The 82,128-nt window shown below is 34.3% G+C and carries 72 protein-coding genes and 3 tRNA genes; 29 read left to right on the forward strand and 46 right to left on the reverse strand.

Annotation, left to right across the window (positions count from 1 at the left end; all coding sequences use genetic code 11):
• Window positions 1-134 precede the first annotated feature (134 nt).
• From ACP7AQ_RS14230 to xrtF, 5 genes are all read right to left on the reverse strand, one after another.
• Complete coding sequence (locus tag ACP7AQ_RS14230) at window positions 135-815, reverse strand: DedA family protein (protein WP_426064158.1); 681 nt, start codon at window positions 813-815, stop codon at window positions 135-137.
• A 222-nt stretch (window positions 816-1,037) separates the two neighbouring features.
• Window positions 1,038-2,393, reverse strand: coding sequence for an MBL fold metallo-hydrolase RNA specificity domain-containing protein (locus tag ACP7AQ_RS14235; protein WP_426095931.1), 1,356 nt, complete (start codon window positions 2,391-2,393; stop codon window positions 1,038-1,040).
• A 43-nt stretch (window positions 2,394-2,436) separates the two neighbouring features.
• Complete coding sequence (locus ACP7AQ_RS14240; RefSeq protein ID WP_426095932.1) at window positions 2,437-3,267, reverse strand: restriction endonuclease; 831 nt, start codon at window positions 3,265-3,267, stop codon at window positions 2,437-2,439.
• Between the two features lie 58 nt (window positions 3,268-3,325).
• Window positions 3,326-3,769, reverse strand: coding sequence for an exosortase F system-associated membrane protein (locus ACP7AQ_RS14245; protein WP_426064161.1), 444 nt, complete (start codon window positions 3,767-3,769; stop codon window positions 3,326-3,328).
• On the reverse strand, window positions 3,759-4,295 hold the full coding sequence (gene xrtF / locus ACP7AQ_RS14250; RefSeq protein ID WP_426095933.1) for an exosortase family protein XrtF: 537 nt from the start codon (window positions 4,293-4,295) through the stop codon (window positions 3,759-3,761). The genes ACP7AQ_RS14245 and xrtF overlap by 11 nt, the downstream gene beginning before the upstream one ends.
• A gap of 75 nt (window positions 4,296-4,370) precedes the next feature.
• On the opposite strand from xrtF, the gene ACP7AQ_RS14255 reads away from it, so the two are divergent.
• The 5 genes from ACP7AQ_RS14255 to rpe all read left to right on the forward strand — a co-directional run bounded on the left by ACP7AQ_RS14255 (window position 4,371) and on the right by rpe (window position 9,820).
• Window positions 4,371-4,826: a GAF domain-containing protein gene (locus ACP7AQ_RS14255; protein WP_426095934.1), complete on the forward strand. Its 456-nt coding sequence runs from the start codon at window positions 4,371-4,373 to the stop codon at window positions 4,824-4,826.
• A gap of 112 nt (window positions 4,827-4,938) precedes the next feature.
• On the forward strand, window positions 4,939-5,205 hold the full coding sequence (gene rpsO / locus ACP7AQ_RS14260; RefSeq protein ID WP_091202563.1) for a 30S ribosomal protein S15: 267 nt from the start codon (window positions 4,939-4,941) through the stop codon (window positions 5,203-5,205).
• Between the two features lie 235 nt (window positions 5,206-5,440).
• Complete coding sequence (locus ACP7AQ_RS14265; protein ID WP_426064164.1) at window positions 5,441-7,576, forward strand: polyribonucleotide nucleotidyltransferase; 2,136 nt, start codon at window positions 5,441-5,443, stop codon at window positions 7,574-7,576.
• Window positions 7,577-7,740: 164 nt separating this feature from the next.
• Window positions 7,741-8,604: a sigma-70 family RNA polymerase sigma factor gene (locus tag ACP7AQ_RS14270; RefSeq protein WP_007137700.1), complete on the forward strand. Its 864-nt coding sequence runs from the start codon at window positions 7,741-7,743 to the stop codon at window positions 8,602-8,604.
• Window positions 8,605-9,157: 553 nt separating this feature from the next.
• Entirely contained in the window at window positions 9,158-9,820 is a 663-nt protein-coding gene (gene rpe, locus ACP7AQ_RS14275) for a ribulose-phosphate 3-epimerase (RefSeq protein WP_426095935.1), read from the forward strand.
• 35 nt (window positions 9,821-9,855) lie between these two features.
• On the opposite strand, the gene ACP7AQ_RS14280 is transcribed toward rpe, so the two are convergent.
• The 16 genes from ACP7AQ_RS14280 to mraZ all read right to left on the reverse strand — a co-directional run bounded on the left by ACP7AQ_RS14280 (window position 9,856) and on the right by mraZ (window position 27,497).
• The gene (locus ACP7AQ_RS14280) at window positions 9,856-10,656 is read right to left on the reverse strand and encodes a zinc-dependent peptidase (protein ID WP_426095936.1); all 801 of its coding nucleotides are present in this window, start codon (window positions 10,654-10,656) and stop codon (window positions 9,856-9,858) included.
• 83 nt (window positions 10,657-10,739) lie between these two features.
• Window positions 10,740-10,813 (reverse strand) — tRNA-Arg (locus tag ACP7AQ_RS14285).
• Between the two features lie 67 nt (window positions 10,814-10,880).
• Complete coding sequence (locus ACP7AQ_RS14290) at window positions 10,881-11,330, reverse strand: GatB/YqeY domain-containing protein (protein ID WP_426064167.1); 450 nt, start codon at window positions 11,328-11,330, stop codon at window positions 10,881-10,883.
• A 355-nt stretch (window positions 11,331-11,685) separates the two neighbouring features.
• Entirely contained in the window at window positions 11,686-13,623 is a 1,938-nt protein-coding gene (ftsZ, locus tag ACP7AQ_RS14295; protein WP_426095937.1) for a cell division protein FtsZ, read from the reverse strand.
• A gap of 56 nt (window positions 13,624-13,679) precedes the next feature.
• Entirely contained in the window at window positions 13,680-15,059 is a 1,380-nt protein-coding gene (gene ftsA, locus ACP7AQ_RS14300; RefSeq protein WP_426095938.1) for a cell division protein FtsA, read from the reverse strand.
• Between the two features lie 6 nt (window positions 15,060-15,065).
• Window positions 15,066-15,788 carry a cell division protein FtsQ/DivIB gene (locus ACP7AQ_RS14305; RefSeq protein ID WP_426095939.1) on the reverse strand — a complete coding sequence of 241 codons (723 nt, stop codon included), beginning with the start codon at window positions 15,786-15,788 and terminating at the stop codon, window positions 15,066-15,068.
• On the reverse strand, window positions 15,775-17,124 hold the full coding sequence (gene murC / locus ACP7AQ_RS14310) for a UDP-N-acetylmuramate--L-alanine ligase (protein WP_426095940.1): 1,350 nt from the start codon (window positions 17,122-17,124) through the stop codon (window positions 15,775-15,777). The genes ACP7AQ_RS14305 and murC overlap by 14 nt, the downstream gene beginning before the upstream one ends.
• Window positions 17,125-17,159: 35 nt before the next feature.
• Entirely contained in the window at window positions 17,160-18,251 is a 1,092-nt protein-coding gene (gene murG / locus ACP7AQ_RS14315; RefSeq protein WP_426095941.1) for an undecaprenyldiphospho-muramoylpentapeptide beta-N-acetylglucosaminyltransferase, read from the reverse strand.
• A 50-nt stretch (window positions 18,252-18,301) separates the two neighbouring features.
• Window positions 18,302-19,588: an FtsW/RodA/SpoVE family cell cycle protein gene (locus ACP7AQ_RS14320; RefSeq protein ID WP_426095942.1), complete on the reverse strand. Its 1,287-nt coding sequence runs from the start codon at window positions 19,586-19,588 to the stop codon at window positions 18,302-18,304.
• A 73-nt stretch (window positions 19,589-19,661) separates the two neighbouring features.
• Window positions 19,662-20,993 carry a UDP-N-acetylmuramoyl-L-alanine--D-glutamate ligase gene (murD, locus tag ACP7AQ_RS14325; protein WP_426095943.1) on the reverse strand — a complete coding sequence of 444 codons (1,332 nt, stop codon included), beginning with the start codon at window positions 20,991-20,993 and terminating at the stop codon, window positions 19,662-19,664.
• Window position 20,994: 1 nt separating this feature from the next.
• Window positions 20,995-22,224, reverse strand: a complete 1,230-nt coding sequence (gene mraY, locus ACP7AQ_RS14330) for a phospho-N-acetylmuramoyl-pentapeptide-transferase (RefSeq protein WP_426095944.1) — start codon at window positions 22,222-22,224, stop codon at window positions 20,995-20,997.
• Between the two features lie 6 nt (window positions 22,225-22,230).
• Entirely contained in the window at window positions 22,231-23,694 is a 1,464-nt protein-coding gene (locus ACP7AQ_RS14335; RefSeq protein WP_426095945.1) for a UDP-N-acetylmuramoyl-L-alanyl-D-glutamate--2,6-diaminopimelate ligase, read from the reverse strand.
• Window positions 23,691-25,694, reverse strand: a complete 2,004-nt coding sequence (locus ACP7AQ_RS14340; RefSeq protein ID WP_426095946.1) for a penicillin-binding protein — start codon at window positions 25,692-25,694, stop codon at window positions 23,691-23,693. Before ACP7AQ_RS14340 ends, ACP7AQ_RS14335 begins: the two co-directional genes overlap by 4 nt.
• Complete coding sequence (locus ACP7AQ_RS14345; protein ID WP_426064178.1) at window positions 25,685-26,032, reverse strand: FtsL-like putative cell division protein; 348 nt, start codon at window positions 26,030-26,032, stop codon at window positions 25,685-25,687. Before ACP7AQ_RS14345 ends, ACP7AQ_RS14340 begins: the two co-directional genes overlap by 10 nt.
• 108 nt (window positions 26,033-26,140) lie before the next feature.
• Window positions 26,141-27,049: a 16S rRNA (cytosine(1402)-N(4))-methyltransferase RsmH gene (gene rsmH / locus ACP7AQ_RS14350; protein ID WP_426095947.1), complete on the reverse strand. Its 909-nt coding sequence runs from the start codon at window positions 27,047-27,049 to the stop codon at window positions 26,141-26,143.
• The gene (mraZ, locus tag ACP7AQ_RS14355) at window positions 27,024-27,497 is read right to left on the reverse strand and encodes a division/cell wall cluster transcriptional repressor MraZ (protein WP_426090982.1); all 474 of its coding nucleotides are present in this window, start codon (window positions 27,495-27,497) and stop codon (window positions 27,024-27,026) included. Before mraZ ends, rsmH begins: the two co-directional genes overlap by 26 nt.
• A 382-nt stretch (window positions 27,498-27,879) precedes the next feature.
• Between mraZ and ACP7AQ_RS14360 the strand changes: the two genes are divergently transcribed.
• Both ACP7AQ_RS14360 and yihA read left to right on the forward strand, forming a co-directional pair.
• A complete protein-coding gene (locus ACP7AQ_RS14360; RefSeq protein ID WP_426064181.1) occupies window positions 27,880-28,653 on the forward strand; it encodes an alpha/beta fold hydrolase in 774 nt (257 codons plus the stop codon).
• A gap of 31 nt (window positions 28,654-28,684) precedes the next feature.
• A complete protein-coding gene (yihA, locus tag ACP7AQ_RS14365; protein ID WP_426064182.1) occupies window positions 28,685-29,305 on the forward strand; it encodes a ribosome biogenesis GTP-binding protein YihA/YsxC in 621 nt (206 codons plus the stop codon).
• A gap of 80 nt (window positions 29,306-29,385) precedes the next feature.
• Here the strand turns inward: yihA and gldC are convergent, their stop codons facing one another.
• Both gldC and gldB read right to left on the reverse strand, forming a co-directional pair.
• Window positions 29,386-29,721, reverse strand: coding sequence for a gliding motility protein GldC (gldC, locus tag ACP7AQ_RS14370; RefSeq protein ID WP_426064183.1), 336 nt, complete (start codon window positions 29,719-29,721; stop codon window positions 29,386-29,388).
• Complete coding sequence (gldB, locus tag ACP7AQ_RS14375) at window positions 29,721-30,677, reverse strand: gliding motility lipoprotein GldB (protein WP_426095948.1); 957 nt, start codon at window positions 30,675-30,677, stop codon at window positions 29,721-29,723. Before gldB ends, gldC begins: the two co-directional genes overlap by 1 nt.
• 100 nt (window positions 30,678-30,777) lie before the next feature.
• Here gldB and nadE point away from each other — a divergent pair, with 100 nt between their 5' ends.
• Window positions 30,778-31,575: an NAD(+) synthase gene (gene nadE, locus ACP7AQ_RS14380; RefSeq protein ID WP_426095949.1), complete on the forward strand. Its 798-nt coding sequence runs from the start codon at window positions 30,778-30,780 to the stop codon at window positions 31,573-31,575.
• Between the two features lie 97 nt (window positions 31,576-31,672).
• Entirely contained in the window at window positions 31,673-32,302 is a 630-nt protein-coding gene (locus ACP7AQ_RS14385) for a LuxR C-terminal-related transcriptional regulator (protein WP_426064186.1), read from the forward strand.
• Between the two features lie 157 nt (window positions 32,303-32,459).
• On the opposite strand, the gene dnaG is transcribed toward ACP7AQ_RS14385, so the two are convergent.
• The 6 genes from dnaG to rlmN all read right to left on the reverse strand — a co-directional run bounded on the left by dnaG (window position 32,460) and on the right by rlmN (window position 39,915).
• Complete coding sequence (gene dnaG, locus ACP7AQ_RS14390) at window positions 32,460-34,442, reverse strand: DNA primase (RefSeq protein ID WP_426090979.1); 1,983 nt, start codon at window positions 34,440-34,442, stop codon at window positions 32,460-32,462.
• 130 nt (window positions 34,443-34,572) lie between these two features.
• Window positions 34,573-36,168 carry a coiled-coil domain-containing protein gene (locus ACP7AQ_RS14395; RefSeq protein WP_426095950.1) on the reverse strand — a complete coding sequence of 532 codons (1,596 nt, stop codon included), beginning with the start codon at window positions 36,166-36,168 and terminating at the stop codon, window positions 34,573-34,575.
• 34 nt (window positions 36,169-36,202) lie between these two features.
• The gene (locus ACP7AQ_RS14400) at window positions 36,203-36,922 is read right to left on the reverse strand and encodes a hypothetical protein (RefSeq protein WP_426095951.1); all 720 of its coding nucleotides are present in this window, start codon (window positions 36,920-36,922) and stop codon (window positions 36,203-36,205) included.
• The gene (locus ACP7AQ_RS14405; protein ID WP_426095952.1) at window positions 36,909-37,469 is read right to left on the reverse strand and encodes an RNA polymerase sigma factor; all 561 of its coding nucleotides are present in this window, start codon (window positions 37,467-37,469) and stop codon (window positions 36,909-36,911) included. The genes ACP7AQ_RS14400 and ACP7AQ_RS14405 overlap by 14 nt, the downstream gene beginning before the upstream one ends.
• A gap of 215 nt (window positions 37,470-37,684) precedes the next feature.
• Entirely contained in the window at window positions 37,685-38,662 is a 978-nt protein-coding gene (locus ACP7AQ_RS14410; RefSeq protein ID WP_426095953.1) for a polyprenyl synthetase family protein, read from the reverse strand.
• Window positions 38,663-38,871: 209 nt separating this feature from the next.
• Window positions 38,872-39,915: a 23S rRNA (adenine(2503)-C(2))-methyltransferase RlmN gene (rlmN, locus tag ACP7AQ_RS14415; RefSeq protein WP_426064197.1), complete on the reverse strand. Its 1,044-nt coding sequence runs from the start codon at window positions 39,913-39,915 to the stop codon at window positions 38,872-38,874.
• An 82-nt stretch (window positions 39,916-39,997) separates the two neighbouring features.
• Here rlmN and ACP7AQ_RS14420 point away from each other — a divergent pair, with 82 nt between their 5' ends.
• Complete coding sequence (locus ACP7AQ_RS14420; protein ID WP_426095954.1) at window positions 39,998-40,639, forward strand: O-methyltransferase; 642 nt, start codon at window positions 39,998-40,000, stop codon at window positions 40,637-40,639.
• Window positions 40,640-40,754: 115 nt separating this feature from the next.
• On the opposite strand, the gene ACP7AQ_RS14425 is transcribed toward ACP7AQ_RS14420, so the two are convergent.
• From ACP7AQ_RS14425 to ACP7AQ_RS14460, 8 genes are all read right to left on the reverse strand, one after another.
• A complete protein-coding gene (locus tag ACP7AQ_RS14425) occupies window positions 40,755-41,330 on the reverse strand; it encodes a phosphatase PAP2 family protein (RefSeq protein ID WP_426090969.1) in 576 nt (191 codons plus the stop codon).
• Window positions 41,330-41,731, reverse strand: coding sequence for a Sec-independent protein translocase subunit TatA/TatB (locus tag ACP7AQ_RS14430; RefSeq protein ID WP_426090968.1), 402 nt, complete (start codon window positions 41,729-41,731; stop codon window positions 41,330-41,332). Before ACP7AQ_RS14430 ends, ACP7AQ_RS14425 begins: the two co-directional genes overlap by 1 nt.
• 112 nt (window positions 41,732-41,843) lie before the next feature.
• Window positions 41,844-44,087, reverse strand: a complete 2,244-nt coding sequence (locus tag ACP7AQ_RS14435) for a M1 family metallopeptidase (protein ID WP_426095955.1) — start codon at window positions 44,085-44,087, stop codon at window positions 41,844-41,846.
• A gap of 64 nt (window positions 44,088-44,151) precedes the next feature.
• Window positions 44,152-44,655 (reverse strand): DUF6702 family protein, encoded by a 504-nt coding sequence (locus tag ACP7AQ_RS14440; RefSeq protein WP_426095956.1) that lies wholly within the window; start codon window positions 44,653-44,655, stop codon window positions 44,152-44,154.
• Window positions 44,652-45,407: a hypothetical protein gene (locus tag ACP7AQ_RS14445; protein WP_426095957.1), complete on the reverse strand. Its 756-nt coding sequence runs from the start codon at window positions 45,405-45,407 to the stop codon at window positions 44,652-44,654. Before ACP7AQ_RS14445 ends, ACP7AQ_RS14440 begins: the two co-directional genes overlap by 4 nt.
• Before the next feature lie 34 nt (window positions 45,408-45,441).
• Window positions 45,442-46,203, reverse strand: a complete 762-nt coding sequence (locus tag ACP7AQ_RS14450; RefSeq protein ID WP_426064204.1) for a hypothetical protein — start codon at window positions 46,201-46,203, stop codon at window positions 45,442-45,444.
• Window positions 46,190-46,918 (reverse strand): hypothetical protein, encoded by a 729-nt coding sequence (locus ACP7AQ_RS14455; protein ID WP_426064205.1) that lies wholly within the window; start codon window positions 46,916-46,918, stop codon window positions 46,190-46,192. Before ACP7AQ_RS14455 ends, ACP7AQ_RS14450 begins: the two co-directional genes overlap by 14 nt.
• Complete coding sequence (locus tag ACP7AQ_RS14460; RefSeq protein ID WP_426064206.1) at window positions 46,908-47,663, reverse strand: hypothetical protein; 756 nt, start codon at window positions 47,661-47,663, stop codon at window positions 46,908-46,910. The genes ACP7AQ_RS14455 and ACP7AQ_RS14460 overlap by 11 nt, the downstream gene beginning before the upstream one ends.
• Window positions 47,664-47,808: 145 nt before the next feature.
• On the opposite strand from ACP7AQ_RS14460, the gene pepE reads away from it, so the two are divergent.
• Complete coding sequence (gene pepE / locus ACP7AQ_RS14465) at window positions 47,809-48,516, forward strand: dipeptidase PepE (RefSeq protein ID WP_426095958.1); 708 nt, start codon at window positions 47,809-47,811, stop codon at window positions 48,514-48,516.
• 158 nt (window positions 48,517-48,674) lie between these two features.
• Here the strand turns inward: pepE and ACP7AQ_RS14470 are convergent.
• Window positions 48,675-48,750, reverse strand: a tRNA-Gly gene (locus ACP7AQ_RS14470).
• A gap of 45 nt (window positions 48,751-48,795) precedes the next feature.
• Window positions 48,796-48,868: transfer RNA gene (locus tag ACP7AQ_RS14475), tRNA-Gly, on the reverse strand.
• Window positions 48,869-49,040: 172 nt separating this feature from the next.
• Between ACP7AQ_RS14475 and ACP7AQ_RS14480 the strand changes: the two genes are divergently transcribed.
• Both ACP7AQ_RS14480 and ACP7AQ_RS14485 read left to right on the forward strand, forming a co-directional pair.
• Entirely contained in the window at window positions 49,041-49,229 is a 189-nt protein-coding gene (locus ACP7AQ_RS14480) for a hypothetical protein (protein ID WP_426095959.1), read from the forward strand.
• Window positions 49,230-49,557: 328 nt separating this feature from the next.
• Window positions 49,558-51,066 (forward strand): L,D-transpeptidase family protein, encoded by a 1,509-nt coding sequence (locus ACP7AQ_RS14485; RefSeq protein WP_426095960.1) that lies wholly within the window; start codon window positions 49,558-49,560, stop codon window positions 51,064-51,066.
• Here ACP7AQ_RS14485 and ACP7AQ_RS14490 read toward each other — a convergent pair.
• Window positions 51,055-51,795, reverse strand: coding sequence for a murein L,D-transpeptidase catalytic domain family protein (locus ACP7AQ_RS14490; RefSeq protein ID WP_426095961.1), 741 nt, complete (start codon window positions 51,793-51,795; stop codon window positions 51,055-51,057). The genes ACP7AQ_RS14485 and ACP7AQ_RS14490 overlap by 12 nt on opposite strands.
• Window positions 51,796-51,984: 189 nt before the next feature.
• On the opposite strand from ACP7AQ_RS14490, the gene ACP7AQ_RS14495 reads away from it, so the two are divergent.
• The 11 genes from ACP7AQ_RS14495 to ACP7AQ_RS14545 all read left to right on the forward strand — a co-directional run bounded on the left by ACP7AQ_RS14495 (window position 51,985) and on the right by ACP7AQ_RS14545 (window position 67,100).
• Window positions 51,985-54,378 carry a DUF5916 domain-containing protein gene (locus tag ACP7AQ_RS14495; protein ID WP_426095962.1) on the forward strand — a complete coding sequence of 798 codons (2,394 nt, stop codon included), beginning with the start codon at window positions 51,985-51,987 and terminating at the stop codon, window positions 54,376-54,378.
• A 143-nt stretch (window positions 54,379-54,521) separates the two neighbouring features.
• Complete coding sequence (locus tag ACP7AQ_RS14500) at window positions 54,522-56,927, forward strand: DUF5916 domain-containing protein (RefSeq protein WP_426095963.1); 2,406 nt, start codon at window positions 54,522-54,524, stop codon at window positions 56,925-56,927.
• 140 nt (window positions 56,928-57,067) lie between these two features.
• A complete protein-coding gene (gpmI, locus tag ACP7AQ_RS14505) occupies window positions 57,068-58,585 on the forward strand; it encodes a 2,3-bisphosphoglycerate-independent phosphoglycerate mutase (RefSeq protein ID WP_426095964.1) in 1,518 nt (505 codons plus the stop codon).
• Window positions 58,586-58,811: 226 nt separating this feature from the next.
• Window positions 58,812-59,450, forward strand: a complete 639-nt coding sequence (locus ACP7AQ_RS14510) for a leucine-rich repeat domain-containing protein (RefSeq protein WP_426095965.1) — start codon at window positions 58,812-58,814, stop codon at window positions 59,448-59,450.
• 357 nt (window positions 59,451-59,807) lie between these two features.
• Window positions 59,808-60,479: a TetR/AcrR family transcriptional regulator gene (locus tag ACP7AQ_RS14515; RefSeq protein WP_426064215.1), complete on the forward strand. Its 672-nt coding sequence runs from the start codon at window positions 59,808-59,810 to the stop codon at window positions 60,477-60,479.
• A 17-nt stretch (window positions 60,480-60,496) separates the two neighbouring features.
• Complete coding sequence (locus ACP7AQ_RS14520; protein ID WP_426064216.1) at window positions 60,497-62,158, forward strand: peptidase domain-containing ABC transporter; 1,662 nt, start codon at window positions 60,497-60,499, stop codon at window positions 62,156-62,158.
• Between the two features lie 2 nt (window positions 62,159-62,160).
• Complete coding sequence (locus ACP7AQ_RS14525) at window positions 62,161-63,507, forward strand: HlyD family secretion protein (protein WP_426064217.1); 1,347 nt, start codon at window positions 62,161-62,163, stop codon at window positions 63,505-63,507.
• Window positions 63,507-64,895 carry a TolC family protein gene (locus tag ACP7AQ_RS14530; RefSeq protein ID WP_426095966.1) on the forward strand — a complete coding sequence of 463 codons (1,389 nt, stop codon included), beginning with the start codon at window positions 63,507-63,509 and terminating at the stop codon, window positions 64,893-64,895. Before ACP7AQ_RS14525 ends, ACP7AQ_RS14530 begins: the two co-directional genes overlap by 1 nt.
• 43 nt (window positions 64,896-64,938) lie before the next feature.
• Window positions 64,939-65,757, forward strand: coding sequence for a type I methionyl aminopeptidase (gene map, locus ACP7AQ_RS14535; protein WP_426095967.1), 819 nt, complete (start codon window positions 64,939-64,941; stop codon window positions 65,755-65,757).
• Window positions 65,758-65,876: 119 nt separating this feature from the next.
• Complete coding sequence (locus tag ACP7AQ_RS14540) at window positions 65,877-66,251, forward strand: GxxExxY protein (RefSeq protein WP_426095968.1); 375 nt, start codon at window positions 65,877-65,879, stop codon at window positions 66,249-66,251.
• Window positions 66,252-66,269: 18 nt separating this feature from the next.
• On the forward strand, window positions 66,270-67,100 hold the full coding sequence (locus ACP7AQ_RS14545; RefSeq protein ID WP_426095969.1) for a class I SAM-dependent methyltransferase: 831 nt from the start codon (window positions 66,270-66,272) through the stop codon (window positions 67,098-67,100).
• Between the two features lie 63 nt (window positions 67,101-67,163).
• Here ACP7AQ_RS14545 and ACP7AQ_RS14550 read toward each other — a convergent pair whose 3' ends face one another.
• The 5 genes from ACP7AQ_RS14550 to ACP7AQ_RS14570 all read right to left on the reverse strand — a co-directional run bounded on the left by ACP7AQ_RS14550 (window position 67,164) and on the right by ACP7AQ_RS14570 (window position 74,628).
• On the reverse strand, window positions 67,164-68,954 hold the full coding sequence (locus tag ACP7AQ_RS14550) for a T9SS type A sorting domain-containing protein (protein WP_426095970.1): 1,791 nt from the start codon (window positions 68,952-68,954) through the stop codon (window positions 67,164-67,166).
• A gap of 41 nt (window positions 68,955-68,995) precedes the next feature.
• The gene (locus ACP7AQ_RS14555) at window positions 68,996-70,369 is read right to left on the reverse strand and encodes a hypothetical protein (protein ID WP_426095971.1); all 1,374 of its coding nucleotides are present in this window, start codon (window positions 70,367-70,369) and stop codon (window positions 68,996-68,998) included.
• A gap of 95 nt (window positions 70,370-70,464) precedes the next feature.
• Window positions 70,465-70,986: a DUF6252 family protein gene (locus ACP7AQ_RS14560; protein ID WP_091202687.1), complete on the reverse strand. Its 522-nt coding sequence runs from the start codon at window positions 70,984-70,986 to the stop codon at window positions 70,465-70,467.
• Between the two features lie 176 nt (window positions 70,987-71,162).
• On the reverse strand, window positions 71,163-71,561 hold the full coding sequence (locus ACP7AQ_RS14565) for a hypothetical protein (protein WP_426095972.1): 399 nt from the start codon (window positions 71,559-71,561) through the stop codon (window positions 71,163-71,165).
• A 256-nt stretch (window positions 71,562-71,817) separates the two neighbouring features.
• Entirely contained in the window at window positions 71,818-74,628 is a 2,811-nt protein-coding gene (locus ACP7AQ_RS14570; protein ID WP_426095973.1) for a M16 family metallopeptidase, read from the reverse strand.
• 167 nt (window positions 74,629-74,795) lie between these two features.
• Here ACP7AQ_RS14570 and ACP7AQ_RS14575 point away from each other — a divergent pair, with 167 nt between their 5' ends.
• The 3 genes from ACP7AQ_RS14575 (at window position 74,796) to pruA (ending at window position 78,480) form a co-directional block, all read left to right on the forward strand.
• Window positions 74,796-76,061, forward strand: a complete 1,266-nt coding sequence (locus tag ACP7AQ_RS14575; protein WP_426064223.1) for a DUF5103 domain-containing protein — start codon at window positions 74,796-74,798, stop codon at window positions 76,059-76,061.
• Between the two features lie 80 nt (window positions 76,062-76,141).
• Window positions 76,142-76,528 carry a Co2+/Mg2+ efflux protein ApaG gene (gene apaG / locus ACP7AQ_RS14580; RefSeq protein ID WP_091202696.1) on the forward strand — a complete coding sequence of 129 codons (387 nt, stop codon included), beginning with the start codon at window positions 76,142-76,144 and terminating at the stop codon, window positions 76,526-76,528.
• 323 nt (window positions 76,529-76,851) lie between these two features.
• A complete protein-coding gene (pruA, locus tag ACP7AQ_RS14585; RefSeq protein WP_426095974.1) occupies window positions 76,852-78,480 on the forward strand; it encodes an L-glutamate gamma-semialdehyde dehydrogenase in 1,629 nt (542 codons plus the stop codon).
• A gap of 121 nt (window positions 78,481-78,601) precedes the next feature.
• Here pruA and rsmG read toward each other — a convergent pair whose 3' ends face one another.
• A complete protein-coding gene (gene rsmG / locus ACP7AQ_RS14590) occupies window positions 78,602-79,231 on the reverse strand; it encodes a 16S rRNA (guanine(527)-N(7))-methyltransferase RsmG (RefSeq protein WP_426095975.1) in 630 nt (209 codons plus the stop codon).
• 105 nt (window positions 79,232-79,336) lie between these two features.
• Between rsmG and ACP7AQ_RS14595 the strand changes: the two genes are divergently transcribed.
• On the forward strand, window positions 79,337-80,431 hold the full coding sequence (locus ACP7AQ_RS14595; protein ID WP_426095976.1) for a fatty acid desaturase family protein: 1,095 nt from the start codon (window positions 79,337-79,339) through the stop codon (window positions 80,429-80,431).
• 93 nt (window positions 80,432-80,524) lie between these two features.
• Complete coding sequence (locus tag ACP7AQ_RS14600) at window positions 80,525-81,712, forward strand: pyridoxal phosphate-dependent aminotransferase (protein ID WP_426095977.1); 1,188 nt, start codon at window positions 80,525-80,527, stop codon at window positions 81,710-81,712.
• The last annotated feature ends 416 nt before the right edge of the window (window positions 81,713-82,128 follow it).

Here is an 82,128-nt window from a genome sequence, read left to right on the forward strand (position 1 = left end):
ACAAAGTCAAATTAAAATGAGGACATATAAAACAAAAAACACTTGCAAAAACGTTTTTGCAAGTGTTTAATTAAATATTTTTATCTAATAATCTGTATCGGTTATTCAGGACAAGACAATTGTAAATTATTTGTTTATTCTTGATTTTTTGGTTTTCTGCTGAACTTATAAATTACAGGTAAAACAGTAATTCCAACTAAAATCAATACAATTAATTCAATATGCTTTTTCAAATCAATCTGATAATTTTCAAGTAAAAAACCATATAAATAATGTCCGGCAAAAATTAAGGTAAAAGACCAAATAAATGAACTTAAGACATTATAAAACATGAATTTTTGTTTGTCCATGGATACAATTCCAGCTACGATAGGTGCAAAGGTTCTTAATATTGGAAGAAAACGGGCAAAAATGATTGCTTTCCCTCCGTATTTTTCAAAAAAGTCTTTTGATTGAACCAAATATTTTTTCTTAAACCAAAAACTATCTTCCTTATTGTACAAATAGTATCCGCTTTTTGATCCAAACCAGTAACCTACAATATTTCCTAAAATTCCCGATAACGCCACAAGCGTTGATAAAAGCACAACATTTATAAAATCATTATCAATAAATAGAATGTTTTCTATTAATTCTCGGCTGTAAATTCCTGCCAAAAACAAAAGACTATCTCCAGGTAAAAAGAAACCCGCAAAGAGACCTGTTTCAGCAAATACGATAAATAAAACTATATAGATTCCCAGTTTAATCCCATTAACATCAAAATGAATATAAAAAAGTGGGTCAATTAAATTCTTCCAATCAAAATCGTTCATTCTACGGTGTTTTATGCTAAAATTATTTGTGCGTGAAAGTACGGATAATATATCTTAAGAACAATTTATTGCTTTATTTTAAAGTTTTATTAACGGTTGAATACCACACTTCTATTTAGAAAAACATAGTTTAGGCTCATTTATAAAAATCCTCCAAAAAATTGTATTTTTCTCCACTAAGCTACTTGGCGCTAGAAACGGAAATCACTTACGCAAAACTAATCACAACTCAAACTCTTGGCCGATTAAAGGAACTTTACAATCAAAACCATATTTTTCATGCACTTTTATACGGAGTTCATCCAGCGGCTCATTCTCACCATGAACTAAAAACACTCTGGTTGGTTTATTTTCTAATTCTGATAGCCAATTGAGTAAATTATTTTGATCACCATGTGCTGACAAGCCCTGTATTTCTAAAATTTTTGCTTTTACTGGATAATACTGCCCATGAATTTTAATTTCTTTTGCCCCTTCCAGTAATTTTCTTCCGCGTGTTCCTTCGGCTTGATATCCTACAATAATTACGGTAGTTTGTGGCAAAACGATATACTGCTCTAAATAACTCAATACTCTTCCGCCTGTGAGCATTCCGCTGGCAGCAATTAGTACTTTAGGTTGTTCATCATAGATAACCTCCATGGTTTCCTGATAGTCCGAAACTAATGAGAACATTTTACTCATTTCGGCACATTCTTCTGACGACAATTTATGCCATTTTTGGTTATTAGAAAAAATATTTAGCGCATTAATTCCCATTGGAGTATCAATGATATAGGGAATATTAGGAATTCTATCTTCTTCCCTGAGTTGCCACAACAAGTACATGATCGTTTGGGCACGCTCTACAGCAAAACTCGGAATAATAATCGTTCCGCCTTTGTCAACCGCGTTATTGATGTACATTTCCAATTCTAATTTAGTATCCGTTTTAGGATGAATTCGATTTCCATAGGTACTTTCGAGAAAAACATAATCAGCTTTCTTGGGTTTGGTAGGTGGATACATCAACACATCATCGTCCCGACCAATATCTCCGGAAAAAACTAATGTTTTATTTTCAAGCGTTAATGCGATACTGCAAGCACCCAGAATATGTCCCGCATTAGTATACACTGCTTCAATTTGCGCATCCAAAGGTATTGGCTCATTGGTTTTGATTACTCTAAATAGCGGGAAAACTTTTTCGGCTTGTTCTACCGTATACAGTGCCTCAGCAATTTCATGCTTAGAATAGTTTCCTTCATTCGCATTTTTAGCTTCTTCTTCCTGAATTTTAGCGCTATCTAAAAGAATTAGTTTAGTAATATCTTTTGTGGGACTGGTACAATATATTTTCCCAGAAAATCCTTGATTGACTAATCTGGGCAACCAGCCGCAATGATCTAAATGCCCATGTGTCAGCAATACAAAATCTATTGTGGAAAACAAAACTGGTAGCGGATCCCAATTGAGATCCCGCAAAGGTTTTAATCCTTGGAATAATCCACAATCAATCAAAATCCGAATTCCATTGCTTTCGATTAATGTTTTAGAACCGGTCACAGTGCCCGCTCCACCAATAAATTTAACTTTCATTTGATTTAAATTTAAAATTTAACAATCTCTGTAATCACTCCTTTTAAATATACGTACACAATTCTGACGCTTCTTTTAACACGTTTTTTATCCGATTAGGACTTAATCCTATTTTGTTTAAACAATCCGAATTATTTATAATTTCTTTTACTAAAATAACATCCAAGATCAATAATTTATCTTTTTCAGCAATGGACAAGGTCGTCAAACAGGTGACGGGATAAAGAGAATTATTGTCATTCTTTGTTTTCAAATTGTTATCTTCAGGATAATTCCAACTCAACAAACTCAATCCGGAACATTTAGCAAAAGTAATTGCATCTGCTGTAAACCGGTTATTGGTGACAATCCAACATTTAGACACGATGTCTTTTCTTTCAAAAATGGGATGATTTCTTTCCTTAATGTCATTGAAACGGGATAAAATATACATTGGAACTTTCACATCCGAAGCAGCTTCTCTGCCTGCATGATACTTACATTCAACCATGGCGATAGTTTCATTTTTTTTGACCAAAACATCTATTTCATGTGAAAGACATTTTCCCTGTAAAGTCAAATTGGTTATCGTTTTATAATTTTCCGAAGAAAAAATCCGTCCTATATATTTTTCGAAAAAGAAACCGGCAGGTCCTAAAAGCCGAATTGCTTCTCTCAAATTATAACGTGCCGCATGGGAATTGGCCGTTTTCTTCAATAATGAAAAAGCCATTTTATAAATTTGTTTAGTAGCAATTCCCTCATAAATTTGTTTTTTTATGGCATGCAAAATCGAGTCTACTTCCAGAGCATTGGCACCAGACTTTAAAAGTGATTTTTTAAGTTTATCCGAATTAAATTCGACAATATCTCCAGAATGTTTTACTATTTTCATGTTGACAATGTAATGATAAACAATTACTTACACCAATATTAAAAACTGATAAAAAAGATTATCTATTTTGTTTTTGATAATAAAATCCGGGGACAAACAATAATAAAAAAATAGGCTGAATCAAAAACCGACGGATATAAAACAGAATCCAAGTATGGTTTTCACGAGTGAAGAAAATAATGTAAAAAAAAGCAACAATTAAAATCATAAAAAGGAAATAATACAGAATAAAGGCAAATTTCACCATCATTATTTCTTTGAAAATGACATAAATAACACCCAATGAAATAGCAGTATTTAACGTATAGCGAAATAATAATGCTAGGAACAATTGGGTTGAATTGACACTTGGCAACCTTAATTTAGCAAAATCTTTTTTAAAGAAATCTAAAAAAGGATCATAAAACAACTGATTTTCAAAAGCACGAATAAGCACTAACAGTACAACCAAAAAAAGGAATTGTATTAGTCTTAGTTTGTTATTTAATATCTTAAGAAGCATATCTTGAAAATTTACGAACCCAAATTAACCATAAAATAAAAACTACACCATAAATATATAAAGGAAAAAAGACTCCGTGTAGAAATGGCTCTTGTTTTGGAAAATAAAAAATAAGCGCACTTAAAGCTGCAATTCTCAAAATATTCAGTGCGTAAATAAGCAGGCTTCCGCCAAAGATAAAAAGTAAAGTCGCTTGTAGTTTACCTGAAAAAGCAACCACAAATGAAATGAATAAAATAATTACGCTGATTGCATTACAGCCTTCCACAATTCGGGCAACATATTTCTGTTCATAAAACAGCTTCATATAAGGTTGTTCCACACTTTCTTCTATTGAATATTCGTCAGTAAAAAGGTGCAGCACTTGTCCTGTATTTTCACTCACCATTCTTGTGATAGAATCTATTTTATTTTCCTCAAAACTATTAAGATATTGCTGATACAAAAAAGTCAGTGCTATATATGTCAAAAAAAACGTGCCCAGAAAAAGCAAAAACGGTCTGTAGAGAATAAAATATTTTTTCAAAATCTATCTTTTAACAAATTTATGTAATTTTTGAAACTGACTTTAAATACTTTTGCATAAATAAAAATAAAAAACATGACATTTCAAGAATTACAGCCAAAAGTAACCGAAATCACTTTAAATACAACGCTATCAAGAGACGAAAAACTATTGTCAATTTGTCAATTGTTAAGTGACTCCATAGATTATTATAATTGGGTTGGATTTTATTTTGCAAATCACGAGTCTAAAACATTGCACTTAGGGCCTTACGTTGGGGCTGAAACAGATCACACTATAATCCCTTTCGGAAAAGGAATTTGCGGACAAGTTGCCGTCTCCAACGAAAATTTCGTAGTCCCTGACGTAGCAGCACAGGACAATTATATAGCATGCAGTTTTACTGTAAAATCAGAAATTGTGGTGCCTCTTTTTGTAAACGGAGAAAACATAGGACAAATTGATATTGACAGCCACGTCTTGGATCCTTTTACTGTAGAGGATGAAAAGTTCTTAGAGTTTGTGAATGAGGAAATTGCGAAATTGTATTAAGATTTAAAATAATTCATAATTCATAATTCATAATTGATAATTATTTTTTACTTTTGCACCCGTCCTACAATAGCTGTAAGGCATACATAAAAATCATTAAACAAATATTGGAATGTATTTAACTAAAGAGATTAAAGAAGAAATCTTCGCTCAACACGGAGAAAAAACAAATACTGGAAAATCAGAAGCTCAAATTGCTTTGTTCACTTTCAGAATTAGCCACTTAACAGAGCACTTGAAAAAAAATCGTCACGATTATAATACAGAGCGTTCATTAGTATTGCTGGTAGGTAAAAGAAGATCTTTATTGGATTACTTAAAGAAGACAGAAATCAACAGATATCGTGAAATTATCAAAGTATTGAATATCAGAAAATAATCAATATAAAAGAGGTGCGAAAGTGCCTCTTTTTTTATTTTACAATTTAAAGTCTAACGATTCTATTTTAGTCCTGACACAAAAGGGATTAGAATCAAGACTTCACCATAAAGTCTGTACTAATTAGCATAGATCAATAAAAAAAGTTTGTTTTTCATTGGGTTTTAGGCATTAACTACGCAAAACAACAACTACAACACAACTAGAACCCATGTTTAACTAATAAATTAAATTTATGATTCCACAATTATTTGTAGAAAGTATCGATTTAGGTGATGGCAGAAACATCACAATCGAGACAGGTCGTTTAGCCAAACAAGCGGATGGATCTGTAGTAGTAAGAATAGGTAAAACTGTTATTTTAGGAACAGTTGTATCTTCAAGAAAAGCAAGTCCTGGTATCGACTTTTTACCACTTACGGTAGATTATCGTGAAAAATTTGCTGCAGCAGGACGTTTCCCTGGTGGTTTCTTCAAAAGAGAAGCGCGTCCAAGCGATAATGAAGTGTTAACAATGCGTTTAGTAGACCGTGTATTGCGTCCACTTTTCCCGGATGACTATCATGCCGAAGTTCAAGTGATGATTCAATTAATGTCTCATGACGAAGATGTAATGCCAGATGCATTAGCAGGTTTAGCCGCTTCTGCAGCTTTAGCTTTGTCTGACATTCCTTTTGAAACATTAATCTCTGAAGCCAGAGTTGGAAGAATTGATGGTGAATTCATCATCAATCCAAGTCGCGCACAATTAGCATTATCTGACATTGATATGATGATTGGAGCTTCCATGGATTCTATCGCAATGGTAGAAGGTGAAATGAAAGAAATTTCAGAAGCAGAAATGTTAGAAGCAATTAAATTTGCACACGAACACATTAAAAACCAAATTGCTGCTCAACTACGTTTGCAAGCTGCTTTTGGAAAAAAAGAAGTTCGTACTTATGAACAAGAAAGAGAAGATGAGACTATTTATGCAAAAGTAAAAGATGCATCTTACGATAAAATTTATGCTATTGCAAGCAAAGGTTCTTCAAAACAAGAACGTACTGCTTCATTTGCAGAAGTAAAAGAAGAAGTAAAAGCGTTATTTACTGAAGAAGAATTAGCCGTAAATGGCGATTTAGTTTCTAAATACTTTTACAAAACTAATAAAGAAGCGGTTCGTAACGTAACCCTAGATTTAGGAACACGTTTAGATGGAAGAAAAACTACAGAAATCAGACCAATCTGGTGTGAAGTAGATTATTTACCATCTGTACACGGATCAGCATTGTTTACACGTGGAGAAACACAAGCATTGGCAACAGCAACTTTAGGAACCTCTAGAGAAGCAAACCAAATTGACTCTCCATCACAACAAGGTGAAGAAAAATTCTACTTACATTACAACTTCCCTCCATTCTCAACTGGTGAAGCACGTCCGTTGAGAGGAACTTCAAGAAGAGAAGTAGGTCACGGAAACTTGGCTCAACGAGCATTAAAAAACATGATTCCTGCTGATTGTCCTTATACCATTCGTGTAGTGTCTGAAGTTTTAGAATCAAATGGTTCTTCTTCTATGGCTACTGTTTGCGCTGGAACATTAGCACTTATGGATGCAGGTATCCAAATGATTCGTCCAGTTTCTGGAATTGCAATGGGATTAATTACTGATGGAGAACGTTTTGCTGTATTGTCTGATATTCTTGGTGATGAAGATCACTTAGGAGATATGGATTTTAAGGTAACTGGTACTTCTGTAGGAATTACAGCTTGTCAAATGGACATCAAAATTGACGGATTGAAATATGAGATTATGGAAGCTGCTTTAGCGCAAGCTCGTGACGGTCGTTTGCATATCCTTGGAAAATTGATCGAAACATTAGCTGAGCCAAAAGCAGATGTTAAAACGTATGCTCCAAAAATTATTACAAGAACTATTCCTGGTAACTTTATTGGTGCTTTGATTGGACCTGGTGGAAAAGTAATTCAAGAATTACAAAAAGCTACTGGAACTACAATTGTTATCAACGAAGTAGATGAGCAAGGAGTTATTGAAATTTTAGGAACGGATCCTGCCGGAATTGAAGCAGTATTGGCTAAAATTAAGTCAATCACTTTCAAACCACAAATGGGAGAAGCTTACGAAGTGAAAGTAATCAAAATGCTAGATTTTGGTGCAGTTGTAGAATATGCTGCCGCTCCAGGAAATGAAGTTCTATTACACGTATCAGAACTTGCTTGGGAACGCACTGAAAATGTTTCTGATGTGGTAAAAATGGGTGATGTATTCGAAGTGAAATACTTAGGATTGGATCCAAAAACTAGAAAAGAAAAAGTGTCAAGAAAAGCACTTATGCCAAGACCTCCGCGTGAGGAAAGAAAAGAGTAATCAGATCTTAAGTTTACTAAAGGTTTATTTATAGGAAATCCCGTTTCATGAATTTGAAACGGGATTTTTGTTTTTATTTAATTTATTTTAAAAACTATTGTAACTTTTTTGCAACTCCCTACGTATAATCATTTGTACACTTAAAATTTAGGAGACAAAAAAACATGAGACAACTAAAAATCACCAAGCAGGTAACCAATCGTGAAACTGCTTCATTAGACAAGTATTTACAAGAAATTGGTAAAGTTGACCTTATTACCGCTGACGAAGAGGTAGAATTAGCACAGAAGATTAAAGCCGGTGACCAGAAAGCATTAGAGAAATTGACAAAAGCCAATTTACGTTTCGTGGTTTCGGTAGCAAAACAATATCAAAATCAAGGATTAACACTTCCCGATTTGATTAACGAAGGAAATTTAGGATTGATAAAAGCAGCCCAACGTTTTGATGAAACACGTGGTTTCAAGTTCATCTCGTATGCAGTTTGGTGGATTCGTCAATCTATATTACAAGCATTAGCTGAACAATCCCGTATCGTTCGTTTGCCTTTGAACAAAATTGGTTCTATCAATAAAATCAACAAAATGTACGCTTTATTAGAACAATCTAACGAGCGTCCACCATCTGCTGAGGAAATTGCAAAAGAGCTTGATATGACCGTAAATGACGTAAAAGAGAGCATGAAAAACTCTGGTCGTCACTTATCAATGGATGCGCCTCTTGTAGAAGGCGAAGATTCTAATCTTTATGACGTTTTACGTTCAGGTGAATCTCCTAATCCAGACAGAGAATTAATTCACGAATCATTACGCACCGAAATCGAGCGTTCTTTGGAAACATTGACGCCAAGAGAAGCTGATGTAGTTCGTTTGTACTTTGGTCTTGGCGACCAACACCCAATGACATTGGAAGAAATTGGAGAAACTTTCGACTTAACTCGTGAGCGTGTTCGTCAAATCAAAGAAAAAGCAATCCGTAGATTGAAACACACTTCTAGAAGCAAAATACTAAAAACGTATTTAGGATAATACAGTCAAGTGCCATAAAGTCAAAAATCATATCGTCCAACAACTGTATGATAGTTGACTTTCGGCTTTTGATTAATAAGTAACGACGGTCTGATTAACTGTTCGTTTTTTGATTGATGATTGAAACTCCGGCTGATTACCGGAGTTTTATTTTTTTCAGCATAACTCCGGTTAGTATGAGCTTCTCTCTCGAGTTTAGCCACTCACTGTTCGACTTTCAGTCTCGAGTCCTGAATTTTAATTTTATAATCGGAATTCTCTTTTCACTTTTTACTTTTTACTTTTCACTTTTTACTTTTCACTTTTCACTTTTCACTTTTCACTTTTCACTTATATGGCGTACCCCTCCGTAAAAACTTCGGGTCAGGCTTTCGGCTTTATCTCTCCGTTACACTTCGAGGATACCGCCTCTATCCTTTACGCAAATCGCAGGATAATTCGCTAATTGAATCTATAAAAAATTTACTCCAATTGCTGCAAAAAAACTACTTTTGCACTAACAACACAAACTGAAAAGATTCACTGCAGTGCATCTTTTCATAACAAAAATACAATGAAGAATACACTTATTGCACCATCAGTGCTTGCTGCCGACTTTGGTAATCTGCAACGCGACATCGAAATGATTAACAACAGCGAGGCCGATTGGTTTCATATTGATATCATGGATGGTGTTTTTGTTCCAAACATTTCTTATGGAATGCCAGTTCTGGAAGCCATTAACCGCCATGCAAAAAAAACAATTGACGTTCACTTGATGATAGTAGATCCAGACCGATACATTAAAACTTTTGCCGAGTTAGGCGCTGATATTCTAAGCGTACATTATGAAGCGTGTACGCACCTTCACAGAACACTACAAGCGATCAAAGCCGAAGGAATGAAAGCTGGTGTTGCCATTAATCCACACACTAATATTGACTTACTGGAAGATGTAATCAATGACATCGATTTAGTATGTATCATGAGTGTGAATCCCGGTTTTGGAGGACAATCTTTTATAGAAAACACCTATTCTAAAATTGAAAAGCTAAAAGCTTTAATCACCACAAAAGGGGCCAGAACACTTATTGAAGTAGATGGCGGCGTTACCAACAAAAATGCAAAACAATTGGTAAAAGCCGGTGCAGATGTTCTGGTAGCAGGAAGCTTTGTTTTCAAAGCAGAAAATCCAACTCAAACGATACACGATTTAAAGAAGCTCACAAACTTCTAAAAAAATGGCGCTTGTGGCGCCATTTTTTATTTCAACTACTCCTCTTTGAAATTAATCATTTTAGCAACATGTGCGTACAATTCAGGATGGGAACTTTTAAAGATAAGGGGCGTCTCAAAGAAATGTTCTAGAATTACCGATAAAAATTCGAATTGATTTTCATACGCATACAATCTAAAATAATCCTTTTGAGTCAACTCGTTATTTAAAACTGGATCGTTGTAATATTTTATAACTTCATTAAATTCATCAAAAAATACAATGCCGCTTGGATCATTACTTTTTAAACAATGGAAATGCAACACATGCGAAAACTCATGTAAACCCAGATTAATATTATCATTTGAAGTCGCATGTCCCAGTAAAAAATCTTCCCATGAAAAAACGATTGCTTTCATTTTAGGATTAAATTCCCCTTTATGATACACTTGATTCACAGTAGACAAATAACTGGAAGGATAAATAATTATTTTGTCGAACAAACGGATTAGATAATTTCTCATTCCAAAAGTTAACATCACATACGTTCCGGCAATCAAAATTTGCATGTCTTCAGTAATGAAAATCTCTTTTCCGGTAAATTGATAGTTCGCAATAAACACATTTACCCGATGTTCAAAATAAATTTTTCTTTTTGGGGAAAGCCTAGAATAAAACGGAAAATAATTTACTAAAATTTGGCGTTGGTTTGATTTCAATTTCTTGGAAAAAGGATACCAATGAATATAAAACGGTTTATTGAACAGCAACAAATAAATAGGCTCCAAAATTCCGAAAATAATTACCACAAGGAATAACACACCAAACAGAAGGGAAATAAAAAGTTGAATTGTCATATTTTGTAATCTTTACAAAATGAAAACGCTTCAAAACAACCAAGTTTACTTGAATTTTTTTGAAGCATTTGTTTCTGCCTTTGTGACCGCGACAGGGTTCGAACCTGCAACCCTCAGAGTCGAAATCTGATATTCTATCCAGTTGAACTACGCAGCCATTTTAAAATTTTTAGATTTTTAGAATATTGGAAAAATTTAAATATCAAATAATCTAAAAATTTAATTTATGTTAGCAATTTTTTTACAATAGTAGAAATAGTTTTTCCTTCTGCAGTTCCTCCTAATTGTGCTGCTGCTAAACCCATTACTTTTCCCATTGATGCAATTCCTGACGCACCTGTTTCGCCGATGATTTTTGCAATCACAGCTTCTACTTCAGCCTCAGTTAATTGTGCTGGCAAGAATTTCTCAATTACTGCAATTTGAGCCAATTCTGGTTCAACTAAATCCATTCGGTTTTGCTCTGTAAAAATTCTAGCGCTTTCCTTACGGGTTTTTACTAATCTTTGAAGCAATTTAACCTCATCATCTTCTGTAATTTCTTCTTTTGATCCTGTTGCTGTTTGTGCTAATAATATTTCAGATTTGATAGCTCTCAAAGCTTCAAGTGCAACTGTATCTTTGGCTCTCATGGCGGTTTTTATTTCGTCCATAATTTGTTCTGATAAACTCATACTACTATTTAATTTTAAATTTGGTATTCAATCTAAAATCGAATACTGCAAACTGATTATTTTTTTGAATGCCCCAGATGCTAGTGAAAAGCCTTTTTAGGAGAAAATGTATTTTTTCTTGGACTTAAAAAGCGACCAAAGGAAGCTCTTTTAAGGACTTTGAAAAAAGCATTTTCGAGAAAAAGCTTGTAACGACAGCTGGATTAAGGCCCGACAAATTTAAAGAATTTTACTCGCATTTACAACAACTGTTTGCTTGCTCATACCAATAGTTATTGGAAACTGCCCGCAACTACAAAAAATAACCCGAAAATTGAATTTAATTTTCGGGCTACCTCATTTTGATTTGAGTTAATTAATCCACGTTATCGTGTAAATATGAGTTGTTTGAACGCAACTGCAAATCGTTATTGCTGTCTGTTCCAACAGATATTCTTGAATTTGTTGTATTCAATTGATTGTTTGAGATGTCAATTCCTAATCTTTTGTACGCAGGTTCTTTTTCATACTCATCAATTTTAGAAACATTATTATGAAACTTATAATTGAATTCTTTTAACTTTTTTCTTCTTTCATCAGCTCTCATTCGCAACGATTCTTCGATTGTCATTTCAGTCGCAGAAATGTCTTCAAAATCAACCGTCGTATTGTCAAATCGCTCTACATGTTTCATTGTAATATTTAATTCAGCCGGAACAACAAATTCTGGTGATTTTGCAACTGGCTTAGTTATGAAATCAGGCTCCGCTTCCATGTATTCTTCCAAAGAATATTTTATAATTCCGTTTTCTGACAATTCGGTTACGGGAACAAACTGAACTGCTTCATTTACTTTAATTTCACACGTTTCATTTGTTAGTTCAAACATCACTTTGTTTTCCTCAACTTGCGCTACCGGCTCTGTTTTAAAAAGCGGCAAATCAAACGAGAACGTCGTTTGCTCTTGTCTTTCAACTACTTTCGGCTGTACCGCTTTTACTTCCGCTACAGGAGATGAAAAAGTGAAATCAATATCTGTAATTGGAGAAACGATTTCGAAAGTAATATCTAAATTTTTAATAAATTCAGACATAACGATTAATTCATCATTATTGATTGTTGGCGCAGTAACAACAGGTTCCGGCACAACAACTGTATCTTCGACTAAATCAAAAACAATTCTGTCATTTGAGTTAGAAACCGGTGAAGATTCCATATTAAAATCAAATCCAGCAACGGTTTTGTTACTTAAATTGTGCACACTTCTTTGTTCATCCTCAAGTGTGTGAATTATTTTTTTTGGTTCCGTATTGACGATTCCATTTTGTTGTTCAATATCAAAACCTGTAGCAATGATAGTTACTGCAATTGAGTCTCCAAGAGATTCATCTTCACCAACTCCCATGATAATATTAGCATTATGACCCGCTTCAATTTGAATATGATCATTGATTTCTCCAATTTCGTCAATCGTGATTTCATTAGTTCCAGAAACGATAAGCAACAATACGTTTTTGGCACCTGTAATTTTATTATCATTTAACAAAGGAGAATCCAAGGCTGCAACAATAGCTTCCTTAGCTCTATTTTCACCTGATGAAATAGAAGACCCCATAATAGCCGTCCCGCTATTATACAATACTGTTTTAGCATCTCGTAAATCGATATTTTGAGTATAGTGATGCGTAATTACTTCAGCAATTCCTCTTGAGGCTGTCGCCAAAACTTCATCTGCTTTTGAAAACCCGGCTTTGAAACCAAGATTTCCGTATACTTCTCTTAATTTATTGTTGTTGATAACGATTAATGAATCAACTTGCTTGCGTAATTTTTCGATACCAATCAAGGCTTGTTCCTGACGGACTTTCCCTTCAAAAAGGAAAGGCAATGTCACAATTCCAACCGTAAGAATATCTCTTTCTTTAGCCAATTGTGCAATTACAGGTGCTGCACCAGTTCCAGTTCCACCACCCATACCGGCAGTAATGAAAACCATTTTAGTATTGCGGTCCAACATTTTTTCAATCTCGGAAATACTTTCAATAGCAGATTGCTGTCCTACATCAGGGTTTGCTCCTGCACCAAGTCCTTCTGTCAAATGTACTCCCAACTGAATTTTATTAGGCACAGAACTGCTCTGCAAAGCTTGAGAATCCGTATTACATACGATAAAATCCACCCCTTTAATTCCCTGCTTGAACATGTGATTTATGGCATTACTTCCACCTCCACCTACTCCTATAACTTTTATCACATTTGATTGGTTCTTTGGTAAATCAAATGAAATACTTCCAAATTCTGAGTCGCTCATCATTTTATTTGGTTTTTGAAATTGTTATATTAATCCTTATATTTTTCGGGGCTGCTCCCTCATTCTGCATTATCTAAAAAGTCTTTTATCTTGTCGACATAACGATCAAAGAAATTTCGCTGTATTCTGTTTACGGTAGAATTTTGTTTTTCACTCGCATTTTGATCTTCTTCCTTTACCGTTTCCGGAGCGTCATACACTGGAACCTGAACAACTGCCTGTCTGTAAACAGGGATTTTAGGTTGTTCCACGATATCCAATCTCACGGCGCTTTGTGTTTTATTCTCAATGCTTTTCATCACTAATCCTACTGCAGTTGCATACAAAGGACTTGAAATCTCTTCATCTGAATTTCCAGCCAGATGTTCGTTTGGATATCCAATTCTAGTATCCATTCCTGTGATATATTCCACTAACTGTTTAATATGTTTCAATTGTGCGCCACCGCCAGTAAGTACAATTCCTGCAATAAGTTTTTTACGAGGATCCTCGTGACCGTATGCTTTTACTTCGGTAAAAACTTGATCGACAATCTCCACAACACGGGCATGAATTATTTTAGAAAGATTTTTTAATGAAATCTCTTTTGGCTCTCTGCCTCTCAATCCCGGAATAGAAACAATTTCGTTGTCTTTATTTTCTCCCGGCCAAGCGGAACCAAATTTAACTTTAAGCAATTCAGCTTGCTTTTCAATTATTGAACAACCTTCTTTGATATCATCCGTAATCACATTTCCTCCAAAAGGAATTACTGCTGTATGACGAATAATACCATCTTTGAAAATAGCCAAATCAGTTGTTCCACCACCGATATCGATTAATGCAACTCCTGCTTCTTTTTCTTCCTGACTTAAAACGGCATCAGCAGAAGCTAAAGGCTCTAATGTCAAACCTGACAATTCAATTCCAGAACTTTGAATACATCTGCCTACATTTCGAATCGAAGAAGCCTGTCCGACTACAACATGAAAACTGGACTCTAATCTCCCGCCATACATTCCTATAGGCTCTTTTATTTCAGATTGTCCGTCAATTTTAAATTCCTGAGGCAATACGTGTATTATTTCTTCACCAGGTAACATTGCCAATTTATTGACTTGATCAATCAAAAGCTGAATATCATTCCCGCCAATAACTTCTTCGGGATTGTGTCTACTGATGTAATCAGTATGTTGAATACTGCGGATGTGTTGCCCCGCGATTCCCACTACAACATCTTTTATTTTAAAGCCTGAATTATTCTCTGCCTCTTGAATTGCTTGCTGTATTGACTGTATGGTTTGTGTGATGTTATTTACGACACCTCTAGCCACACCTAAACTTTTAGATTTTCCAACACCTAAAATTTCTAGTTTGCCATATTCATTCTTCTTGCCTATCATGGCAACAATTTTAGTCGTCCCAATATCTAGACCTACTGCAATATTCTCTTTTTCCATTATCTATTATTTAGTGCAAACTACTTGATCCGTAAATCGGAGGTCAATTTTTTTATATTTATATAACGAACTATCTAAAACTGCTTTTTGAAAAAAAGCTTTGTAATTTTTAAATTTACGCTCCACATTTATCAATTTACCAAAATCTATTTGATAATCAAAATTCCTGTTATGCATTTTTAAGCTTCCGTTAGGCATAATTTCAATTCCGATGATGTTTTTTTTCAAAAATGAATCATCATAAATTACGCGAAATAAGTCGGCTAAATCTTCGTTATTTTTATTATTTATCCCTCCTGAAACAAGTGGAACTCTCGCTGTAAAATTAGTTGACAACGGCATTCTATTTCCCTTATAATCAATATAAAAAGAATTGCCATCGGCAAAAACTCTAGCAACAGGAGTTTTTTGTTTTATCACCGCTTTTAGTATGCCATCAATACTCACAAATACATCTGATTTTTCAATCATTTCCTGCGCGTCGATAGCTCCTTCCAGTTTATTCAAATCTAAATTATCTTTTTGAATGCTGGATACTTCTTTGTTATTTTCTATTAACAATTTATTAACCGTTTCTTGTTTCACAAAAGGAGCGCTATCTCCTACAAAAACAATGACGGATTTTTTCAATTTCCTACTTCCATTTCGTTTTGACGTAAATGAAAATAGGAAAATAACCAACACGATCATTAGTAATAATCGAATATTTGTCCAATTAAAGAGTTTCATTTATCGCTTTTTTAATTGAAGGAACCAATTCTCCAATATCTCCCGCTCCAATAGTCACAATAATGGTTGCTGTACTTTCTAAAATTGCAGAAATCACATTATTTTTAGCAACAATTTTCTTGTTATTATTTGTCATTTTATCCATTAACCACTGTGAGGTAATTCCTTCCATAGGTTGTTCGCGAGCCGGATAAATATCTAATAAAACAACCTCATCAAAAGCAGATAAACTTTTAGCGAAATCATCGGCAAAATCTCTTGTTCTACTGAATAAGTGTGGTTGAAAAACTGCCAAAACTTTTTGGTTTGGATACAATTCCCTCACCGCTTGATGCACTGCATTTATCTCCGTAGGATGGTGTGCATAATCATCTATGTAAACTTTAGCATCTGTTTTAATCTGGTACGAAAATCTTCTTTTTATTCCTTTAAATGATGCTATGGCTTTTGAAATGGCATCAGTTGGGGTGCCGAATAAATTTGCCATTGCAATAGCCATTAGCGCATTCATTAAATTATGTTTTCCTGGCAATCCAAAATGCAAATCCTTCATTGTTTCAGACGGAGTCTGCACATCAAAAACATAACTGCCGTTCCCTATTCTGACATTAAATGCTTTATAAACTGCCTCTTCATTTACCGCGCAAATAACACCTTCTAACGGTAATTCTTTAGTTATAAAAAGCTTGCTTTTATCTTCAATTTTTGAAGCAAATTCTATGAAAGATTCTTGTAAAGCCTCGCTAGTTCCATAAATATCCAAATGATCTGCATCCATTGAGGTAATACAGGCAATATTAGGATGCAAATGCAGGAATGAACGATCAAATTCATCTGCTTCAACAACAGTTAATGTTTTTCCGCTTCCTATCAAATTAGAATTATAATTTTCGACTATTCCACCAATAAAGGCTGTGACATCAGCACCACTTTCGTGCAAAATATGCCCCAAAATTCCAGATGTTGTTGTTTTACCATGTGTTCCGGCTACCGCAAAACAAAAAGTGTCTTTGGTAATTAACCCTAAAACCTCGGCTCTCTTTTTTATTTCATAATCTCTTTCCAAAAAATAATTCCATTCTGAATGAGTGATTGGAACAGCAGGCGTGATAATCACCAAGGTATTTTCAATGTAAAAATCCTTTGGAATCAAATCAATATTATCTTCAAAATGAATTGTAATTCCGCTTTTCATCAATTCATTTGTAAGAACTGAAGGCGTTTTATCATATCCCGAAACTTGCTTACCCAAATTCTTGAAATAACGCGCAAGATTACTCATTCCGATGCCTCCGATTCCTATAAAATAGACATTATGTATTTGATTCAAATTCATTTTTGTATGTGTCTTTGGTCTGTTATCTTTTTTTTCTATTTAATCAACTTTACTATTTCATCAACAATTTGTTTTGTTGCTTCGGGCAAAGCCAACAGTTTTATATGTGCTCCCAATTGATTTTGCTTTTCCTGATCGTTCAGCAGGGATTCAAATACCGAACCAAATTGCGAATCAAGCTCCGATTCTTTTAGTAAAATCGCTCCTTTTTTATCAACAACAGCCTGAGCGTTTTTAGTCTGATGATCTTCAGCCACATTGGGAGATGGAATGAAAATTACCGGTTTACCCACAATACATAATTCCGAAACTGAAGAAGCTCCAGCACGGGAAATAATAACATCCGAAGCCGCGTACGCTAAATCCATCTTGTCAATGAAAAAGTGAACTTGGATATTTTCATTCTCTTCAAAACGCTTGTAATCTTCAAAATACAGTTTACCACATTGCCAAATCACTTGTACATTATGAGCAGCAAAAGTTAAAATCTCTTTCGCAATTAACTGATTTACTCTTCTCGAACCCAAACTTCCTCCTAAAACTAAAAGTGTTTTTTTATTAGGATCCAACTTAAAATAACGTATTGCCTCTTCTCTTTTACCGTCAATAGCAATTAAATCCTGACGTACTGGATTTCCGGTCAAAATCATTTTCTGCTTTGGAAAAAAACGTTCTAAATTTTCATAAGCAACACAAATTTTATTTGCATTCTTGCTCAACAATTTATTTGTAATTCCAGGATATGAATTTTGTTCTTGAATAACGGTAGGAATACCTGCAATCTCGGCTACCTGCAATAAAGGACCACTTGCAAATCCTCCAGTACCAATAACCACATCTGGTTTGAAATTCTTAATTATTGTTCTGGATTCCAATAAACTTGAAAGAAGTTTAACAGGGAAAAGCGCATTATCAAGGGTTATTCTTCTTTGCAATCCTGCAATCCAAAGTCCAATGATTTTGTAACCAGCCTGAGGAACTTTTTGCATTTCCATTTTATCTTTGGCACCAACAAAAAGAAATTCTGCATCTGGAAATCGAGATTTTAATTCATTTGCAATAGCAATTGCCGGATAAATATGTCCTCCCGTTCCGCCACCGCTTAATATGAATCGATACTGTTTCATTTCTTTTTAAGTTACTGAGTTGTATTTTTTTAAACTACTGTACGAATAAATTATTTATTTAATACTGCCTGCATTGGATTTGTAGCTTTATCTTCAATAGAATATTCTCCGGCTATAGCACCTTCCTCATCTAATTCCCTGTCAATTAATTTTTGAAGGGCTTCTTCCCTTTTGGCAGCATCTTTTAATTCCTGCGCAATTTCTTCTTCCTTTTTGGTCACACTGATAATAATCCCAAGTGCAAAACAGGTCATCCAGATAGAACTTCCTCCAGTACTTATCAATGGCAACGTTTGCCCAGTTACTGGTAATAGTTCTACCGCAACAGCCATGTTTACCATTGCCTGGAATATCATGGGGAAACCCAACCCAACCACTACTAATTTTCCAAAAAGGGATTTGGCTTTATGTGAAGCAATTACAAATCGAAACAGCAGCAATAAATACAATGCTAGAACTCCTAAACCTCCTATGAGCCCATACTCTTCGACAATTATCGCAAAAATAAAATCGGAAGATGATTGTGGCAGAAAGTTCTTTTGGATACTTTTCCCCGGACCTAAACCGTATATTTTTCCCGAAGCGATCGCAATTTTAGCTTTTTCTATTTGATAATCATCTTCGCCTGGTTTATCACTGGTAAAATTATCAATACGGTTTATCCAAGTATCAACCCGGTTAGGAAATGCATCTGGAAATGCTTTAGCAATAAGAATGAAAAAAGCCAAAAAAACTATTCCTGAACCCACAACAATTCCAATGTAACGCAATGGATATTTACCAATAAAAACTAACATTAATACCATCGAAAAAATCAATGCCGTTGTAGAAAAATTAGCCGGTAAAATAAATAGTAACGTAACGAATACCGGAACCCAAAGCTCCCAAACTGAAGACTTAAAATCAATAGGAACTTCTCTTGTTTTAGACAGATAGCGGGCAACAAATATAAACAAAACCATTGCCGCCAATGTTGAAGTTTGAAACGTAACCCCAATAAATGGCACCTGAATCCATCGGCTCGCGTTAGCACCGGCAATTACTGTTCCCTTTACTAATGTGTATGCCAATAATACCCAAACGATATACAGTGCTCCTTTAGAAACAGCCTTAAAATAATGATACGGTATTTTGTGCACCATAAAAATTATGGTGAAACCAATACCAATATGCATGATATGCTTTACCAAATAACCTAATGTATTCCCATTTCCCTGACCAATGTAGGCCAAATTACTGCTCGCACTAAAAACAGGCATAAACGAAAACAAGGCCAATAAGGCCACAAATGACCAAATTCCTTTATCCCCTTTTAAATTGTTTATTAGTTGTTTCATTTTTTATTTGTTTAAAGTTTTTATGTTTAAAATTTAAAGTTTTTCAACCTTGCGATTTAAACCTTAAACATTTCTATAAATTCTTAACGGCCTGTTTGAACTGCTGTCCTCTGTCTTCGTAGTTTTCAAATAAATCGAAACTGGCGCAAGCTGGTGATAATAAAACGGTATCGCCTTTTTCTGATAATCGTTGTGCCATTCGCACTGCATCATTCATATTAGCTACTTCAATCATCATATCGACCACATTCCCAAAAACATCGATAATTTTCTTGTTATCTACTCCAAGGCAAATAATAGCTTTTACTTTCTCACGAACTAATGACATCAATTCATTGTAATCATTTCCTTTATCAACTCCACCAACAATCCAAACTGTAGGCGTATTCATACTGTCTAAAGCAAAAAAAGTAGCATTTACATTCGTTGCTTTTGAATCGTTAATGTATTGAACGTTCTGGATTTTCAAAACTTTCTCAAGACGGTGTTCTACTCCTTGAAAATTAGAAAGACTCTCTCGAATTGTAGCCTTTCGTATTTGCATTAATTTTGCCACAGAGGTTGCTGCCATTGCATTTTTCATATTATGTTTTCCTTCTAAAGCAATGTGTTCTGTGTCCATTGTAAACTCTTCTTGATTGATCTTTATTTCCATTTTATTGTTTTTTAAATAAGCCCCTTCGCTGAAAGTTTTAGTCAATGAAAAAGGAATTAATTTTGCTTTTGTTGTGTGTGTTTTGAACCAATTGTTCATGGCTTCATCATCCCCGTCATATATGAGGTAATCGTCCTCAGTTTGATTCATCGTAATTCTAAATTTTGAATCAATATAATTTTCATATTTATAATCGTATCGATCTAAATGATCTGGACTGATGTTTGTAATGATGGCGATGTGCGGTTTAAAATTCACTATTCCGTCCAGTTGAAAACTACTCAACTCCAGTACATAGGAATCGTATTTATTATCAGCAATTTGCCAGGCAAAACTCTTACCTATATTTCCTCCAAGTCCTACATTTAATCCTGCTGATTTCAGCAAATGATGCGTGAGCATGGTCGTAGTTGTTTTTCCGTTACTGCCGGTAATTCCTATAATTGTTGCATCAGTAAAAGGTGCCGCAAATTCAATTTCTGAAATTACTGAAATTCCTTTTTTCAAAAGCATTTTAACTATTGGAGATTTATCCGGAATTCCGGGACTTTTCATAACTACATCTGCATTTAGAATCAAATCTTCCGTATGCTTCTCCTCTTCCCAGGCTATTCCATTTATAATAAGAACCTCTTTGTAATTTTCTTTTATTTTTCCAAAATCAGACACAAAAACTTCATATCCTTTTTTCTTACCCAAAATCGCAGTTCCAACACCGCTTTCTCCTCCTCCTAAAATCACTAGTCTCATGTTATCTCAATTTTAAAGTGACAATTGACAATATGGCCAGCATGATAGCAACAATCCAAAAACGGGTGACAATTTTACTTTCGTGATATCCTTTTTTCTGATAATGATGATGTAAAGGCGACATTAGAAATATTCTTCGGCCTTCGCCAAAGCGTTTCTTTGTATACTTAAAATAACTTACCTGAAGCACTACTGAGAAATTTTCGACCAGAAAAATTCCGCACAATAATGGAATCAGCATTTCTTTACGAACCGCTATTGCAAGAACCGCAATAATTCCGCCTATAGTCAAACTCCCTGTATCGCCCATAAATACCGATGCCGGATATGAGTTATACCAAAGAAATCCTATCAATGATCCCACAAATGCGGCTATAAAAACCGTCATTTCCCCTGAATTAGGGATGTACATAATATTCAGATAATTCGAGAAAATAATATTCCCCGAAACGAATGTAAATATTCCTAGAGCCAGCACTGAAATAGCTGATGTTCCCGCAGCCAAGCCGTCAATACCATCGGTTAGATTAGCGCCGTTAGAAACTGCGGTAATGATAAAAATCACCACTGGAATAAAAATTAACCAAGCCCATTTTTCATATCCTTCACCTGTCCAAGCCAGTAATTCCGCATAGTCAAATTCGTTATTTTTGAAGAAAGGAATTGTCGTTGCCGTAGATTTTTCTTCCATTGGCGCTGGCAAAATCACAGTTTCTGTTGGCATTCTAAAAATATCTGACGTAGAAGTATCCGTACGAACCGTCACACCTGCGTGAAAATAAAGAACAATCCCTACAATTAAACCCAAACCAACTTGCCCAACAACTTTGAAAATTCCTTTTAAACCTTCTTTATCTTTTTTGAAAATTTTAATGTAATCATCAATAAATCCAATTGTCCCCATCCAAAGTGTGGTAACAATCAACAAAACAATATATATGTTATGCAATTTTGCAAAAAGAACAACTGGAACCAAAGTGGCAAATATGATGATTAATCCACCCATCGTTGGTGTTCCCGCTTTTTCGTTTTGACCTGCTAAACCAAGTTCACGAACAGTTTCTCCCACTTGTTGTCTTTGCAAAAAACGGATGATTCTTTTCCCATAAATGGTTGACAAAAGCAAAGACAGCAAAAATGCTAATGCTGATCTAAAAGTGATATACTGAAATACACCGGTGCCCGGTACATCCAATGTTTTGTCTAAATATTCAAATAAATAATACAGCATATTTCTTTATTTTTGGAGTTGGTCTAATATCTCTTTTACTATTTTCATGTCGTCAAAATCATGACGAACACCATTTATTTCCTGATATGTCTCATGCCCTTTCCCGGCAATTAAAATAATATCATTGGGCTGCGCTAATTGACATGCCGTTTTTATAGCTTGTTTTCTGTCGGTTATGGTCAACACTTTTTTATAATTCTGAGGAGCAACACCTTGTTCCATTTCAGTAATAATTACTTGAGGATCTTCATTTCTTGGATTATCCGAAGTGAAAATTGCTTTGTCACTTAAATCCGATCCAATGGCAGCCATAATTGGTCGCTTGGTTTTGTCTCTATTTCCTCCGCAACCTACAACCGTGATTAGTTGTTCGTTTTTGGTACGAATGTCATTGATGGTTTTTAGCACATTTTCTAATGCATCCGGTGTATGCGCATAATCCACAATCGCCGTAATATTTGAAGCCGAAACAATAAATTGAAAACGTCCTGAAACACTTTCTAAATCAGACAACAAGCGAAGTACTTCTAAACTTTCCATTCCCAATTCAATCGCAGTTCCATAAATAGCCAATAAATTATAGGCATTAAATGTTCCAATCAGTTTTACCCAAACTTCATTTCCGTTTATTTTCAACAACAAACCTGACAACTGATTTTCGAGAATTTGAGCCTTATAATCGGCATACGATTTTAAAGCATAAGTCAATTTTTTTGCCGCAGTATTCTGCAACATCACTTGCCCATTTCTATCATCAATATTGGATAATACAAAGGCTGTCTTAGGCAAATTATCAAAGAATGATTTTTTTACATCTCTATATTCTGCAAAAGTTGGATGATAATCCAAATGGTCGTGAGACAAATTGGTAAAAATTCCACCTACAAAATGCAATGCTTCCGTTCTTTTTTGATGAATTCCATGAGAACTTACTTCCATAAAACAGTACTCAATCCCGTTTTTGACCATTTCTTTCAGATAATGATTTATCGTAATTGAATCTGGAGTCGTGTGTGTCGCTTTATATTCTATTTCATCAACCAATATTTTGACTGTCGAAAGTAATCCTACCTTAAAACCTGCTTTTTTAAACAATTGGTACAATAAAGAAGCAATGGTAGTTTTACCGTTTGTTCCTGTTATTCCAACCAATTTCAAGTTTTGAGATGGATCCCCGAAATAATTTGCAGCCATAAATGCCAGCGCTGAATTAGTATCTTTAACCTGAACATAGGTAATTCCTTTGACAATATTTTCTGGAAATGTATCGCATACAATGGCAACAGCTCCTCGCTGAATTGCTTTTTCAATAAAATCATGACCATCTGAAATAGAACCACGAATAGCCACAAAAATATCATTAGCCTCAATTTTTCTAGAATCAAAATCCATTTTATTGATAGCAATATCCGTCGAACCTTTTACAGCTTCGGTAGCTACTTTGTACAATATATCTTTTAGTATACTCATGATAATTCCAATAGTATCGTTGTATTTTTTACTAAATTCTGTCCCGCTTGTAACGATTGTTTTTTGACCTTTCCAACTCCAATTACTTTTACTCTCAATCCTAAATTCCCCAATAAAGCAACAGCATCCATTCCGGACATTCCTTTTAAATTTGGAATTAAATGTTGTTTCTTTTGGGTTTTTACAAAATAGGAATCGTAATTACTTTCTTGTTTTGGAATCTTTCTGTCTAAGTTTTTAATTTCATTCGTCGAAGGCGCATCGGTAAAAATCTTTTGTGCAATCCTTTTAAAAACTGGCCCTGCCACATCTGCACCATAATAATTATTGAGTGCAGTACTAGGCTTGTGCACTACAACTATACAGGAATACATCGGTTTATCTGCCGGAAAATAACCCACAAAAGACGAAGCATAATATTTTCCAACTCCTCCAGCCTTTCCGTAATTTACTTGTGCTGTCCCTGTTTTACCTGCCATAGAAAAATCTTTAGAATACAGTTTTGAACCCGTTCCCTTTTTTACAACATTGGCCAGAACTGCCTTTAATTTTGAAATAGTTTCTGGCGAGCAAATCCTCGGATTTAAAACTTCTTTCTCATATTTCTTGATGGTTCTGTTCCATTCTTTGATTTCAGAAACAAATTGAGGCTTTACCATTTCCCCATCATTGGCTACTGCATTATAAAAAGCCAGTGTTTGCATGGGAGTAATAGAAACACCATATCCAAAAGCCATCCAAGGAAGCGAAATATTTGACCAATTCTTATCACTTGGCTGTGGTATATAAGGTCTTCCTTCCCCTTTAATCGAAAGTCCTAATGGTTTATTTAATCCGAAATTATTAAGATGATTTACAAATTTTGAAGGCTCTTCTTTATACGCATTGTACACCGCTTGAACCAAAACCGTATTAGATGAAAGTTCAAAGCCTCGCGCTAAAGAAATTTTTCCGTAACCGCCTTCATGTGAATCGCGCACTTTTTTTCCGGAATACATGATAACACCGCCTTTACTGTCATAAACTGAACTGGTATCCGCCTTTTTATCTTCAAGCAGAGCCATTAAATCTGCTAATTTATAGGTAGAACCCGGCTCATGCGATTCGGCTACTGCATAATTTGTAGTTTCATAATAAGTTCCGTCTTTCGCTCTTCCCAGATTAGAAATTGCTTTTACATGACCTGTTTTTGTTTCCATAACAACTACACAACCATGATCAGCCTGATATAATTCCAATTGTTTTAGCAAAGCATGATGTGCTATATCCTGAACGTAAACATCAATGGTCGATATGACATCATACCCATCTTGAGGATCTATTTCATTGATATCGCGAATGGGTTTCCACTGCCCTTTTGCTATTTTTTGCTTTAAAATCTTACCGTCTTTTCCATTCAGATATTTTCTAAAAGCCCATTCGATTCCTTTTCCATCGAGTGATTCGCCGTGAGAAGTTCGTTCGTAACCTACGGTACGTTCCGCGATTTTCCCAATCGGATGTTCTCTTACGGTTTCTTGTTCAATTATAATTCCTCCCTTGTAAGCACCCAAATTGAACAATGGAAATCCTTTTATTTTAAAATATTGCGTGTAACTCAAATTACGAGCTATCAAGTAATATCTATTTTTATTTGCTCTGGCTTTTCGCAATTCGTTTTCGAAAAAACCAGATGACTTTCCTAAAATAGTAGCCAATGAATCCGAAAGTGATTTAACATTTTTTTCAAAAGATTCGGCTTTTGGAGCCATAGCATCAAAACGGATTTCATAGTTCGGGATTGAAGTAGCCAAAAGGCTTCCATCCGCAGAATAAATATTTCCTTTATTAGCAGGAATCACAAAATTTCTAACGGTTCTTTCTTTAGCTAACTTTCTGTAATAGTCGCCTTCAACCCACTGAATATTTGTTAATTTTACAGCAATTGCTATGGCCATCAAAAAAATGACAAAAGCTACCAGATAAATTCTGTAGGATATGTATTTATCTTCTACTGCCATATTTTTTCTAAAAGATTTTTCTCTTTTTCTTTTTTAACTTTTATTTTGAAAGGTGGAACTGTTGATGGAAAAATTTTTTTTTCTATCATTTTTTCAGAAACAGTCGATTCCATTTTTAATTTCATTAACTCGGAACGTCTGTCAACAAATTCAGAACGCAATTCTTTAACTTTATTGGTCAACTCCGCAATCTTAAAAACTTTTTGCTCAAATCGCTGGGTATTTGCAATCATAACGATAGCCAAAAGAATTATAAAAACGATGAAACGCCAATTTTTAACCGCATCATCATTGATAAGAAACCTTGCTTTTAATAGGCTGTAAACTCCGTTTTTCATAAGTCTTCTCCCCGATTCTCTCCCAAGGAAAGGGCACCGGGATGTTAAAAATTAGTATTTGTCTTGTCTCAATTAGGAAAATTCCATTTTCGGGAAACTGAGTTGTACTTATCGCTTTTCAGCAATTCTTAATTTTGCACTTCTGGCTCTATTATTTTCTTTTATTTCAGCAACATCCGGAACAATTAGTTTTCCAATGGTTTTGAAAGGAACAGAAAAATTTCCAAAAAAATCCCGTTCAGGTTCTCCCTCAAACATTCCGTTTTTTACAAACCTTTTTACTAATCTGTCCTCTAATGAATGGTAAGATATTACACTCAATCTTCCGCCCGGATTCAATATTTCTAAGGATTGTTCCAAAAACTCTTTCAAAACATCCATCTCCTGATTCACTTCAATTCGAATGGCCTGATAAATTTGTGCCAATATTTTATTTTTGACTCTTTCGGGTAAATAGCGGGCCAAAACCTCTTTCAATTCATCTGTTGTTTTGATGGGCTTTAGCTCTCTGGCTTCTATAATTGTTCTTGCCAAAACGGGAGCATTTTTTAATTCTCCATAATCCAAAAAAACTCTCTTTAAATTTGCCTCATCATATTCATTCACCACGCGGAAAGCATTCAAATCATTTTTCTGACTCATTCTCATATCCAATCCAGCATCAAAACGAGTAGAAAAACCTCTTTCAGGAACATCAAACTGATGGGACGAAACTCCTAAATCAGCTAAAATTCCATCCACACTTTTCACCCCATAAAAACGCAAAAACCGTTTTATAAAACGGAAATTTTCATTAATCAGCGTAAATCTTTCGTCTTTCAGGGTATTTGCCAGCGCGTCTTCGTCCTGATCAAAAGCAAACAACTTTCCGTTAGGCCCAAGCCGTTTCAAAATCTCTTTTGAATGACCGCCTCCGCCAAAAGTTACATCAACATAAATGCCGTCAGGCTTAATATTTAAACCATCTACAGATGCTTGAAGCAAAACTGGATTATGATATTCCATTGTCGTCGTCATTTATATTTCCCATTACTTCCTCGGCCAAATCTGCAAAATCAACATCTTCGCCACTTATTGATTTTTCGTATAAATCTTTATCCCAAATCTCAACAATATTCACTGCTGATGAGAATACCACTTCTTTTGCAATACTGGCAAAAGTCACTAAATCCTTAGGTACCAACAATCGTCCCAAAGCATCGATTTCAACCACTTTGACACCAGCAGTAAACCGGCGGATAAAGTCATTGTTTTTCTTTACAAATCGATTTAGTTTATTGATTTTTTGCATCATCAAATTCCATTCCTGCATAGGATATAATTCCAGACACGGCTGAAAAACAGAACGCTTCAAAACAAATCCGTTTTGAAGTGAAGTAGCCAACTGCTTTTTCAAGGGTGCTGGCATGAGCAGCCTTCCTTTAGCATCAACTTTACATTCATATGTCCCGACAATTGTATCCAAACAAAAAAAGTGTTAAATGGTGTAGAGCAAAAATATAAAAAATATTACCACAATCTACCACTATATACCACTTTGTTAATAAGTTTAACCGCTTTTGGACAAAAACGTATAATTTATGCACAATCAGAACATTAGCTCTGTTTTATTTTATTTGTAAGAAACATAATGTTATAAAAAAAAGAGGATAAAACACAAAGAATTTTCAATTTTTTGTAGTAATAACAAAAGTAAAAAAAAGCGAAAAAGCATCTTCATTTTGGAAAAAAACTACGCTGTTTTTACATCACTAAGGATAATTTTACAATTAAAAATTGTTGTAAAAATTCATTTTTATTTATTAAAACCTATATTTGTCAAAATTGAAAATCGGGATTCAAAAAAAATGGAAAAACACTATAAAAAAGAAGGTAGGTACAGCTATTATGAAGCTGGTGAAGGAACTCCAATTGTCATCTTGCATGGATTGATGGGAGGACTCAGTAACTTTGACGCGGTTGCCAGTTACTTCTCTACAAGAGGATATAAAATAATCATTCCAGACTTACCCATTTACACTCAAAATATTCTGAAAACGAATGTAAAAAGTTTTGCAAAATATGTTAAAGACTTTATCACATTCAAAGGTTTAGAACGCGTCATACTTTTAGGAAATTCATTAGGTGGTCATATCGCTTTGTACCACACTAAAATGTATCCCGAAAAAGTTGCAGGTCTAGTTATAACGGGTAGTTCGGGACTTTATGAAAGTGCCATGGGTGACAGTTATCCAAAAAGAGGAGATTACGAATACATTAAGAAAAAAGCCGAAGATGTGTTTTATGACCCGAAAGTAGCTACAAAAGAACTAATTGATGAAGTTTACGCGTCTGTAAATGACCGAATAAAACTGATTAAAACACTGACAATTGCCAAAAGTGCCATCCGTCATAATATGGCAAAAGATTTGCCAAAAATGCATGTTCAAACTTGTATCATTTGGGGGAAAAATGACAAAGTTACGCCTCCAGATGTTGCAGAAGAGTTTCATAAATTATTACCTAATTCTACTTTATACTGGATTGACAAATGCGGCCATGCTGCGATGATGGAACATCCAGATGAGTTTAATCGTTTGTTAGAAGAATGGTTGACCAACACCCATTTAGCAGTACATTAAACTCAATAGGAGAATTTTACACCTAGAAAAAATGAAAATTAATACCGCCGAATTTGTTATCAGCAACTCTGATGTAACTAAATGCCCAAAAGATTTTTTACCTGAATATGCTTTTATTGGCCGATCAAATGTGGGGAAATCTTCGTTGATCAACATGATAACGAACCAGAAAAAATTAGCAAAAACATCTGGAAGACCAGGAAAAACTCAACTGATAAATCATTTTTTGATTAACAACAATTGGTTCTTAGTCGATTTACCCGGTTATGGATATGCCAAAGTTTCTAAAAAAACGAAATCTATATTTCAGGAATTCATCACTGATTATTTTGAAACCAGAGAGCAACTGGTTTGTGCATTTGTTCTGATTGACATTCGTCATGAAGCGCAAACCATCGATATCGAATTTATGTCCTATATGGGCGAAAGCGAAATTCCTTTTTGCATTGTTTTCACCAAAGCAGATAAAATCAGTAAGGTAAAAATAGATTCGCATGTTGCAGCTTACAAAAAGAAAATGTTCGCTAACAATTGGGCCGAAATGCCACACTACTTTGTGACTTCAGCAACTGAATCAACAGGTAAAGAAGAATTACTAAGCTATATTGACGAAGTAAATCAAGAGGTTTTCAAGAATAACAGTCAATTTTAGAAACCAATAAAGAAAGTATAAAAAATCCCAAAACTTAAGTTTTAAAGTTTTGGGATTTTATTTTTAGAATTGAACTTACTCTATTTTGTCAAATCCAGTTTCTCTGCAAAATAATCACAGAAATCTTTCATCGTATCCGCCATTTTCTCATCATCAGTAGCGCGCTTAAATGTTTCTGACATTGCCACTAAAGTCTGGTGAAAGAAAATTTTCATCTCATCCACTGGCATATCTTTGGTCCATAAATCGATTCGCATACTTTCTTTTGCCTTGCTGTCCCAAACCGACAGCATAATTGCTTTTGCCTCTTCTAGTTCTACTCCACCGTCTTTTGCAGACCACATTAATTTTTCCGGAACACGATTTTCATCTAATTCAATTAGAAATTTAATTTCTGATGTATTTTTATTTGACATTATTTTTTGGGTTTGTATTTTGATTTCACAAATATTTCTTTTGCGCTTGTTTTTAGCAAATCAGCAATAGGCACTTCATTATTTTTCATGTAAGAGCGAACCATTTGCCAACCAATCCAGGCTCCAACTTGTCCCGGCGATTCATTATCAATTTCTAAATAAAATTTAGAAAATGGAGCTGGATTTATAAATCGGGGAATTAACTTTTGATCATTACTGTAAAGCATTTCTTTCTCAATAAAATAACGCCACATGTAACTTTCATTTTCTTGACACCACGTTATTTGCTCAGGAGTATACCCCATTTTTTCGGCATCAGTATATTCAGGCAAAAGTAAATCCTTTAAATACAATTGCTTTCCGTAATAAATCATTTGACTCAACAAATCTTTTTGCGTTACAAGTGGGATTTTGCGTGCTGAAAAACTCGAAACTATATCCGGAGCGATTTGTCTTTCCTCAAAATTTTGTTTTAAATAATTTGGAAACTGATAAAACTTATGCCCTTTTCCTAAATACAATTCCAGTGAAACAATTACCAGACTATCCGCATAAATAGCTTTATTATTATAATCCATTTCGGAGATTATGGTAATTACTTTTGGTGATTTTGTTTCTGGAAAATAATATTTAATATGTTTAAAAAGTGTAGTAAGCTCTTGTTTTACAGGTTCAAAATCAGCATATTTTTTTTGAACTTCCGTGTACAATTCTCTCCATAACGGATCCCGCATTTTATTTAACCAAACACTGTTGTCATTTCCGGCCGGGAAAAAAAATGGAAATTCTTTTTTTACTTTCTCTAAATCTTTTGGTTCGGTTTCAAAAAATATCTTATCAAAACGCTCCACCTTTATATTCAAAGGAATTGCTGTCACAGCACTTTCAACTTTAGTTTTCTTGTCACAGGATAAAATAACGAGACAAAAGACTACAAGAAAAACATATTTTTTCATATATATTAATTAAATTTGTTTCCAAAGAATTCTGGGAAACGAATGCATAACGAATTGATTTTGCAAATATACATTCCTGCTTTTTAAAACGTTAATTATTATGACTAAAAAAAGTAAAATCGAAGTTGATAAAGTAAATAATCAAATTGTAAACTGGTTAAAAACGTACGCTGAAAATGCAAAAGTAAATGGATTTGTAATTGGCATTTCAGGTGGTGTTGATTCAGCAGTTACCTCAACACTATGCGCGCAAACAGGATTAAAAGTTTTATGTGTGGAAATGCCCATTCATCAGGCAGCATGCCATGTAACACGAGCGCGTGAACACATAGGACAATTAAAACAACGATTTCCTAACGTAATAAGTACCGAAGCCGACTTGACGAATCTTTTTGAAACGTTCAAAAATGCAATTCCTGATGATTCAAATACCGAAAAAGTTCATCTCGCACTCGCAAATTCACGTGCGAGATTAAGGATGACCACTTTATATTATTTCGCAGGAATACATGGATTATTAGTTGCAGGCACCGGAAACAAAGTAGAAGATTTTGGAGTGGGTTTTTATACGAAATATGGCGACGGCGGAGTAGATTTAAGTCCAATTGCTGATTTAATGAAGTCTGAAGTCTTTCTTTTGGGAAATTATTTAAAAGTTCCAGAGTCTATCTTAAAGGCATCACCAACTGATGGATTATTTGGTGACGACCGAAGCGATGAAGATCAGTTAGGAGCCAGTTATGATGAATTAGAGTTGGCGATGTTAGCAAATGAGGCCGGTAAAACAGCGAAAGATTTTTCAGGAAGAGAAAAAATTGTTTTTGAAATTTACAAACGATTAAATCTCATTAATCAACATAAAATAATGCCAATTCCCGTTTGTTTTATCACAAAATGATAAAGAAATGATATTTTATATTGATTTACAATTAATTACAGAATTTATTTATTAATTTTACATTTCCAATTACAAACAATTCTAAAAATTTAAAATTATGATTAAAGTATGTATAGCCGATAACTACCCTGTTGTGCATTTTGGAGTAAAATCTTACTTTAAAGATAATGCAGACATCTCAATAGTTGCCAATGTCGGCAATTTCTTGATGGTACGGGATATCCTTCAAACAAAAGACATTGATGTATTAGTATTAGATTTGGAGCTGGAAGGTCTTTCCAGTATTTTTGAGATTAAAGCGGTCTTAAAAAACTTTCCAAAAACAAAAATTATTATTTTCAGTGGGCTTTCAGAACAAATTTATGCGCCAAATGCCATAAAAGCCGGAGTATCTGGCTTTGTGCATAAATCAGAAAAGTTAGAAACTTTAGGAATTTCGATTGTAAAAGTTTCCCAAGGTAAGATAATCATGAATGAAACCGTGAAGAAAAACTTAGCCTTGATTGCTAAACAAAGTAAAAGCGAACGTTTGTACCGCAAGCTTTCTAACCGTGAGGTAGAAGTTTTACGTTATTTAAGTGGAGGAAAAAAGAATCATGAAATTGCTGAAATTTTAAACCTCAACGAAAAAACGATTTCTACTTACAAACTGCGATTGTTAACCAAACTGAACGTTACTAATCTTGTCGATTTAGTAGACAAAGCTAAAAAATTAGAGATTGTTTAGTAATATCTAGAAATTACTCTTCCTATTTTTTTTGAAAAAGAATGATTTAATGTGTTGTAACACATATTCAAACACAGAAGCTCTGTATTATCTGTATCAGGTTCAGATGATACAGAGCTTTTTAATTTATCAATTTGGAAGAAAAAATCATATTCCTTCAATGATAACGCACCACAACTCTCCCTAATTTTTTTGAAAATTTCCCTCTTAATTCAATATAATTCATCACTAAAGAAAGTGACTCCGTATTATTCGAATCTGGATCATTAGAAACAGAATTTTTTAGCCCTTCGATAATTTCACTGAGTAAAAACCATCTTAAAGTAAGTAATGTATCAGAGACATCCTGATTTAGCATTTCTTCTTTAGTTTTAGGAAAAATATTTTGACCTACCCAATTATGCAATATATTTTTCTCATCCTCCATTATTATGTTAGTCACTTCAACTGGGATACCTGACTGAAAATGATTTATATATTTCTCAAGTCCAGAATCCTCATTCTGCAAATAATAATCTATCAAATTTTTATAAATCTCCCTAAATATAGGACTGGCAAATTCGACTTCATCATCTTGCAAACTCAAATAAATTTTCTGAAAAACTTTCAATTCTCTAATTTCAGTAACATCTACTATTTCTCCTTCATCATTTGACTTTAATAGAACTTCTTCAAAATTTTCAGTTTTATTACCGTAAAGCAAAAGAATTTCAATTATTTTACGTTCAAATCCATATAAAGAATCGACTTTATCGGTCTCAACTCCGTCTTCATTTTTAACATAGTCAAAAGCATTCTGCAACTCTTTTTGCTTTTGTTTTTTTCCAACTTCAGCAACATCTTTTTGAACTAATTGCGCCAAGGTACTTTGTAAAACCTGCTCCGAAATATCCATAATTCGGGAACATTCCTGAATATAAATTTCACGTTGAATCCTGTCTGGAATTTTTGAAATACTTACGACCATATCCCGAATTAAGTCGGCTTTTTTGATAGGATCATTCTTGGCTTCATTCATCAAAAGCGATGCTTTGAACTGAATAAAATCCTTAGCATTATTTTCGAGATATAAAACTAAATCATCATAGGATGTTTTTTTGGCAAAGCTGTCCGGATCTTCACCATCAGGAAAAGTACAGACTTTTACATTCATACCTTCTTCAAGAATCAAATCAATTCCTCGAACTGATGCTCGTAAACCGGCTGCATCCCCGTCAAAAAGCACCGTTATATTTTTAGTCAATCTATTAATTAATCGGATTTGGTCAGGCGTCAATGCAGTTCCAGATGAAGCTACAACGTTCTCAATCCCAGATTGATTGAATTGAATTACATCCGTATATCCTTCAACAAGATAACAATTATTTAATTTCGCAATGGATTGTTTGGCTTGAAAAATACCATACAACACTTTGCTTTTGTGGTAAATTTCACTTTCAGGGGAATTCAGGTATTTTGCCGCTTTTTTATCATTTGTAAGAATACGACCTCCAAAACCAAGAACTCGTCCTGACATGCTTTCTATAGGAAACATCACACGGCCTTTAAACCTATCAAATGGCCTGTCATCTCTAGGAATTGTAAGTCCCGTACTTTCCAGAAACTCTAATTTATATCCTTTGCCTAAAGCTTCTTTGGTAAAAGCATCCCAACTTTCAGGCGAATATCCTAAACTAAATTTCTTGATAGTCTCATTCGTAAATCCTCTTTCTTTAAAATAAGAATACCCAATTGCTTTCCCTTCTTCCGAATTTAAAAGGGTGTTATTAAAATAGGTTTTTGCAAATTCCGATACCAAATACATACTTTCCCGAACATCCGTAAGCGCTTTTTCTTGATCGGTTTGCTCCGTTTCTTCAATTTCAATATTGTATTTTTTAGCTAAGTACCGAATGGCTTCCGGGTACGTAAAATGAGAATGCTCCATTAGGAAAGCCACGGAATTTCCACCTTTTCCAGAACTAAAATCTTTCCAAATCCCTTTAGCCGGCGAAACCATAAACGAGGGAGAACGCTCTTCAGAAAAAGGGCTCAAACCCTTCCAGTTACTTCCTGCACGTTTTAAGTTTACAAAATCACCAATAACCTCCTCTACTCGAGCAGTTTCGAAAACAATATCAATAGTAGCTTTTGAAATCAAATTATATAAAATATTTAATAGTTGAAGAGGGTGTAAAAATACGTAAATCAAAGTTTATAATTAATATCTAAAACAAAAAAAGCACTTCTTTCAAAGTGCTTTATAAGTATAAAACGAACTAAAACAATTTCTAATTGAAATCAAAACGCAGTCCTAACGAAACGTTGTTTTGCTTTACCAAATTCTCTTTAAACAAAGGATTCAAATCATATTTCAAGTACAAACTGGTCGATCTATATCCAATATAAGAACTCAAACCATAAATAAAATTACTGGCATTAAAATCCCCTTTAGTTCTTTCAGTAGCTTTCAAATCATTGTCATCATACTTTATAATTTGCTTTGACTTCAAATTGATTCCTGCATAACCACCGATACCAAAACGAACACTTTGATGCGTTCTGAAAAATGGTATATTGTCTTTCATTTTTTTAGCCGAAAAATCAAACTCTAAATGAATTGGCGCCACTAAATATACATTTCTGAAACGAGAATCTGTAATATCAATAGAATTAATAACCAGATTAGTCTCTTTCCCATTGATTACAAAACTACGATTATCAGTAGGACGAAGATTATTGTACATTAGGGACAAGCCATATTTAGCATGAAGTAAATTGTTGTTTTTTGCGATTCTGCTATTATAAGAAACGCCTATTTCAGAAAAATCAGAACCTAAATACCTGAAATCTGATTTTTCGACACTTTTATTAGTCACCACATTATTCAATCCTGTAGCAAAAACTACCTGACTTGTAGTTCGTTTTGATTGTCGGTCTTCTTTGTCTCTTTGGCCGTTGTAAACTTTCATGGATGTAATATTGATTTCTCTTTTATTCTTCCCAATGGAATCAGTACTACTTCCTATAATGAAACTTGTACTACCACTATTATTTCCATTTTCTTCATCAAACTTTCCATCAACTTTATCTTGAATTAATTGATTTAATTTTCCCTCTTCAATAGCGACTTTTGTTTCAATATTAGCGGCGCGTTCTTCCGCTTTTTTCAATTTGAGTTCTTCTACTTTTTCTTTAGAAATTATTCCTTTTGCAACTTCTTTATCTAAAGCATCTATTTCAGTTTTTAAAGCATTTTTCTGAGTGTCCGTTATTGTTTTAATTTGATTGGCAATTGCTTTTGCTTGGGTCTCAAATGGAATTGATTTATGATCTCTTCCTTTAGTAAATCCCGTTTCAGGTGTAGTTTCATCAACTAGTTCTAAAACAATATCTTTAAACCAAACCTGACCTGTTTCATCTAATAAAACTCCGTATGAAACAGAAGTTGCATCTGCTGGTACGTGCAATACAATTTCATATTTAGCCCAATCTTTTGTGCCTTTTATGGGATTTTTGCGCATGTTATCAAAAGCCAAAACAGCCACATCATAGTAATCCACACGCATCCATAAACCAGCCCAAGATTTAATATTTTCACATTTTAAATATCCTGACATTTTTACCGTTTTCCCTAAGTATAAGTCTGGTTTTATTGTTTTCATGATTGTACCAAAACCATTGATTTTGTTTTTAATCGATTTAATGGTTAAAATATTTTCTTCTTTGAATTCGGGGTTCTTTTCAAAACTCCTTTCATAATTTGGTGACGCAGGTTCCCAATAAGTCCAGTCTAGAATATTTTTATAATTGCCTTTTTCTTGCGCATTTACTTTTGTTAAAAAGGCAGATAAAAGTAGTACTGTGATTAAAATAATTTTCCGCATGATTTTCGTTTTTTGATTGATGATTGATTTATATTTATTCTTCGTAATTTCTATTGACTAAAACTGTTTTTATGGCATTAAAATTTTTGTTGAATTTGTCCAATGCTGATTCCCTAAAAGATTGATTTAATTCTGTTTCAGCATTTGACAATAAACTGTTTGGATTTATTGAAATAGCTTTTCTAGTTTTTTCAATTGATCTATCGGCAACTTTTGGTTCAAATTTAGTATTGCTAACGTCTGCCAATAATTTTTCTGCTGAAACGTATCTATTACCGCTTGTTAATGGAAAATTCTTGTTTTCAGAAGTATTAACTATGTCGTTATTCTCTTTTGTTGGATTGATGATTGAAACCTCCTCCTCTTTAGTATTAAGTTGTTTTGGATGCTTTTTTAAAATAGTATTGTTGGCAACAACTTCATGTTCCTGCACTGTTGTTTTTTTAATTTGGCCAGGCAAAACTGCTTCATTGATTATTTCTGGCTCATTTAAATTACTGACATCTTTTTTTTGTTCCAAAACTACCGGAGTATCTTTATTTATTTTTACAGTTTCAGAATTATTAAAAAAAACTGTTCCTATCAATAAAAATCCAACAAAACTTGCCGCTATAAACAACCAAGGAAACTTTGTTTTTGGTTTTTCAGCGACCGTAAGCATTGCATCCAGTTTGTCCCAAGCCATTTCTGATGGTTTGATTTCCCTGGCGTTTAACTGCTCTTTTATTTGTATTTCAAATTTATTCAGTTCCATACTCATAATTTTTCTTTTTACTAATCTGCCCTTGCAGCATTTTCCTGGCATGCGACAATTGCGATTTTGATGTTCCTTCATTAATCCCCAACATAGTGGCAATTTCGTGATGTTTGTATCCTTCAATAGCATATAAATTAAAAACCATTTTATAGCCATCCGGCAAACTATCAATCATAAATTGAATATCGTCTATTGAAAATTGGCTTTCGATGTTGTTGCAGCTTTCTTCAAAATAGGTTTCCTCTTCAATGTATTTGAGTTTTTTTTCAACTCGGATAAAAGAAATACATTCATTTACCATGATTCTCCTAATCCAACCTTCGAAACTTCCTTTAAACTGAAAATTCTTCAAATTCGTAAACGCTTTCATAAAAGCAGTAATCATGATATCTTCGGCCTGATGAATGTCTTTTATGTATTGGCGGCAAACGCTTAACATTTTTGGAGAAAATTGGGTATAAATCTGCTGTTGCGCCTGTCGATTGTTTTCGACAGCCAACTGGATTAATTCATTTTCCCCGTGATGTAAGTTGATTACTTTCATAAATAATTTCAATGGCAAAAATCAATTTCAATTTCAATATCTCTCATTGCTATTGCAATAGATTCTTGAAATTAAACTTCATCTCTATTAACATAGACGATTGACAATGCAAAAAGGTTGCATCTTATCTATTAAATTTTTTTGATTTTAAAGTTGGAATATAAAAAAAGTCAATGAAAGCAATCGGTAACGAGAGAAAATATTCTAAAAAAAAATTACTTTTTTCTTTCAATGACGTAATTAACCATCAAAATTAATGCGTCTTTAAACTCTGAATTTATATAATTATCCAGCAACAAAAGTGCTTCTTGCTGAAATTCAACCATTTTTTGTTCCGCATAAAGCAAACCGTCATTGTTTTTTACAAAAGCAATAACTTCTTTGACGCGTTTTTTATCTTTATTATGGTTTTTGATGGAATTGATAAGCCATGTTTTCTCTTTTGAAGTACATGTATTCAAAACATAAATGAGCGGTAAAGTCATCTTTTGTTCTTTGATATCAATTCCGGTTGGTTTCCCAATAGCTTCATCGGTATAATCGAATAAATCATCTTTTATCTGGAAAGCCATGCCAATGAGTTCTCCAAATTTCCGCATGTTTTCTACCTGAATTTCATCCTCGATAACGGATCTTGCCCCTAGAGCACAACAAGCAGCAATAAGTGTCGCTGTCTTTTGTCGAATAATTTCATAATAAATATCCTCTGTGATGTCAAGTCTTCTTGCTTTTTCAATTTGAAGTAATTCGCCTTCGCTCATTTCACGAACCGCGACAGAAATAATTCGAAGCAAATCGAAATCTCCATTATCAATAGAAAGTAATAATCCCTTGGACAATAAATAATCACCAACCAAAACAGCAATTTTATTTTTCCAAAGTGCATTAAGGGAGAAAAAACCTCTTCTGCGATTACTATCATCTACAACATCATCGTGAACTAATGTGGCGGTATGAATCAGCTCGATAACGCAAGCTCCACGATACGTTCTTTCATTTACTATTCCAGCCGAAACCATTTTAGCAGTCAGAAAAACAAACATAGGACGCATTTGCTTCCCTTTTCTGTTGACGATATAATATGTAATTCTATTTAACAAAGCCACTTGTGAAGTCATCGATTCGTAGAACTTTTTTTCAAAAAGTTCCATTTCGTCAAAGATGGGCTGTTTTATTTGTGAAGTAATGTTCATTGGAGTTCAAATATACTGCTTTCCAAATAAAAAAACAGCAACTATTTCACAGCATTCCCTTTTAAAATTTTTAGTTACATATTACTTGAATTAACTCAAATTCTATTAATAATTTAAGTTCAATTCCACGAAATTGTATTGCTAAAAAAAATTACGTAATTCAAAGCAATAGTTATCGCTATGAATTTTCATAATTCGTGGACACCTTTTTATGCTTCTTTGTTGGCGAGTTGCCCACAGGCAGCATCGATGTCTTTTCCGCGGCTTCTTCGCACTTTTACCACAATTCCGCTTGCTTCCAGTGCTTTTATGTATGCATTAATTGATTCTTCTGAAGCTTGCTGAAATTCTCCATCGTCAATTGGATTGTATTCGATCAGATTCACTTTACAAGGAACGTATTTACAAAACTTTACCAAAGCATCGATTGAAGCCTTATTATCATTAATATCTTTCCAAACGACATATTCGTAAGAAATTTTACTTTTGGTTTTTCGGTACCAATATTCTAAGGATTCACGTAAATCTGCCAAAGGAAAATTAGCACTAAACGGCATAATTCGGGAACGTATTTCATCGATTGCTGAGTGTAATGAAACTGCTAATTTAAATTTCACGTCATCATCTGCGAGTTTTTTTATCATTTTGGGAACTCCAGACGTTGAAAGCATAATTCTCTTGGGAGACATCCCTAAACCTTCCGGAGACGTAATCATTTCGATTGCTTTCAAGACATTATTGTAATTCATGAGCGGTTCTCCCATTCCCATAAAAACAATATTTGACAGCGGATGATTATAATACAAACGACTTTCTTTATCTATAGCAATAACCTGATCGTAGATTTCAGCTGGCTCCAGATTTCGCATTCTTTTTAAGCGCGCTGTGGCGCAAAAATTACAATCCAAACTACAACCTACTTGACTGGACACACAAGCTGTAGTTCTTGTATTTGTGGGTATCAAAACCGACTCAACGACCAAACCATCATGCAAACGTACCGCATTTTTCACGGTTCCGTCTTCACTGCGCTGCATCGTATCTACTTTAATGTGATTGATAACAAAATGTGTTTCCAGCATGGTACGTGTTCCTTTAGAAACATTTGTCATGTCCTCAAAACTATGTGCACCCTTGCTCCACAACCATTCATAGACTTGGTTACCCCGAAAGGCTTTATCATTATTAGCGACAAAAAAATCGCGTAGTTGTTCTTTTGATAAAGATCGTATGTCTTTTTTCTCAATTTCCATGCTGCAAATTTAATGACAATTTGTTGATTTGTTGATTTGATAATTTGATAACTTTGCTCTCAATTGAAAAAAGTTTAAAATAATGCATTTCATTTCCCAAGAATTAGAAGATTATATCGAACAACATTCTGAAAAAGAACCGGCTTTACTGGCGGCTTTAAACAAAGAAACTTACCAAAAAATTCTGCTGCCGCGAATGTTGAGTGGGCATTTTCAAGGTCGGGTTTTGAGTATGTTGTCTAAATTGATTCGACCGATTAATATTCTGGAAATTGGAACATATACTGGTTATTCCGCTTTGTGTTTGTGCGAAGGCATGCAGGAAAACGGACAGTTGCATACAATTGACATCAAAGAAGAATTACTTGATTTTCAAAGAAAACATTTTGACAAATCACGTTGGGGGAAACAAATCATTCAGCATTTAGGTGAAGCAGTTGGCATCATTCCAGCGCTTGAATTGAAATTTGATTTGGTTTTTATTGACGCCGATAAAGAAAATTACCGGAACTATTTTGAATTGATTCTTCCAAAAATGAATAAAGGCGGCATAATTTTATCGGACAATGTACTGTGGAGCGGAAAAGTTTTGGAGCCACTGAATCCTAAAGATTTGAGCACAAAAATATTGCTGGAATACAATCAATTATTAGCAACGGATCCCCGCGTAGAAACCGTTTTACTACCTATTCGCGATGGATTAACGGTAAGCAGAGTTCTTTAATATAAAAAGTTCTATTAATAACAAATGTGCTAGCCCTGATGGAAGCGGCATCCTTTTCTAGTCCTGAGCTTTTTTCAGGACTAGAAAAGATACAGCGGACAGCAGGAAATTGCTCCTACCAATTAATAGGTTGCGGAAAATATCTTTCTTGTGCTATTTTGTATACAATAAAAATCAAAAATCCAGAAATGAATCCGAACAAATAGCCGGATAAAATGTCTAATGGATAATGCAATCCCAGATAAATTCTGCTGTAAGCAAAAATTAACGGCCATAAAAACAGAAAACCGAAAAATTTAATTTTATCTTTAAAATTAAAATATAAAAATGTCGCGACTGCCATTGAGTTTGCTGCATGTCCCGAGAAAAAACTAAATGAGTTTCGGATTTGAACGATGCGTATATACGAATTGATTTCTGGATTATTACAAGGACGTAAACGTTGGAATCCGTTTTTGAACAAATTTGTCGTTTGATCTGTAAACGTAACTAATACCGCTACAAACAATAGTAAATAAAGCGTTTGTTTTGCTCCCAGTTTTTTAAAAATAACATACAACAAAAGTAGAAATAGTGGAATCCAATTGCTTTGTTTGGTAATGAGTAACCAAAGCCCGTCATAGGTCTTTGATCCTAAACCATTTAAAAACACAAATAATTCCGTATCCAAGGAAAGAAAATTTTTCAACATTACACCTGACGTTTTATAGGTCCTGTAATGTCTTCTGTCTCTTCTTTCGCAGTTTCAATCGGAGCGGTAGTATCTGCCAATAAACTGTCTTTAGCTTTATTAATTTCGGAGGTAATATTTCCGGTGATGTCGTTAAATTGCGTTGTATCACCCAATAAATTGTCCTTGGCTTTATTAATTTCTGAAGTAATATTGCCTCTGAAATCGCTCAATGATTTTGTGTCAAATCCATTGGCCTCTGCACCTTTTTGAATTTCACTTTTGATATCATTTGTAGCATTTTTCAGTTGTGCCATTGCTTTACCCATAGTGCGGGCAATTTCCGGTACTTTATCTGACCCAAAAAGCATGAGTACTATAAACATGATAAAAATTAATTCGCCTCCACCTATGCCAAACATATTTTTTTATTTTTGATTACTACAAAGATATTAAATTTTGAATCTTTGACTTTTAATTTTTTCATAAAAAAAAAGACTCTTTTCAGAGTCTTTTTTTGCAGTATTTGTTTGTCTAATCGAATTTGGACTTTACTTCTTCTTTTGGCCAAGTATTATTAGTCACATCGATATCCGCCGTCTCTAACTTTGGATCTACTTGGATTTTTTTAATTGCTTTTTCAGTCGCGTAAACTTTCTTAGCGGTATCATTGTTTTTTCTCCAAATTTGAGCTGGATATTTGAACGTTTCTTTTGAATTATCATCATAAGTTAACTCAACGATAATTGGCATTAACATTCCTCCCGGTTTGTTGAACTCTACTTCATAGAAATATTTAGGCGATTTTAATTTTGTTTTTTCATCAGCAGTAAAGTTTTTATTTACATACTCCGATAATAAATTTACATCTGAAATAGCTAATGCTTTCTTATCTTTAGCGGATAATTCTTCACTTGATCCGGGAACTAAATATACGAAAGGTCCTTTTTCCTGACCAAAACGTCCTCTTCTTACGACAGCGTCTTTTAATTCTTTAGTTGCAGCCTCAGAGACGTAATATTGTTTTACTTCTTTCACTCCGATATCTACAAAATCAGTGGAGTAAAACCATCCTCTGAAAAACCAGTCTAAATCTACTGCCGATGCATCTTCCATGGTCCTAAAAAAGTCTTCCGGAGTAGGATGCTTAAATTTCCATCGGTTTGCGTATACTTTAAAAGCATGGTCAAATAATTCTCTTCCCATGATTGTTTCTCTAAGAATATTCAATCCTGTTGCCGGCTTACCATAAGCGTTTGCACCAAATTGAACTATTGTTTCAGAGTTAGACATAATAGGCTCTAAAAAATTTTGATCACCACTCATATAAGGAACAATTTTGCTTGCAGGACCACGACTGGAAGGGAAATTCGTTCCCATTTCCTGTTCGGCCATGTATTGCATAAAGGTATTCAATCCTTCATCCATCCAAGACCACTGACGCTCATCAGAATTGACAATCATAGGAAAAAAATTGTGTCCTACTTCATGCACCACTACTCCAATCATACCGTTTTTAATACGTTCGCTGGTCACTCCTTTTTCGTCAGGACGCCCATAATTCCAGCAAATCATTGGGTATTCCATACCTTGATCTTCCGCAGATACTGAAACCGCTTTTGGATAAGGATAATCAAATGTATGTGCAGAATAACTTTTCAGCGTATGTGCTACCGTTCTTGTTGAAGTTTCTCCCCATAAAGGATTACTCTCTTTAGGATAAACTGAAATTGCCATTACCGTTTTCTCACTTAATTTAACTGCCATAGCATCATAAATAAATTTTCTGGAAGTGGCAATTCCAAAGTCCCTTACGTTTTTAGCGCTAAATCTCCATGTTTTCTTCTTATCAGAAAATCCTTTTTCGGTTGCTTCTGCTTCTGCTTGTGTTACGATAACAACTGGATTATCGTATGATTTCATAGCTAATTCATATCTTTTTACTTGTTCCGGAGTAAAGACTTCGCTTCTGTTCATCAGCTCTCCTGTTGCTTCCATAACGTGGTCCGCAGGCACGGTAATATTTACATCAAAATTTCCAAAAGGCAATGTAAATTCTCCCGTTCCCCAGAACTGCATATTCTGCCATCCTTCCACATCATTATAAACCGCCATTCTAGGATAGAACTGAGCAATTACATATAACTTATTTCCGTCTTTTTCGAATAATTCATATCCTGAACGACCACCATCTTGTCTGTAATTATTGATATTGTAAGACCATTTGATTGCAAAAGAAAATTTTTCACCAGGTTTCAATGGCGCTGCCAAATTGATACGCATCATCGTTTGATTGATGGTATACGACAATGAGTTTCCTTTAGCATCTTTCACAAACTCGATGTTGAATCCACGCTCTAATTCTTGTTTCAAAAATTTATTAGCAAAGTTTCCTGCCGGAAAAACCTGTTCCATTCTTTGGCTTTCTGCCAATGGAGTCTGTGAGTTTTTCGCAGCTTGATTTTGGTCTAATTGTACCCATAAATATTCTAAAGTGTCCGGGGAATTATTGTAATAGGTAACGGTTTCTGAACCGCTTAATCTAGAATTTTTGTCGTCAAGCTCAATGTTGATTTTATAATCCGCTTGTTGTTGATAATAAGCTGGACCTGGTGCCCCTGAAGCAGTACGAAACATATTAGGTGTGGCTAACAAATCATACATTTGGCTAAACTTATTGGTGTCGTACTTTCCGGCTGGTTTTGGCGCGACTGGAGCCGTTTTTTCCTGTGCAAACAATAATGCAGGGAAAAATAATAATAAAGATAATTTTTTCATAGTTGGAAATCTGGTTATTTCAATGTGTGAAAATAATAATTTTAAGTAGATGTATCTAAATTAATTAATATTTTAACACTTCCTTGGATGAAGACTCCGTAAAAAGTAACGTGTTTTTGACTCCCAAAACATTAAAATGCATAATGTTCTGTTGCTCTGAATTACCTTCGGTGATTACTGCATTATAGATTTGCAGCGCATTTATTTTTTGGATTTCTTTCATGCTGAAATAACAGATGAGAACATCGCCTTCCATTTCTTTGCTTAAAAAATTGACGGGCTTTGCCTGACCGTTTACCTTGATGTAGAATTTTTCATTGAAGTATTTTTTCAAAAGAGTTACATCTTCGACAGTTTCATTTTCTGAACCCAAATTACTTTTCTTACCATACTTTTTTCCCACGGCATTATTTAAATCATCCACGAATATACGAGCTGTTATTTGAAGCATTTTCTTTTCCGGAGCGTAATTCACTTGATACAATGCCACATAAAACTTATGTACATTAAAAGATGTTAACGTTAAAGACAGTAACCCAAAAAAAGTAATTAAGATTGTTTTTTTCATTTTTGTGTAGTAGTAATTCTTTTAAATTCTTCGTTCTTGGTGATTAAAAAATCGATTAATAAAAACTCATCTTCTTCTTTCAAAAGATTTTTTGATTTTGGATCGTTTTCGCAATAATCCAGAAAAAGACCAATTTCTTCAGTTTTCAACCTTAAAGTATTGGTAAAAAAATAGCGGTCCAAACCTTTCGAAACTGCATCAGAAAAATCTTCTTGCGCATTCAATCCTGCTTGTTCAGCCGAATCTTTTTTAAATACTTTGGAAACCATTTTAAATATTTTAACAAAATCCATTCCATTTTCTATAGTTCCGTCCGAAGGCATGGTTCTGTTTACCGGGGAAGATTTCGCATCGTCAGTAAATTGCATGTCTACAATTCCTTGAGAATTACCAATGGCTGGCTTTATATCAGTTTTACCTTTTACAATTACTTCTTTCAAAACTGTAGTTTGCATTTCTAAAGCAACCACAAACAACGGTTTAGAAAAATCTTTCCCCTGCAGTACTATTTTTTTGGATTTAAAAGAAGGGCTCGAAACCAGCAAAGTATCTTTGGCCTTAGCCAAAATGTCAAAAAAACCCTGATTGCTGATAAAAGTTCTCGTTTTCGAGTTCAGATTAAAAACATAACCGTTGTCCACCAAAGCTAATTCATTTACAAACTGACCGTGCAGTGACTTTCTGTTTTCGTTTTGCCCAAAACAATGTTGGCAAAAGAAAAGCAAACAAAGAATTTTTATTGTCGTTTTCATCTCGATGTTTTAAGTTTTGTATTTTATATTCCAGTCAATTTTCATTGTTTAGTATGTCTTTGTATTCTTGCGCCAAAGTTACCATAAAAAACGAGGTTCTTTCTTCATTTTCGGATTCTAAAACTTTCAAAAAATTTTCATTTTCCACTATGAAATATTTAAACCCATTTACGTAATCATTTGCAATTCCAAGTTGAACCGTAAAAAATTCTTGACTGTACAATTCAGAAATCAATTTAATAAAGTTTTCTTTTTTCTCCAAAATAACTAATTTCTTAAGCCGTTTCGTTCTTCCATTGATCTTGTGTATTAAAGGATCCAGTGGCATCGAACCACCCAGAAGCTGCAATAATTCTATCGGTTTGAAATCTCCAGCGGTTCTTAACCTTCGTTCTGCAGGACTATATTTCACCGCATCTCTAGTTACAACACCCAATGAAAGCGCGTTAATTTCATTTTTATTTACAATTACCTCCTTCAATTCTGTAATTTTGGGCTCCAGAATAATTGAAAGCTTCCCAAGTTCAAAATCACTAAAGCTGATTGTTTCCCTATACTTTTTAAGATTTACAGCAGTGAAGACCAATATGTCATTGGCTTTCGCCAAAATAAAAAACTCACCAGAACTATTTGTTTGCGTTGTTTTTCCGTTTGTTAAATTTAAGATATTTATTCCATTTGCGCCAACAGAATCTACGCTGATTTTTCCTTGCAGCAGCTTTTCATCGAGAATTTGTCCAAAAGAAATCTGGCACAGTACTAACAACATTCCCGTTAAAATGCTAATTATTTTCAAGGACTATTATTTCGTTATAATTTTCTGCAAGTTTGACAATTAAATACATAACCAGTGTCTTGTTTTTATCTCGTAGTGCGTTTGCAAAAGCAGCATCATCCACACAATAATACTGGAACCCTTTGATATAATCCTCCGGTATTCTTAATGTTTCCGTATAATATTTATCTTCAAAAAGTACATCAATTCTCGCCAATAACTGTTCTTTCTTCTCAATTATAATTTCTTTTTTCAGCATGGCTTTTCGTCCTGAAATAGTGTTCAGCAATCCATCGATTCCTCCACCGGAAGTTGCCGTGTATAATTTTCTTTCAGCAGCGCTGTATTTTTTTTGACCATAGGGAATAATGCCTAAACTCTCGGCCGAAATAGCAGATTCATTGACCACAACCTCTTTCAAAACAATGCTTTTAGGAATCATCAAAACCGAAATAACTTCCTGCAGCATATCCTGTTTGTTAATTTTCCTGCGAAGACCTTCTAAATTAACGGCTGTGAAAACCAGAACATCGCCTTCTTTTACGGGAATTGTAAAAAAGCCATTAACATCTGAAACCGTTGCTTTTTCTGTTGACACATTTACAATAGTAATGCGATCCACTGCAACAGAATCTGCGGTGATTTTTCCCCGAATTTCCTTTATGATATTGGTCTGCCCAAAAGTAACTTGAACCAATAAAAGGATTATAAACTGTAGCGTATATTTAATTTTCACTGGCAATTATTTCTTTATACTTTGTTGCTAATTCTCCTATCAAAAAAGTAGTCATTGTAACGTTTTTAGATTTTAAAACAGTGACAAAGCGTTCATTTTCGATGCTATAGTATTGAAATCCTTTGACATACTCCGCCGGTATTTTTAATGTACTCACAAAATAATCCGTGGCAAACAGATTCTCTAATTGTCTCAAATAGGATTCTTTCTTCTCGACTTCAAGTTCTTTTTTCAACATTTTCGTTCTTCCCGAAAACCAATTCAATAATGGATCTGCGGAAATAGATCCTCCCATCATGCTTCCCATATTAGCACTCGCATTGAGATGAGTGGCAGTATACAACTTTCGTTCTGCTGGAGTATATATTTTTTGTCCTTTGGGAACAATTCCTAATGAAACAGCGTTAATCCCATTTCGGACAATCACCTCACGCAATTGATTCATCAAAGGCGTCACTTTCACATTAAGAATTCCTTTAGCAAAATGGTCGTGGGTCAAAAGTAACTTAGTTTCCTTGAATTGCGATGCCGAAAACAGTAACGTATCACCCACCGCTGCCTGAATGGAGAAATTACCTTCTTGATTTGTAACAGAAGCCTTCTGTGTTTTTTTATTTATGACATAAATACCTTCCAAAACCGAAACTTCAGCAGTCACTTTTCCGTATAATTGCGTTCGGGGCGCCTCTTGCGACAGAACGTTCGTAGCAGCAAAAGCCAAAAATAAATACACAATTCTAATCATCAAGCAAACAGTCATTATTGACACCTCGTAAAAGTATCTTAATGCATTCCAAATTAATTATTAATGGGTTGGTAAAAAAATGTTAATTAAAAATTTGAAATAAAAAAGACCGATTTAATACCTTTGCACAAATTATCCACCAAAAATGAAAAATATACTAATCGCAAGTACCTCTACGCTTGCAAACGAGAATTATCTGGAGTATTTATTACCGGAATTGCAATTGCATTTTCAAAACTGCAATACGATTCTTTTTATTCCTTACGCTAGACCTGGCGGTATTTCGCATGAGGAATATACCACAATGGTAAGCTTAGCTTTCGCCAAAATAAATAAAAAAGTAATCGGAATTCATGAATTTGAGGATGCCGTACAAGTAATAAAAAATGCAGAAGGAATTTTCACGGGCGGCGGAAACACATTTGTACTCGTATCTCAATTACATAAGAACAATGTTATGGAAATCCTTTCGGAAGTTGTGAAAAACGGCACTCCTTATTTAGGAACAAGCGCAGGAAGCAATATTTGTGGACTTACAATGCAAACTACTAACGACATGCCCATTGTTTATCCGCCAAGTTTTAAAACTCTGGGATTAATTCCTTTTAATTTAAATCCTCATTATTTAGACCCCGACACCAGTTTCAAACACATGGGCGAAACCAGAGAAACCCGAATTATGGAATACCATGCTTTTAATACTGTTCCGGTTTTAGGTTTGAGAGAAGGCAGTTGGCTTGACGTAAAAGGAGATAAAATCATTTTGAAAGGCAATCTTACTGCCAGACTCTTTAGACAAAATCAAGAAATTGAAGAATTAGAAACGGGAACTGATTTGAACTTTATAAAGTAATGTTGAAAAATTAAATAAAAAAAGCCGAAACAATAAAGTTTCGGCTATGAAGAGTTAAAGCCGAGACTTCCCATATCAATCTCTTAAGCGGATATTTCAAATCTTCGGGACTCGCACAACCTTAAAATAAAAAACCTCAAACAAAAGTTTGAGGTTTCTGGAGCGAAAGACGAGGCTCGAACTCGCGACAACCAGCTTGGAAGGCTGGAGCTCTACCAACTGAGCTACTTTCGCATTATAACAATAAAATAAAATTTCAAAATAAAACTTGAAACTTAGAGCGAAAGACGAGGCTCGAACTCGCGACAACCAGCTTGGAAGGCTGGAGCTCTACCAACTGAGCTACTTTCGCATTAACAACGGTGCAAATATAATTAATAAGTTTGCTTCAATGCAAGTTTTTTTCTTAAAAAGTCGCAAACACACTCCCAGAGTTTCTTTTATTTAAGGAGATACAAATCATAAAGAATTTAATATGAAAATATTATACCTTTATAATACCCAAAAAATATTTTTACAAAACAGTGAAAAACATCGAACAAATAATTGCTTTGAAGACATCTGCGGTACGACATGCTGTCCTTCGGGCTGAAAAACCCATAGAAAGTTGTCATTTTGATAGCGATACTTTAGAAATTACTGTTCATTCTGGACTGTATGACTCCGACAATCTCTTGGAAGTGATTTCCTTATTTGAAGCAAAAAATGATTAGTTTACATTCAAAAAACAATTGCAAATTCATGGAATATCCGTTTTGAAACAGCATTAAAAAAAAGGTTTGGGCGAAAAACTGATTATTCATGCTGAAAAATAATACAGTAAACAAAAACCAGATTTAATCTGGCTCAATATCACAAAGGAATCCATTTATTTTCATACAAAAATGGAATACCAAACAAAAGGACTGCCTTTTGAAATACAAGGAGTCGAGAAACATATTGTCACGTTTAAAGCTATAAATGATGAATAATTTATTTCTGATTGTGTTACTGTGTACCTTTATTAGCTGCAAGAAAGAAGCACTAAAAAGTGAGCTAATCTTGGAAAAAGAGACTGTAAAACCTCGTGTGCAACCGGAAGGAAAACCAACTAACATTGATTCTGCTGTTGTAATTTCGTCGCACAACAAAGTGCTAAAGGATTTTTATAGCTCCACAAATTACAGAACGGTTTGGCAATCAGAAAAAAAGAGGAAAATAGTTTTAGCCGAGCTTCTCAAATCAAGTGAAGAGGGACTCAATCCGGAGGATTACAACTTAAAAACATTATATAATTTTGAAAAAAGAGCAACAACTTTAGACTCTTTAGACATTGTAAAATATGACATTTTATTGACCTCCTGTTTGCAAAAATACATCTCACATCTTACTAATGGAAGACTAAATCCCCGAAAATTATACAAAAACTGGGATTTGAAAGAAAACTATATTGACTTAAACGCAACTGTTGCCCTATTACTTCAAACCGATTCTTTGGCTTATAAAATACAACAACTGAAACCCAGTCATATTGTTTACAAAAGATTAAAAAAAGCACTTCGACAAATTAATACTTTTCCAAAAGATGATTTCAAGCCGATAAAATTTACAAAAATAATAACGCCTAATGACACCAATCCTTCCCTAATTGCCATCAAAAAGAGATTAATTTATTGGAAAGAATTGCAACCTAAAGACAGCCTTTCCCCGATTTACGATGAAGAAACGGTGAATGCCTTAAAAAAATTTCAAAGTCGGCACGGTTTAGCCGCAGATGCAAAAATTGGAGCAGGAACAATTGCATCTCTCAATTTTTCTAAAAACCAACGAATACAACAAATTCTCGTAAATCTTGAACGCTGGAAATGGTATCCAAAACAAATGGGAAAGGAATACTTAATCATTAATATTCCTGATTACAAGTTGACACTGGTTAACAACAACGATACGTTGAGAACGCACAGAGTCATCGTGGGAAGAGCAAAAAGAAAAACACCGATATTGAGTTCTAAATTGACACAAGTCGTTTTTAACCCAACTTGGACGGTTCCGCCAACCATCCTGAGAGAAGATGTAATTCCTGCTATTCTAAAAAGCCGAAGCTACTTGACTCAATCAAATATTAAAGTTTACGATAGTAATGGAAGAATTGTAAGTCCTTATGAATGGCAACTGTCTCAGGCTAAAACGTATCGCTACGTGCAAAGCCCGGGTACTTTCAATTCGTTGGGCATGGTAAAAATTATTTTTCCAAATCGTTTTTCGGTTTATTTGCACGATACGAATCACAGGGATTATTTTGACAAAATAGACCGTTCATTAAGTTCTGGCTGCGTTAGAGTAGACAATCCATTAGAATTAACAGAATATATATTAGATGACGAAGTCAATTGGAATTTGGCAAAAATTACAGAGACGTTACAAAACGAGAGAACAAAATTTGTTAACATCAAAAAAGAAATCGCATTTCACTTGTTGTATTGGACAGCTTGGAGCGAAAACAATAAATTAATTTTTAGAGATGACATTTACAATCTTGATGGTGCTTTGTACGATAAATTACGAAATTGATTTTGCTCCAAAATTAGAAACTCTTGATGGATGATAAATAAAGAAACATGATTTGTCTTTTATAACGCTGATAATCTCTTTGGATAATTCAGTAGGAACAGCAGGACAGCCTTGGCTTCTTCCTAATCTGTGGTTATTTTTGATAAACGAATTAGAAACATAATCAGCCGCGTGCATTACTACACCTCTTGCTCTTGCATTGTCATTTACTCCTTTTTCTAAACCGTCTAAACGAAGTGATGTGCCGTGTTTGCCATTGTAAATTTCACCTGTAGCATAAAATCCTAAACTGCTTTTAAAAGATTCAGCTGCATTTGAAAAATTATTAGCGAATTCTTCGCCTGTATTTCTTCCATGAGCAACAAGAGAATGAAACAATACATTTCCGGTAGTTAAATCAATTACCCAAAGTCTTTTGGTATTGGATGATAAACTAAAATCGACCAAAGTTAAAATGTCTTTCTTAATCAATCCTTTTTCTTTCAAAGAATAATATCCTTTCAAGGCAACAGCAAAACTTTCTAGTTTTGGTAACGCAAATTTGTCGGAATGTAAGCTGCTGTAAACCATTTCAACCTTCGTGTCTATACTTGAGGCCATTAATTTTCCAGAAGTAATTACTTCTGCGTGTGTTGCAGATTTACTGTTTTTTGGTTCAGAAGAATTTGGTTTGCTAGTAGAAAATGAAAACAGCAAAAACAAAACAGCAGGAAATATTTTATATATCATTGATTCTTTTTAAGTTAAACTTTATTTCTCGGTGGCAAACCTACACATAATAGCACCGTAAAAACAAAAATTATAAAAACTTTAATCTTAATATAACAAAATATAGTGAAAAAAATTGTTTAAACGCAAGAAAATAAAAATACATTATCTACTATTTTTGTTATTTTTGCCCACATACAACAATAATTCATGGCAAAACGTATTTATTTATCATTACTTTTTTTAATTATTTGCAGTATTAACACCTTTGGTCAAAAAAAGACACTTCAAGCAAAATCCATCACAGAAAACATTACAATCGACGGAAAGATCAATGAGCAAATCTGGGAATCGGCTTCAATAGCCTCCGATTTTATTATGTTTGAACCTGATAATGGAAAACCCATAAACAATGATAAAAAAACAGAAGTAAAAGTGCTCTATGACAACGATGCTATTTACATATCGGCAATACTGTATGATAACGAACCCGGCAAAATTCAGAAAGAAATAACCAACAGAGATGTTTTTGGGGTTTCGGATCATTTCTCCGTTTACATCAATGGTTTTAATGATGGCCAACAGGATTTTAGATTTTTCGTGAGTGCTGCAGGTGTACAAATGGATTGTTTAGCGACCGAGGATTATGAAGATTTTGCTTGGGATGCCATTTGGGATAGTGAAGTTGCGATCACCGAATTGGGTTGGGTTGTGGAAATGAAAATTCCTTACGCTGCTTTACGTTTTTCAAAAGCTGACAAACAAAATTGGGGATTAAACTTTATGCGCGAAATTAAGCGGGATGTGCAAAAATATACGTGGAACAGGATTGACACTAAAATTGGGGCCGTAATTCCACAAGCAGGAATTCTTCAAGGAATTAAAAATATACAAACTCCCACTCGACTTTTCTTGATTCCGTATTCCTCTGCTTATTACCAACAAAGTGATATTGGTTCAGGTATTACTTTAAAAGCTGGGTTGGACATAAAATACGGCATCAACGATTCCTTTACATTAGATGCAATTTTGGTTCCTGATTTTGGACAGACAAAATTTGATAATGCAATATTATATTTAGAACCTTTCGAGCAACAATTAGAAGAAAACAGACCTTTTTTTACTGAAGGAACTGATTTATTTAGCAAAGGAGGATTGTTTTATTCTCGAAGAATTGGTGGCGGTTCCACTACTGAATTACTCCTTGCCAATGAAGAAGAAACCATTAATTATCCAAGTACCGTAGATTTACTGAATGCCATAAAAATATCAGGTCGTACTGAGAAAGGATTAGGAATTGGATTCCTGAATGCCGTTACTGAAAAAACAAAGGCTACTATAAAAAATAATGACACAGGAGAAATTAGAAAAGAAGTAATTGAACCATTGACTAATTATAATATGTTTGTTTTGGATCAGCGTTTCAACCAAAACTCATCTGTTTCTTTTGTAAATGCAAATACCACCCGAAATGGCGATTTCAGAGATGCAAATTCCTCTGCTTTGTTATTTGATTTAAACACAAAACAAAATACCTATAATTTGTATGGAGATTTCAAATACAGCGTTATCAACGCAATTGAAGATTACGATGGTTTTAAAACCGAAATAGGTTTTGCAAAAACGAGTGGGAAATATCGTTATGGGTTTTCCGGAAAATATGTTTCAGAAAATTATGATATTAATGATTTGGGAATCAATTTTTATTCCAATTATCATAATGCTTACGCCAATGGAAGCTACAGAATTGTAAATCCAACGAAACTTTTTAATACTTTCAGGATCAATCAATATATTAATTTTGAAATGGACAACACCTCTGGAAAATTACAAACCGGAGCTTTTGGGACAGAAATTAAAGCAAGAACATTAAGTAACGACGCTTTAGAGTTTGTTGTTGAATTTTCACCATTCAAAACATATGATTTTTACGAACCCCGTGAATATGGTAAATATGTGTTTTTGCCACAAAAAGTTTTTGCAGTTGTAAATTTCACTTCCAATGACAATAATCCGTTCACCATCGTTCTGCAACCGTCAGTAACAATATCTAATGAGAAAGACAGAAACGTTTATGGGTTGTACATAAGTCCAAAATACAGATTTAATGATAGATTTTCTCTTACTTATGTATTGGAATATTTTAACAAAACTAACGATCGTGGCTGGGTTGATACTGACAAAAATGGAATCTTTTTTGCCGAACGTACCAGAGAAACTGCTCAGCATGATTTTACTGGAAAATATGCTCTAAACAACAAAATGACCATCAATCTAACCGCACGGTATTATTGGTCATATTCTAAAAACCATGAGTTTTTCACTTTACAAGACAGCGGTTATCTGACCCCAAACAGCACTTACGCACAAAATAAAGATAGGAATTTTAATTCCTGGAACTTCGATTTATCGTATTCATGGTGGTTTGCTCCCGGAAGCGAAATATCTATTTTGTACCGTAATTATGGTTTAGAAAGAGCCAGCGTAGTAGAAAAAGATTTGTCCAAAAATCTTAAAAACATCTTCAATAGTGACCTTACTAACGTGCTTTCTGTAAGCATTCGCTATTTTATTGATTACAATTCAGTAAAAAATAAATTTTAATTTTTTTAAATCAAACTGTAACATATCATTGAAAATGGAGTCTATTCATTCAAACTATTCAGTGGATTGGTGATTGCTGCCTGTGAAACTATTTTGGTTTTTATAATTTAGCATCAATCACCAATCAATCAATCAATCGTTTCATGAAAAATCACTTCCTCTTTTGTTGTTTATTACTATCTTTTATTGGTTACAGCCAAAAAAAAACATTACAAACCAAATTCATTTCAGAAAAAATTGAAGTTGATGGAAACTTAGATGAAACGATTTGGCAATCTGCGGCAGTAGCTTCAGATTTCATTATGTTTGAACCTGATAACGGCAAAACAATTCCTGAAAATAAGAAAACTGAAATTAGGGTATTATACGATAATGACGCGATCTACATCGGAGCGCTGATGCTCGATGACAATCCTAAAAAAATCTTAAGAGAAATTACGCAACGGGATAATTTTGGTACTTCAGACGTTTTTGGTGTTTTTATTAATGGGTTCAATGACGGACAGCAAGATTTTCAGTTTTTTGTAAATGCTGCTGACGGTCAAGCCGATTGTATCACTACTGATACTAATGGCGAGGATTATTCTTGGGACGCAGTTTGGAAAAGCAAAGCTGTTATTACGGATAAAGGTTGGGTGGTAGAAATGCGGATTCCGTATGCTGCACTGCGTTTCTCCGGAGAAAACAAACAAACTTGGGGACTTAATTTTTTCAGAGAAATAAGACGAGACCGTCACAAATACACTTGGAATTTCATTGATTCTAAACTAGGAACTTTCACCCAACAAACCGGAGTTTTGGAAGGAATTGAAAACATAAAACCACCTACCCGACTTTTTCTTTTACCATATTCTTCTTTTTATGTAAATGCTGACGCGAGACAAAAAACATACGGAACGCTTAAAGGCGGACTGGATTTAAAGTATGGAATAAATGACGCTTTTACTCTGGATATGATTTTAATTCCTGATTTTGGACAAACAAAATACGATGATCAAATCCTGAATTTAGGTCCATTTGAACAACAATTTAATGAAAACAGACCTTTTTTCACGGAAGGAACTGATTTGTTCAGTAAAGGGAATTTAGTTTATTCAAGACGAATTGGGGGCGTTCCAACATACAAGTTAAATGAAAATGAATCATTTACAGAGACGCCAAATGTTAGTCTTATCAATGCATTTAAAATTTCGGGCAGAACTAAAGATGGATTAGGAGTAGGGATTTTAAACGCTGTCACGAAAAAAACACCCACGTCTATATACAACGGTGAAAGCGGCGAAATCAGAAATGAAATAGAACCACTTGCTAATTACAATGTTTTGGTATTAGACCAGCGCTTTCGCAAAAATTCCTCCGTTGCATTTGTGAACACAAATGTTACCAGAAACGGGAGTTTTAGAGATGGAAATGTGACGGCATTAGTCTGGGATTTGAATACCAAGAAAAACACCTACAACCTTTCGGGTGATTTCAAATACAGTTACATCAATCGTGCAGAAGATAAAAAAGGAATTAATTCCCAATTGAATTTCTCCGAAACCAGTGGCAAATTCCGTTATGGCGTGGGAGCTGACATCACAACTAAAGAGTTTGACAACAATGATTTAGGAATCAACTTTGAGACTAACTATTACAGTCTATATGGTAACGGCAGTTATCGAATCCTTAATCCAACGAAGTATTTTAACTCCTTTAATGCCCGAATAAACACGTATTCGCAATTTCAAAAAGAAACCGGTAAGTTACAGTCCGGCAATATCAACTTCCAGATTAATTCGAATACTAAAAAAAATCATTATTTAGGAATAGGATTTGATGTTAACCCTATCGAAACTTATGATTATTATGAACCGAGAACCACTGACAGATACGTTATAAAACCTACAAAGATTGGCGGATTTATATACATTTCAACCAATTACAACAATAGTTTCGCTTTTGATTTTAATCCATCTTACGCTGTTTTTGATGAGGCTGGAAGAAATTCCTATGGTTTTTCTGTGGGTCCAAGATATCGTTTTAATGATAAATTATCATTGAACTATAACTTCAACTTTTTTAGACAAAACAATAATAAAGGCTACATTGACAGCATTAATGATGACCTCAATTCAGCTACGCCAAATACTATAATTTTTGCGAATAGAAATGTAATTACGTATTCCAATGCGCTTTCCGGGAAGTATTCACTGAACAGTCAAATGACATTTAATATTGCTTTACGTCAATACTGGTCGTATGCCGAAAATAAAAACGCTTTATCATTATTACAAAACGGAAGACTGGCTGATTTTGCGGGATACACAGACAACAAAAACTCGAGTTTTTATTCCTGGAATGCTGATTTGTCTTACTCTTGGTGGTTCGCGCCGGGAAGTCAAGTTTCAGTTTTATATCGAAATAATTCAGGCGGTTTTGACCGAAACATCAATAAAAAATTTACTGAAAATATCACCAATTTACTGAATAACGATGCCTTGAGTCATGTTTTCTCGATAAGTGTGCGATATTTTATAGACTACAATCAGGTTAAGAATAAATTCTAAATGCATTAACTATAAAAAAGATAACTTTCCGCAACAAAATAATCATTTTTTGTTGTGGATCACCTCTGAATGTATAATAGTGATTTCCATTCATTCGAACATTTTTAGAAATACTTTACCTTTGTTTAAAATAAAGTACAATGAACAAAAAAGTAATTCTTATGATTTTGGACGGTTGGGGAAAATCTCCTGACCCTAAGGTATCAGCAATTGACAATGCCAACGTCCCATTTATCAATAGTCTCTATAGAAATTATCCAAGTGCTCAACTTCGGACAGATGGTTTAAATGTTGGACTTCCTGACGGCCAGATGGGAAACAGTGAAGTAGGTCATATGAATCTAGGTGCCGGAAGAATTGTATATCAGGATTTAGCCAAAATTAATCTTGCTGTTGCACACGATACTTTAGCCAAGGAGCAAGTTTTAGTTGATGCCTTTACGTATGCCCGAATAAACAATAAAAAAGTACACTTTTTAGGTCTGGTTTCAGATGGTGGCGTACACTCTCATACTTCTCACTTACGTGGCTTGATTGACGCGACGCAACAACACGGATTACAAAAAGTTTTCGTTCACGCATTTACTGATGGTCGTGACGTAGACCCAAAATCCGGCAAACATTACATTCAGGATTTACAGGATTATATCGTTAATACAACCGTAAAACTGGCTTCGGTTGTGGGACGTTATTATGCAATGGATCGTGACAGACGCTGGGAAAGAGTAAAACTCGCCTACGATTTATTGGTAAACGGAATTGGAACACATTCAAGAAATGCAGTAGCTAACATCGAAGAAAGTTATGAAGTAAATGTAACCGATGAGTTCATTCACCCAATAATTATGGTCGATGAATATGACCGACCATTAGCCACAATTGAAGAAGATGACGTGGTTATTTTCTTTAATTTTAGAACGGACAGAGGAAGAGAATTGACGGAAGTATTGACTCAAATGGATTGTCATGAACAAAACATGCACAAACTCAATTTGTATTATGTTACACTAACCAATTATGACGAAACGTACAAAAACGTAAAAGTCGTTTATAATAAAGATAATATTACGGAAACGCTTGGTGAGGTTTTGGAGAAAGCTCACAAAAAGCAAATTCGTATTGCCGAAACGGAGAAATATCCTCACGTGACTTTCTTCTTTTCCGGTGGAAGAGAACAGCCTTTTATTGGCGAAAGCCGTATTTTGAAAAACTCTCCAAAGGTTGCCACTTATGATTTGCAGCCTGAAATGAGCGCTTTTGAATTGACAGTTGCTTTGATTCCTGAATTGGAAAAAGAAGAAGTGGATTTTGTTTGTCTGAATTTTGCCAACGGCGATATGGTAGGACATACCGGGATTATGAGTGCAGCGATAAAAGCATGTGAAGCCGTTGATAAATGCGTAGAAAGTGTAATCACGACAGCATTAGCCCACAATTATACAACCATCGTAATTGCCGATCACGGAAACTGTGAGACGATGATTAATCCTGACGGAAGTCCAAATACCGCGCATACTACAAATCCTGTCCCAATTATTTTAGTGGATAAAGATTTAAGGATCATTCATGATGGAGTTCTTGGTGATATTGCTCCAACTATCTTGGAATTAATGGGAATAGAAAAACCCGAAGCAATGACTTGTCATTCTTTACTGTAACCTATTTATACATATTTAACAAAGAGCTACTCCCAACACGAGTAGCTTTTTTTATAAATAAAAGTTAAATACCATTATTGTCAATAGTATTACTATTATATTCGCAATTAATATGAAGGTTTTGTAACAACAGGCTGGATTCGTGACTCTAGCGATAGAGTGAATCTTAAATAATCGTTATTAACACTGCTTTAATAGTATTAAAAAACCGACTAAATACAATAAAATGAAAATTATATACACTATCGCCGTTATTCTTATTGCCCATTTGAGCTTTGGGCAAATATCTAATTCAAATGATATCAAAAAGGAGTTTACAAATATTGAACTAGCATTAAAGGATCCGGATAAAGTATTTCGACTGAACTTGAGTAATCAAACATTAAAACTAGACGGTATTAGTTGGTCAAAATTTATTAATCTTGAATACCTAAGTTTGAAAAACGATCACTTAAAGGAACTTCCAAAGGAGATAATCCTTTTATCAAAACTTAAAATATTAGAATTAAGTGGAAATGATTTTTCAGTATTACCAGAAGATTTTTGGAAGTTAAGAAGCTTAGAAGAACTGTTTTTAAATGATGAAAAGAATTTAAATTTAGAGGCAAACATCAAAATAATGAGCAAAATGCCTTCTTTGCGAATATTGCATTTAGAAAATGACAATTTAAATAGTGTACCAAACACTATTGGTAGTTTGAAAAATCTAGAGTTTTTATATTTAAATAACAATCAATTCAATGAGATTCCAAAAGAAATTAAACAATTAGAGCATTTACAGTTCTTAGATATGCGTGATAACAAAATCATAGTTCCAAATCGTTCTGAAGAAAATTTGAATTTTGGATTTAGAATCAAACTGTAAAAAACAAAATAAGAAAAGTAAATTTTTTGGTAGAAGCAAAACTTAATTATTTATCGTATCTGATTTGTTTTAAAATAAAACCCAATCACGTTCATTTTAATTTTAATGTTGTTGTTTATCAGTCGCAAACTAAAGAGATACAAAAGAGGTACGTTCAAAGGATCACTTTTATTCTGATTTTGCAGTAGTACCTTTAACCGTTTTGTTTCTTCTGCGGTGCTTTTTACAAGAAATTTATTAGTCTTCAATCCACTAATTTTAATCTTTACAGTATGAGACTTCATAATTATATTTTATTTAACGAAAGGTTTTTTTAAACACCGCATTGCTGAAACAATTATACAAACATCATCGATTATGAATACCATACTAGCTAACGTAAAGATACAAGTCAACGAAAAAATATACGTTAAGAATCCAGAAACATCTCCTTTGGGCAAAAAAATCATCGAACAAGGAATTATTTTAATTGACGAAATTGGATTTGATAATTTCACATTCAAAAAATTGGGTGAAAAAATTGGTTCCAATGAAAGCTCCATCTATCGATATTTCGAAAATAAACATAAATTGTTAATTTATTTATCCTCGTGGTATTGGAGTTGGATGGAATACAAACTTCTTTTTGCTACAACAAATATAACAGATCCATTTGAAAAACTAAACAAAGCAATAACCATCGTAACGGAAAAAGTTACAGATGACACCGATACGGAGCATATCAATGAAGCCATTTTAAATAATATTATCATTGCGGAATTCACGAAAACATTTCAGACAAAAGAGATAGATCAGGAAAACAAGGAGGGTTTTTTTTTAATTTACAAAAGGGTAATCAATCGCATTGTGGCAATTGTAAACGAGGTCAATCCAAGTTATCCCTTCGCAAAATCACTAGTTTCAACAATAGTTGAGGGTAGCTTACACCAACATTTCCTGAAGGAGCATTTAAAAACAATAACCGATTGTAATGAATCCGTTACCACCACCCACTTTTACCTGAATCTTATTAAAAATGTCTTACGATAAAACAAATCACAGCTATTATGACTCCTTTAAATCGTTTTTATAAACTACTTGCATTAGATAGAAAAGATGTCTATCAAATATTTTTTTACGCCATTTTTGCAGGATTAATTAGCTTGTCTTTGCCGCTGGGAATTCAGGCAATCACCAACTTTATTCAATCCGGAAGAGTAAGTGCTTCCTGGATAGTTTTAATTATTTTAGTAATTTTTGGTGTGGCATTAGTTGGGATTTTATCTTTAATGCAACTAAGAATTACCGAAAATTTGCAACAAAAAATATTCGTCCGTTCCTCATTTGAATTTGCGGCCCGATTGCCAAAAATAAAAATGGATCAATTGTACAATTCGTATCCGCCAGAATTAGCCAACCGCTTTTTTGACACGATGACCATTCAAAAAGGAACTTCTAAACTATTAACTGATTTTTCAGCGGCGTTGTTACAAATTGTTTTTGGAGTAATTTTACTATCCTTGTACCACCCTTACTTTATTGTATTTGGTGTTTTACTGTTTTTCCTTTTGTATTTTATATTCAAATTTTCCTATAGATCAGGACTGGAAACTAGCTTAAAAGAATCAAAATTCAAATATAAAGTTGCGGGTTGGCTACAAGAATTAGCTCGAAATAATTACAGTTTTAAAAATGATCTTCACTACAATTTTGGCTTGCAAAAAAACAATGATATAGTAAGTGATTACTTAAATTATCGAGAAAAACATTTTAACGTAATCAAAAGGCAATTTAGCCAGTTAATTATTTTTAAAATATTGATTACCGGGAGTTTATTATCTATCGGTGGTTTTTTGGTCCTATCACAGCAAATGAACATAGGACAATTTGTAGCAGCAGAAATTATTATTTTATTGGTCATCAATTCAGTCGAAAAAATAATTGTTGGACTGGAAACATTTTATGACGTCCTAACTTCTATCGAAAAAATAGGACAAGTAACTGATCTCGAATTAGATGAAGAAACAGCATTCGACAGCGATATTTGTTACGCTAATATTTCATTAGAAATAGAAAATCTTACTTTTAAATTTCCCCATTCAAACAAAGAAATATTAAGTAATTTGTCTTTAAAAATTGAACAAGGAGAAAAGATAGCAATTGAAGGACCAAATGGTTCTGGAAAAACAACGCTAATCCGAATATTATCTGGTTTATTACAACCTACATCCGGTACTTTTTACATAAATGACGATACCTTTAGAAAAATTAACTTGAAACAATATCGTTCACAAATTGGTGGTGTTATCCACGGTGAAACACCTTTCGAAGGAACACTATTAGAAAACATTACCTTTAATAGCAACTCCGTAAGCAATGAAAATCTAAAGTGGGCTATTGAGGGCGTCCAACTTTCCAGCTTCGTTAAAACACTCTCAAAGGGTCTCGATACTCACATTTTTCCAGAAGGTAAACAATTAACTTCTTCTGACGCTGAAAAAGTACTTCTGGCCAGAAGTATATTACACAAACCAAAAGTGCTTTTTTATGAAGACCCAACGGACATGATGGACATTAAAGTTGCTAATGAAATTATTGATTTCCTTACTTCCGATAAAAACAACTGGACGATAATCGTTTCCTCAAAAAATCCATATTGGAAAACCAAATGCAATCGCATTATCACCATGCAAAATGGAGCTATTCAACTGGATTTAAAAAATAATTAGTCATGCTAAACATATCTGATAATAGAACAAAACTGCAGCCATTAGATCGTTTTGCTACGGTAAAAAACTTGACAAACAGGCCCCATTATAAAATTTTAAATAAAATTATCGCAGTTGTATCAATTATAGCTGTAACAGCATTGTTTCTGCCTTGGACACAAAACATTTCTGGATCCGGAAGCGTTACTACATTAAAACCCGACCAAAGACCGCAATCTATTCAAAGTGTGATTTCTGGACGCTTAGAAAAATGGTATGTTCAAGAAGGTGATTTTGTCAAGAAAGGCGATACAATTGTATTCCTTTCAGAGATAAAAGAAGATTACATGGATCCAAATTTAATTCAAAATACAAAAAATCAAATAGATGCCAAGAAACAATCATTACAATCATATAGCTCAAAAGTAACTACACTTTCAGGTCAAATAGAAGCCATTGAAAGAGAAAAAGTCTTGAAACAGGAACAAGCACAAAATAAAATCAAGCAATCTCGCTTAAAAATTGAAAGTGACAGCATGGATTTGGTAGCCGTGAAAACCCAATTAAAAATAGCCAATACGCAATACAATCGCTCCGTGCAGCTGAATAAAGAAGGGTTAAAACCACTGACTGATATTGAAGAAAAAAGGCTGAAATTACAAGAAGTGGAAGCTAAAATTATCACGCAGGAAAATAAATATTTAACCAGTAAAAATGAGCTTATAAATGCGAAAGTTGAAATAAACAGACTAAGCGCGGAATATGCTGAGAAAGTTTCTAAGGCCAATAGTGACAAATTTACAGCACTCAGCAGTCAGTACGATACTGATGCACAGGTAAATAAACTCGAAAATCAATATGCCAATTACAGCATTCGAAACGGCATGTACTACATCAAAGCATCGCAAAATGGATATATTAATAGGGCTTTACAATCTGGTTTAGGAGAAACTATCAAAGAAGGAACGCCAATTGCAACCATAATGCCTTCACAATATGACATAGCCGTTGAAACTTTTGTAAACCCAATAGATTTGCCACTGCTAAGCAAGGGCGAAAAAGTACGGGTTTGGTTTGATGGATGGCCCACCATTGTATTTTCAGGATGGCCAAACATGTCTTATGGAACCTTTGGCGGAGAAATTGTTGCTATTGAAAACTTCATCAGTGAAAATGGCAAATACCGGGTATTAATTGCTCCCGATAAAAACGAAGATAAATGGCCGAAACAATTAAGTATAGGAGCAGGAGCGCAAACTATTGCCTTGCTGCATAATGTACCTGTTTGGTTTGAAATTTGGAGAACATTGAACGGATTCCCTCCAAATTATTACAAACCAACGACCAAAACCACAAAAGAAAAGAAATAATGAAACACCTATTTTTAGCGTTTTTATTTTTTGGGTTCGTTGCGTCAGCTCAAGATATTAACTCAAAAGAATTCACTTACACCGAGTTTTTGGGTTATGTAAAAAAATACCATCCACTGGTGAAGAATGCCAACTTAGAAATCAATAAAGCACAAGCTAATTTGATGATGGCTCGCGGTGGATTTGATCCAAAAATTGAAGTCGATTTCAGCAAAAAACAATTTAAAGACACCGAATATTATTCTATTTTGAACAGCAGTTTCAAAATTCCAACTTGGTATGGAATCGAGATTAAAGCGGGCTTTGATAATAGTGAAGGTGTGTATTTGAATCCCCAAAATACGCTTCCCAATCAAGGCTTAACTTCGCTGGGTGTAACTGTTCCGCTTGGACAAGGTTTATTTATCAATCAGAGGATGGCGGATGTACGAAAAGCAAAAATGCAAATTCAGTTGAGTCAGGCAGAACGAAAATTGCAGGCTATTGTAGTGTTGTATGATGCTTCGTTAGCATATTTTAATTGGAAGAAAAACTTCAATGAAGTGCAATTATATGAGGAATATAACAAAAATGCACTAATAAGATTGAAAGGAATTCAATCGTTAATTAAACAAGGAGACAAACCTGCGATAGACAGTGTTGAAGCGGGAATTATTGTAAAAAACCGCATATTAAATTTAGAAGATTCAAAGCTTAAATTGGCTAAAGCCAAATTAGAACTCGCTAATTTTCTTTGGTTGGAAAACAACATTCCCCTTGAATTATCCGATGAATTAATTCCCGAAATTCAATTGGAATTCACGATTCAGGAAAGTTTAAAAACGAATGATTTACTGAATACGGATTTCTCCATCACCAATCATCCAAAAATAAATGCGTTGCAAAGCAAGATTGACATGCTAAATGTAGAGAGAAAACTCAAGGCCAACATGCTTTTACCTAAAATTGATGTGGGTTACTCCTATATTTCAGAACCCAGCTATCTTGATAATTATCAATTTGAGGATTATAAAATCGGATTGGATTTTTATTTTCCTTTGTTTCTTCGAAAAGAACGCGGAAGTTTGAAATTGGCGAAATACAAAGTACAGGAAACCGAATTTACATTGGACTTAGAAAAAGTACAGTTGACCAATAAAATCAATGCCCAAAAAATGGAAATTGAATCCTTGTTAAGACAAAAAGAGCTCATAAAAAGTTTGGTTCAGGATAATCGCACGATGTTAAATTCAGAAGAAAGATTATTTTCTTTTGGTGAAAGTTCACTGTTTTTAATAAATACCCGTGAGAATAATTTAGTAATTGCGCAACTTTCGAAGATTGCTTTGGAAAACCGCTTTTACATTTCAAATTCAGAGCTTTTTAAAATAATGGCCAATCCGGATTAAATAATTATAAAATTGTACTTTTGCAAACTGAAAATTCGAAATTATGATTATTGTAAAATCACGAGAAGAAATAGAATTAATGCGCGAAAGTGCATTGATCGTATCCAAAACATTAGGAATGATTGCTTCTGAAATCAAAGAAGGAGTCACAACGTTATATCTGGACAAATTAGCCGAAACATTCATTCGTGATCATGGAGCTGAACCAAGTTTTCTTGGATTATATGGTTTCCCAAATTCACTATGCATGAGTCCAAATGCGCAAGTAGTTCATGGGATTCCGAACAACACACCTTTAAAAAGTGGTGATGTAATTTCAGTAGATTGTGGCGCATACAAAAATGGATATCACGGCGATCACGCGTATTCTTTCGAGATAGGTGAAGTCTCTCCTGAAACTAAAAAATTATTGCAGGTAACCAAAGATAGCTTGTACGTTGGCATCCGCGAATTCAAATTAGGAAACCGCGTAGAAGATGTTGGAAACGCAATTCAAAAATATACCGAATCGCATGGTTATGGTGTGGTTCGTGAATTAGTGGGTCACGGCTTGGGCCAAAAAATGCATGAAGATCCTGAAATGCCTAATTATGGCAAAAAAGGCAGAGGAAAACTTTTTGTAGAAGGAATGGTTGTCGCGATTGAACCAATGATTAATATGGGAACCCGAAACATCAAGCAACACAAGGACGGCTGGACAATCACGACTGCTGACGGAAAACCAAGTGCCCATTTTGAACATGACGTTGCTATTATCGATGGAAAACCGGAAATTTTATCCACGTTTGCTTATGTTTATAAAGCGTTGGGAATTGTAAGTAATGAAGAAGATGAGTTTAGAAGAGAACCGTTAGTTTTATAAACACAGATTTCACAGATTTTCACAAATTAGAATAGTAATTAAATCATTTAAGTCTGCATACAAATTGTAGTACTAAAACTGAATGCTTAAAGCCTATCATCTTAATTACTAATCAAAAAATGGAAGAATTTTATTTAAAGGAAGAAACATTTAAAATAATTGGAGCCTGCATGGAAGTCCATAAAATTTTAGGTAAAGGCCACAGCGAAATAATTTATGGTGATGCATTAGAATATGAATTTCGTAGAAACAATATTCCTTTCGAAAGAGAAAAAAAATTTAATATTACATACAAGGAAATCGTTCTACCCCATCATTATTTTTCAGATTTTGTGATTTTTGAAAAGGTAATCTTAGAAATAAAAGCAATTCAAGAACTATCAAATAGTGAAATAAAACAAACGCTCAATTATCTTGCTGCTTCAAAAAACAAAATTGGTCTACTGATAAATTTTGGGGAAGATAGTTTAAAATACAAACGAATTATATTATAAATAAATCTGTGAAAATCTGTGAAATCTGTGTTTAAACTTATACTCAATACCATTCCGCGCCCTTTACTAATCCGTTTAAGTTATGTTGCCCGACCAGTTCTTGCATTTGCATTAAAAGGAACGACATTCACTGATCCTATTGACGGGAAAAGTTTTAAAATGTTTCTGCCGTACGGATATGGAACACAACGAAATAATGTGCTTTCGCCGAGCACACTTTCGCTGGAAAGACATCGTTTATTGTGGTTGTATTTAAATGATGAAACTGATTTTTTTCAATCTGAACTTGTTTCAAATTCTGTTACAAATTCTAAAAGAATACAGTTAAGAAATGGGGAAACAAATTCAGCATTAAAAGTATTGCATTTTGCACCTGAACAAGCTTTTTACAAATTGTTTCGCAATCAAAAAAATCTGGATTATACTACAACTGATTTATTTTCGCCTTTGGCGGACGTAAAGGCTGATATTTGTAATTTACCTTTTGAAGACAATCAATATGATGTTATTCTGTGCAATCACGTTTTAGAACACATTCCGGATGATACAAAAGCGATGCAGGAATTGTATCGGGTTTTGAAACCGGGCGGAATGGCTATTTTACAAATTCCACAGGATTTGTCCAGAGTCACCACTTTTGCTGATGACACCATTAAGGATCAAAAAGAACGCGCTAAAATCTTTGGTCAATACGATCACGTTCGGATTTATGGACGCGATTATTTTGATAAATTACGAAGTATTGGTTTTAAAGTAATCGAAGAAGAGTATACCACTAAAATTGCACCCGAATTAGTAGAAAAATATTGCTTGGCCAAAGGGGAAATTATCCCGGTTTGTTTTAAATAATTCACCATAAAAAAACCTGCTGAATTCAACTTTAGCAGGTTTTTAGTTTATAAATAAATTGGTTTATTTAACTCCAATTTGATGGCTTTCTATTTTACCATTTATATAAATTTTTAAAACATAAACTCCCTTATTTAAACCACTAACAAAAAATGAAGCTCTATTATCTTTAATTTGAATTTTGGCTTTTGATTTTCCCATAATATCAAATAATTCTCCTGAAATCTTAGCATTCTTTTCCGGAAGATTATTTGCATCTCTTAAGTCTATGTTTACTTTTTCATTTGAAGGATTTGGATAAACCAAAAATGTTTTTTCGTCTTCTGATAGTCTCATTAAATTATTGCTACAATCGACAACTTCAAAATACAACTCACTCCATTCGCTCCACCCACAATTATTTTTAGCTCGAACTCTAACACCTGTTTGTCCAATATAATTAGGAGCTATATAAATTTCATTTCCCCTAGTGTCTTGAGCAATTACAATGTTTGCATTAATTCTTTCCCATTCCCAATTTGTTTTTTCTCCAATTTCTAAATCAGTCATACCGATAACACTTGCCTCAACATTATTTGTTAAATCAAAAGAAGGCAACCCTAGTTCTTGCTGGCAAAAAGTGCCACTACATATTGTAGATTGATTTGGACAAATTAGTCCTGTAATTTGTGGCGCACCTACCCAAATTCTTTTAGTTATTGTAATGCCACCACAAATAGCATTACCATATATTACTTGCAGAGTTACGTAACCACTTCCATTATTAATTGTTAGGGTTACAGTCGACGTGTTGTTACCCGTTAAATTAGCAAGATACCCACCTTCGGTTATAGACCAATTATATGAATCAGCACCGCTTGGAACTGAAAAAACACTCGTCCCACAAACGGCATCGTTTCCAGTGATTTGTGATGCTGAATTTCCTGAACACATAAAGGAACAATTTGCTAATTCTGGATTAGTATACGGATTGCTCAATGCGTTTAGTTCAGATGCTAGCCATTTTCCATTTCTGGGATTAAATGAAATGTGTTGTTTGTTGTGTGCGTTTGGGTTTACTATATCAAAATCTGTGACGAAATTGGCAAACGGACTATTTTTGGGAGAAACAAGTGGTATTGCCCCAACATATGATTTTTTGTAGTCTTCATCTATTAAGGTTATGTTTCTTTTACCAATATCTAGAGCACTTGCTGTTGGAATAAAACCAAAACGATCTTTTATAATTAGATTTGGGCTATTAACAGTTCCAGCTAGAGTATTTGTATCAAAATAGCCACCTCCATAAGTATCAAAAGGTAAAATTCCCAAAGGTTGGTTTTTTGTTACATTAGTAATATCAACCGTGACATTTAAAACCCAAAGAATTTTCTTGGTATATGACATACGTCCTTTGTAAATCTCGTTACCGGAAGTATCATATAATGATTTAGCTTTAAAATCGACATTGTATTTTGAGTGCCCAGGGAATAGTCCTAAAACTGCTACCCCATAAAGATCAGAATCTACAAATGTTCCACCAATATATCCTCCTAAAGGATTGTAAATCAAACTGAATAAATCACCCCAAAAAGACAATCCTTTGTTTAATTGAATATTGACCAAGTCATCACCTGGATTAAAGTTTTGAGTTGTACCGCATTCGCTACCATTACTGATCGCGATATTCCTGCATTGTAACGGATAGCCACCACTATTTGCAAGCCCTTTTCCTTTTAATTCATCATAGAATGAGGTGTTTTCCCAATTGTCTATTGCGTAATTAGAATTTACAAAATTGCCGATTAATTGTTTAGAAGCTGGAGCGTCGAGAATAGACGAATAAGAAGAAACAGGTTGGGTATCTGTATTCATGGGAAGATAAACTTCACCACCATACAATAGTAAAGGAGATTTTACATACTGACTTTTAAGGTGACAAACATATACTGAAAAGAAATCGGAATATTAGCCCCTTGTTGCGGTGCATCGTGTGATATAAACAGACTGGTTTGATGATTTTCGCCTCGCTGCTCCATATCTGCAAGGGCATAACGAGCAATAACACCACCCATACTTTGTCCTAAAACTACATTTTTAGTGGTACTCCCGCTCAAAACTTTACGGTCATTCACGTATTTTATGACCGCCTCAAGGGCATAAGCATTACGTTGCATATAATCTACGCCATTATTCCAATCTACATAGACAATGTCGTATTGTTTGTAGTCTTCGTAAAGTAGATTTTTTAATTCAACTCCGCTTTCAAGAAGACTTGGTTGAAATGTTCCAGAATAGGTATTATTCCCATATGCTTTTTCAGGATTCAAAACTACACCAAGATCAAATCCTTCGGCTACAATTAGCGGTCTCTTAAGTCCCTGACTAGGATCCCCAGCATAATCAATCGTCAGCTTTACAGTTCCTAATCCGCCTAGATAAGGAATTGCAGCTGTTATACTTATTGGGCTTTCTATTGGAGAAATTCTACAGGTTTGGCAGGGTGGAGGAACTGGAGGTCCTGTTTGTCCATTTACCTGATTTTTGCCTATTTTCATCCTTGATTGGTTATACAAAGCTGTACCATTACTGAGATTCAGTTTGTATTTCCAAATTTTTGTCCCGTATGTGGTATAATTAACCGTAATGTTTTGGTTATACGTCACTGTTACGTATCCCTGTCCATTATCAAAATCTATTTGTATGCTTGTTATTAGGTTTTGATAATTAGAGATAAATATATTGGAAGGAATTTTTACTTGCATAGTCAATTCATCATATTGCTTGATGGGCGCTGCCATTGCAAAAGTTTGCAACTCTTGATATGGATTTTGCCATACTCCGTTGATTACCTTGTCATAAAATTTATTGTTGGACAACATAATCTTATTAGTCGTAAGGGCATTATCTGCAAATTGAGCGTACTTAAAATACAGCCCACTCAAGGCGATAACACCTATTGATCTATTGCCGTTCCATCTGTTGTCATATTCTGTAGGAGTTATCCAGGCCGTACTTACTTCTCGTACTCTGCTAGAAAGTAATGTGTTATAAATTTGATTTAAACTAGATTTGTCTGAATACGTACTATCTGTAAGTGTACCATTGTAAGCAGGTACATTGGTAAACTCCATACCATAATCGAGCAGAATACCGTGTGGTATTTTGGTTTTGTCCAGCGATCCAAATACAGTGTTCATTTGTGTTGCAAAAGTCGTATTGATGTCTTGTTGCGCATTTGAAAATATAGAAAATAAAAAAGCAAAAAGGAGGAATGTAATTTTTTTCATAAATTTGTTTTTTAAATTAAATAAAGATGAGATATTGTTCAATTTGATTTTGGTAAGACTGTCTTTTTGCCAATCTTACTTTTTTATAATTAGTTTTAATATTCCATATCAAAGCGACCTTCACGAACTTGAATTTTTTCTCCTTTTGAGTTTACAGCATCAAACCAAAATGTTCCCGATAGTATTGCTTTGCTAAAATTATGATTAGTGATTTTTAGTTCGCCAGTGATTGTTAAGGTTGTTCTGTAATCATCTTTACCGATACCTCCCGTAAATACAACAAACTGCCCCCATTTAGAATTATATTCCTGTAAGTCGTATATTTTACCTATTTCTAAATTTTGATTTAAAGTTGAGATATAAATTGATCTTGAAGTATCATTCATATTTTCAGTAATTCTTAATCCAAAATTCAATCCGTCTTGATATAAACAATTTAATATTATTCCAGTTCCTTTTGGTAAAAATGCTTCACCATTTATTAAACAACCAGCAGTATTTGCACCTGTTTGTGTAGCAGGAGGTAGTTGGTCTATTGGCTTTTTCGGTTTGTTGTCATCTGTAGAGCAACAACTTAATATAAGAACTGTTGCGAATAAAAATAGTAGGTTTTTCATTGGTTAAGTTTTTGTTAAAAAAAAAATATATATACTTTTTACGTGTTAATTTTTAGTTAATTTTATTGCAACTATTTGATCTTAATGATTTTTTAAATTACATAAATGTGAGGTGTTGTTTAATTTGATCTTTGTAAAATTATCTTTTTGCCAATCTTACTTTTTATAATTAATTTTTAATATTCCCTATTAAATCGACCATCGAGTACTTGTATTTTTCCCCCTTCAGAGTTTATTGCATCAAACCAGAAAATACCAGACGGTATTGCTTTATTAAAATTATGATTGGTTATTTTTAGTTCGCCTGTGATTGTTGAAGTTGTTTTATATCGCAAATCTCCAATATTTTGATATATATTATATTCCCCAAATTGAGAATTTGCTCCATATTCTTTTAAAATGTACGTTTGACCAACAACTAAACTTTGATTATTGCTTATAATGCCTATTAATATTGTTTGATTATTTAGTTTTTGAGCGAGGTTAACAGTGAAATCTTTTCCATCAATATAATTACAAACTAAATTACCTGTAGGTAAATAGCCCTTTGGTAAAAAGGCTTTTCCATCTAACAAGCATCCAGCAGTATTTGCGCCAATTTGTGTAGCAGGAGGTAATTGGTCTATTGGGTTTTGTGGTTTGCTGTCGTCTTTCTTGCAACAAGTTAATGTAAGTGCGGTGTTAATTAATAATTACTTTAACTCCAATGTGTTTGTATTTAAAGTCTGTTATTGTTAATAATTACAGCGAATCGTCCTACTATAATTTCTACCATAAAAAAAACCTGCTAAAGTTAATTTTAGCAGGTTTTTAGTTTATAATTAAATTGATTTATTTTTTTTCCGGCATTAGTATTCCAATTACTTTATCTTTTGTAAGGTATTTTTTTGCAATATCTTGCATATCCTTAGCCGTTACCGAATTGACCGTTTCTTCAAATTCCAAAACCTCTTCAGGACTATTTCCATTGATGTAAGATCTCGTAAAGTTAGACAACCAGTATCTGTTTTCTTTGCTGTCTTTTCTGAAATCAGCCAGTTCCCCTTCTTTGAATTTTGCCACATCTTTTTCATCCGGTCCATTATCAATAATGTTTTGAAGTTCTTTTAAAGCAGAAGCTGTCAATTTTTCAGCATTATCTGGTCCACATGGAAACCCAATTGAAAAGTTGTAGGATCCATTTGGAACTTTATTTAAACTTCCTCGTGCCGAAACGCCATAAACGCCACTTTCATTTTCACGTAATTGTTCAATTAGTTTTATTGTCAAAACTTCACCTAAAGCTTGCATACTCATGGCATCTTTAGCAGAATATTTTGCATCTCCATAATACATAATCGTCACGGTACTTTTAGGATCTGCTCCCTTGTTGACTACTTTTTTCAAGTCTCCTTTTAACATTCGGTAACCTAAATCAACTGCTTTCTCTTTTTTATCAGTGGCTGGTAAAGACGCTAAATATTTGATAGAATACGCTTCCATAGTTTTATCATCAATATTTCCGACGAAATAAAACTCAAAATCAGAAGCATTAGCAAAACGCTCTTTGTATTTAGTGTAGGCTAACTTGTAATCTGTTGCAGCCCACGACTGATCCGTCGGCATAATTCCGTTGAATCTTGGATTTTCTTTATTCAGATAAGTATAAAACTCTTGCTGAAAATAGTTTAGTGGTTGCGAAGCCATATTCTTAAAGAAACTAGACTGTTTTTGTTTAAAGCCTTCAAAAGCTTCAGGATCATAGTTCAAATCCGTGAAATAAGCATACGTCATTTGGAACAGATATTCTAAATCCTTAGGAGTAGCATTCCCTCTTAAACCCTCAGTAGTTCCCCCTATATATGGATTTACTCTCGCTATTTTACCCGTCATAAATTTATTGATATCATTCAATTTTAATCCGGAGAATCCGGCTTCCGCCAAAGCTCCATTTGCAAATTGAACTTTTTTCATATCTTCATTAGAATATAAATTAGATCCTCCAAGACTCACTGCCTCAAAAAGAACCTCATCATTCTTAAAATCTGTATTTTTGTAAACTACTTTTACACCATTGGATAAAATTAAAGTCTTTGTTCCAATTTTAGCATTGCTTTCACGCTTAACAATAGTACCATTTTTAACTTCATTCCTCAATAAACTTGTAGCAACAGCAGCATCTTCATAAGGCTTAATATCATCTGTATTGATTTTTAAAGCCTCTAAAACTTGTTGTTCTGTAACTTTTTTTAAGCCTTCTTTTTCAGGACCAGTCAGAATAACAACGCGGTTATCCTCTTTAACATAATCCTTAATCAAATTGTTTACATCCTTCAAATCAATCAAAGGCATCAATTGTTTCATCGTTTGATACGTCCATTCGATTCCGGGAACGGGCTCTTTTTCCAAGAAATTAGATTGGTATTCTCCAACAAAATTCACGGAGTTGGTTTTATCTCTGTCGTTATACGCTTTTTCAATAGTAGCAAGAAATTCTGATTTAGAACGATCTAATTCTCCTTGAGTAAATCCAAATTTCTTAGCTCTTTCATTTTCAGTTACCAACACTTTTAAAGCGCTTAACTGTTTATCTTCCTGAGACATCGCCAAAGATTGATATGCTTTTTTATTTCGGGCAAAAGTTCCTCCGTAATACGAATATCCATAAGTAAATGGCGGTGTCGCTGAGTTAGTCAATTCACCCAATCGAGTATTTAACAACGTAGAGAATAATCCCTCAACAATATAATTCTTAAAATCACCAACATTCACTACTGGTTTTGGAGCGCCGTAATCTTTGTACATCAATTGTACTTGAGCGCTTGACGCTTCTTTATCACTTTCAACAGCTACAAAAGTTTCCTTATGATTAGGAACGTCATAAAATTTTCTAGGTTTTTCATTAGCTGGATTTTTATACCCTGAAAAATGAGAAATAATCTTCTGCTCCATGGCAGCAACATCAATATCACCTACGACAATTACGCTCATCAAATTTGGACGGTACCAATCCTTGTAAAAGTTAATTAACGACTGGTGTTTGAATTTTTCTAAAACTTCTCTTTGACCAATTGGCAAACGCTCCGCATAATGAGATTCATGCATCATTTTAGAAATATAACGTGCCTGCATTCTTTTTCCGGCTCCTAAACCTAACCTATATTCTTCCAGAACAACTCCTCTTTCTTTATCAATTTCTTCTGAAGTCAAAACCGTATTAAAAGCCCAATCTTCTATAATTTGAAATCCTTTTTCCAGTTTTTCAGGATTGTCTGATGGAATTGGTAAAAAATAAACTGTTTCATCAAAACTGGTGTAGGCATTTAAATGCTGTCCAAACTTTACACCGATACTCTGTAAATAATCAACCAATTGGTTTTTTGGAAAGCGCTTGGTTCCATTAAAACACATGTGCTCCATAAAATGCGCTAATCCTTGTTGGTCATCAGTTTCTAAAATGGATCCCGCATTGACGACTAAGCGCAAATCTACTTTGTTTTCCGGTTTGGCATTTTTCTTGATATAATAGGTTAATCCATTTTCCAATTTTCCAGTCTTCACGCTTGAATCAAAAGGAATGACTTTTGAATAATCCATTTGTTGGGCAAAAGCCGCTAATGGAAAAAGCAAAACGCCAAATACTAATTTGTTGATTTTTTTCATAAGGTTTGTTTATTTAAAGTAAAACTAGCTAGTTAGCACTTAAAAATAACTTGGATTAAGATAAAATTAACAGATATTACGCACAAAAAAAATAGTGACCTAAAAACACATCATTTACCAAAAACAAAAGGTAATTGTTATATTTACCCAATCATAAGTTCTAGACAATGACGAAACCTTTTCTCAAAATAGCTTTTCTTATTCTCAGTGTATTTTTTTCCTGTTTTTCTTTTGCGCAAGCAGAAAAAGAAATCGCCCCTCCGTACCACATTAAGACTATTTCTTTTATTCAGAATAACCAAAATATAATTCCATTTTTAAAATTAGGAGAAGGATTTCAATTAGAATTTGATGATCTTTTTGGCAATGAAGCCAATTATTATTACGAAATAATTCATTGCGATTACAACTGGAACCCAACCGCAATCCCTAAAAATGAATACCTGGAAGGTTTTGACAATCAAAGAATTCAGGATTACACCAATTCATTCAACACTTTGCAAATCTACTCGCATTACAAATTAGCGATTCCAAATCAGTTTACGCAACAATTAAAGATCAGCGGAAATTACATGATTAAAGTATTGGACGAAAACAAAGAAGTAGTGTTTTCCAGAAAATTTATTATCTATGAAGATTTGGTTACGGTTCCCATTCAGGTGAAAAGAGCGCGAACAATAAGCAATATTGAAGCAAAACAAAATTTGGATTTCAGTATCAAATCGAATACAATTACGTTCCAAAATCCGCTGCGAAACGTCAAAGTGCTTGCGCTTCAAAACGGGCAATGGAAAACAGCTCTAAAAAACATTGCGCCTCAATACACCATTGGCAATGATTTAATTTACAAATACGATAGCGAAACTCAGTTTTGGGCGGGAAACGAATTTCTATTTTTTGAAAACAAAGACATACGATCCGCAAGCAACAATGTAGCCCGAATCGATTCTAATACGCCCATTTATGGGTCATTTCTGTTTACCAGTGATGCAAGAGCAAACCAGCCTTACTCATTCACTCAAGATGTAAATGGCGGTTTTGTTATCAATAATTTAAATGTAACGAAGAGCGAAATCGAAGCGGATTATGCCTGGGTATATTTCAGCCTTTCGGCACCCAGTTTCCGATTGAACAAAAACATTTATGTCACTGGAATGTTCAATAATTACAACTTAAGTCCTGAATTTAAAATGGATTACAATTCTAAAAAGGGAATTTATGAGAAAGCCATTTTAATTAAACAAGGATTTACAAATTTTCAATACACGGTCGCTGATGACCAAGGAGTCATTGATCAGGAAAATGCAATAGACGGCAATTTCTACCAAACAGAAAATGAGTATACCATTCTAGTTTATTATAGAGAAAACATTGACCGATACGACAGAGTTGTGGGCAAAGGAATGGCGAGTTCCGTAAATATAATTAACTAAAAAACTTTTTTGACTTTTAACAAAAAGATACCATTTTTTTGTAAATTTGTCAATAATAATCACATATTCATCCATTTAACATGGTTTCTCAAATAACAAGAGGTATAAAAATTTCGGTATTGACTAGTTTTGAGGGTACTTACTTCAAAAACTACAAGATCCATTTTGCCTTTAGTTACGTAATCACAATCGAAAATCACAGTAAGGATTCTGTTCAGTTGATTTCCCGCCATTGGGAAATTTTTGATTCTTTAAATGAAATCGAAATTGTTGATGGCGAAGGTGTAATTGGAAAAAAACCAGTTTTGAAACCTGGTGAATTGCATACATACAGTTCTGGCTGTTTACTTTCTTCACCGTATGGCGCAATGAAAGGGTATTTCAACATGATCAATTTTACCTCCACAAAAAATTTCAAAGTGATAGTTCCTACTTTCAGATTATGCGCTCCTTTTGCCTTGAATTAAAATTCATTTTTATTTTTTTAGTAGATCATTTAGCACCCGTAATTGAAAGTACCAATAGCCGAAGCAATTAATTAAAAGTCTTCGTCATCCTTTTATTTTTTTATAAGTAAAACAAAAGCTCCTAAAATCGCTCTTATTTCACAAGAAAAAATACAAAGAGACCGCATCAATTTTACCATTTCTATCTGACTTAATACACAATAATCAAAAGTTGTTACTTTTAGTTTACAGCAAAAAATGTCTTTTTTCAAACAATCCTTCGTACTTTTGTGACTTATTAAAAAAGACATTACAAGGATTTCTAATTTTATAATTTTACAAATATGTTAAAAGGATTTTTTCATGTACCAAAAGCGGTAAACGAACCAGTAAAAGGTTATGCACCAAATTCACCAGAAAAAGCAGCTGTACAAGCAGCTTACACAAAAATGTGGAATTCTAAAATCGACGTGCCATTATATATTGGAAGCGAAGAAATTAGAACTGGAAACACAAAAAATATGACTGCTCCTCACGATCACAAACACGTCGTAGGAACCTATCATTTAGCCGAAAAAGTACATGTTGAGCAAGCAATTGCAAACGCATTAGAAGCTAAAACAGCGTGGGCAAATATGGCTTGGGAACAAAGAGCAGCTATTTTCCTGAAAGCAGCTGAACTTATTGCTGGTCCTTACAGAGCGAGAATAAATGCTGCAACTATGATTGCACAATCTAAAAACATACATCAGGCAGAAATTGATGCTTCTTGTGAGTTTATTGATTTCTTACGCTTCAATGTAGAATTCATGACGCAAATTTACGGTGATCAGCCTAGTTCAAATTCAGATATGTGGAACCGCCTAGAATATAGACCTCTTGAAGGTTTTGTATACGCGATTACTCCATTCAACTTTACTGCCATTGCCGGAAATCTTCCCGCAAGTGCTGCAATGATGGGTAATGTTGTGATCTGGAAACCAAGCGACAGCCAAGTTTTCTCTGCACAAATCATTATTGAAGTATTTAAAGAAGCTGGTGTTCCTGATGGCGTTATCAACGTAGTTTTTGGAGATGCTTTGATGATTACCGACACTGTTTTGGCAAGCCGTGATTTCGCAGGAATTCACTTTACAGGTTCAACTCATGTATTCAAAGATATTTGGGCAAAAATTGGGACTAATATTCATCATTACAAAACCTACCCAAGAATTGTAGGAGAAACTGGAGGAAAAGACTTTATCATTGCGCACTCAAGTTCAAATCCAAAACAAGTGGCAACAGGAATTGTTCGCGGTGCATTTGAATTTCAAGGTCAAAAATGTTCAGCAGCTTCTAGGTCTTACGTTCCTAGAAGTTTGTGGCCAGCAATTAAAGAACAACTTATCACCGACACCAAATCCATGAAAATGGGTTCTCCGGAAGATTTTGGTAATTTTATTACTGCGGTTATTCATGAAGGATCTTTTGACAAATTGGCTAGTTTTATTGACCAAGCTAAAAAAGATGCTGATGCTGAAATAATAGTTGGAGGAAATTACGACAAATCTATTGGTTATTTTATTGAACCAACTATAATTGTAACTACCAATCCTCATTACACGACTATGGAAACCGAATTATTTGGACCTGTAATGACAATTTTCGTTTACGAAGACAACAAATGGGAAGAAACTTTGGAACTAGTTGACACAACTTCAGAATACGCGCTAACAGGTGCTGTTTTCAGTCAAGACCGTTATGCAATTGAGCAGGCAACTACCAAATTGCAAAATGCAGCCGGGAACTTCTATATCAATGATAAACCAACCGGAGCCGTTGTAGGAATGCAACCTTTTGGTGGTGCAAGAGCATCTGGAACGAATGATAAAGCAGGTTCAGCATTGAATTTATTGCGTTGGGCTTCGCCAAGAACGATCAAAGAAACTTTTATCACTCCAGTAGATTACAGATACGCGTTTTTGGGAGAATAAAGTCATTGTGAGGAACTAAGCAACCTCATTTAATTATTTAAAAAACCGAGAGAAATTCAATTGATTTGAATTTCTCTCGGTTTTGTTTTATTACTGTCATTGTGAGGAACGAAGTAATAACCTAACTCGTAAACTTCAATGGCACATGTACCACTTTCTTAGTTTCAAAGAATTCATCTTCAAAAAAGTCAGCAAGATTGTATTCAGTAGCTTTTGGAAAGTCCTTTAATTCTTCGGTTAAATCGCCTCCTTTTAAATACAAAATTCCGTTTTTTAATTCATGTTTATTGTTCTTTTTGATTTTGGTTTTTACCCAAGAAACAAAATCCGGCATATTCGTTACGGCACGACTCACGATAAAGTCGAAATCTCCTTTTACATTTTCAGCACGCATTTGCTCCGCTTTTACATTTTTCAATTCCAATCCTTCGGCAACAGCCTGGACCACTTTTATCTTTTTGGCAATAATATCAATCAAATAAAAACGGGTTTCCGGAAAAAGAATCGCCAATGGAATTCCAGGAAATCCTCCACCAGTGCCTACATCCAGAACATACGTTCCGGGTTCAAAGTTTATTATTTTGGCTATTCCCAATGAATGCAAAATATGTTTGATGTACAAGGCATCAATATCTTTTCTCGAAATAACATTGATTTTTTCATTCCAATCGTGGTATAAAAAATTGAGTTTCTCGAACTGTTCTTTCTGAATATCAGTTAAATTAGGAAAATACTTAAGAATCTCGTCCATCTATTAATTTTTTAACAAAAGTAATACTTTAGAGTTAAAATATTTATGTCAAATTTGTATATCCAAAAATTTATAATAATTACCTTTGAACTTTATTAAAAATATATGATTAATAGTGCACCAACATTTGCTAAGCAAGATAGCTTAAAGTTCTTTAGAACACTTAACTCACGGGTTAACAATTACTTCAAAGAAAATAACATCCAAAAGACAGGCAACTGGAAACTGTATTTGAAAACTATAATTTTGTTTTCTGTTTTTCTTGCGCCTTACTTTTTAATTGTAACACTTGGTATGCCATTTTGGGCACATCTTCTGTTAACAATAGTTATGGGAATTGGAATGGCCGGAGTAGGAATGAATGTGATGCACGATGGTAATCACGGTTCGTATTCCAATAAAACTTGGGTCAACAAATTCATGGGTGGAACTATTTATGTTTTGGCAGGAAATGTATACAACTGGCAAGTGCAACATAATGTATTACACCATACCTACACGAACATTCCGGGTCACGATGAGGATTTAGATGCCGGACGTGTAATTCGTTTTACAAAAGATGCCAAATGGTATAACTTTCACCGTTTTCAGCAATATTATTCGGTATTCTTATACGGATTGTTAACGTTCAATTGGGCTATCACAACTGACTTTAAACAGATGAGAAGCTACTTGAAAAGAAAATTATCTTACGGAGAAGCAAAAAGCCCAAAAACACTTTGGACGACTCTAATCATCACTAAAATAATTTACGTTTCTATCTGGATCGTGTTACCAATCGTTATTGGAATTACGTGGTGGAAAGTTCTTATCGGTTTCTTCGTGATGCATTATACAGCTGGTCTAATTCTAAGTGTTGTGTTCCAGTTAGCTCACGTTGTTGAAGAAACTACGAATCCATCTCCAAATGAATTAGGCGAAATGGACAATACTTGGGCCATTCACCAATTGTTCACAACAACGAATTTTGCTCCAAAAAACAAAATCGTAAACTGGTACACCGGAGGATTGAATCACCAGATTGAGCACCATATTTTCCCAAATATCAGCCACGTACATTATGGTAAAATTGCCAGTATCGTAAAAGAAACCGCTCAAGAATGCAACTTGCCGTATTACGAATACAAAACAATGCGAAGCGCTGTTATTGCCCATTTCAAACATTTGAAAGAGTTGGGAATGAAACCAGAACTTACATAATCATTAAAAAGCACAACGTTTAGAAAAGATGCACTGCGGTGCATCTCTGCAGGCATCTCTACTTAAATAAAAAACTAACTACAACCTATTAAAATGAATCCATTATCCGATAGAATAAATAATTTATCTACCTCTCAAACATTAGCAATGGCTGCTTTAGCCAGAGAATTAAAATCACAAGGAAAAGACATCATTAGTTTGAGCTTAGGAGAACCGGACTTTAATACACCTGATTTTATAAAAGAAGCGGCTAAAAATGCGATTGACGAAAATTACAGTACTTATTCTCCGGTAGAAGGATATTTAGAATTAAAAGAAGCCATTTGCAGAAAATTCAAAAGAGACAATGATTTAGAGTACAAACCCTCTCAAATTGTAGTATCAACAGGAGCAAAACAATCGTTATACAACATAGCTCAAGTAATGCTAAACGATGGTGACGAAGTAATTTTACCGGCTCCTTACTGGGTTTCGTATTTCGAAATTGTAAAATTATCAGGTGGGATTCCTGTAGAAGTTCCAACTTCTGTCGACACTGATTTCAAAATCACACCAGAACAATTAGAAGCAGCGATCACACCAAAAACAAAAATGATGTGGTTCAGTTCACCTTGTAACCCAAGCGGATCGGTATACAACAGAGAAGAATTAACGGCTCTTGCCAAAGTGTTGGAAAAACACCCACACGTATATGTTGTTGCTGACGAAATCTACGAGCACATCAATTTCTCCGGAACTTTTTGCAGCATCGCATCTATCCCAGGAATGTTAGAAAGAACTATTACCGTAAATGGAGTAGCAAAAGCTTTTGCTATGACAGGATGGAGAATTGGATATATTGGCGCACCAGAATTCATCGCCAAAGCGTGTACAAAAATTCAAGGACAAGTAACAAGTGGTGCCAATAGTATTGCACAACGCGCTACTATTACCGCAGTAGATGCTGACCCAAGTGTTCTAAAACACATGGTGGACGCTTTCCATAGCCGTAGAGATTTAGTCGTTGGATTGCTAAAAGATATTCCAGGAGTAAAAATCAACGTTCCCGAAGGTGCTTTTTATGTATTCCCAGACGTTTCCTCTTTCTTCGGAAAAACATTAAGAGGAACGTTTATCAAGGATGCCAATGATTTTTCTATGTATCTTTTGGGCGAAGCTAATGTAGCAACCGTAACCGGTGACGCATTTGGTAACCCAGACTGTATCCGTTTTTCTTACGCAACCAGCGAAGAATTGTTAATTGAAGCTTTACGCCGAATAAAAGGAGTAGTGGCTCTATAGTAAAAAGTCTTAAAGTTGAAAGTTGGAAAGTCAAAAATCCAACTTCCAGTATACAAACAAAGCCTCAAGATTTTCTTGGGGTTTTGTTGTATTTGGGCGTGACCACAAGGGTCGGGCTTTTCGCTGCAATCTTTATATTTTTGAAGAAAAAATATAAAGGATTTCCGCTGCACTCCCTCACGCAAACCCTGCCAAAATTCTATTTATTCTAATCCAGTACAGGCTGCTTGCTGGCTGTCCCAACACTTTTAAATACACCCTGGAAAACAATGAAATTTCTGATGCTTTATGTTTTTTATTACTAGATTCAACTAACTAATGCAACTTTTAGGGTGTATGTAAAGACATTTTTTCAAAAGAAAGGACTTTTAAAAAGCCCTCTCTCTCGAATGGAATAAATGTTCTTTATTTGCTCC

It is taken from the genome of Flavobacterium sp. DSR2-3-3 (genome assembly GCF_049896585.1).
Taxonomy (GTDB): domain Bacteria; phylum Bacteroidota; class Bacteroidia; order Flavobacteriales; family Flavobacteriaceae; genus Flavobacterium.

What these genes read in the sequence shown, in the direction of transcription:
- yihA (WP_426064182.1), top strand. Translation starts at nt 28,685, where the DNA reads ATGAAAATTAATACCGCCGAATTTGTTATCAGCAACTCTGATGTAACT.
- rlmN (WP_426064197.1), bottom strand. Translation starts at nt 39,915, where the DNA reads ATGGAAATTGAGAAAAAAGACATACGATCTTTATCAAAAGAACAACTA.
- map (WP_426095967.1), top strand. Translation starts at nt 64,939, where the DNA reads ATGATTATTGTAAAATCACGAGAAGAAATAGAATTAATGCGCGAAAGT.
- ACP7AQ_RS14515 (WP_426064215.1), top strand. Translation starts at nt 59,808, where the DNA reads ATGAATACCATACTAGCTAACGTAAAGATACAAGTCAACGAAAAAATA.
- rsmH (WP_426095947.1), bottom strand. Translation starts at nt 27,049, where the DNA reads ATGACGACGACAATGGAATATCATAATCCAGTTTTGCTTCAAGCATCT.
- pepE (WP_426095958.1), top strand. Translation starts at nt 47,809, where the DNA reads ATGAAAAATATACTAATCGCAAGTACCTCTACGCTTGCAAACGAGAAT.
- ACP7AQ_RS14265 (WP_426064164.1), top strand. Translation starts at nt 5,441, where the DNA reads ATGATTCCACAATTATTTGTAGAAAGTATCGATTTAGGTGATGGCAGA.
- ACP7AQ_RS14550 (WP_426095970.1), bottom strand. Translation starts at nt 68,954, where the DNA reads ATGAATACAGATACCCAACCTGTTTCTTCTTATTCGTCTATTCTCGAC.
- ftsZ (WP_426095937.1), bottom strand. Translation starts at nt 13,623, where the DNA reads ATGATGAGCGACTCAGAATTTGGAAGTATTTCATTTGATTTACCAAAG.
- ACP7AQ_RS14270 (WP_007137700.1), top strand. Translation starts at nt 7,741, where the DNA reads ATGAGACAACTAAAAATCACCAAGCAGGTAACCAATCGTGAAACTGCT.
- ACP7AQ_RS14460 (WP_426064206.1), bottom strand. Translation starts at nt 47,663, where the DNA reads ATGATTAGAATTGTGTATTTATTTTTGGCTTTTGCTGCTACGAACGTT.
- ACP7AQ_RS14400 (WP_426095951.1), bottom strand. Translation starts at nt 36,922, where the DNA reads ATGGAACTGAATAAATTTGAAATACAAATAAAAGAGCAGTTAAACGCC.
- ACP7AQ_RS14405 (WP_426095952.1), bottom strand. Translation starts at nt 37,469, where the DNA reads ATGAAAGTAATCAACTTACATCACGGGGAAAATGAATTAATCCAGTTG.
- ACP7AQ_RS14235 (WP_426095931.1), bottom strand. Translation starts at nt 2,393, where the DNA reads ATGAAAGTTAAATTTATTGGTGGAGCGGGCACTGTGACCGGTTCTAAA.
- ACP7AQ_RS14500 (WP_426095963.1), top strand. Translation starts at nt 54,522, where the DNA reads ATGAAAAATCACTTCCTCTTTTGTTGTTTATTACTATCTTTTATTGGT.
- ACP7AQ_RS14510 (WP_426095965.1), top strand. Translation starts at nt 58,812, where the DNA reads ATGAAAATTATATACACTATCGCCGTTATTCTTATTGCCCATTTGAGC.
- mraY (WP_426095944.1), bottom strand. Translation starts at nt 22,224, where the DNA reads ATGCTGTATTATTTATTTGAATATTTAGACAAAACATTGGATGTACCG.
- ACP7AQ_RS14255 (WP_426095934.1), top strand. Translation starts at nt 4,371, where the DNA reads ATGACATTTCAAGAATTACAGCCAAAAGTAACCGAAATCACTTTAAAT.
- ACP7AQ_RS14345 (WP_426064178.1), bottom strand. Translation starts at nt 26,032, where the DNA reads ATGAAAAACGGAGTTTACAGCCTATTAAAAGCAAGGTTTCTTATCAAT.
- ACP7AQ_RS14530 (WP_426095966.1), top strand. Translation starts at nt 63,507, where the DNA reads ATGAAACACCTATTTTTAGCGTTTTTATTTTTTGGGTTCGTTGCGTCA.
- murC (WP_426095940.1), bottom strand. Translation starts at nt 17,124, where the DNA reads ATGAATTTGAATCAAATACATAATGTCTATTTTATAGGAATCGGAGGC.
- ACP7AQ_RS14420 (WP_426095954.1), top strand. Translation starts at nt 39,998, where the DNA reads ATGCATTTCATTTCCCAAGAATTAGAAGATTATATCGAACAACATTCT.
- ACP7AQ_RS14240 (WP_426095932.1), bottom strand. Translation starts at nt 3,267, where the DNA reads ATGAAAATAGTAAAACATTCTGGAGATATTGTCGAATTTAATTCGGAT.
- ACP7AQ_RS14340 (WP_426095946.1), bottom strand. Translation starts at nt 25,694, where the DNA reads ATGGCAGTAGAAGATAAATACATATCCTACAGAATTTATCTGGTAGCT.
- gpmI (WP_426095964.1), top strand. Translation starts at nt 57,068, where the DNA reads ATGAACAAAAAAGTAATTCTTATGATTTTGGACGGTTGGGGAAAATCT.
- ACP7AQ_RS14320 (WP_426095942.1), bottom strand. Translation starts at nt 19,588, where the DNA reads ATGAAACAACTAATAAACAATTTAAAAGGGGATAAAGGAATTTGGTCA.
- ACP7AQ_RS14290 (WP_426064167.1), bottom strand. Translation starts at nt 11,330, where the DNA reads ATGAGTTTATCAGAACAAATTATGGACGAAATAAAAACCGCCATGAGA.
- ACP7AQ_RS14230 (WP_426064158.1), bottom strand. Translation starts at nt 815, where the DNA reads ATGAACGATTTTGATTGGAAGAATTTAATTGACCCACTTTTTTATATT.
- rpsO (WP_091202563.1), top strand. Translation starts at nt 4,939, where the DNA reads ATGTATTTAACTAAAGAGATTAAAGAAGAAATCTTCGCTCAACACGGA.
- ftsA (WP_426095938.1), bottom strand. Translation starts at nt 15,059, where the DNA reads ATGGAAAAAGAGAATATTGCAGTAGGTCTAGATATTGGGACGACTAAA.
- apaG (WP_091202696.1), top strand. Translation starts at nt 76,142, where the DNA reads ATGGTTTCTCAAATAACAAGAGGTATAAAAATTTCGGTATTGACTAGT.
- ACP7AQ_RS14440 (WP_426095956.1), bottom strand. Translation starts at nt 44,655, where the DNA reads ATGAAAAAAACAATCTTAATTACTTTTTTTGGGTTACTGTCTTTAACG.
- gldC (WP_426064183.1), bottom strand. Translation starts at nt 29,721, where the DNA reads ATGTCAAATAAAAATACATCAGAAATTAAATTTCTAATTGAATTAGAT.
- ACP7AQ_RS14305 (WP_426095939.1), bottom strand. Translation starts at nt 15,788, where the DNA reads ATGAAACTCTTTAATTGGACAAATATTCGATTATTACTAATGATCGTG.
- ACP7AQ_RS14540 (WP_426095968.1), top strand. Translation starts at nt 65,877, where the DNA reads ATGGAAGAATTTTATTTAAAGGAAGAAACATTTAAAATAATTGGAGCC.
- ACP7AQ_RS14245 (WP_426064161.1), bottom strand. Translation starts at nt 3,769, where the DNA reads ATGCTTCTTAAGATATTAAATAACAAACTAAGACTAATACAATTCCTT.
- rsmG (WP_426095975.1), bottom strand. Translation starts at nt 79,231, where the DNA reads ATGGACGAGATTCTTAAGTATTTTCCTAATTTAACTGATATTCAGAAA.
- ACP7AQ_RS14520 (WP_426064216.1), top strand. Translation starts at nt 60,497, where the DNA reads ATGACTCCTTTAAATCGTTTTTATAAACTACTTGCATTAGATAGAAAA.
- ACP7AQ_RS14445 (WP_426095957.1), bottom strand. Translation starts at nt 45,407, where the DNA reads ATGAAAACGACAATAAAAATTCTTTGTTTGCTTTTCTTTTGCCAACAT.
- ACP7AQ_RS14495 (WP_426095962.1), top strand. Translation starts at nt 51,985, where the DNA reads ATGGCAAAACGTATTTATTTATCATTACTTTTTTTAATTATTTGCAGT.
- ACP7AQ_RS14360 (WP_426064181.1), top strand. Translation starts at nt 27,880, where the DNA reads ATGGAAAAACACTATAAAAAAGAAGGTAGGTACAGCTATTATGAAGCT.
- murD (WP_426095943.1), bottom strand. Translation starts at nt 20,993, where the DNA reads ATGAGACTAGTGATTTTAGGAGGAGGAGAAAGCGGTGTTGGAACTGCG.
- ACP7AQ_RS14335 (WP_426095945.1), bottom strand. Translation starts at nt 23,694, where the DNA reads ATGAGTATACTAAAAGATATATTGTACAAAGTAGCTACCGAAGCTGTA.
- ACP7AQ_RS14280 (WP_426095936.1), bottom strand. Translation starts at nt 10,656, where the DNA reads ATGACAATTCAACTTTTTATTTCCCTTCTGTTTGGTGTGTTATTCCTT.
- ACP7AQ_RS14430 (WP_426090968.1), bottom strand. Translation starts at nt 41,731, where the DNA reads ATGTTTGGCATAGGTGGAGGCGAATTAATTTTTATCATGTTTATAGTA.
- ACP7AQ_RS14555 (WP_426095971.1), bottom strand. Translation starts at nt 70,369, where the DNA reads ATGAAAAAAATTACATTCCTCCTTTTTGCTTTTTTATTTTCTATATTT.
- gldB (WP_426095948.1), bottom strand. Translation starts at nt 30,677, where the DNA reads ATGAAAAAATATGTTTTTCTTGTAGTCTTTTGTCTCGTTATTTTATCC.
- ACP7AQ_RS14410 (WP_426095953.1), bottom strand. Translation starts at nt 38,662, where the DNA reads ATGAACATTACTTCACAAATAAAACAGCCCATCTTTGACGAAATGGAA.
- ACP7AQ_RS14395 (WP_426095950.1), bottom strand. Translation starts at nt 36,168, where the DNA reads ATGCGGAAAATTATTTTAATCACAGTACTACTTTTATCTGCCTTTTTA.
- pruA (WP_426095974.1), top strand. Translation starts at nt 76,852, where the DNA reads ATGTTAAAAGGATTTTTTCATGTACCAAAAGCGGTAAACGAACCAGTA.
- ACP7AQ_RS14575 (WP_426064223.1), top strand. Translation starts at nt 74,796, where the DNA reads ATGACGAAACCTTTTCTCAAAATAGCTTTTCTTATTCTCAGTGTATTT.
- ACP7AQ_RS14570 (WP_426095973.1), bottom strand. Translation starts at nt 74,628, where the DNA reads ATGAAAAAAATCAACAAATTAGTATTTGGCGTTTTGCTTTTTCCATTA.
- ACP7AQ_RS14560 (WP_091202687.1), bottom strand. Translation starts at nt 70,986, where the DNA reads ATGAAAAACCTACTATTTTTATTCGCAACAGTTCTTATATTAAGTTGT.
- murG (WP_426095941.1), bottom strand. Translation starts at nt 18,251, where the DNA reads ATGAAACAGTATCGATTCATATTAAGCGGTGGCGGAACGGGAGGACAT.
- ACP7AQ_RS14600 (WP_426095977.1), top strand. Translation starts at nt 80,525, where the DNA reads ATGAATCCATTATCCGATAGAATAAATAATTTATCTACCTCTCAAACA.
- ACP7AQ_RS14425 (WP_426090969.1), bottom strand. Translation starts at nt 41,330, where the DNA reads ATGTTGAAAAATTTTCTTTCCTTGGATACGGAATTATTTGTGTTTTTA.
- rpe (WP_426095935.1), top strand. Translation starts at nt 9,158, where the DNA reads ATGAAGAATACACTTATTGCACCATCAGTGCTTGCTGCCGACTTTGGT.
- ACP7AQ_RS14385 (WP_426064186.1), top strand. Translation starts at nt 31,673, where the DNA reads ATGATTAAAGTATGTATAGCCGATAACTACCCTGTTGTGCATTTTGGA.
- ACP7AQ_RS14435 (WP_426095955.1), bottom strand. Translation starts at nt 44,087, where the DNA reads ATGAAAAAATTATCTTTATTATTATTTTTCCCTGCATTATTGTTTGCA.
- ACP7AQ_RS14490 (WP_426095961.1), bottom strand. Translation starts at nt 51,795, where the DNA reads ATGATATATAAAATATTTCCTGCTGTTTTGTTTTTGCTGTTTTCATTT.
- nadE (WP_426095949.1), top strand. Translation starts at nt 30,778, where the DNA reads ATGACTAAAAAAAGTAAAATCGAAGTTGATAAAGTAAATAATCAAATT.
- ACP7AQ_RS14525 (WP_426064217.1), top strand. Translation starts at nt 62,161, where the DNA reads ATGCTAAACATATCTGATAATAGAACAAAACTGCAGCCATTAGATCGT.
- ACP7AQ_RS14595 (WP_426095976.1), top strand. Translation starts at nt 79,337, where the DNA reads ATGATTAATAGTGCACCAACATTTGCTAAGCAAGATAGCTTAAAGTTC.